Source organism: Pseudomonas karstica (assembly GCF_009707515.1).
Lineage (GTDB): Bacteria > Pseudomonadota > Gammaproteobacteria > Pseudomonadales > Pseudomonadaceae > Aquipseudomonas > Aquipseudomonas karstica.
Genome location: NZ_WLYI01000023.1, coordinates 1 through 108643, shown reverse-complemented (window position 1 = coordinate 108643; position 108643 = coordinate 1). Strand labels below are relative to the sequence as shown.

Here is a 108643-nt window from a genome sequence, read left to right as displayed (position 1 = left end):
CACGAGGCTGCGATAAGGGCCGCAGGACCTTCAGCAATCTCAAGGCCCAAACGACTGCTGCGCAGCCGATCGCAGGCTACGCCAGCGGCTACAGGAATAAAAAAGGCCCGATTATGCGAGCCTTTTTGTTCAGCAGGGCAGGGCGCTAATCAACCCGCTACCAGCACCCGAATTGCTTCCAGTCGCAGCGCCGCCTTTTCGAGCATGGCCAGGCCTTGCTCGCGTTGTTGGCGCAGGGCAACCAGTTCGCTGTCACGCACGGTCGGGTTGACCGCTTGCAGGGCCGTCAGGCGCGCCAGTTCTTCATCGGTATCGGCGGCCAGGCGGCGCTGTGCCTCGGCCACACGCTCGGCGTGACGCGAGGTGATTTTCTCCTCTCCGGCGTTGATCCGTGGCGTCAGTTGGTCGCGCTGGGCCTGGATGAACTTGTTGGCGCTGGCCCGTGGCACGCTTTCCAATTGGTCATTCAAGGTTTCGAACGACACCCGGCCGGACAAGTCATTACCGTTGGCATCCAGCAGGCAACGCAGCGCGGCCGGTGGCAGGTAACGGCCCAGTTGCAATGAGCGTGGGGCAACCACTTCACTGACGTAGAGCAACTCCAGCAATACGGTACCTGGCTTGAGCGCCTTGTTCTTGATCAGCGCCACGGCGGTGTTGCCCATGGAACCGGACAGCACCAGATCCATGCCTCCCTGGACCATCGGATGCTCCCAAGTGATGAACTGCATATCTTCGCGAGACAGCGCCTGGTTGCGATCGTAGGTAATGGTCACGCCTTCGTCGTCGCCGAGGGGGAAGCTGGCGTCGAGCATTTTTTCGCTGGGCTTGAGGATCAGCGCGTTTTCCGAATGGTCTTCACTGTCGATGCCGAAGGCGTCGAAAAGGGTTTCCATATAGATCGGCAGGGCGAACTGGTCATCTTGCTCAAGGATGTCTTCCACCAACGCGTCACCTTCACCAGCACCACCGGAATTGAGCTCCAGCAAACGGTCGCGACCGGTGTGCAGTTCGGCTTCCAGGCGCTCACGTTCGGCGCGGGCTTCGTCGATTATTGCTTGCCACTCGCCGTCGTCGGCGTTTTCCAGCAGCGGCAGCAGGCGTGGTCCAAACTGATGCTGCAAGGCGTTACCGGTCGGGCACGTATTGAGGAAGGCGTTCAGCGCTTCGTGGTACCACTGGAACAGTCGCTCTTGCGGGCTGGTTTCCAGATACGGCACGTGCAGTTCGATTACATGCTTCTGGCCGATCCGGTCCAGACGGCCGATCCGCTGTTCCAGCAAGTCCGGGTGAGACGGCAGGTCGAACAGCACCAAATGATGGGAGAACTGAAAGTTGCGACCTTCACTGCCGATTTCCGAACAGATCAGCACTTGGGCACCAAACTCTTCATCGGCAAAGTACGCAGCAGCGCGGTCCCGTTCGAGAATGTTCATGCCCTCGTGGAACACCGTGGCCGGGATGCCGGAGCGCACGCGCAGGGCGTCTTCCAGGTCCATGGCAGTTTCGGCATGGGCGCAGATCACCAGGACTTTGGTGCGCTTGAGCATTTTCAACTGGTCGATCAGCCACTCGACCCGAGGATCGAAGCGCCACCAGCGCTGCTCTTCGTCGATATCGGGTTGCGACTGGAAGCTGACCTCCGGGTACAACTCGGCGTGTTCGCCCAGCGGCAGCTCGAGGTATTCGTCTGGGCACGGCAGTGGGTAGGCGTGCAGCTTGCGCTCCGGGAAGCCCTGTACGGCGGCGCGGGTGTTGCGAAACAGCACGCGGCCAGTGCCGTGGCGGTCCAGCAGTTCGCGTACCAGGCGCGCACTGGCTTCAGCGTCGCCATCGTTGACGGCGCTCAGCAGGGCTTCGCCTTCGTTGCCGAGGAAACCCTGGATGGTTTTGTGTGCCGCCGGGGACAGGCGACCTTTGTCCAGCAACTCCTGAACGGCTTCGGCCACCGGGCGATAGTTCTCGCTCTCGGCACGGAAGGCGTGCAGGTCATGGAAACGGTTCGGGTCCAGCAGGCGCAGGCGGGCGAAGTGGCTGTCCTGGCCCAGTTGTTCCGGGGTGGCGGTAAGCAGCAGCACGCCAGGAATCACTTCGGCCAGTTGTTCGACCAGCGAGTACTCGAGGCTGGCTTTTTCTTCATGCCAAACGAGATGGTGGGCTTCATCAACCACCAGCAAGTCCCAACCGGCAGCGAACAACGCGTCCTGGGCCTTTTCGTCATCTACCAGCCATTCCAGGGCTACCAAGGCGAGCTGGGTGTCTTCGAACGGGTTGGTGGCATCGCTTTCGATAAAGCGCTCTTCGTCGAACAGTGCCACCTGCAGGTTGAAACGGCGACGCATTTCCACCAGCCATTGGTGCTGCAGGTTTTCCGGGACCAGGATCAACACACGGCTGGCGCGTCCTGACAGCAGTTGGCGATGGATCACCAGGCCGGCTTCGATGGTCTTGCCCAGGCCTACTTCGTCCGCCAGCAAAACCCGTGGTGCGATACGATCGGCGACTTCACGGGCAATGTGCAGTTGGTGCGCAATAGGCTGTGCACGCACGCCTCCCAGGCCCCAGAGCGAGGACTGCAACTGGCGGCTGGTGTGTTCCAGGGTGTGATAACGCAGGGAGAACCAGGCCAGCGGGTCGATCTGCCCGGCGAATAGCCGGTCGCTGGCCAGGCGGAACTGGATGAAATTCGAGAGTTGGGTTTCCGGCAGGGTGACCTGTTCGTTCTGCCCATTGAGGCCGTGGTAGACCAGCAGGCCGTCGACATCATCGACCTCGCGTACGGTCATTTTCCAGCCTTCGAAATGGGTGATGGTGTCACCCGGCGAGAACCTCACGCGAGTGAGGGGCGCATTCCGTAGCGCGTACTGGCGAGTGTCGCCAGTGGCCGGATAGAGCACGGTCAACAAGCGCCCGTCCTGTGCCAGAACGGTGCCTAACCCCAGCTCTGCTTCGCTGTCACTAATCCAGCGTTGCCCCGGTTGATACTGCTGCGCCATGCTGCCTGACTCCCGCCGTGAAAAAGCCGACTATTCTAACGGAACACGGCTTCCAGACCAAAAGGAATAGGTGCAGCTTCGAGCTTTAAGCTCCAAGCGGCAAGAAAAAGGGCGGTGCGTTCGTCAGATAGATGACGACTGGTTCACACGTTGGCGAATACAGGTTCAAGACGCTGCTTCGTTGGCCGACAGCTTGCTGACAGGAGATTCATCATTATGCTGCCACCCATGCTGCCCTTGAGTGCTGTGCCGGTTACGTCGCAACTCGACCCGGCGCGCCAGAAACCGGATATTCCGCCCGTGGTACCGGTTCAGCCGGGCTCCAACGAAAGCACCATCGATTTGAAAAAGGGCGATGCCGAGCAGTCGACCTTGCTGCTGCGCGAAGAGCAACGGCGTCAGCAGGAGCAGCAGAAGCGCCGGCGTGAGGCCGATGAGGATCCGGAACAGCATTTGGCTGTTCCGGGGGATGAACTCAATGCCGATAACACCGTACCGGTGGCGCCGCTGATCGAAGATGCGCCCCGGCAAGGGTTGTGGGTGGATGTCGAGGTTTAATTGGCGTAGAGCGGTCATCTGTTGTGGTTGATGACTTGGAATTGTTGATGGGGTATTTGCCGCCAAGCGGGCCAGGCTGCATTATTGAGTTATTCCAGCCACTACGTAAGCCGAGCCATGAGTGACGACAAGCTGATTGACCTGAATGCCGAGCGGGCCAAACGTGTCCATGACCTCAATGACAAACGCCTGAATGAAGTCCGCCAGGCTTTTGAACAGGCCATGCCGTTGGGGAAGGCGAAGAAAAAGCAGAAAAACAAACCGAAAAAGCGTTGAAGTGCCCTGTATCTATTGATACAGGTCAGTTATTTCCCTTCTTTACGCCCTGTTGCGGGCGACATTGATCCTCGTCAATTTCTTCTCCCGCCTTTCTGGTTAACTTCGCTCTATCGCAACAGGGCAAGAGCAGGAGGTCGGTCATGTTTTTCGATAATGTGGTGTTTGCCGCAGTGCTGACTGTTGGCCTCATGGTGATGTTCTTTGTGGGGTTTGGAATTTTTATCTGGAGAGACGCTAACAAGCGCAAGAGGCCTTAGGTCTTTCTGGGTTTAGTGGGCACGCAAGGCATTTTGGGCGACTTCGGTCGTCCTTTTTTTGGGTCTTTTTGGGGCCCGTGGCGGCCCGGTAGCCGACCAGGTTGTGGGGTGTATATCCGTTGCTGCGGTAATGGATATACACCCCAAACACCCAGCATAGAAAAAGGCGCGATCCTCACAGACCGCGCCCTCTTCACTACCAACAGCCTGTCAGCTACCCAACGCCATGGAGGCCAGCCAGAACAACCCGGCCGACAAGGTCACGGTCGCCGGCAACGTCAGCACCCAAGCCATCAGAATGGTCTTCACAGTACCGCCTTGCAGCCCACTCTTGTTGGCCACCATCGTCCCGGCCACGCCGGACGACAACACATGAGTGGTCGAAACCGGCAGGCTGTAGATGTTGGCCAGGCCAATCATGGTGGCGGTAGTAATCTGCGCCGACATGCCCTGGGAATAGGTCATGCCTTGCTTGCCGATCTTCTCACCAATGGTCAGTACTACGCGCTTCCAGCCGACCATCGTACCCAGGCCAAGGGCCAGGGCCACCGCCAGGATTACCCAGAAGGGTGCGTATTCGGTGGTGGCGGTGAGGTCTTTACGCAGTTTGTCCAGATCGGACTTCTCGCGGGCGTCGAGGCCTGGTAGTTTGCCGACTTTTTTCGCCGTGTCATCCAGGCAGAGCAGGTAGCGACGTACTTCAATGCGGTGGTCGGCGGACAGCGAATGGTAGTCGGAGACACCCTTCAGCGTGCCGAGCAGGGCGTTGATGGTGGGTTCGGTCTGTTGCGGGTTGCAACGGAACTTGCCAGGCAGGTCGTCTTTGACACTTTTGCCCAGGGCAAGGAACTCGCCGAGGGTTTCGTGGTTACGCTGGTAGAACTGGTTGAGGTGCAAGGTGGCGTCGCGGGTGCGCTCGATCTGGTAAGTGGTACTGCCCAGGTCGAGTACGAACTGCGCGGGCACGATACCAATCAGCACCAGCATGATCAGGCCAATCCCTTTCTGACCGTCGTTGGAACCGTGCACGAAGCTCACGGCCATGGCGGAAATGACCAGCACCAGGCGATTCCAGAACGGCGGGTGTTTCTTGTCGTCGAGCTTGCGACGCTGGTCCGGTGTCTTGTGCATCTTGGACAGCGGGCGCCACCATTTCAGGCCGATCAAGACCAGCGCGGCCACCAGGAAGCCCGCCATGGGCGAGAACACCAGCGAGGCGCCGATATCTACCGCTTTCTGCCAGTTGACCCCGTCAGCCAGTGGGATGTCGTTGATCAAGGCGTTGGCCAGGCCGACACCGAGGATCGAACCGATCAAGGTGTGGGAACTGGACGCCGGGATCCCGAAATACCAGGTGCCCAGGTTCCAGGTGATGGCCGCCGCTAACAATGAGAAGACCATGGCCAAGCCGTGGCCGGTATTCACATTGATCAGCAGTTCCACTGGCAGCAAATGCACGATCGCATAGGCGACACCTACGCCACCGAGCAACACACCGAGGAAATTGAACACCCCGGAGAAAAATACGGCCAGATGCGGTGGCATGGCTTTGGTATAGATGACTGTGGCCACCGCGTTAGCGGTGTCATGAAAGCCATTGATGAACTCGAAGGCGAGGACAAAGGCCAGGGCGAGCAACAGGCTCACTAGAACCCAAGCATCAAGTCCGCTGAATAAATCGATCATGAAGATTTTCTGACCCGGTCGTAAGGGGGCGCGATTATGCCAGAAAACCTTGGTAATCGATGCACTAGCTGCTCATTGGTAACATTCTTCAACGAAAAAATTGATGGGCGGGCAGGCCGTCCCAGGTTTTCCGGGGCCTTGGTAACTCATTGATTTATAAAAAAGATGTTTGATCTTTCAGGCTGAGACAAGGGCGAGGTTACGCCTGAAAAAATCGTATGAAATTTCGACAAGACAAGGGCAAGCACCTGCCGGACGCATTGTTGACGCGTTTGGGGGCAGGTAAAGGTAGGAGTCGCAGCCATTTCTACCCGCCATGTATTGGCGCAGGGGTGGCAGCCCCTGGGAGCTCGAAGCACTTATGGCTCCTCGGTCTTGAGGTCTTGTTCGATCTTTTGAATTTCCTGGGCAAACGCCTGGTCCAGCAGGCTGGCCCGTTTGCGCCATGGCTTGCGCTCAGGTTCCGGCTGGGCGGCGTAGGTGGTGACTTCCCCGCCGTAAACATCCTTGTAACGTTGTTCCTGGCGCTCAAGTTCCGCGCGCAGTTCGTCTTTCGTCACATTGTTACCTAATTGAGTTGAGTTTAGTTCCGATGATGCGCGATGCCTGGAAATCGCCCTGGAGGTCCCGTCATATTGAACAGCCGGGTGGCTCAGCGCTTGAAGGTCTACGCGATAAAGCACTTCTTTATTGCATGCGACCACGGCATCGGAAGAGGGCAGCTGTCGTAGCAACAGTTTTTAAGTCGCGAGTAAATAGGCAAGCATTGTAAATGAGTGTCGGTGCTGACGACGGCGCATGAGCAACGCAGGGGCACCAAGATCATCACAGGATGCATTATAACGATGCAGTTGAATAACACTATCACCGGCAAGTTAAAATACGTCAACTTTGTGTGAGCGTTTTGTTACGTATACGTATGAGTACTTCCAAACTTGTGGCGTCGGACTTGCTTATTTCTCTACCAATAGCAGTTCAGATAACAACTTCAATCATCGGTCGCTGACTCGATTCGTCGAGTAATGACCTGGTCGGCGGCTATGGTCGGCTGGGCTGAATGAAAGGCGAGACCAGAAATGCGATAATCGAAGCGTTGTCCGATAATCGCCCAATGTTGGCGGTCATACCTTGTGTATCGATTGTCAGGCGGTCTGTAATAACGGTTGAACCTTGAGAAGGACCTGAAATGAACGATCAATTGCGCAACTCCTTCGCGTCAGTGGCGCCGCCGATCGTTGCCTCCCCGGCCAAGCGTATCCAGGCGTTTACCGGTGATCCGGACTTCATGACCTCCCTGGCCCGTGGCCTGGCAGTAGTGCAGGCGTTCCAGGAGCGCAAGCGTCACTTGACCATCGCCCAGATCAGCCATCGCACGGAAATTCCCCGCGCCGCCGTACGCCGTTGCCTGCATACCCTGATCAAGTTGGGCTACGCCACCACCGATGGGCGCACCTATTCGCTGCTGCCCAAGGTCCTGACTTTGGGCCATGCCTATCTGTCCTCCACGCCCCTGGCGGTTTGCGCCCAGCCCTACTTGGATCGCATGAGCGAGCAGCTCCATGAAGCCTGCAACATGGCAACCCTGGAGGGCGACGACATCCTCTATATAGCCCGTTCGGCCACCACCCAGCGGTTGATCTCGGTCGACCTGTCGGTGGGCGGGCGTTTGCCGGCCTATTGCACGTCCATGGGCAGAATCCTGCTGGCAGCCCTTGATGATGCCTCGTTGCAGGACTATCTGGATCATGCCGACCTGCAGACCAAGACCAGCCGCACCATCACGACCCCTCAAGACTTGCTCGAATGCTTGCAGCAAGTGCGTCAGCAAGGCTGGTGTGTGGTTGACCAGGAACTTGAACAGGGCCTGCGCTCCATCGCGGTGCCGGTGTATGACGCCTCCGGCCAGGTGCTGGCCGCGCTCAATGTCAGCACCCACGCAGGGCGTGTCAGCCGCAGCGAGCTGGAACAGCGTTTCCTGCCGAGTATGCTCAGCGCCAGTCGCGAGTTGAGTACACAATTGTTTGCCTAAGCTGTTCGGTGACCGCACAGATCCCGGTTTGATGAATTGACGATGTTTCCCCGGGCTCATTAATGTCGCGACAGCGCAATGGGCCGTGATGGTTCAAGTGCTGCTCTCATAATAATGACGATGGGGCTCAGCCTCGTTTGCCCGCCCCTTGGTGTGGAAATAAAAATAATGAATCAGCCTTCGCCTTCTGTCGGGACTTGCCTGGATGTGCAGTCTTTCATCAACGCTCAGCCACTCTCGCGTTATCAGTGGCGGGTGGTGATCCTGTGTTTTCTGATTGTCTTCCTCGACGGGCTCGATACCGCGGCCATGGGGTTTATCGCGCCAGCATTGTCCCAGGATTGGGGCATCGACCGTGCGAGCCTCGGCCCGGTGATGAGTGCTGCGCTGATCGGCATGGTGTTCGGTGCCTTGGGTTCCGGGCCGCTGGCTGACCGCTTTGGGCGCAAAGTGGTGTTGGTCGGTGCGGTGCTGGTATTTGGTGCTTTCAGCCTGGCATCGGCCTACAGCAGCAACGTTGATCAGTTGTTGGCGCTGCGTTTCCTCACCGGCCTGGGCCTGGGAGCTGGCATGCCGAATGCCACGACCCTATTGTCGGAATACACACCGGAGCGCCATAAGTCGTTGCTGGTCACCAGCATGTTCTGCGGCTTCAACCTGGGCATGGCGGGTGGCGGATTTATCTCTGCCAAGATGATTCCCGCTTTCGGTTGGCACAGCCTATTGTTTATCGGTGGCGTCTTGCCGTTGATCCTGGTGGTGGTATTGCTGGTGTGGCTGCCGGAGTCGGCACGTTATCTGGTGGTGCGTAATCGCGGCACCGACAAGGTACGCAAGGCCCTGTCGCCCATCGAGCCGGGGATCGTTGCCCAGGCATCCAGCTTCAGCGTCCCCGAGCAAAAAACCGTCAAGGCCCGCAATGTTTTTGCGGTGATCTTCTCCGGCACCTACAGCGCCGGCACGCTGCTGCTGTGGGTGACGTACTTCATGGGGTTGGTGATTGTGTATCTGCTGACCAGTTGGCTGCCGACCCTGATGCGTGACAGCGGCGCCAGCATGGAGCAGGCCGCGTTTATCGGCGCGCTGTTCCAGTTTGGGGGCGTGTTGAGCGCCGTCGGTGTCGGCTGGGCGATGGACCGGTTCAATCCCCACAAAGTTATCGGAACTTTCTATCTGTTGGCCGGGGTATTTGCCTACGCGGTAGGGCAGAGCCTGGGCAATATCACCTTATTGGCGACCCTGGTGCTGATCGCCGGGATGTGTGTCAACGGTGCGCAATCAGCCATGCCGTCCCTGGCCGCGCGTTTCTACCCGACCCAGGGGCGCGCCACGGGTGTGTCATGGATGCTTGGCATCGGTCGCTTCGGCGCAATCCTCGGAGCGTGGATGGGCGCGACCTTGCTGGGCCTGGGTTGGAACTTCGAGCAAGTCTTGACTGCGCTGGTGATTCCAGCGGCGCTGGCCACGGCTGCGGTCGTCATCAAAGGCCTCGTCAGCCACGCCGACGCGACCTGAAAGCCATGCCAATGCTGGTTTCTGGTTGTTTGAAGGAAATGATAGCTTGCAAACAATTCGTTCGATAATCGAACGCTTAGTCGATTATCGGATTGTTTGGCTTTTTCCCCCGGCTTAATCTTCAAGCACTTCGGCGCGGCCCATAGCGCCTTTCTCGATCCAACCGGGAGCCCAACCCCATGGCTGAAATTCTATCGCTGGCTGATGCGGTGAAGCAGTTCGTCAATGACGGTGATACCGTCGCGCTCGAAGGCTTTACCCACCTGATCCCTACGGCGGCAGGTCATGAAATCATTCGTCAGGGCAAGAAAGACCTGACCTTGGTACGTATGACGCCTGACCTGATCTACGATCAATTGATCGGCGCCGGCTGTGCACGCAAGTTGATTTTTTCCTGGGGCGGCAATCCGGGAGTGGGTTCTCTGCATCGTTTGCGAGACGCGGTAGAGAAACAATGGCCGCAACCCCTCGAGATTGAAGAACACAGCCATGCCGACCTGGCCAATGCCTACGTCGCTGGTGCCTCCGGCCTGCCATTCGCTGTGCTGCGGGCCTACGCAGGTTCCGACCTGCCCAAGGTCAATCCATTGATCAAGACCGTCACCTGCCCGTTCACCGGCGAAGTGCTGGCGGCGGTGCCGTCGGTGCGTCCGGACATTACCGTGATCCACGCGCAAAAGGCCGACCGCAAGGGCAACGTTTTACTCTGGGGCATTCTCGGGGTGCAGAAAGAAGCGGCCCTGGCGGCCAAGCGTTGCATCGTTACTGTTGAAGAAATAGTCGATGACCTTAACGCGCCGATGAACGCTTGCGTTCTGCCTACTTGGGCGCTGACCGCCGTTTGCCACGTGCCCGGCGGCGCGCACCCGTCCTACGCTCACGGCTACACCGAGCGTGATAACCGTTTCTATCAAGCCTGGGACCCGATCGCTCGAGACCGCGGGACTTTTACCGCCTGGATCGACGAATACATCCACGGCACCGCTGACTTCAGTGAATTCCAGGCCAAGCTGGCTGCTGCACAGGAGGCCAAGTAATGGCTTACTCAACCAACGAAATGATGACCGTCGCCGCCGCGCGCCGCCTGAAGAACGGCTCGGTGTGCTTCGTCGGCATTGGCCTGCCGTCCAAGGCCGCCAACCTGGCTCGCCTGACCTCGTCGCCGGACGTGGTACTGATCTACGAGTCCGGCCCGATTGGCGCCAAACCTTCGGCGTTGCCACTGTCCATCGGTGACGGTGAGTTGGCGGAAACCGCCGACACCGTCGTCCCAACCGGTGAGATCTTTCGCTACTGGTTGCAGGGCGGGCGCATCGATGTGGGGTTTCTCGGGGCGGCCCAGGTCGACCGTTTTGGCAATATCAACACCACGGTGGTCGGTGATTATCACCAGCCCAAGGTCCGCCTGCCGGGAGCCGGTGGCGCGCCGGAGATCGCCGGTTCCGCCAAGAGCGTGCTGATCATCCTCAAGCAGTCGGCCCGTTCGTTTGTCGACAAACTCGACTTCATCACGTCGGTCGGCCATGGCGAGGGCGGCGATTCGCGTCAACGCCTGGGTCTGCCTGGCGCTGGTCCTGTAGGGATTATTACCGACCTGTGCATCATGGAGCCGGAAGAGGGCAGCCACGAATTTGTGGTCACCGCCCTGCATCCAGGGGTGACCCGTGAGCAAGTGGTAGCTGCCACCGGTTGGGCCATTCGTTTTGCCGACCAGCTCAGCACCACGGCCGAGCCCACCGATATCGAACTGACCGCCCTGCGCGACCTTGAAGCCCGCACGGCCGCCGCCCATGGCCAAACACCTGGAGAGGCCTGATGCGCGACGTATTTATCTGTGACGCTATTCGTACTCCCATCGGACGTTTCGGCGGAGGCTTGTCCACCGTGCGCGCCGATGACTTGGCGGCGCTGCCAATCAAGGCGTTGATGGAGCGCAACCCTTCTGTGAATTGGAGCGCTGTGGATGAAGTGTTCCTCGGCTGCGCCAACCAGGCGGGTGAAGACAACCGCAACGTCGCCCGCATGGCCTTGCTCTTGGCGGGGCTGCCGGAAAGTATTCCCGGGGTGACCCTCAACCGCTTGTGCGCATCGGGCATGGACGCCATCGGTACCGCCTTTCGGGCCATTGCCAGTGGCGAGATGGAGTTGGCGATTGCCGGTGGTGTCGAGTCGATGTCTCGGGCGCCGTTCGTGATGGGCAAGTCTGATGCTGCGTTCTCGCGTAACATGAAGCTGGAAGACACCACTATCGGCTGGCGCTTTATCAACCCGTTGATGAAGGCTCGGTACGGCGTCGATCCGATGCCGCAAACCGCCGACAACGTGGCCGATGACTATAAAGTTTCCCGCGCCGATCAAGACGCTTTCGCCTTGCGCAGCCAGCAACGTACTGCCGCAGCGCAGGCTGCCGGTTTTTTTGCCGAAGAAATCGTCCCCGTACGTGTCGCCCATAAAAAAGGCGAAACCGTGGTCGCGCAGGATGAGCACCCACGGGCCGATACCACTCTTGAAGCCTTGGCCAGGCTCAAGCCGGTCAATGGTCCGGACAAGACCATCACTGCCGGCAATGCATCGGGGGTAAACGACGGCGCCGCCGCACTGATTCTGGCTTCTGGCGACGCGGTGAAAAAACATGGCCTGACCGCCCGCGCCCGGGTGCTGGGTATGGCCAGTGCCGGTGTCGCACCGCGCGTGATGGGTATCGGCCCAGTGCCAGCTGTGCGCAAGCTGGTGGAGCGTCTCGGTCTGGCCGTTACGGATTTTGACGTGATCGAACTCAACGAAGCCTTTGCCAGCCAAGGCTTGGCGGTGTTGCGTGAGTTGGGTCTGGCGGACGATGCGCCTCAGGTCAATCCCAATGGCGGCGCCATTGCCCTCGGTCATCCGCTGGGTATGAGCGGCGCGCGCCTGGTGCTGACGGCCCTGCATCAGTTGGAGAAAACCGGGGGTAGCAAAGGCCTGGCAACCATGTGCGTGGGCGTAGGCCAAGGCTTGGCCCTGGCGATTGAACGTATCTAACAAGAATGATGAGGATTGCTCCATGAGTGACAAGCCCGGATACCGGCGCCCGCAAGCGGGTACTCAGCCTGATTACCTGCACCCGGCCTATCAGTCGACGAAGCTGCGCTCGCCCTCAAAACCGTTGGTGTTTCTGCCCCATTCCTTGTCGGAAATCACCGGGCCGACCGTCGGTGCCGAGCGCGTTAGCGAGAAGGACAACGACCTGACCGCCCAGCATGCTGGCGAACCTCAGGGCGAACGCATCATCATTCACGGTCGTGTGCTGGATGAAGACGGTTTGCCTGTTCCCGGCATCCTTGTGGAAATCTGGCAGGCCAACGCGGCTGGCCGCTACAACCACCAGCGTGACGAGCATGATGCGCCGCTGGACCCGAACTTCACCGGCACCGGCCGCACCGTTACCGATGCCGATGGCTGGTACCAGTTCCAGACCATCAAGCCTGGCGCGTATCCGTGGGGCAACCACCACAACGCCTGGCGCCCGGCGCACATTCACTTCTCGCTGTTCGGCCCCAGTGTGCTGACGCGCCTGGTGACCCAGATGTATTTTCCCGGCGACCCGCTGCTGGCGTACGACCCGATCTACAACTGCGTTGCAGATACCCGCGCCAAAGAACGTCTAATCGCCAGCTTCGACCTGGAAAAAACCATCCCTTCCTATGCTCTAGGCTACCGCTGGGACATCGTCCTGCGCGGCCGCGATGCCACGCCGATGGAGAAATGAGATGACCCTCTACGCGACCACATCCCACACCGTCGGGCCCTATTACCACATCGGCCTGACCTGGCTGAACCGCGAAGACCTGACCGTTGCCGAAACCCTCGGCGAGCGCGTGGCAATTACCGGGCAAGTGGTGGATGGCAATGGCGACTTCGTCAATGACGCCATGCTGGAAGTCTGGCAGGCCAACGCCGCTGGCAAATATGACCACCCAGAGGATGAGCAGGACAAAGCCCTGGACCCCAATTTTGAAGGCTTTGGCCGAGTGCCGGTGGATGCCGAAGGGCGGTTTCGGTTTACCACCATCAAGCCGGGCAGCGTGCCGGGGTTGAAGGGCAAGACGCAGGCGCCGCACTTGGTGGTGCTGGTATTTGCCCGTGGGTTGGTGAAGCATTTGTTGACGCGGATTTATTTTGACGGTGAAGCGGCGAATGGGGACGACCCGCTGCTGGCATGTGTGCCTGAAGAGCGGCGGGGGACGTTGATTGCGAAGGTGGATGCGGCCGGTGCGTATCAGTGGAATGTGATTTTGCAGGGGACGGATGAGGAGACGGTGTTCTTTGATTATTGAGTGGGCAGTCCGTTCCTGCGTCCTGCGTGAGAACGATCATCCAAAAAACTACTTGCGGAACGTAGTTGTTGCAAAGTATGTCTAGGCTTTAAACGTTCCCAATGAGTGAAAAAATATGACAACAATGACAAGTCACTACACTGGAGAAGAGCGCCGCAAACGGATATTTGCCATTGTCGGTGCGTCCTCCGGTAACCTGGTCGAATGGTTCGACTTCTACGTCTATGCCTTCTGCGCCATCTACTTTGCCCCTGCGTTCTTCCCGTCGGACGATCCCACTGTCCAATTGCTCAACACCGCCGGTGTGTTCGCTGCCGGCTTCCTGATGCGCCCCATCGGCGGCTGGTTGTTTGGCCGGGTGGCTGACAAGCACGGGCGTAAGAACTCGATGATGATCTCGGTGCTGATGATGTGCGCCGGTTCCCTGGTTATCGCTTTCCTGCCGACTTACAACGATATCGGTGCCTGGGCGCCGGCCTTGCTGCTGGTCGCCCGGCTGTTCCAGGGCCTGTCGGTGGGTGGCGAATATGGCACCACTGCTACCTATATGAGTGAGGTGGCGCTCAAGGGCCAGCGCGGGTTCTTCGCTTCCTTCCAGTACGTGACCCTGATCGGCGGGCAACTGCTGGCCGTGTTGGTGGTGGTGATCCTGCAGCAGATTCTCACTGAAGACGAACTGCGGGCCTGGGGCTGGCGGATTCCGTTTGTGATTGGCGCCATTGCTGCGGTGATCTCCCTGCTGCTGCGTCGCACCCTGAAAGAAACCACCAGCAAGGAAATGCGTGAGGACAAGGACGCCGGCAGCATTGCCGCGCTGTTTCGCGACCACAAGGCGGCCTTTATCACCGTGCTCGGCTACACCGCCGGCGGTTCGCTGATTTTCTACACCTTTACCACCTACATGCAGAAGTACCTGGTAAACACCGCCGGAATGCACGCCAAGACGGCCAGCTACATCATGACCGGCGCGCTGTTTTTCTACATGTGCATGCAGCCGGTGTTTGGCATGCTGGCGGACAAGATCGGCCGACGTAATTCGATGCTGTGGTTCGGTGCCCTGGGCACGCTGTTTACCGTGCCGATCCTGATGACCCTGAAAACCGTCAGCAGCCCGTTCCTGGCTTTCGTGTTGATCACCCTGGCACTGGCCATCGTCAGTTTCTACACCTCCATCAGCGGCCTGGTGAAAGCGGAAATGTTCCCGCCACAAGTGCGCGCCCTGGGTGTAGGCCTGGCCTATGCGGTTGCCAACGCGATCTTTGGTGGTTCGGCGGAATACGTTGCCTTGGGTCTCAAAACCCTGGGCATGGAAAACACCTTCTACTGGTACGTCACGGCAATGATGGCGGTGGCTTTCCTGTTCAGTTTGCGCCTGCCGAAACAGGCGGCGTATTTGCACCACGACCTGTAACCGGTTGGCGCACGGCCGTTGAGGGCGTGCGCCACCTAGGGATGATTTATGACAATGCGCACGAGCAATCAGTTGTTCGACGCCTATTTTACGGCCCGCAGCATGCGCGAGGTGTTCTGCGATCAGGGCCGCGTGCAGGGCATGCTGGATTTTGAAGCAGCACTGGCCCGGGCCGAGGCTCAGGTCGGGTTGATCCCGCAAGTGGCGGTGGCACCCATCGCCCAGGCGTGCCTGGCTTCGCTCTACGATATTGATGCCCTCGGCGAGGCGATTGCCACGGCGGGGAATTCGGCGATTCCGTTGGTCAAGGCGCTCGGCAAGCTGATTGCCAGCGCAGATCCGGGTGCCGAGCGGTATGTCCATTTGGGCGCTACCAGCCAGGACGTGATGGATACTGGCCTGGTACTGCAACTGCGCAGCGCCGTGGAACTGATCGAAAGCGACCTGGCACACTTGGGTGAAATCCTTGCGGCCCAGGCCCAGCGCTACATCGCGATCCCCTTGGCGGGCCGCACGTGGTTGCAGCACGCCACGCCCGTTACCTTGGGGATGAAAATCGCCGGCTGGCTCGGCGCAGTGACCCGCAGTCGACAACGCCTCATGGAGCTCAAGCCGCGTCTATTGGTGCTGCAATTTGGCGGAGCTTCTGCAACCCTGGCGGCCTTGGGCGAGCAGGCCATGCCAGTGGCCCAAGCGCTGGCCGCTGAGCTGCAACTGACTTTGCCGGAGCAACCCTGGCACACCCAGCGCGACCGCCTGGTGGAATTTGCCGCCGTGCTCGGTTTGATCGCTGGCAGCCTGGGCAAACTGGGTCGTGATATCAGCCTGCTGATGCAGACCGAAGCAGCGGAAGTGTTCGAGCCGTCGGCACCGGGCAAAGGCGGTTCCTCGACCATGCCTCACAAACGCAATCCCGTGGGCGCTGCGGTATTGATCAGTACCGCGACACGCGTCCCGGGGCTGGTGGCAACACTGTTCAGTGCCATGCCCCAGGAACATGAGCGCAGCCTGGGCTTGTGGCACGCCGAATGGGAAACCTTGCCCGAGATTTGCCGGCTGGTTTCCGGTGCCTTGCAGCAGGCGTTGCTGGTGAGCGAAGGCTTGGAAGTGGACGCAGAACGCATGGCGCAGAACCTCGACCTGACTCAAGGCCTGGTGTTGGCCGAGGCGGTCAGCATCGTTCTTGCGCAACGCCTGGGTCGTGAAACCGCCCATCATCTACTGGAACAGTGCTGCAAACGCGCGGTCGCCGAACAGCGCCACCTGCGGGCGGTGCTGGCGGACGAACCGCAAGTGACTGCCGAGCTGTCAGCCGCTGAGCTCGATCGCCTGCTGGACCCGGCGCATTACCTGGGCCAGGCGCAGACTTGGGTCACTCGTGCGGTGGCTGAACATTTTGCTTTAATTGCCTGAGGAGGCTGCTGTGGCATTTGTACAACTCGCTGATGGCGAACTGAACTACCAACTGGATGGCCCCGAAGATGCACCGGTATTGGTGCTGTCCAACTCATTGGGCACTGACCTGCATATGTGGGACCTCCAGGTTTCGGCTTTCACACAGTATTTCCGAGTGCTGCGTTACGACACCCGTGGCCATGGCAAATCCCTGGTCAGCGAGGGGCCCTACAGCATTGAACAGTTGGGCAAGGATGTGCTGGCACTTCTCGATGCGCTGCATGTCGAGCGGGCGCATTTCTGCGGGCTGTCCATGGGTGGCCTGATTGGGCAGTGGTTGGGCATCAATGCCGGTGAGCGCCTGAATCGTCTGGTGGTGTGCAATACGGCGGCGAAGATTGGTACACCCGAGGTGTGGAACCCACGGATTGAAATGGTCCTGCGGGATGGCTCGGCGGCGATGCTCGCGTTGCGCGATGCCTCGATTGCCCGCTGGTTTACGGCGGACTTTGCCCAAGCCCATCCCGATCAAGCCAAACTGATCACCGACATGCTGGCGGCCACATCACCCCAAGGGTATGCCGCCAACTGCGCGGCGGTGCGTGATGCCGATTTCCGTGAACAATTGTCGTCGATCAAGGCCCCGACCCTGGTGATCGCCGGCTCTGAAGACGCCGTTACACCGCCGTCCGGTGGCCACTTTATCCAGGCGCATGTGAAGGGCGCCGAGTACGCCGAGTTCTACGCCGCACACCTGTCCAACGTGCAGGCCGGTGCCGCGTTCAGCGGCCGGGTGCTGGACTTTCTGCTGGCCCGCTGAGGAGTCTTTCGTGGACGAAAAACAACGTTACGCCGACGGCCTGCAAGTGCGTCGTGAAGTGCTCGGTGATGCGCACGTCGATCGCAGCCTGAATGCCCTGACCGAGTTCAATTCGCAATTCCAGGAAATGATCACTCGCCATGCCTGGGGTGATATCTGGACGCGCCCGGGACTGCCCCGGCACACCCGCAGCCTGATCACCATCGCCATGCTGATCGGCATGAATCGCAGTGAAGAACTGAAACTGCACCTGCGAGCCGCCGCCAGCAATGGAGTGACTCGCGCCGAGATCAAGGAAGTGCTGATGCAGAGTGCGATCTACTGTGGGATTCCGGCGGCCAATGCGACCTTTCACCTCGCGGAGTCGATGTGGGATGAGTTAGGGGTGGAGTCGCGGCAACAACCCTGAGAGCCACCTCGTCCCACATTTTTAAGCGTCCGTCTCATTCTTCATGAGGCGCTATGTAAAATTTTTCGCGCAATGGAAACCCCATTTCTTCACGCAGCCCATTTTCAGTGAAGGCTTTTGGATTGGCCGTTGTCGGTGGGGTAGTGGGGTCATTGTCAAAGTCGAAAGCGGGGGCATCAGTCTCTATGCCAATGGCTTGCCGTTCCAGGTTGGGCTCAGGCCCCAAGAGGTCGCTTTTTTCGGTCGTGCCCGGCAAGAGTGTTCCATGAGCCCCATTATAGGCGTGAGCCATTTCATGATAGAGGTCAACCAGCGGAGAGACTTCGGTCGGCGAATAAATGATGCTGGGGTTGTTAAAGATGGATGCGCCGTTGGCAGGTGAGCCTCGGATATCATTTTTTATGAAACCTACTTTTTCAAAGTTTTCTAAATCGTCATAATCTTTTAGTTGGCGGTCTGTTTCTCGGGTGAAATCGTTGGCAAAAGAATATTGGGTTCCGTCGTGCGTCTCTATAATGTTGATAGGCGCGCCAGTACGTTTGGCTGCAGCGTCCAATTCATTCAACATTTTTTGCGCAGTTGGCGAGTGTCGAAGTAACTCAAGATCATCCTGGGCACGCTGTTTGACTGTTTCGCTGCCTTGAAGGTTGAGTCCTTCACTACCGGCGTCGCTGATTTTTACTTGAGTGAGTGTTGACCCTGGAACGCGGCTGATGCGATCACCCGGGGACGCATGAATTTTATCGTCCTGAGTGTTGGATATAACGGTGTCGTGACCGCGCCCCGTATAGAAAGTAGTACGACCGACACCGAGCATAAGATCATTTCCGTTACCGCCATGCACAACGTTGAAGGGACTTTGACTGATCAGCAAGTCGTCGTCATTACCACCGTCCATATGAGCGAATGTGCCTTTGGCGCCCACGCCGGAAATCAGCAAGTCTTTTCCATTGTTGCCGTACATCACGGTTTTTCCACTACCCCCTAACAGGGTGTCATTACCGTCATTGCCCTCTGCATACCCGGTGCCAGCGCCCAGGGTAATGTGATCGTCACCGGCTCCGCCGTAGACCTTCTTTGACCCCTTGGACAGGGCCTCGATTCTGTCATTGCCCGCGCCACCGTCAACAGTGACGGAAAGGTTGATATTCGGGTCGACCCAAATTTTGTCATCGCCTCCTTTTGAACGGATGTGCACGTTGTGATCCCAGTGATCTGAAAGCCTTAGTTTTAGCCGGTAGTGGTGATTGTTGACTTCCAGGGACAGTTCATTGTTGGGGAGGTGTTTGAGTTTTATCGTATCTGGGTTGTCTCCGGTTTCGATTAAGAGAGTGCGCTCTGTATTAAAGCGGCTCCCATCTTTTTCAGTTGTCCATGTGGATGCGTGGGTGATCGTTATGTTGTTATCGTTGAATAAAGAAGAGGTATTGATGTACTTGGGGTGAATTTTTAGAGGCTTTTATATTTTCCAGGTGCGCCCGTTACCGTTGCGTGGATGAATGTAGGGTTTGTCGGTGTGCCCTCTTCATTCAGTGTGGGTGTCGAGCGGCTTGTCGGGTAACTGAGCAGTGGCGTCTGTGGGGGTATCATCGCCTTTCCTTGTCTATTGATGAATGCACAGAGTAAGTTGGTATCTTTGCGAAGATTGGTTCCTTGAGGCTTGTTGAAAGAAGTTTCGACGCTGCTAGGTAGTTTTTCAATTGATTGCGATGGTAAAACTATCGAGGTTTCCCAAAATTTTCAGCGCAATTAATGGGCGTCAGCGTCCCACAGCCAGTTCCACATACCCGGCAGATGCACCACTTCGTTGACATCAGCCACCGTACGGGCCATGGCGGCTTGCTGCAGTGCGGAACTGTTTGTATAGAACGGCTCGGCGGCGGTGCGCAGGCCGGTGGCCTGGGCGCTGTCCATCAGTATCTGCAGATATTCCTGCATGTGCCTTGCGGTGTAGCGGTTGATGTCATGAAAGGTCACCACCACCGGGACCACGCGGTCCACGGTCGGCAGTTCACCCAAGGCGATTCGCTCGCGCACTTGCGACAGTTGCCGCAGCAGGTTGGCTCGCCGCCGCGGGCTGCCATTGAAGCCCCAGATCTTGCCGTCATTGGCACTTAAATCCGTCAGCAATATATGCAGGCCATGCCTTTGATAGGCGGCGAAGGTGCGCTTGTCGTAATTCCAGAAGGGTGGGCGCACCAGGGTGGGCGCGGCGCCGGTGATCGACGCAATGCGGGCCGAGCCGAGGCTGAGGGTTCGTTCCAGGTCCTCGTCATTGAGGAAGCGGTGATTGCTGTGCCAAGGCGTGGCCGTGTGGAACCCCAGGATATGGCCACTTGCGTGCTCGCGCTCCATGGTTTTACGGCCTCTAACGTTGCCACCGGCCCGTGACGCTTCAGTCTGCACAAAGAAGATGGCCTTGATGCCGGGCAGCAGCGGATTGCTCGCCAGGTCAGCGATCACCGAACGGCTGGGGTTGGCATAGCCCGATGCACTGGGACCGTCGTCAAAGGTCAACAAAAAGCGGATCGGTGCTTGGGCTTGCAAGCGTTGTTCGGTCTGCGGTGTCAGGGCAATGGGGGGCCCAATGCAGCCACTGAGGCTGAAGGTGATCAATAACGTTGAAAGCACAGTGGCAATGAGTTTCATAGGGCTCTGGGGTCAGTGATGATCATCCTTGTCATCGTGTTGTGAGCGATAGGTATTGAAGGAGGCAACATACAGCAAGCTCATGTCTCGTTCACACAAGTGGTCCACTTGCACGCAACAAAAAGCCCACCAAGTGGTGGGCTTCGTTGTTGCGGGTGTTATTAGAACAACTTCAAGCTCGGCGCTTCTTCTTTCAACGGCTCATTCTTCGCCGTCTGTTCGTTCCAGCCACCACCCAGTGCCTTGTACAAGGTCACTTCGCTGGTCAGTTGGGCCAGGCGGTCAGTGATCAGCGTTTGCTGGGCACTGAACAATTGACGTTGGGCATCGAGGAAGGTCAGGTTGCTGTCGACACCAATGCGGTAGCGCCGCTCGGCCAGACGGTAGTAGTCCTGGTTGGCGGAGACGAAGTCACGTTGGGCCTGCAACTGTTGATTGTAGGTCGCACGTGCCGCCAGGCCATCGGAGACTTCCTGGAAGCCGGTCTGGATCGCTTTCTCGTAGGTCGCGACGTTGATCTCTTTCTGGATCTTCGAGTAATCCAGGCTGGCCCGCAGGCTGCCCGCATTGAAGATCGGGATGTTGATCTGCGGTGCGAACGACCAGGTGCCCGAGCCGCCCTTGAACAGGCCGCCCAAGTCCGGGCTCAGCGTACCGGCATTGGCCGTCAGGCTGATGCTCGGGAAGAATGCAGCCCGTGCCGCGCCGATGTTGGCGTTGGCCGCCTTGAGGTTGTACTCGGCTTGCAGGATGTCGGGACGACGCTGCAACAGGTCCGAAGGCAGGCCGGCCGGGACTTCACTCAACAGGTCGTCAGACAGTGGCTGGGTGGCAAGATTCGCCGGCAGGCCTGTGCCCAGCAACAGGGTCAGGCTGTTTTCATCCTGGGCCACCTGGCGGGTGTAGCGCGCCAGTTGGACCCGGGCGCTTTCCACCGAGGTACGCGCCTGGCTCAAGTCCAGGGCAGAGGTCACGCCGACTTCGTTGCTGCGAGAGGTGAGCCGATAGCTCTCCTCGAACGCGCCCAAGGTGTCCTGGGTCAGTTTCAGCAGTTCCTTGTCGGCCTGCCAGGTCAGGTAGGCGTTAGCCACGCTGGCTACCAGGCTGATCTGGGTGCTGCGACGTGCTTCTTCGGTGGCGAAGTACTTTTGCAGGGCTTCTTCGCTCAGGCTGCGAACCCGGCCGAACAGGTCCAGCTCATAAGAGCTGATGCCAAGGGTGGCTGAGTACTGGCTGGCGATGGCCGCCTCACCCGTTTGCGACATCCGTGCTGGTGTCCGTTGGCGGCTGCCGCTGCCATTGGCCGAAACGGCCGGGAACAGGTCGGCGCGCTGGATGCGGTACTGGGCAGCGTAGGCGTCGATGTTCAAGGCCGCGACACGCAGGTCACGGTTGTTCACCAGCGCAGTCTGGATCAGTTGTTGCAGGGCAGGGTCATGGAAAAACTGCTTCCAGCCTTGCTCGGCAGCGGCCTGGCCCGGCGCCTGGGCCGACGAATACGCCGGCCCCTGCGGGAACTGCGCAGCCACCGGTGCTTCGGGGCGCTGGTAGTCAGGTATCAACGAGCAGCCACTGAGCACGAATGCCGTAACTGCCAGGGAAAGGAGCGACTTGCTCATTGGCCAGCCTCTTTAGGAGTTTCAGTAGTGTCGGTCTTTTTACGCTTGCCGATGGATGACACGGTTACGAAGAACAGTGGCACCCAGAAGATCGCCAAGACAGTGGCGGTGATCATACCGCCAATTACCCCGGTACCGATCGCGTGCTGGCTGCCTGAACCTGCGCCGGAAGAGATCGCCAGCGGCAGTACACCGAGGACGAAGGCCATGGACGTCATGATGATGGGGCGCAAGCGCATCCGGGACGCCTCGATGGCCGCCTCGACAATGTCTTTACCCTGTTCGTGGAGCTCCTTGGCGAACTCCACGATCAAGATGGCGTTTTTCGCCGCCAGGCCGATGGTGACCAGCAGCCCTACCTGGAAGAATACATCGTTGGACAGCCCTCGCATGCTGGTCGCTATCAGGGCACCAATGACCCCCAGTGGAACCACCAGCACGACCGCAATCGGAATCGACCAGCTTTCGTACAGCGCCGCCAGGCAGAGGAACACTACCAGCAGCGACAAGGCGTACAACGCTGGCGCCTGTGAGCCGGACAGCCGCTCTTCATAAGACAGGCCGGTCCAGGCATAGCCGATACCTGCCGGCAATTGCTTGGCGATCCGCTCGACTTCCGCCATGGCATCACCGGTGCTGTAGCCAGGTGCCGGCGTACCGAGGATCTCCATGGCCGCTACACCGTTGTAGCGCGAGAGTTTCGGCGAGCCGAAGATCCACTGGCCCGAGGCAATGGCCGACAACGGAACCATCTTCCCGGAGTCGCTGCGTACGTACCATTTGTTCAGGTCTTCAGGGGACATCCGGCCCGCGGCCTCACCCTGCACGTAGACCTTTTTCACCCGACCACGGTCGATGAAGTCGTTGATGTAGCTGCCACCCAGGGCGATTGCCAGGGTCTGGTTGATACTCGACAGGCTGACCCCTTGGGCACTGGCCTTCTCGTCGTCGATGGTCAGCTCGTACTGCGGCTCATCGTTCACGCCGTTAGGGCGTACACCAGCAAGGATCTTGCTTTGCGACGCCATGCCGAGGAACTGATTGCGGGCGGCCATTAACTGGTCATGGCCGACACCGCCCTGGTCTTGCAGGAACACGTCGAAACCGGTGGCGTTACCCAGCTCCAGTACCGAGGGTGGCACGACGGCGAAAACCATGGCGTCCTGGAAGGTCTGGAAGAAGTAACCCTGGGCCCGCTTGGCCACCTCGAACACCGACAGTGACGCGTCCCGCTCGCCCCACGGCTTGAGCATCACGAACGCCAGGCCCGAGCTTTGGCCACGACCGGCGAAGTTGAAGCCGTTTACGGTAAACACCGATTGCACGGCCTTGCCTTCGCCCGGCTCGCCTTCCTTGTCATTGAGCAAGTAGGCGCGCATGTCGTCGATGACTTTCTGGGTGCGTTCAGCCGAAGAACCGACTGGCGTCTGCACCTGTGCAAAGATCACCCCCTGGTCTTCCTCAGGCAGGAACGCGCTCGGAATACGGGTGAACATCCAGATCATGCCGGCGAAGATAAGCAGGTAGACCAGGAATGACGGCCCCTTGTGCTTGATCATGTTGCCAACGCCGCGCTCGTAACTCAGTACGCTACGGTCGAAGGTACGGTTGAACCAGCCAAAGAAACCGCGCTTGGGTTGACCGTGCTTTTGCGGGTCTATCGGCTTGAGCATGGTGGCGCACAAGGCCGGAGTGAAGATCAGTGCAACCAGTACCGACAGCGCCATCGCCGAGACAATGGTGATGGAGAACTGTTTGTAGATCACACCGGTAGAGCCGCCGAAGAACGCCATGGGCAGCAGCACCGCCGACAGCACCAGGGCAATACCTACCAAGGCGCCCTGAATCTGGCCCATGGACTTGACTGTCGCCTCTTTGGGCGACAAGTGCTCCTCGGCCATTACCCGTTCGACGTTTTCCACCACCACGATCGCATCGTCCACCAGCAAGCCGATGGCCAGGATCATGCCGAACATGGTCAGGGTGTTGATGGTGAAGCCGAAGGCTGCGAGGATCCCGAAGGTGCCCAGCAATACCACCGGCACCGTCATGGTGGTGATGATGGTGGCGCGAAAGTTCTGCAAGAACAGGAACATCACCAGGAACACCAGTACGATGGCCTCGACCAGGGTGCTAACCACACCGGAGATCGACTCGCTCACCACCGGGGTGGTGTCATACGGGACTACTGCCTTCATGCCTGGCGGGAAGAAGGGTTCCAGGGATGCCACTGTGTCGCGAATGGCCTTGGCGGTATCCAGGGCGTTGGCGCCCGATGCCAGCTTGATCGCCATGCCGGAAGCTGGTTTGCCGTTGAACTGTGCGCTGATGCTGTAGTTCTGGCCACCTAGCTCGACGCGGGCTACATCGCCCAGGCGAACCTGGGAACCGTCAGCGTTAACCCGCAGCAGGATATTGCTGAATTGCTCGGCGGTTTGCAGACGAGTCTTGCCAATGATCGTGGCGTTCAATTGCGTGCCGGGGAGGGCAGGCAAACCGCCCAGTTGGCCGGTGGCCACCTGTACGTTTTGCGCCTGGATGGCGGTACTGACATCCACCGGGGTCATCTGGAAGTTGTTCAGTTTGGCCGGATCGAGCCAGATACGCATGGCGTACTGGGAGCCGAAGACCTGGAAGTCACCCACACCAGAGGTCCGTGAAATCGGGTCCTGGATGTTGGAAACGATGTAGTTGGACAGGTCGTCCTTGTTCATGCTGCCGTCTTCCGACACCAGCCCGATCACCATCAGGAAGTTCTTCACTGACTTGGTTACGCGGATACCCTGCTGCTGCACCTCTTGAGGCAGCAACGGGGTGGCCAGGTTCAGCTTGTTCTGTACCTGAACCTGGGCGATATCCGGGTTGGTACCCTGGTTGAACGTCGCGGTGATGGTCATGCTGCCGTCGGAGTTGCTGTCCGAGGCGACATAACGCAGGTTGTCGATACCGTTGAGCTGCTGCTCGATGACCTGCACCACGGTGTCTTGCACTGTCTGTGCGGACGCGCCTGGGTAGGTCACCTGAATGTCGATGGCGGTTGGCGCAATGGCCGGGTACTGGTTGATCGGTAACTTGAGGATCGACAGTGCCCCGACCAGCATGATCACCAGGGCAATTACCCAGGCAAAAATGGGACGGTCGATAAAAAATTTCGACATGAATTACTCCCCTTTGCCATTAGCGGCAGCGGGAGCAGTACCGGCGGCCGTGGCGTTTTTAGCGTCCGTGACCTTGACCTCAATGCCAGGCTTGATGAATTGCAAGCCTTCAGTAATCACGCGATCGCCGGCATTCAGGCCTTTTTCCACCAGCCAGTAGGCACCAGCAGTGCGGTTGGCTACCAGTTCACGCTGCTCGACCTTGTTGTCCTGATTGACGATCAACGCGGTAGGGATACCCCTGAGGTCGCGGGTCACGCCTTGTTGTGGCGCCAGGATGGCCTTGCTGTTCACGCCAGCCTGCAATTGGGCATGGACAAACATGCCCGGCAACAAGGTGTGGTCTGGGTTGGGGAATACAGCGCGCAGGGTCACGGAGCCGGTGGTTTCATCGACCGACACTTCGGAGAACTCCAGCTTGCCTTCCAGGCCATAGCTGCTGCCGTCTTCCAGAGTCAATTTGACCTTGGCGGCATTGTCGCCGGATTTTTCCAGTTGGCCGTTTTCCAGGTCGCGACGCAGTTTCAGCATTTCGGCGGAGGACTGCGTGACGTCGACGTAGATCGGGTCCAGTTGCTGGATCACCGCCATGGCGTTGGTTTGGCCATTGCTGACCAGTGCGCCTTCGGTGACCGAAGAACGGCCGATACGCCCGGAAATCGGGGCGAAGACCTTGGTGTAGCGCACGTTGATCTGGGCGCTTTGCAGGTCAGCTTCCGACTGCAGGCGGTTAGCGACAGCGGTGTCGTATTCCTGGCGGCTGACAGCTTGCTCGTTGACCAACAGCTTATAGCGGTCGGAGATCGACTTGGTCTGCGTCAGGCTGGCCTGGGCGCTTTTCAAGGCGGCCTCATAGACCGACGGATCGATCTGGTAGAGCTGCTGGCCTTCCTTGACGTCGCCGCCTTCTTTGAACAGGCGCTTGAGAATGATGCCGTTGACCTGTGGACGAACTTCCGCAATGCGATAGGCCGTGGTGCGGCCGGGCAGCTCGGACGTCAGGGTGAAGGCTTGAGGTTGAAGGGTGACCACGCCGACCTGAGGGGTTTGAGCGGGCGGAGCCGCTTCTTCCTTTTTACATCCGCTGAGCAGCGATGCCAGGGCGACGGCAGTGACCAGAGCGGTAACAGCTGGCTTAAGTTGCATGAAGATCCTCGGGTCAGGCGCGCAGGGTGCGCACAAGAAATGTGGAAGGGTAAAAAACAGGCATTGAGTAGATAAGTAGCTTGCTACACAATATACTTACGTTCATGGCTGTTTGTAAACTCTTGACAGGCTTCGCCGATTCGTTACAAAAGCAGGTCCAAAGCCTCGATTCTAGTACGCCCGGCACCCATGACGGTGCCGTCTCATAATTATTCAGGTGATCGTTACTAATCACCCCATGTGTTCTGATTGAGGTTTTACTGCCATGGTTCGTCGTACCAAAGAGGAAGCTCAGCAAACGCGCAGCCAGATACTTGAAGCCGCCGAGCAAGCCTTTTACGAACGCGGTGTCGCACGCACTACGCTGGCGGATATTGCTGCGTTGGCGGGTGTGACGCGCGGCGCCATCTACTGGCATTTCAGCAACAAGGCCGACCTGGTGCAGGCGATGCTTGATACGCTGCACGAGCCCCTGGATGAACTGGCCAGGGCTAGCGAGAGCGAGGATGAAGTTGATCCGCTGGGCTGTATGCGCAAGCTGCTGATTCATCTGTTCCATCAAGTGGCCCTGGACCCGAAGACCCGGCGCATTAATGAGATTTTGTTTCATAAGTGCGAATTCACCGATGAAATGTGTGATCTGCGTCGTCAGCGTCAGACGGCCAGCCTCGAATGCAATTTGCGCATCGGACTGACCTTGCGTAACGCGGTCCATCGCGGGCAGCTTCCGGAAAACCTCGACACCGTTCGTGCGGCGGTGTGCATACATGCGTACATCAATGGAGTTCTCGGCCAGTGGCTGCTGGTCCCAGACAGTTTTCAATTGCACCAGGAAGCGCAGCGCTGGGTCGATACCGGGTTGGACATGCTGCGCTTGAGCCCTGGCCTGCGCAATTGAGACAAAATGCGTAATTGAGTCTAGTTGTGTCAACCGTAAAGATTCTAGGCGGTAAACGGCCTCAGGCCAGATTTTTCTGGGGTGACTTTATATACGGGCTGGCCCCTGGTTGATAGGTAGTTGGCTAAGTATTTTGTAGCGATATTGTTGCAAGGCTGTGAAGGAGTGTTTCCCGGCTTCTGCACGACGGGGTCAAGTGTGAAACTGCTCGCCTGCGATGGCCATAGGTATCTGCACATATCTTGAGCTTGCCGAAAAACCCTGTAGCCGCTGGTGACTGCTGCGATCGTCTGCGCAGCAGTCGCCTGGGCCTTGAGATTGCCGAAGGTCCTGCGGCCCTTATCGCAGCCTCGTGCCTCGACAGCGGCTACAGAGGGCCAAATGTATGACCCGAAATTGGCTCTTGCCCGGTGACGGGCAAGACGGTATCTACAGAGGGCCGTCGATCACTGATCACTTGTAGCCGCTGGCGTAGCCTGCGATCGGCTGCGCAGCAGTCGCCTGGGCCTTGAAATTGCTGAAGGTCCTACGGCCCTTATCGCAGCCTCGTGCCTCGGCAGCGGCTACAAAAGCCGATCACCGATCACCTGTAGCCGCTGGCGTAGCCTGCGATCGGCTGCGCAGCAGTCGCCTGGGCCTTGAAATTGCTGAAGGTCCTGCGGCCCTTATCGCAGCCTCGTACCTCGACAGCGGCTACAAAGGGCCGTTGACCACCGATCACTTGTAGCCGCTGGCGTAGCCTGCGATCGGCTGCGCAGCAGTCGCCTGGGCCTTGAAATTGCTGAAGGTCCTGCGGCGCTTATCGCAGCCTCGTACCTCGACAGCGGCTACAAAGGCCCGTTGACCACCGATCACTTGTAGCCGCTGGCGTAGCCTGCGATCGGCTGCGCAGCAGTCGCCTGGGCCTTGAAATTGCTGAAGGTCCTGCGGCCCTTATCGCAGTCTCGTGCCTCGACAGCGGCTACAAGGACCGCCGATCACCGATCACCTGTAGCCGCTGGCGCAGCCTGCGATCGGCTGCGCAGCAGTCGTGTGGGCCTTGAGATTGTTGAAGGTCCTTCGGCCCTTATCGCAGCCTCGTACCTCGACAGCGGCTACAAAGGCCCGTTGACCACCGGTCACTTGTAGCCGCTGGCGCAGCCTGCGATCGGCTGCGCAGCAGTCGCCTGGGCCTTGAAATTGCTGAAGGTCCTGCGGCCCTTATCGCAGCCTCGTACCTCGGCTACAGAAAGTTGGTCTTAGCCATTTCGATGCACCTGCAAGGCGAGTCGCACGCATCGCAGTGGTGCGGCGACCTGACAATCCAACCTTCCATAAAAAAGCCCCGGTTCTTGTGAACCGGGGCTTTTTTTCGCTCGATCAGAGCGCCAGAGTCGGGTAGTCGATATAACCGACCGGGCCCTTGGCGTAGAAGGTCTCAGGATGTGCTTCGTTCAATGGCGCATCGGCCTTCAGGCGAGCTGGCAGGTCCGGGTTGGCAATGAACGGCACGCCGAAGGCCACCGCATCGGCCTTGCCCGAGGTCAGCCAGGCATTGGCGCTGTCCTTGGTAAAGCGCTCGTTGACGATGTAAGGACCGCCGAACGCCGCTTTCAGTTGCGGGCCCAGGCTGTCGCCGGCTTCTTTCTCACGGGAGCAGATGAAGGCAATGCCACGCTTGCCCAGTTCGTGAGCGATGTAGGTGAAGGTTTCCGATAGGTTGGCGTCGCCCATGTCGTGTGCGTCGGCGCGGGGTGCCAGGTGCATGCCTACACGGCCGGCGCCCCAGACTTCAATCACCGCGTCAGTCACTTCCAGCAGCAGGCGTGCACGGTTTTCCAGGGAGCCACCATAGTTGTCGGTGCGCTGGTTGGTGCTGCTTTGCAGGAACTGGTCGAGCAGATAGCCGTTCGCGCCGTGGACTTCCACGCCGTCAAAACCGGCGGCCTTGGCGTTTTCGGCACCTACACGGTAAGCGTCGACGATGTCGGCGATTTCTGCGATTTCCAGGGCGCGCGGGGTAGGGTAGTCGGCCAGCGGACGCACCAGGCTGACGTGGCCCTTGGCGGCGATGGCGCTCGGAGCTACCGGCGCTTCACCGTTCAGGTACGACTCGTGGGAGATCCGGCCGACGTGCCACAGTTGCAGGAAAATCTTGCCACCAGCACCATGAACCGCCTTGGTGATGTTGGCCCAGCCACGTACCTGGTCGTTGGACCAGATGCCCGGGGTGTCCGGATAACCCACGCCCATCGGCGTCACGGAAGTTGCTTCACTGAGGATCAGCCCGGCTGACGCTCGTTGTACGTAGTATTCAGCCATCAGCGCATTGGGCACGCGACCGGCATCGGCACGGCAGCGGGTCAGCGGCGCCATGATGATGCGGTTCGACAGTTGCAGGTCGCCCAGTGTGATCGGATCGAAAATAGTCGTCATGGGATAACACCCTTCTCTTAAGTTGATCAGTGAGTCGCAGGGGCCAGGTCGACATTGCCGCCCTGACGGAAAGTGATCAGCGTTACCAGCAACGCGAGGGTCGCCAAGGCGGCAGCGGCCAGGGGTACGCTGGTCAGGCCGAAACCATGGGCAATCACGCTGCCGCCTACCCAGGCGCCGAGGGCGTTGCCGATGTTGAAGGCCCCGATGTTCAAGGTGGACACCAGGTTGGGCGCCGCCTTGCCGAAGGTCACCACATTGATTTGCAGCGCCGGCACGGCGGCAAACGAGGCGGTGGCCCAAAGGAATAGGGTGATTTCAGTCGGGATCAAGGCGACGCTGGTCCAGGTCAGCACAGTGGAGATCACAGCCATGCTGATGAACACGCCGATCAGCGTGGCCGCCAGGCGTTTGTCCGCCAGTTTGCCGCCGATGATGTTGCCCACGGTCAGGCCCAGGCCGATCAGCAGCAGGGTCCAGGTCACGCCTTTGGGCGAAACCCCAGTGACATCCCCCAACAGCGGCGCGACGTAGGTAAAGAGGGTGAACATGGACGCGGCGAACAGGGCGGTCATGGTCAGCGACAGCCAGATACCGGCGCCCTTGAGAGCCTTGAGTTCGGCGCGCATATCGAGTTTTTCTTCATCACGCTTGGCCGGCAGGAAGCGGATCAGGCCGATCAAGGCAACCACGCCAATCACGGTCACCGCCCAGAAGGTCGAGCGCCAGCCAGCTTCCTGGCCCAGCGCCGTTCCCAGCGGCACACCGAGGACGTTGGCCAGGGTCAGGCCGGTGAACATCAGGGCCACGGCCGAGGCGCGCTTGTTGGCCGGTACCAGGTTGGCCGCCACCACTGAACCGATACCAAAGAAAGCGCCGTGGCACAGTGCGGTGACCACACGGGCAAACATCAGCACGTTGTAGTCACTGGCCAGGGCGCAAAGCAGATTGCCGACGATGAAAATACCCATCAGCGTTACCAGGGCGGCCTTGCGCGGCAGCCTGGCGGTGGCCAGTGCCATGAAGGGCGCGCCGATGGCCACGCCCAGGGCGTAGCCGGTCACCAGCCAGCCGGCGCCGGGAATGGACACGCCCAAGTCGGCCGCCACGTCGGGCAGCAAGCCCATGATGACGAACTCGGTAGTTCCGATGGCGAAGGCGCTCAAGGCCAGGATGAGTAACGAGAGGGGCATTGTCGGGTCCTTTACAGCGGTGTGCTGAGTTCTTCGATGAGTGCTTTGAGGAAGGCCTGGATCACGTCCTCATTGCGTTTGAAAAAGTGCCATTGGCCAGCCTTCTGGCTGCTGATCAGCCCCGCCCGTTGCAGGGTTGCCAAGTGGGCCGATACGGTCGACTGGGACAGGCCGCAACGCTGGTCGATCTGTCCGGCGCAGATGCCGTATTCGTGGTTGTGGATCTGCTCGGGGAATTGCACTTTCGGGTCTTTCAGCCAGTTGAGAATGTCTCGCCGTACTGGGTGCGCCAGGGCTTTTATTATTTCGTCGAGGTCGATGGACATGGCAGTGGTGCTCGGGTTTGATAAAACGTTATATCGCGATAAGGCGAACTTTAAATCGTTATATTCCGATACGCCAATATGATTTTGATCTTGTATCAGAGTAAATCGGTATATCGGGTTATAACGATACATTGCTGGCAGTGCTAGACTGCGCGCCATGAATTATCTCGCACATCTGCACCTGGGCGGCCAACTGCCTGCTCAACTGCTGGGGAGTTTGTACGGCGACTTCGTCAAAGGTCCCCTGCAAGGCCAGTTCAGCCCGCAAATCGAGTCGGCGATTGCGCTGCATCGCTCGATCGACCGGTTTACCGACAGTCACCCACAGGTGGGAGAAGCATTGTCGCGGTTTACCCTGACCCGGCGCCGCTATGCGGGAATCGTTCTCGATGTGTTTTTTGACCACTGCCTGGCGCGGGATTGGGCGTTGTATGCCGATCAGCCCCTGGAGCGCTTCACTTGTGATGTGTATCGGGTACTGGCGGCAGAACCGGCGCTACCGGGGCGACTGGCGCAGATCGCACCTTATATGGCGGCGGATGACTGGCTGGGTTCTTATCGCGAGTTTGCGGTGATGGAGCAGGTATTGCGGGGAATCTCCCGCCGCCTGACCCGGCCGCAGGAACTGGACCATGCCATGCAAGAGTTGCAGGCCTTGTATGAGCCGTTGAGTGAGGATTTCCGGGTGTTCTACCCGCAGTTGCAAATGTTTGCAGCGCAACACTCCGGCTCTTTGGGCAGGCTCGCTCCAGCCCTGGCGCCCCACCGGTCGGCGTAAAGCAAACGATCTGGCGCTTATCGGCTAGTCTTTGATGCGCAGCGCGCGGCTTACGCGTATGATTCGCGACCCTTTGGCGATGCGCTCGCCATGAGACCAGCTTTCAATCTCTTCAGGCGACGCCTGAATCGACACACCGGGAGGTGCTTAAGATGAGTGACCAAGACCAGAAAGACAGCCAGGAAATCGGCCCCGCAGGCGAAAAGCTGCAGAAAGTCCTCGCCCGTATCGGCGTCGGCTCGCGCCGTGACGTTGAAGCCTGGATCACCCAGAAGCGGATCAAGGTCAATGGCGTTGAAGCCACCCTTGGCCAGCGGGTTGACCTGCACGACGCTATCACCATTGATGGCAAGGTCATCAAGCGCGAAGAGGCCGCCGAATCGGTGCGCCGCGTCATTATGTACAACAAGCCCGATGGCGAAATCTGCACCCGCGACGACCCGGAAGGCCGCCCTACCGTATTCGACAAGATGCCACGCCCTAAAGAAGGTCGCTGGATCAACATCGGCCGTCTCGACATCAATACCACCGGCCTGCTGATGTTTACCACCGACGGTGAGCTGGCCAACCGCCTGATGCACCCGTCCTACGAAATGGACCGTGAATACGCAGTACGAGTACGCGGCGAAGTCGATGACGAGATGATCGAGCGTCTGAAAGCCGGCGTGGTGCTGGAAGACGGCCCGGCTCGTTTCACCGACATCAAGCAGGCGCCAGGCGGCGAAGGTTTCAACCACTGGTACCACTGCGTGGTGATGGAAGGTCGTAACCGTGAAGTGCGCCGCTTGTGGGAATCCCAGGGCCTGGTGGTCAGCCGCCTGAAGCGTGTGCGTTTCGGTCCGGTGTTCCTCAACTCCGACCTGCCGATGGGTCGCTGGCGCGAAATGAGCCAGTACGAAGTCGACATCCTGAGTGCCGAAGTGGGCCTGACACCTGTGGCCATGCCGCAGATGAACGCCAAGAGCAAAGACAAGCTGGAACGCATGCAGCGTAAGTCGTCGCGCCCTGTGGCCCGCACCGAACGTGTTGTCCGTACCGTGCGCCCAGCATTGGGTGCGCCGGCCACGGGCGGTCGTATCTCCCGCGAGCCGCACCTGGAAGGCGAGCGTCCTGCGCGCAAGCCGGCTGGACCTCGGGCTGAAGGTGAGCGCGGTCAACGTCCAGCGCGTCCTGCTGGTGGTCGCAGTGACCGTGGCGAGTCTGGCCGTGGCGCACCTACTACGGATCGTCCGGTTGACGCCGGCAAGCGTCCGGCCAAGCCGGGCCTGGCGAAGAAGCGTCCGGGCATCGGTCTGGTCGACAAGGATGCCCCGTCGGGCAAGCGCCGTGGCGCGCCGGCCGGTTCTGGCCAGCGTCCGGGCTTTGGTCGTAAGAAGCCTTAAGGGCATCGGTAAGCTGCAAGAAAAAAGCGCTGACCCTCGCGGGTTGGCGCTTTTTTTTGGCTTGTAGTTTGTCGCTGTTCCTAAAACACAAACGCACCATCAAACACCGGCTTATCATCCAGGGCCAGCACCCCACTGGAGAAAATCAGATCCAGGTGATGACTGCCTTTCTGGCCGCCACCCAGCCCCAGGTGCAAGCCGCAATGGCGTTCTTCAAAGCCGGCATTGCGTGCATACAGGCCTTTGACCCCTTCATTGGTACCGATGCCCAATTCTTCCACGCGTCGATTGGACGGGTTGGCATTCAGGTACTTGTTGAAATCATCCACCAGCCCCGGCACCTCACTGGCGACGCTGCAGATGGTCGAGTTCTCGATCCACAACTCCAGCGGTGATTGCAGCACGCCGTATTTACGCGCAAAGGGGATGGTGCTGAGAAAGGTGCCGACGAAACGTACCTGACCGTTGATGGCTTCGCTGTGGGTGGCAATTTCCCCGGGAGCCAGGTCGTGGTTGCCGACGCCGTTGATATTGGTCCACTTCTTGATACTGCTCATGGGCGCTTCAAGGCGCGAGCCGTGTTCATCGGTGAAGCTCAGCACACTGGCCTGGGACATACGACGGATCAACGTGGCGTTGAGGTCGGCGATGCGCTGTGGAGCCACGCTGAAAGTGTCGTAGAAGTAATCGCCATAGTCCTTGAGTAACAGGGACTTTTTCCAATGTTCGGCCATGACGCCCTGCAGGGCGCGGATAAAGTCGGGGCCTTCCGCGCGGGGATTGGGCAGGGTCGAGGAATCGTAGAGAAACATATACAGGTCGCAGTCTTCGATGGACGTCGCCAGGACTTCGCTGGCCTCCAGGTCCAGGCGCTGCACCTTGAAGTCAAAGCGCGTAGCACTGCTTTGGATGATGGCCTGGGTGATGGTCGCATAACGCTCGGTATGGCCCAGGAGCACAGTTGGGTGGTGCAGGCCGGTCAGGGCCGGATGATGTGCCAGGTAGTAGAGAAAATGTTCGACGGCGCGGGCCTTGTCCATGACGTCCTTCCTTCAAAGCCTTCGAGAAAGTGGCAGATGCGGCGAACCGCATCTGCCTGGATGCCTGCCTGGTGTTAGAACGGCCACATCGCGGTGCCGAATGGCACAACAGCATCAGCTTGCATCATTTCAACAGCGGCCTCATGGGTCGGTGCTTCAAACCAATCGTCGAGTTGCAGTTCGGTTTCCAGGTCGTTTTCCAGTGCTTGCATGGTGAATCTCCTAGATGACGTTGTTTGAGACAGAACTTGCCAGCGGGCTTCGCTGGGCAAGTGGATGAACCTAGAAGAGAGTGTTTCAAAATGCAAAAAATATATTGACACCGTTTCATTTGGATTTTTTATTCCGATTTTATGACGGTTTGGATTTATCAATTAAAAACAGCCGACTGACTGCACTGTTTGGCAGGATCAGGACTAGCGTCAACTTTTGGTTATTTGAGGTCTGACGCTCTCCTGTCAGGGATATTTTCCACACTGTAAAGAAAACGTGACTGAGTCGGGGCGCAGGTGCACCGCAGGCTTGGGCGATCATGCACTGTAAGGAAAGCCTTCCGCCGCACAGGCAATATTGCCTTCGGCCGGCCCGAATGGTTCGAGCGGTGTACAATGCGCCGCGTTTTACTGTGACCCCCCACTGCGCGTCTGCGCAAAAGGCCGATACCTAAGGCTACCCGCCTTGTTCACTCCGTCTGGCCACAAGCCCGCCGGGTTCGATTTCGTCACAGATAAAAACAAACAGGTGACGCATGACTGTTAGACATACGCTGAACTCCTGGTGCCTGCGTTGGGGTTTGATCGGTGCTGCTTGAGTCCGTTTTCAAAGCAGCAACGTGCAACGAATATCATCAAACCTTGCGTGAGACCCTTTCATGAGTGGATCCAACTCCCATTCAGGCGAACTGAAACGCGGCCTGAAAAATCGCCATATTCAACTGATCGCCCTCGGTGGGGCGATCGGTACCGGCCTGTTCCTGGGCTCGGCCGGCGTGCTGAAATCCGCCGGCCCGTCGATGATCCTCGGCTACGCCATTTGCGGTTTTATTGCCTTTATGATCATGCGCCAGCTAGGTGAAATGATCGTCGAGGAGCCCGTGGCTGGCTCCTTCAGTCACTTTGCCCATAAGTATTGGGGCGGTTTTGCCGGCTTCCTGTCGGGCTGGAACTGCTGGATTCTTTACATCTTGGTGGGCATGTCGGAGCTGACCGCTGTCGGTAAATACGTGCACTACTGGTGGCCGGAGATTCCGACCTGGGTGTCGGCCGCGGCCTTTTTCGTGCTGATCAACGTGATCAACCTGGCCAACGTCAAAGTCTTCGGCGAGGCTGAATTCTGGTTTGCCATCATCAAGGTGGTGGCCATTGTCGGCATGATCGCCCTGGGCAGCTACTTGCTGGCCAGCGGCACAGGCGGGCCACAAGCTTCGGTGAGCAACCTGTGGGAGCACGGCGGGTTCTTCCCCCATGGTGTCGGTGGTTTGGTGATGGCCATGGCGATCATCATGTTTTCATTCGGTGGCCTGGAGATGCTCGGTTTCACCGCTGCCGAAGCAGACAAGCCGCGCACGGTGATTCCCAAGGCGATCAATCAGGTGATCTACCGGATTCTGATTTTCTATATCGGGGCCCTGGTGGTGCTGTTGTCGTTGACGCCGTGGGACAGTCTGCTGGCGACCCTCAACGCCTCAGGCGATGCCTACAGTGGTAGCCCGTTCGTGCAGGTGTTCTCGATGCTGGGCAGCAACACGGCTGCGCATATCCTCAACTTCGTGGTGTTGACGGCGGCGCTGTCGGTTTATAACAGCGGCACTTACTGCAACAGCCGCATGTTGCTGGGTATGGCCGAGCAGGGTGATGCGCCTAAAGGGCTGGGCAAGATCGACAAGCGCGGAGTGCCGGTGCGGTCGATCCTGGCGTCGGCGGCGGTGACGCTGGTTGCGGTGCTGATGAACTATCTGATTCCGCAACAGGCACTGGAACTGCTGATGTCGTTGGTGGTGGCAACCCTGGTGATCAACTGGGCGATGATCAGTTTCTCGCACGTAAAGTTCCGACAGCATATGAACCGTACGGGGCAGGTACCGTTGTTCAAGGCACTTTGGTATCCGTATGGGAACTATGTTTGCCTGGCGTTTGTGGTGTTTATCCTGGGGGTGATGTTGCTGATCCCGGGGATTCAGGTGTCGGTATATGCAATTCCGGCATGGGTGCTGTTCATGTGGGTGTGTTATTGCATCAAGAATAAGCGCAAGGCTCAGGAAGGGCTGAGTGTGCAGGTTTCGGCTGGGAAATAAGGCTTCTTGCTGAACCGCAAGGCCCGGCTTGATGCCGGGCTTTTTGATCCGGTGAGTTGTGTAGATATCCGTTACCGCAGCAACGGATATCTACAGGTTCAACCAAGCCCCCTCTTCTATAAGAAGGCAGCTACATTCGCGTATCCTTAGCCCATCGAACCCAAGGCCAAGCTTCCCATGCTGGTGATCTCCAACAATGTGCAGTTGCCCGACGCCGAAATCGAGTTGACCGCCATCCGTGCCCAGGGCGCCGGTGGCCAGAACGTCAACAAGGTCTCCAGCGCCGTGCACCTGCGCTTTGATATCCCGGCCTCATCGTTGCCGCCGTTCTACAAGGAACGCCTGCTGGCCCTGCGCGACAGCCGTATCACCAGCGAAGGCGTGCTGGTGCTCAAGGCCCAGCAATACCGAACCCAGGAACAGAATCGCGCCGATGCCCTGGAACGCTTGGTGGAGTTGATCCTCAGCGCCACCAAGGTAGAAAAGAAGCGTCGCCCCACCAAACCTACCCTGGGTTCAAAAAAGCGTCGCCTGGAATCCAAGACCAAGCGCGGCAGCATCAAGGCCGGGCGCGGCAAGGTCGACTTCTAAGTCTCACGCTCTTCACGGTACTTCGGTGCCTGCCGGTACAGGTACAGGCTCAGCAGCAAGCCGCCCAGCGCCGCGATGGCCGCGAACAGAAAGATCGATGCGAAGCCGAACCCGGCCGCAATCGCCCCGGCCAGTGGCCCGGTAATCCCCAGTGACAAATCGATAAACAGTGAATACGCCCCCACTGCCGCGCCACGGCTGGACGCTGGCACCAGGTTGACCGCCTCCACACCCAGGGCCGGAAACACCAGGGAAAAACCGAAACCGCTCAAGGCCGCGCCGGCCAGTGCCAGTTCGGGGTCCGGTGCCAACCACAGCAGCAACAGGCCAAGAGTTTCCACCGACAGGCAGACAATCGCCACGCGAAAGCCGCCAATACGGTTGATCAGGTTGCCGAACAGCAGCCGGGCACCGATAAAGCTGGCACCGAACAGGCTCAGGCACCACACCGCGTTGTCCCAGTGCTGGGTGGCGTAATACAGGGTGATAAAGGTGGCGATGGTGCCAAAGCCGATGGAGCCCAGGGCCAGCCCGCAGCCGTGGGGCAATACCCGTCCCAGTACGTGCATGAACGGCAAGCGCTCGCCTGTCACGATGGGGGCGGCGACTTTCGGCCAGGCCAACAGCAGGCCTGCCACCGCCAGCAGGATAATACTGACGCCCATGCTCCATAGTCCCAGTTGGCTGACCAACAGCACCCCCAGCGGCGCACCGATGGCCAAGGCGCCGTAGCTGGCGATGCCGTTCCAGGAGATGACCTTGGCGGTGTTCGCCGCGCCCACCCGGCCGATGCCCCAGCCAATGGCGCCCGACCCCACCAGGCTTTCGGCGCTGCCCAGTACCAGGCGCCCGATCAACAGGCTCGTCAGGCTCAACACCGGCAGGCTCGACAGCCAGGCCGAGAGCAACATGAATACCCCGCTCAAGCCACAACCCGCCAGGCCATACATCACCGCACGCTTGCTGCCCAGGTTGTCGATGATCCGTCCGGCGTAGGGGCGGCTCAGTAGCGTGGCCAAATATTGCACGCTGATCACTAGCCCGGCGATCACCGCGCCGAAACCCAAATCGCTATGGACGTAACCCGGCAACACGGCCAGAGGGATACCGATATTCAGGTAGCCGATAAAGGTGAAGAGCACGATGGAAACGACTTGCAGCGTGACCGCCATGGGGCGCTGGGTATCTGGCATGGGAAAGGTCCACTGTCGCAGCAGGAAAAGATAGGCTGCTTATGATACCGGTGGTTTTGACTGGGCAGGTGGGCAAATCACAAAACCCTGGATCAAGTGTTGGCAGTGACAGGGTTCAGTAATTGTGTGGTCACCAAGGCGGCGAGGGCGTTTTCCTGGGTGCCGAAGCGCTTGAGCAGCAAGGCTTGTTTTTCGGGTGCAAGACGGTTCCAGATGTCGACCATCTGCAAGGCGGCGTCGAGCAAGACGCTGTCAGGCGCGTCGTTGGCGTTGTGGGGCATGGGGTATTCTCGGTGATTCAGGCGGTGTGGAAAGCGCGCAATGTCACGCTTTCCACACGGTCTGGGTACGGCGCTCAGTCCTGGCTTTCGCTGTCGACCGGTTTTGCTTCTGCGGGCTCAGCTTGTTTGCTGTTGGCCTGTTGCGGGGTTGGCTGCTCAGTTTCGTGCAGGCTTGGGAAGGGGAGATTAGGTATTTCGTGCATCGTCGTCGCTCCTCGCAAGATCTGTTTTTCAATCGCAGGTGATTCCGCGCTTTCAAAAAGCCTTGGCAGGATACAGCACTGTAAATGACAAAAAGACTTTTATATCGTCGGATGAGCGAAGCTTCACCCGACATACGCAAGTGACAAGAGGTCACACCGGGGTAGGGCGCTTAAAACGGCACCTTGCCGAGGATCATGTCGCGGTACATCACAAAGTCTCCCAACAGGCTGTAAAACGGGTGCTGGAAGGTGGCCGGACGATTTTTTTCAAAGAAGAAGTGGCCGATCCAGGCAAAGCTGTAGCCCGCCACCGGCAATGTCAGCAGCAGCCACCAGGCGCCTTTGCCGACGGCAAAGGCCAGAATGAAAATCACCAGGCTGGTACCGATGAAATGCAGGCGGCGACAGGTACTGTTGCCGTGTTCGCTCAAGTAATAGGGATAAAAGTCCACAAAGGTATTGAATTTTTTGATGTTTTCCACGATGGCCGGCCCTCTGTCTATTGCTCAGCCAAGCAAATGCCCTGGCGGGGAGCTTATTTGAGTCTAGAGTCATCAGCGCTAACAGCCAGTGACAATAGATGCCACTTTAGTATCTTTTAAGATTCCTGGCGGTCTTTTCAAGAGTGCGTGGTTCTATGCCACGCTTGGCGAGTACCGGGCGTGGTTGCAGGAGGCGCCGATCAGTGACGCCAGAACGCCGGAATACACAGCACGAACACCGTAATGATCTCCAGGCGGCCCAGGAGCATCCCCAGGGACAGGATCCATTTGGCGGCGTCCGGCAGGGTGGCGAAGTTGCCGGCCGGGCCGATGGTTTCCCCCAGGCCCGGGCCGACACCGGATACCGTGCTGGCGGCGCCGGTCAGTGCGGTCATCCAGTCCAGGCCCAGCAGTGACAGGGCCAAGGCAATCATGCAAATGGTGATGGCGAAGAAAAACGAAAAGGTCAGGATCGAACGAACGATTTCTTCATCCAGGCGATGGCCGTTGTACTTTTGCTTGATTACCGCACGAGGGTGAATCAACTGGTTCAAGTTGGCCTTGAGCAGGATGTAGGCCACCTGGAAGCGGAAGATCTTGATCCCTCCCGACGTGGAACCTGAGCAGCCGCCGATAAAGCCCAGGTAGAAGAACAGCATCAGTGAGAAATTGCCCCACAAGCTATAGTCCCCGAGGGCAAAACCGGTGGTAGTCACCACCGACGTGACGTTCAATGCCACATGGCGCAGGGCTTCCGTCCAGTGCAGGTTGGTCGTCCACCAGTACCATGTGCCCAGTACCAGCCAAGTCACTAACAGCAAACCGAGCAGGCCTTGTACCTGTTGATCCTTGATCAGCGCCCGGCGATTACCGCGCAAGGTGGCCACGTACAGGGTAAAGGGCAGGCTGCCCATGATCATCACTACTACCGCAACCCAATGCACCGCAGGCTGCTTCCAGTGGGCCAGGGACTCGTCGGAGGTGGAGAAGCCGCCGGTGGAAATCGCCGACATAGTATGATTGATGGCATCGAACAGGCTCATGCCTGCCCACCAGAATGCGAGGCTGCCGAGGATGGTGATGCCGACATAGGCTGCCACAATCAGGCGCGCCACCATATGTGAGCGGGGCATGACCTTTTCCGAGCGGTCTGAGGACTCGGTCTGAAACAGGCGCATGCCACCAATGCGCAGCAGCGGCAGGATCGCCACCGCCATGCCGATAAAGCCGATGCCGCCTAGCCAGTGCAGCAGCGAGCGCCACATCAAGATACCGGGGGACATGGTGTCCAGGCCACTGAGCACCGTGGAACCGGTGGCGGTGATGCCGGACATGCTCTCGAAGAAGGAGTCGGTGTAACTGATGTGCTGGGTCAACAGGAACGGCAGCGCGGCGAAGATGCACACCACCACCCAACTGGAGACCGTCAGCAGGTACATGTCCCGGGGGCGCAGGTGCACGTGCGTCGGGCGGCCGGGGATCACCAGTGCCAAGCCGGCAATAAAGGTGATCATGCTGGCCCAGAGGAACGACGGTAGGTCGCTGGTACGTTCGAAAATCACCAGAGTCGCCATCGGTACGACCATGGCAATTGCGAGAGTGATCAGGAAGATGCCGATAATGAAACCGATAATCCGTAAGGTCGGCAACGCCATGAGGTCTGCTCGGTGACAGGGAAAGGCGCCATTCTACCTACGGTTCAGGGCATGTAAACCAGGGGGATGACAGGTACAAAAAAGGCGACCCGCAGGCCGCCTCTTTCATTCAACCAAACAGTGACATTCAGAACGCGTGATCGGCACTGTCCGGGTTCAGCTCGCTGATGCCCAGCTTACCGGCAGCTTGCTCGATGGCGCCGGTCTGCTTGACCAGCGAAGCAATGGCGTCACGTACGATCTGGTTACCCGCCTCGTTGCCGGCGGCGATCAGTTGGTCGTAGTGTTCACCCTTGTTGGCGTGGTCGACCATGACCTGGATCTTCGCTTCGGTATTCGCCAGGTCAGCCTTGAGGGTTTCGTCGGCGGACGGGTCGGCCTTGGCCACCAGGGACGACAGGCTGGCACCGGTCATTTTGGTGCCGTCGACACGGGTGTATTCACCCAGGTAGACGTTGCGGATGCCCTTGGCATCGTAGAAGTGCGAGTTGTGGGTGTTGTCGCTGAAGCAATCTTGCTCGTCTTCTGGCGAGTTGGCTTCCAGGGACACTTTCATGCGCTCACCCGCCAGTTCGCCCAGGGACAGGCTGCCCATGCCGAACAGCATTTTGCGCAAACCGTCGGTCGCAGGCTCCGCTTCCAGGGTGGCGCGATAATTGTCTTCGACGCTGGGTTTCCAGTTGCCGACCATTTCTTCCAGGTCACTGACCAACAGTTGGGTCACGGCGCGAAGGTAGGTGCGGCGACGTTCGTTGTGACCGCCAGTGGCGCCGTCACCTTGCAGGTAGTCCGACGCCGGGCGGTTGCCGGCGCCAGGGCCGGTACCGTTCAGGTCCTGGCCCCAGAGCAGGAATTCGATGGCGTGATAGCCGGTGGCGACGTTGGCTTCAGAGCCGCCCAACTCATTGAGGCTGGCGAGCTTCTCCGGGGTGATGTCCTTGACGTCGACCTTGTCTTCGCCGACCTGGATCTCGTTGTTGGCGATGATGTTGGCGGTGGCGCCTGGGTTGCCAAGGGCGTGTGCGTAGGTGTTGTCGACATAGTCGATCAGGCCTTCGTCCAGCGGCCAGGCGTTCAGTTGACCTTCCCAGTCGTCGATGATGGTGTTGCCAAAGCGGAACACTTCACTTTGCAGGTAGGGTACGCGTGCGGCGACCCAGGCGGTGCGGGCCGCTTTCAGGGTTTCGTCATTCGGGTTGGCAAGAAAGGTGTCGATGGCGGTTTGCAGGGTTTTCGCCGTGGACTCTGCATCGCTGTAGACCGCCAAGACCATGTCTGCGTAATGCGCGACCACTGCCTTGGCCGCGGCCTCGTCGACCTGCCCGGCAGGTGTGGCAGCAGCAGATGTGGTAGTGCTGGTGGCTGGTTGAGGAGCGGCGGCCTTGTCTTTGCCCTCACCGCAACCAGCGAGAGAAATGGCAATGGCCAGCAAACTGGCGGTAGCCAGAGGCATACGAATCATGGCGAACATCCTGCTTCGGTTGGTGATTGGTCACGGCCGGGGGCGCGCGAAACTGCGACATAATGCGAAAGATTTGCATTTTGTGTAAAGGGTTGTCGCGGTAAAAGTTTGTGATGGGGGCATCAGGGGCTCTGGGGTGGCCATCACGGGCTTACTAAATCACGGCGTTATTACCTCGGGCCTGCTTCAAATAGGCCATCAGCTCCCTGGCCGGCAGGGGTTTGCTGTAGTAATAGCCCTGACCTTCATGGCAGCCTTCGCCGATGATATAAGCCTCCTGCTCGGCGGTTTCTACCCCTTCGGCAATGACTTCCATGCCCAGGCTTTTACCCAGTTGGATGATCGCGCGCACGATGGTGGCATCGTCGTCGTCATTCAGCAGGTCCTGGACGAAGCTTTTGTCGATCTTGATCTTGTCCAGCGGCAAGCTTTTCAGGTAACTGAGGGAGGAGTAGCCGGTGCCGAAGTCGTCAATGGCGATTAATGCCCCGGAGCGGCGCAGGCTCAGCAGGTGCTGGGCGGCGGTGCTGATGTCTTCCATCAGGCCGGTTTCGGTGACTTCCAGCTCCAGGCTGCGAGGCGGCAGGCGATAGATTTGCAGCAGGTTATTGACCACCCGTGGCAACTCGGCGTGGTGCAACTGTACCGTGGACAGATTCACCGCCATGCGCAGTTCGGTAAAACCTGCGTCATGCCACTCACGCAATTGTCGGCAGGCTTGGTCGAGGACCCATTCACCGATGGGAATAATGGTGCGGTTCTGTTCCGCCAGCGGAATGAACAACTCGGGCGGGATCAGGCCGTGGTCAGGGTGTTGCCAGCGCAGCAGGGCTTCCACGCCCACCACGCGATTGTCGCGATAGCTGATTTGTGGCTGGTAAAGCAGATGAAACTGTCCGCGGCCCAAGGCATCGCGCAAATCTTTTTCCAGCTCACGACGCCGACGCATTTCGCTGTCGATGCTGGCGATATAGAACTGATAGCGGTTGGGTGAACGGCTCTTGGCCAGCGTCATGGTCTGTTCGGCTTTTTGCAGCAGCTTTTCGGTGCTGTCGCCGTCTTCCGGGAACAAGGTGATTCCGATGGTGGCGCGCAGGCGAATTTGTTCATGGTCGAGGGCGAACTCGGCTTCCAGGTCATCGAGGATACTTTGGGCCAGTTCGGCGGCCTCATAAGGTTGTTCGATATCGGCTTGCACCAGCACAAATTGGTCACCCCCCAGGCGGGCCAAGGCGCCGAGACGGTCGCTGTGGGCGCGCAAGCGATCGGCCAGGGCCAGCAGCAATTGGTCACCGACCTGGTAGGTGAACTGCTCGTTGATGCTTTTGAAGTCATCCAGGCCGACGCACAGCACTGCTACCCGGCGTTGCTGGCGGCCGGCGTCGATCAGGATCTGGTCCAGTTGCTCCTGCAACCTCTGGCGGTTCGGCAAGCTGGTGAGAAAGTCGTAATGGGCCATGCGCAGCAAACTGCTTTCCGCCACATGGCGTAAGTGGGTGTTGCGCTCGATGGACTCGAGCAATTGGTTGGCGGTGTTGATCCACAGCCCAAGTTCGTCCTTTTCATGGCCCTTGAGCTGCGGGATTTTGTGCTCGCTGGGACGGTCGGGATTGATCGAGCTCAAGTGCCCGATAATCCGTGACAGTGGCCTGGTCAGCAGCCAGTGGTACACCAGGTACAGCACCAGGCCCATGGCCAGGGCACGCAGCACCCCGGAGATGAAAATGATCACCGAACTGACAATAAAGCCTTTGCCATAGGTGGCGGTATCGAGGGTGATACTCAGGTCGCCGTAATACTCGCTATAGGCCCCACGGCCCACCAGCGGTGTGGTGAAGGTACGTTCCTGGCCAAGGATCAGGTCGGTGAGCCAGCGGCTGGAAGATTGCTGCAGGTCGCGGCTTTTTTCGGCGAGCATGGCCTCATTGGGATGGCCGATGGACGCCATGCGCAGGGCCTCATCCTGGAACAAGCCTTCGATGACCTGCATGCCCATCTCGCGGTCCAGGCTGTAGACGGCCTGGGTGGATGGGTCGCGAAACATATCGAGGATGCGTTGGGCATCGCTGGCCACGGTCTGGCGTGTTTTGTAGGCGTCGAAAACGATCTGCGCCGCGCTCAGCACCACGCCCACTATCAATGCCGACAGCAACACAACCCGAAGCAACTTCACCGACAAGCTGTTTTTGAATTCCAGCTTCAACGCGTCATTCCTTGTTCCATGCGGGTAGCCTCAAGATGCCATGAGTATTGGCAATCCTTTAATGGCAGTCAAAGGGGCATTATGGCTGCCAGTGCTTCGGGCTGCGGGGAGGTGCTGTATGGATGTTAGCCCCAGAGGGGTCAGGAGGTGTTGTGTTACCGGACGTTTTTTCGGGTAGGAGGCGGATTGTATCCGCCGTCCTTTCGCGCGCCTTAGCGTGTGCTGGGGCGAATGCTTTTTGACGCTGGGTAGAACAGCAGGGCGCCGGGTGTTCTTAAAATGTTATTTGAGCCGGTGATTGTGACTGCTGATCTGCACCCGGCTTGGCTTGATCCATGACCGATTTCAGAGCACTGCCAGCCATGTCCATCGCCATCTGTGCGCCTTGCTGGATGATTGGCATCACGATCGGGGCAGCCATTGCCGCTATTGAAACTGGATCCATAGTAAAATCTCCGACATTAGCGAGAGGAGGATTCCTCCCTGTCCGTGGGTGGCATATTCCCATCGTTGAGTTCCGCTATTGCAGACCTGTTTTTCCAGTTTTTGTTCTTCCACAAAAAAGCCCGGCAATTGCCGGGCTCTTTCTACTGCAAGTGTGGCTTAAGCGGTGAAGGTCTTGCCTTCGAACTGCTCGGCAACGAACTTCCAGTTGACCAGGTTCCAGAACGCTTCCACATACTTGGGACGCACGTTGCGGTAGTCGATGTAGTAGGCGTGTTCCCATACGTCGCAGGTCAGCAGCGGGGTGTCGCCGCTGGTCAGCGGGTTGCCGGCGCCGATGGTGCTGGCCAGGGCCAGGGAACCGTCAGCTTTTTTCACCAGCCAGCCCCAACCGGAACCGAAGGTGCCGACGGAAGTCTTGGTGAACTCTTCCTTGAACTTGTCGAACGAACCGAACGCTGCGTTGATGGCATCGCCAAGTGCGCCAGTAGGTTGACCACCGGCGTTTGGCGCCAGGCAGTTCCAGTAGAACGTGTGGTTCCAGACCTGAGCGGCGTTGTTGAAGATACCGCCGGAGGAAGACTTGACGATTTCTTCCAGGGTCTTGCCTTCGAACTCGGTGCCTGGCACCAGGTTGTTCAGGTTCACGACATAGGTGTTGTGGTGCTTGTCGTGGTGGTATTCCAAGGTTTCCTTGGAAATGTGCGGCTGCAGGGCATCGTGTGCATAAGGCAGCGGCGGCAATTCGAAAGCCATGATGATTCTCCTAATCAGGTCAGTTGCGGTGAGCGCAAGGCCGATCACGGGCGGCCAGACAAGCGCCGGGGAGTTTGTACTCTTTGCGGCGCAGGGTCCGGATCATAGCATCTAAGGCTGCGGCAAAACCACGCAACAACTGTGTGGAATAGAGGTTCCAGAGCCTTTTGGAATATTCAACCTGCGCTTACCAATTGATAGGCCACGCTGAACATCATTACCGCCACCAACAGATCCAGCACCCGCCAGGTCGCCGGGCGTGCCAACCATGGTGCGAGCCAGGCGGCGCCGAGGGCCAGGGCGGAAAACCATAACAGTGAAGCGCTGGCGGCACCTGCGACGTAAGCGCCGGGTTCGGTTTGCTGGGCGCCCAGGGAACCGATCAGCAACACCGTGTCCAGATACACATGGGGATTGAGCAGCGTCACCGCCAAGGCACTGAGCAGCACCGCGCGCAACGAGCGAACCTTGTGGTGTTGTCCTTGCTCCAGGTGTTGCCGCGAACAGGCCCGGCGCAGGGCGAGGGCGCCGTACCACAGCAGGAATGCCGCGCCGCCCCAGCGGGCAACGGCCAGCAGTAGCGGACTATGAGCCAGCACCGTTGCCAGGCCAAACACCCCGGCGGCGACCAGGATGGCATCGCACACCACGCACAGTGCCGCCACCGGCAGGTGATGCTCCCGGCGCAGGCTTTGTGCCAGGACAAAGGCGTTTTGGGTACCGATAGCCATAATCAGCCCGAGGGCCACCAGCAGGCCATTCACATAACTTTGCCACATCGTCTTTACTCCGCGTTGGCTGCCAATTGGTGCAGAACATTCATGGCGCGTTCGGCATCGCCCCGGCCGACAAACAGGTGATCATGGTAATAACCGGCAATCACGTTGCAACTGATCCCCGCCTGGCCCAAGGCATTGGCGAAGGCCGCTGTCAGGCCGACCCCTTCCAAGGCGGAATGCACGTTCAAGGTGATCCAGGCGGCGATGTAGTCGTAGGTAAGCCCGGCCTGTTCAGCCTGTTGACGCTCGACAATCAGCGTCAGGCCTTCTTGTTCACGAAAACTGCCGATCACCTCGCAACCGTCCGGGATGCGGTAGTCGGGCAGGGTGCAAAACACATATTCGCCAGCGTTGAGGTGCGGGCTCATGCTGCGCAGCAGCGTTGCCAGAGCGGTTTCACCAGCCATGGGGGATCCTTGAAAATGGAGAAGCGATGCTGGCTATTCTTGGGGTTGAAGCTGTATAAGAAAAACCAATATTACTGATCGCTCATTAGGAAAACTGATGTTCGACTATAAGTTGCTGGCCGCCTTGGCGGCAGTCGTGGAACAGGCCGGGTTTGAACGGGGCGCTCAAGTGCTCGGGGTTTCCCAATCGGCCATCTCCCAACGCATCAAATTGCTGGAAGCCCGGATCGGCCAGCCGGTGCTGGTACGGGCAACGCCGCCGACCCCGACGGACATTGGCCGGCGGTTGCTCAACCATGTCCAGCAAGTGCGGCTGCTGGAGCGCGACCTGCAAAGCCAGGTCCCGGCGCTGGATGAAGAGGGCATGCCGGAGCGTCTGCGCATTGCGCTGAATGCCGATAGCCTGGCCACTTGGTGGGCCGAGGCGGTAAGCGAGTTTTGCGCCGAGCAGCACCTGCTGCTGGATTTGGTGGTGGAGGACCAGACCGTTGGACTCAAGCGCATGCGGGCCGGTGAAGTGGCGGCGTGTATCTGTGCCAGCGAGCGACCTGTCGCCGGTGCCCGCAGCTTGCTGCTGGGGGCGATGCGTTATCGGGCGCTGGCGAGCCCTGGGTTTATCGCTCGGCACTTTCCAGAGGGCGTACGTGCCGATCGTGTAGCGCATACCCCGGCGCTGGTGTTCGGTCCCGATGATTTCCTGCAGCATCGCTACCTGGCATCCCTGGGCGTCGACGGTGGTTTCGAGCATCATTTATGCCCGTCATCCGAAGGCTTCATGCGCTTGGTAGAGGCCGGATTGGGCTGGGGACTGGTGCCCGAACTACAGGTGCGTGATCAACTTGAACGGGGTGTCCTGGTGGAGTTGTTGCCAGATAAATCGATCGATGTGCCACTGTACTGGCATCATTGGCGCAGTGGTGGGCAATTGCTCGGGTTGCTGACCGAGCACCTGGCGCGGGCAACGGGCCAATGGCTGGTGCCGTATCCGTAGCGCCAAGCGTCAAGCTACAAGCTGCAAGAGAAGCGCTTGCAGACCGTATTCAACTGGCAGCTTGAGGCTTGAAGCTTGTGGCTGCATCTGTAGGAGTCTGCATGAAAATTCTGGTCACTGGCGCAAGCGGCTTTATCGGCGGGCGTTTTGCGCGCTTTGCCCTGGAGCAGGGCCTGGATGTACGGGTCAACGGGCGGCGGGCCGAAAGTGTCGAGCACCTGGTACGACGCGGCGCCGAGTTTATCCAGGGCGACTTGAGTGATCCGGACCTGGTGCGCCACCTGTGTCGCGATGTCGAGGCAGTGGTGCATTGTGCAGGTGCCGTGGGGCTGTGGGGGCGTTATCAGGACTTCCACCAGGGCAATGTGCTGGTGACCGAAAACGTCGTTGAGGCCTGTCTCAAGCGGCGGGTCGGGCGTCTGGTGCATCTGTCGTCACCGTCGATCTACTTCGATGGCCGCGATCACCAGGGGTTGACCGAAGAGCAAGTACCCAAGCGCTTCAAGCATCCGTATGCGGCCACTAAATACCTGGCGGAACAGAAAGTCTTCGGTGCCCAGGAGTTTGGCCTCGAAGTACTGGCCCTGCGGCCACGGTTTGTCACTGGTGCCGGCGATATGAGCATCTTCCCTCGGCTATTGAGAATGCAGCGCAAGAATCGCCTGGCAATCGTTGGCGATGGTTTGAACAAGGTCGATTTCACCAGCGTGCACAACCTCAACGAGGCGTTGCTCAGCAGCTTGCTGGCCACGGGCTCCGCCTTGGGCAAGGCCTACAACATCAGTAACGGCACCCCGGTGCCGATATGGGATGTGGTGAATTATGTGATGCGGCAAATGGAAATGCCCCAGGTCACACGTTACCGTTCCTATGGCTTGTCCTACAGCGTTGCGGCGCTCAACGAAGCGTTCTGTGCGATGTGGCCAGGGCGGCCGGAGCCCTCCCTGTCCAGGCTGGGCATGCAGGTGATGAACAAAGATTTTACCCTCGATATCAGCCGCGCCCGGCATTATCTCGATTACCAGCCCAAGGTCAGTCTGTGGACGGCCCTCGACGAGTTCTGCAGTTGGTGGAAGGCCCAGGATGGGCTGCTTAAATAGAACCGACAAATGGCCTGTGACACACCGGGAACCGAACTTCCGGTTCCGGGTCGATCAGTGCGATAGGCAAGGGGGTTATACTCAGCCCCCAGTTTTCATGTGGCTACTTCACGGTTTAAGGTTGATTCATGCGTAACGATGCTAACGACGACTTCGACAACGTTCCCAGCTTGCGTGCGGACACCGGGAGTGATGATGATTTTGAGCCGGCCGCCGCCACGTCCGTGCGCTCCCGGCCAGCGCCAATCGTTAAGGTCAAGAGCGCCAGCACCGGGCCGTTGTGGGCGTTGGTTGGGGCTTTGCTGTTTGCCTTCGCCGGGCTTGCCTGGTGGAGCTTCCAGCAGATTTCCCTGATGGGCCAGCAATTGGTGGCGACCCAGGAAAGCTTTGCGCGTATCAGTGAAGAAGCGGCCGGGCGCCTGCAGGACATTTCCGGCAAGGTGGTGGCTAGCGAGGCCAGCGTCAATAACGGCAGTGAGGCGCTGAAATTGCAGATCAAACAGTTGGAAACCCAATTGCTGGAGCAGGGCAAACAGCAGTTGGGCGTGGCCGGCCAGGCCACCGACCTGGATAACCGGCTGGCGCAAATGACTGCCAGTACCACCGAATTGACTGCTTTCAATACACAGGTGCAAGGGCAGGTGCAGGCCCTGACGGAGGCTGTGGCAGCGCTCAAGGCGGCACAAGCCGATGCCGGCAAGCGCGATGCGGAATTCAAGGAACTGTCCGCTGATGTGGTGGCCTTGAAGAAGCAGGGTAACCCGGCGGCGGCCCTTGCCCGTCTGGAGCAGGACCTGCTGGTGCTCAAGAGCGAGCAGGACAATCGCCAGGCCACCGCTGACGGTCCGACTACCAAGGAGTTCGATGTGTTCCGCATCCAGACCACCCGCAATGTCACTACTTTGCAAAGCCAGGTGCAGAACCTGCAACGGCAGATCAGCGGGACAAACCGATAGGGCAGGAGCACGCGCGCTCCTGCAGATACCTCCAATGTCACCATCTGGTGACATTTCCCATCTCCTTCGTTACTTGCCCTCGTGCAGCCCTTGTTTAGACTCCTGTCATCCCATAAAAACAAATAGGGCTCACCATGACCACGCAACCGCTGCCTTCCAGCAGTTGGCTGAACGCACCTGCCCATCACACTTGGCTGGCCACCGAAGGCCAGCGCCTGCTGTCGTTCGCCAAGGCTTCGAAGCTCCCTGACGGTTTTGGCAATTTGGATGAGCAGGGTCGCCTGCCCGCCACTGCCATCGCCGAAACCATGAACACTGCCCGCATGACCCACAGCTTCGCCATGGCCCACGCCCAGGGCCTGCCGGGCTATGCCGACCTGGTAGAACATGGCGTAGCGGCCCTCTGCGGTGCGCTGCGGGATGCTCGCCACGGCGGTTGGTTCGCGGCCCCTGATGCTTGTGATGGCAACACTGGCAAGGCGGCCTACCTTCACGCTTTTGTGGCCCTGGCCGCCAGTTCGGCGGTAGTGGCGGGCGCTCCGGGTGCGCAAACCCTGTTGAATGACGCCATCCATATCATCGACCAGTATTTCTGGAATGAAGAGGAGGGCGCGATGCTCGAATCTTTTGCCCAGGATTGGACCGGCGTAGAGGCTTATCGTGGCGCCAACAGCAACATGCACGCCACCGAGGCTTTCCTCGCCCTGGCGGATGTCACCGGCGACACTCGCTGGCTCGATCGTGCGCTGCGTATCGTTGAGCGCGTGATCCACACCCACGCCGCCGATAACCAATTCATGGTGATCGAACACTTCGACCGCAACTGGCAACCCTTGCGCGAATACAACGAGGACAACCCGGCCGACGGCTTTCGTCCTTATGGCATTACCCCCGGCCATGGCTTCGAATGGGCCCGGCTGGTGCTGCACCTTGAAGCTGCGCGCGAGCAAGCTGGCCTTGTGACGCCCCAGTGGCTGGTGACCGACGCCAAGGGGCTATTTGCCAGCGCCTGCGATTATGGCTGGGCGGTAGATGGCGCTCCCGGCCTTGTCTATACCCTCGACTGGAACCAGCGCCCGGTGGTTCGCGAGCGCCTGCACTGGACGCACGCCGAAGCCAGTGCGGCGGCCCAGGCTCTGCTTAAACGCAGTGGTGAATGGCATTTTGAGGTCTGGTACAGGCGTTTCTGGGAGTTTTGCGAGACCCATTTCATCGACCGCGGCCAGGGCAGTTGGCATCACGAACTGAGCCCGAGCAACCAGCCCGGCAACAGAATATGGAAGGGCAAACCGGACCTGTACCATGCCTGGCAAGCGGTGCTGCTGCCTGGCCTGCCTTTATCCCCCAGCATGGCCAGCGCCTTGGGCGCGGGGCGCTATGTAACCACCTGGTGACATTTGTACGTCCCTTTGTTACCTGCACCTCAAAAATCCCTGTTTAAACTCCGTGCAGCGCAAGCTCTAGACTTGCATGCATAACAACAAGAAAAGGTATTCAGATGAATGCGATTAATCGCCTCGCCGTAGCTATTTCCATTGCCTCGTTGTTTCCCCTCAGTGCGTTTGCCGCCGACTCGAAAGGGACGGTTGAAGTTGTGCATTGGTGGACCTCGGGTGGTGAGAAGGCGGCCGTAGATGTCCTGAAGGCCCAAGTTGAAAAAGACGGTTTCACCTGGAAAGACGGTGCTGTTGCCGGTGGCGGTGGTTCCACTGCCATGACTGTGCTGAAAAGCCGTGCGGTTGCCGGCAACCCGCCAGGTGTTGCCCAAATCAAAGGCCCGGACATCCAGGAGTGGGCGTCGACCGGGCTGCTCGATACCGATGTCTTGAAGGACGTTGCCAAGCAAGAAAAGTGGGACAGTCTGCTCGACAAGAAGGTCTCCGACACCGTCAAGTACGAAGGTGACTACGTGGCCGTGCCGGTGAACATCCACCGCGTCAACTGGTTGTGGATCAACCCGGAAGTCTTCAAGAAAGCCGGTATCACCAAGAACCCAACCACCCTCCAGGAATTCTACGCAGCCGGCGACAAGCTCAAGGCCGCGGGCTTCATTGCACTCGCCCACGGTGGACAGCCTTGGCAGGACAGCACCGTTTTCGAAGCCGTCGTGCTCTCTGTCATGGGAGTCGATGGCTACAAGAAGGCCTTGGTGGACCTGGACAACGCTACCCTGACCGGTCCTGAAATGGTCAAGGCGCTGACCGAACTGAAGAAAGTCGCGACCTATATGGATGTTGACGGCAAGGGCCAGGACTGGAACCTGGAAGCGGCCAAGGTCATCAACGGCAAGGCCGGCATGCAAATCATGGGTGACTGGGCCAAGAGCGAGTGGACAGCCGCCAAGAAAGTCGCAGGCAAGGACTACGAGTGCGTAGCCTTCCCGGGTACCGACAAAGCCTTCACCTACAACATCGACTCCCTGGCAGTGTTCAAGCAGAAAGACAAAGGCACTTCGGCCGGTCAGCAAGACATTGCCAAAGTCGTTTTGGGTGAGAACTTCCAGAAGGTCTTCAGCATCAACAAAGGTTCGATCCCGGTTCGCAATGACATGCTGAACGACATGGGCAAGTACGGTTTCGACTCCTGCGCCCAGACCGCCGCCAAGGATTTCCTGACGGATGCCAAGACCGGTGGCCTGCAACCGAGCATGGCGCACAACATGGCGACCACGCTGGCGGTACAGGGTGCATTCTTTGATGTCGTGACCAACTTCATCAACGACCCGAAAGCCGATCCTGCTGACACCGCCAAGCAACTTGGCGCAGCGATCAAGTCTGCCAAGTAACGCTTGGCATCGCGGGCCCTTATGGGAGCGACTGCTCCCATAAGGCGTGCCCTGTAGTCTTATTTTCCTGTACTGGATTTCCCCATGAGTTCTGTTGCTGTGTTCAGCAAAGCCTCGCCGTTCGATGCACTGCAGCGCTGGCTACCCAAACTGGTGCTGGCGCCCAGCATGTTCATCGTCCTGGTGGGCTTCTATGGCTATATCCTGTGGACGTTCGTTCTGTCGTTTACTACCTCGACTTTTTTGCCCTCCTACAAATGGGCGGGCCTTGCGCAATACGCACGGTTGCTCGAGAACGATCGCTGGTGGGTCGCGAGCAAGAACCTGGCGGTTTTCGGCGGCATGTTCATTGGCATCACCCTGGTGATCGGTGTATTGCTGGCGGTATTCCTCGACCAGCGCATCCGTCGCGAAGGCTTTATTCGTACCATTTACCTGTACCCGATGGCGCTCTCGATGATCGTCACCGGTACTGCCTGGAAATGGTTGCTCAATCCAGGCATGGGCCTGGATAAATTGCTGCGTGACTGGGGCTGGGAAGGCTTTCGCCTGGACTGGCTGATAGACCCTGACCGCGTGGTGTATTGCCTGGTGATTGCGGCGGTATGGCAAGCTTCGGGCTTTATCATGGCGATGTTTCTTGCCGGCCTGCGTGGCGTTGATCAATCGATTATTCGTGCCGCCCAGATCGACGGTGCGAGCATGCCGCGTATCTACTGGAGCGTGGTGCTGCCAAGCCTGCGCCCGGTGTTCTTCAGCGCCGTGATGATCCTGGCGCACATCGCGATCAAGAGTTTCGACCTGGTGGCGGCGATGACCGCCGGTGGCCCGGGCTACTCGTCCGACCTGCCAGCGATGTTCATGTACTCCTTCACCTTCAGTCGTGGCCAGATGGGCATGGGCTCGGCCAGTGCGATTCTGATGCTGGGTGCGATCCTCGCGATCATTGTGCCTTACCTGTACTCCGAGCTGAGGACCAAGCGTCATGACTAGTCTCGCCTCCAAACCTTCCATCAGCCTGAGTCGCATCGCGATCTACGCGGTGCTGATCCTTGCCGTGCTGCTGTATCTGGTGCCGTTGGTGGTCATGCTGTTGACCAGCTTCAAGACCCCGGAAGACATCAATACCGGCAACCTGCTGAGCTGGCCTACGGTGGTCACCGGTATCGGCTGGGTCAAAGCTTGGGCCACGGTCGACGGCTATTTCTGGAACTCGATCAAGATCACCGTCCCGGCGGTACTGATCTCCACCGCTATCGGCGCGCTCAACGGCTACGTGCTGTCGATGTGGCGCTTTCGAGGTTCGCAGCTGTTCTTCGGCCTGTTGCTGTTCGGCTGCTTCCTGCCGTTCCAGACTGTCCTTCTGCCGGCCTCGTTCACCCTGGGCAAAATGGGCCTGGCCAGCACCACCACTGGCCTGGTGTTCATCCATGTGGTTTACGGACTGGCGTTCACCACGCTGTTCTTCCGTAACTACTACGTCAGCATTCCCGATGCGCTGGTAAAAGCGGCGCGCCTTGATGGTGCGGGGTTCTTCACTATCTTCCGGCGGATCATTTTGCCGATGTCGACCCCGATCATCATGGTGTGCCTGATCTGGCAGTTCACACAGATCTGGAACGACTTCCTGTTCGGCGTGGTGTTCTCCAGTGGCGATTCCCAGCCCATTACGGTGGCATTGAACAACCTGGTCAACACCAGCACCGGGGCCAAGGAATACAACGTGGATATGGCGGCGGCGATGATCGCCGGGCTGCCGACCCTGTTGGTCTATGTGATCGCAGGCAAGTATTTCGTGCGCGGGCTGACGGCCGGCGCAGTCAAGGGGTAATCATGGCAACGCTCGAACTTCGCAATGTAAACAAGACTTATGGCGCCGGCTTGCCGGACACCTTGAAGAACATTGAACTGTCGATCAAGGAGGGGGAGTTCCTGATCCTGGTAGGGCCTTCGGGATGTGGCAAGTCGACCTTGATGAACTGTATCGCCGGCCTTGAGACCATCACCGGCGGTGCGATCATGATCGGTGACCAGGATGTCAGTGGCATGAGTCCCAAGGATCGCGACATCGCGATGGTGTTCCAGTCCTACGCGCTGTACCCGACCATGAGCGTGCGCGAGAACATTGAGTTCGGTCTGAAAATCCGCAAGATGAGCCAGTCGGCCATCGACGAGGAAGTGGAGCGGGTCGCCAAGTTGCTGCAGATCGAGCACTTGCTCAATCGCAAGCCGGGCCAGCTCTCGGGCGGCCAGCAGCAGCGGGTGGCGATGGGGCGTGCGCTGGCGCGTCGGCCGAAGATCTACCTGTTCGACGAACCGCTGTCCAACCTCGACGCCAAGCTGCGGGTCGAGATGCGCACCGAAATGAAACTGATGCACCAGCGCCTGAAAACCACGACGGTCTATGTGACGCACGATCAGATCGAAGCCATGACCCTGGGGGATAAAGTGGCGGTGATGAAGGACGGGATCATTCAGCAGTTCGGTACGCCGAAGCAGATCTACAACGATCCGGCCAACCTGTTCGTCGCCAGCTTTATTGGCTCGCCGCCGATGAACTTCATTCCCTTGCGCCTGCAACGCAAGGACGGTCGTCTACTGGCCTTGCTGGACAGCGGCCAGGCGCGTTGTGAGTTGCCAATGAGCATGGACGAGGCCGGTCTTGAAGACCGCGAGGTCATTCTTGGCCTGCGCCCGGAGCAGATCGTATTGGCGTCCGGTGAGGTGAGCGACATGCCGACCATTCGTGCCGAGGTCCAGGTGACCGAGCCGACCGGTCCCGACACGCTGGTCTTTGTCACACTCAACGACAGTAAGGTCTGTTGCCGCCTGGCCCCCGATGTGGCACCGCAGGTGGGGGAGACCCTGACCTTGCAGTTCGACCCCACCAAGGTGTTACTGTTCGACGCCAAGACCGGTGAGCGCCTGGGCACAGCTGCAGCATTGTCGGCCAAGGATCGTGTCGACAACGTGGCCCGGTTCAAGGGGCGCTGAAGATTTATTTGTATTGTAGGAGCGAGGCGTCCGCCTCGCTCCTACAGGCAATGCATGCGACTTAAGTTGTTGTTTCAGGTAAAAAATGTAACCCGCGTTAGATAAAAACAGTTTAATAACAATAAAGACGAGGATGTACGGATGAAAAAGCAACACAACAACACCCGGTTGATCTGCCAGCTTTCAGCGGTGGCAGCACTGGTCTTGTCCGCCAATGCGATGGCGGACGAGGCCTTCAGCGCCGATTCCAAATGGATGACTGGCGATTGGGGCGGTGAGCGGACCAAGCTGATCGAGCAAGGTATCGACATCAAGGCGGATTACGTCGGTGAAATGGGCGCCAATCTGCACGGCGGCTACAACGACGACAAGACCGGTCGTTACGCTGACCAGTTTGGTCTCGGCGTGGCCCTGGACCTGCAAAAACTCTGGGGTTGGGATAACACCCAGGCCAAGATCCAGCTCACCAATCGTAACGGCCACAACATCTCCAACGACCGCGTTGGCGATCCGCGTGCCGGCACCCTGAGCTCCTCCCAGGAAGTCTGGGGCCGTGGCCACATGGTGCGTCTGACCCAATTGTGGATTCAGCACCAGTTCCTCGACGGCAAGCTGGACGTCAAGGCCGGTTACTTCGGCGAAGGCGAAGACTTCAACACCTTCCCATGTGAGTTCCAGAACCTGGCGTTCTGCGGTTCCCAAGTGGGTAACTGGGCCACCAACATCTGGTACAACTGGCCAGTCAGCCAGGCCGCGTTGCGCGTGAAATACCACATCAACCCTGAGTTGTATGCGCAGATCGGCGCGTACAACCAGAACCCGTCGCAGACCGAGCACGGCAATGGCTTCAAGCTCAGCGGCAGCGGGACCAAGGGTACCGTCATCCCGGTCGAACTGGTCTGGTCGCCGAAGGTCAACAACCTGCCGGGCGAGTACCGTGTGGGTTACTACAAAAGTACCGCCAACGCCGATGACGTCCGTGAGGACGTCAATGGTGGTGATGCAGCAACCACCGGCGCCGACTATCGCTCCCACGATAGCAAGAGCGGCTACTGGTTCGTGGCTCAGCAGCAACTCACCAGCCACAACGGCGATGCTTCCCGCGGCCTGAACATCGCAGCCAACGCCACCTTCCACGACAAGGACACCAACGTCGTCGACAACTATCAGTCGCTGATGTTTGTGTACAAGGGGCCATTCAACGCACGTCCCAAGGATGACATCGGTATCGGCTTCTCGCGTATCCATGTCAACGATGATGTGAAGAAAAACGCCCAGTTGGCCAACGCCGTCATTGGTGTGGGTGATTACGACAACCCGCTGTACTCGCCGCTGCGTGACACCGAGTACAACTACGAACTCAACTACGGCTTCCACGTCACCAACTGGCTGACCGTGCGTCCGAACCTGCAATACATCACCCATCCGGGTGGCGTGGAACAAGTCGACAACGCCTTGGTCGCCGGCCTGAAAATTCAGTCGGTGTTCTAACGCTGTTGCGATAAGCTCCCTCCCTCTGTGCGCATTTTGCGGATGGCCTTGGCTATCCGCTTTTTTTTGTGTGGGGCAGGCATGACCGTCGCCGTACCGCTGCGATAGCATCACCCCGGTTTGCTTGAAGTACCCAGTTGCCTGCATCGCTGGCAAGCCAGCTCTTACATTGATTTTCAGGACCGTGGCACATGCATGAGCATCCGTTGCAACGCTTTTTCAAATCCCTGCGCCCGCGCCCGGTATTTGCCTGGGAGCGCTTTCAGATGCGCGACGTGTTGGTGATCGATCATCCGCTGTGCCAGGCGGTGTTCAGTCGCCAGGGTGCGCAATTGTTGCACTTCCAGCCCAAAGGCCAGAAACCCTGGTTATGGTGTGCAGCCAAGTGGCCGCAAGTAGGTGCCATCCGTGGCGGCGTGCCAGTGTGCTGGCCGTGGTATGGCCGCCACCCCAGTGAAAATGCCTGGCCATCTCATGGTTGGGCGCGACTGATCGATTGGAAACTGCTGGAGAGCAGCACCGATGATGACGGCGTGCGCTTGCATTGGCAGTTGCAGCTGTGTGACTGGCAAGTGGACTTGCATGCGCATTTGGGCGAGGGCCTGGAGTTGCGCTTGGGTACTGAGCACCAGGATGAATTGCCTTGCCAACTGAGCCATGCTTTGCACGCTTATTGGCGTATCGGTCATGTCGGCGAGATAGCGCTGTCTGGGCTGGACGGGGCACAGGGTTACGATCAGTTGAGCCGCCAGAGCTGCCAGCAGGAAGGTGAGCTGAGGGTCGATGGCGGCTGCCAACGAGTGTTTCAGCACGAGGGCGAATTGCAGCTCAAGGACCACGCTTGGCAGCGAGAGCTGTGCATCGACACCGGCGACAGTGCCAACACCGTGGTATGGCATCCGGGCAGCCGGCCACTATTGGGCGTGAGCTTTAACGAGGCATCGGGATTTGTCTGTGTCGAGTCGGCGATGGCAGGTGCCAGCCTGGCGCCGGGGGAGAGGGCACATTTGAGTTTGCAGGCGCGGGCGGGGGCTTGAGTGCCGCTGATCTTCTGTAGCCGCTGTCGAGGCACGAGGCTGCGATGGTTGTAGCCGCTGTCGAGGAACGAGGCTACAACGCGGCTACAACCTAGTTGAACTCATCCCCAACCGGATACCGGCTGTCATTCAAACTCTCTTTGATCTTGCGCAAATGCGGTTGGAAATCCACGCCACGACGCAAGGTCATGCCGGTGGCCAGCACATCCAGCACCGTCAACTGAATGATCCGGGAGGTCATCGGCATGTAGATGTCGGTGTCTTCCGGCAGCGGGATGTTCAGGCTCACCGTACTGGCCTTGGCCAGTGGCGAGTTCTCGGCGGTTACGCCCAGCACCGACGCACCATTTTCCCGAGCAATACGCGCCACTTCCACTAGCTCGCGGGTACGGCCGGTGTAGGAAATGATCACGAACAACTCCCCGGTATGCGCCACCGAAGCAATCATCCGCTGCATCAGCACATCGGCGTGGGCCGTGACGGCAAGGTTGAAGCGGAAAAACTTGTGCAGGGCATCCATGGCCACCGGCGCCGAAGCCCCGAGGCCGAAGAAGTGAATTTGCCGCGCCTGGATCAGCAGATCCACGGCTTTGCTGATCAAGTTCGGGTCCAGGGCCTGGCAGGCGCTGTCCAGGGAGGCAATGGCACTGCCAAAGATCTTCTGGGTGTAGGCTTCAGGGTTATCATCGGCCTCCACCGCACGGCTGACATACGCCGCGCCGCTGGCCAAACTTTGCGCCAGCTGCAATTTCAGTTCAGGGTAACCACTGACGCCGAACGAGCGGCAGAAGCGGTTGACCGTGGGTTCGCTCACCGAAGCGGCTTGAGCGAGGGCGGCGATAGAGAAGCGGGTAGCCTGCTGTGGATTGAGCAGGATGACCTCGGCGACTTTTCGTTCAGCCTTGTTCAGTTCTTCGAGGCGTTTCTGGATCTGCTCCAGAAGATTTCGCACGCGGTCCATTCAGTCTTTCCTTCGGGCGACGATGCAAATAAGGGCTGTCTACCAATCGACGAGTGGCCCTTTACGGTGGCCTATCCTACTGAGGGTAGTTCAACACCACCACTCGGAATGCGTATTTCGGTAAAATGTTGTGGTTATTACTACATTTTTCCTTGAGTGATGCCTTGAAAAAAGGTATTTGTAGCTTAACTTGATAAAAGAACAAACATCATGCCTTTGATAACCGTAGAACCCTGCACCTTTGCCCTGTTTGGCGCCTTGGGTGATCTGGCGCTGCGCAAGTTATTTCCTGCCCTCTATCAACTCGATGGCGCCGGGCTCTTGCACGACGACACCCGCATCCTGGCCCTGGCCCGTGAAGCCGGGTCCGAGCAACAGCACCTGGCTTATATCGAGAAAGAATTACGCAAATACGTGGGCCAGGAGCTGGATGAAACCGTCGCCCAGCGCTTCCTGGCGCGCCTGAGCTACCTGCACGTCGACTTCATGAAAGCCGATGACTACGTTGCCCTGGCCGAAAAAGCCGGCAGCGAGCAGCGCCTGATCGCTTACTTTGCTACCCCGGCGGCCGTATACGGTGCGATCTGCGAAAACCTGTCCAAGGTTGGCCTGGCAGAAAATACCCGGGTGGTCCTGGAAAAACCCATTGGCTCGGACCTGGAGTCTTCGCGCAAGGTCAACGATGCCGTGGCGCAGTTTTTTCCGGAAAACCGTACCTACCGCATCGACCATTACCTGGGCAAAGAGACCGTCCAGAACCTGATCGCCCTGCGATTTGCCAACAGCCTGTTCGAAACCCAATGGAACCAGAACTACATCTCCCACGTGGAAATTACCGTGGCCGAGAAGGTCGGGATCGAAGGCCGCTGGGGTTATTTCGACAAGGCCGGGCAGTTGCGGGACATGATCCAGAATCACCTGCTGCAACTGCTTTGCCTGATCGCCATGGACCCGCCCGCCGACTTGTCCGCTGACAGTATCCGTGACGAGAAGGTCAAGGTGCTCAAGGCGTTGGCGCCCATTAGCCCGGAAGGCCTGACCACCCAAGTGGTCCGCGGCCAGTACATCGCCGGCTACAGCGCTGGCAAACCGGTGCCGGGTTATCTCGAAGAAGAGAACTCCAACACCCAGAGCGACACTGAAACCTTCGTCGCCCTGCGTGCCGATATTCGCAACTGGCGTTGGGCCGGCGTGCCGTTCTACCTGCGCACCGGCAAGCGCATGCCGCAAAAGCTGTCGCAGATCGTCATCCATTTCAAGGAGCCGTCCCACTACATCTTCGCCCCCGAGCAGCGCTTGCAGATCAGCAACAAACTGATCATTCGCTTGCAACCGGACGAAGGTATTTCCTTGCGAGTGATGACCAAGGAGCAGGGCCTGGACAAGGGCATGCAACTGCGCAGCGGGCCATTGCAATTGAATTTTTCCGATACCTATCGCAGTGCGCGGATTCCCGATGCCTACGAACGGTTGTTGCTGGAAGTGATGCGTGGCAATCAGAACCTGTTTGTCCGTAAAGATGAAATCGAAGCCGCGTGGAAGTGGTGTGACCAGTTGATTGCCGGCTGGAAAAAATCCGGTGATGCGCCCAAGCCGTATGCGGCGGGTTCCTGGGGGCCGATGAGCTCCATTGCACTGATCACGCGGGATGGGAGGTCGTGGTATGGCGATATCTGAATTGAAACTGCCTCAGGGTGTCAGCGCCCATGAGTATCGTACGCCGGCCTTGCTGGCGGACGGCTTGGCCAATGACGTGGCCGAACAGCTACGCGCTGCCATCAGCGCCCGCGGCGAAGCGGTCCTGGTGGTGTCCGGAGGCCGCAGCCCGGTGGCGTTTTTCCAGAACCTGGCGAAGCAAGGCCTGGATTGGTCCAAGGTGATCATCACCCTGGCCGACGAGCGCTGGGTGCCGGTGGAACATGCCGACAGCAACGCCGGCCTGCTGAAGAAATACCTGCTGCAAGGCCCGGCGGCCAAAGCCAGGTTCCTCAGCCTGTACAGCGCCAGCGCCAATCTGGAAGCAGCAGCCGAACAGGCCGATCGCCTGCTGGCCGAGTTGCCAGCCATTGATGTGCTGGTGCTGGGCATGGGCGACGATGGTCACACCGCCTCGCTGTTTCCCAACAGCCCGAACCTGAACGAAGCGTTGCAGCCCGATGCCAGTCGCCGTTGCTGGCCGATGCTGGCGCCGACCGTGCCCCATCAGCGCCTGACCATGAGTCGCGCCCTGCTGACCACGGCCAAGTACACCGTGCTGTCGATTTCCGGCAGCTCGAAACTCACTACCCTGAGCGAAGCGCTCGCCAGTGACGATGTTGCCGGCATGCCGGTTCGAGCGTTTTTGCAACCTACTTTAGAGATTTACTGGTGCCCATGAGCCAAGGATCAGCCGCGATGAAAAGCCCTCAACCTACCGTTTCCATGGCGGACAAAATTGCCTTGATCGACAGTCTCTGCGCCAAGGCGCGGATCTTGCCGGTGATCACTATTGCCCGCGAACAGGACATTTTGCCCTTGGCCGATGCCTTGGCCGCGGGTGGTTTGACGGCGTTGGAAGTGACCCTGCGTTCACAGTTCGGCCTCAAGGCCATCCAAGTGCTGCGCGAGCAGCGTCCGGAACTGTGCACTGGTGCTGGCACCGTGCTGGATCGCCATATGCTGGAAGCAGCGGAAGTGGCGGGTTCGCAATTTATCGTCACACCAGGCATTACCCGTGACCTGCTGGAAGCCTCGGTGCACAGTCAGATCCCGCTGCTGCCCGGCATCAGCAATGCCTCCGGCATCATGGAAGGCTACGGTCTGGGCTATCGGCGCTTCAAGCTGTTCCCGGCGGAAGTCAGCGGTGGCGTTGCTGCCATCAAGGCCTTGGGAGGCCCATTTGGCGAAGTGAAATTCTGCCCGACGGGTGGCGTGAGCCCGGCCAATATCAAGAGCTACATGGCGTTGAAAAACGTGATGTGCGTGGGCGGTAGCTGGATGCTTGATCCGCAGTGGATCAAGAACGGCGACTGGGCCCGCATCCAGGAAACCACCGCCGAGGCACTGGCGTTGCTGGACTGATTGGAATTACCGAATCGTTGTTGCTGTGTTCTACGGCTTTTGCGGTGCACTTGGTCGGTGCACCGCTTTTTTTTGCCTGGTGAAACCTCAAGGTTAGCGCCGATCAAGTGTGGGGATTAACGCAATACGGTTAGCAGTTGTTGTAGCTGACTGCGCTGTGCCTCACCCAACGGGAACACCGGCAACCGTGGATTTCCCGCCTCCAATCCCACGAGCCGCAATCCCGCTTTGATCGTCGCCGGCAGGCCGCCCTTGAGAATGAACTCCAGCAATGGCAACTGGCGATAAAACAACGCCCGTGCCTTTGTCAGATCGTTGTCCAGCACTGCCTGGTACAAGTCCAGGTTGAGTTGTGGAATCAGGTTCGGCGCGGCGGTGCACCAGCCCTTGGCGCCGGCGGCAAACGCTTCCAGGGCCAGCGGGTTGCAACCATTGTAGAACGGCACCTGGCCGTCGCTCAGGCGCTGCAGTTGGTGCATGCGCTGGATGTCGCCGGTGCTCTCCTTGACCATGGTCACGTTGTCGACGTGCTTGAAGATCCGCAGGATCAAATCCACCGACATGTCGGTACCGCTGGTGGCCGGGTTGTTATAGAGCATGATCGGCACACCGACGCTATCGCCGATGGTTGCGTAGTGAGCGAGGATTTCCGCCTCGCTGAGTTTCCAGTAAGAGGCTGGCAGTACCATCACCACGTCCGCGCCATGGGCTTCGGCGAAGCGTGCGCGGCGCACGGCCTTGGCGGTGGTCAGGTCGGACACGCTGACGATGGTCGGCACGCGCTTGGCGACTTTTTGAATGCTGTAGGCGCTGATCTCATCCCACTCCGTATCGCTCAGGTAAGCGCCTTCGCCGGTGCTGCCCAGAGGGGCGATGGCGTGTACGCCGCTGTCGATCAAACGGTCAATGGAATGGCCCAGGGCATCGAGGTCAATGCGTTCGCCATCGGCGCTGAAAGGGCTGATGGTGTAGCCGATGATGCCGTGAATAGAGGGACTGGACATGGAAGGTCTCCGGTAAAAAGGGGGTTCAGTTCAGGCAGTCGGCGTGTTGACGCAGGTTCTGCCGAGCGTAGTAGTTGAACGCGGCGCCGTGGCGCTTGGGCTTGGAGATCCAGGCATGGGCCTCGCGCCCCAGGGCTGGCAGGATCGGCTTGATGGTGCCAGCCGACATCGCCAATAACTGCAACTTGGCCGCACGCTCGATCAACTGTGCGATTACGCAGGCTTCCTCGATGCTGGTCCCGGTGGACAGTTGGCCGTGGTGAGAAAGCAAAATGGCGCGCTTGTCCCCCAGGGCGGTGGTGATGATTTCCCCTTCTTCATTGCCTACGGGAATGCCGGGCCAGGCTTGCAGGAAGGCGCAATCTTCATACAGCGGGCAGAGGTCCATGTGGGACACCTGCAGCGGTACTTCCAGCATCGACAACGCGGCAATGTGGGTCGGGTGGGTGTGGATGATGCAGTTCACATCCGGCCGGCCACGGTAGACCCAGCTGTGAAAGCGGTTGGCCGGGTTGGGCATGCCATGGCCTTCAAGGACTTCCAAGTCTTTGTTGACCAGCAGCAGATTGCTGGCGGTGATCTCATCAAAACCCAGGCCCAGTTGCTGGGTGTAGTAGGTGCCAGGCTGCGGTCCGCGGGCGGTGATCTGGCCGGCAAGGCCGGAGTCATGGCCGTTCTCGAACAAGATACGGCAGGTCAACGCCAGCTTTTGCCGGTCGGTCCACGTATTATCCGCCAGGGTGTTTTGCATCTGGCTCAGCGCTTGCTTGACCAGTTGGTCTTTGGGGAGTGCTAATGTCTTGGCCATATCGGTGTCCTTTGGGTGATTCAATGGACGTCGGATTTGCTGGTCTCCCGCTGCTTGCAAGGTCGTAGGGGAACGCAAATGACACTTAAAATACTATATGACACAAAGTGTCATTGACAAGCGCTCCTCATCGCCTCTTTTATGGATTAACTGCTGCACATGTCTATCCGTTTGAAAATACTGAGAAAAAAACTTGGTGTGACCTTGGAGGCCCTGGCGCAAAAGTCCGGGATGACCAAGAGCTACCTATCGAAAGTCGAGCGCGGGCTCAATACGCCATCGATTGCTGCCGCACTGAAACTGGCCAAGGCGCTGAACGTGAAGGTCGAAGAACTGTTCAGCGAAGACAGCGTCAGCCTCGATAATTACAGCCTGGTGCGTAGTCACGAACGCCAGGCACTGTCCGGCACTGATGCGTCACCGGGTTACGCGGTTCTGGCTCATCAGGTCAGCGAGCGTAGCCTGTTACCGTTCATCATCTATCCGCCGGCCGAGTTCATCGACAAGACCTTCAAGGAGCATCTGGGGGAGGAGTTTCTGTTTGTCCATGAAGGCCGTGTGGAGGTGGATTTCATGAACGAACGGGTAATTCTGGAACGCGGGGATGCGCTGCACTTTAATGCGCAGAAACCCCATCGGATCAGGTCGGTAGGGGAGGTACAGGCGCAGTTGTTGGTGGTGGTGCACAGCAGCGAGTAGGAGCGAGCTTGCTCGCGAAAAACCTGAGGGCACCATTGGTGTCAGGCGTGAGCAAGCACTAGGCGTTTCCTCGCGCCTACAAAGAGCTCAACGTTCAACAGGGACCGATAGCGCCGGATTGCCCAACGCATGGCTGCGCGCCGCAAAAAACCGCAACTGCACGTCCATCCCTTCAAACAACCCTGCATAACGCCGTTTCTGCTGCCGGATGAAAGCTTCGCTACGACCAAACACTGAAATTGCCAGGGTCTTCACCCTGGCCTGGCGGATCGCCTGCACCAGATGAGTATCCTGCGGCCCCAGGTCATGGCCGAAGATGCACAGTGCGCCTTCATGGTTCAGCAACTGCTCGTAGCAGAACGATAGGTAATCCGAGCTGCGAATGGTCTTGAGCTTCTCCTCGACCTTGCCTTCGCTGACAAACAGCGGTACATCGTCCAAGGTCTTGATCGTATTGTTGATCGCAAAACTGCTCAGCAAGGTGCTGTCGGTGGTCGGCAATCTACGCGCTGTGCCATCCAGGTTGCGCACCAGGTGCAGGCCGCCATGCAGGTAGAGAATGCGTGTGGTGTCGCTGGCGGTATTACGCAGGTCAAAGCTGGCATCGGCATTGCGAAACAGGTCATCAATGCCTGGCACATGCAGGATCGACCAGTAGTTGAGCAGGTCATAATTACTGGTGAATACCGTGGAGTAGCTGGCCAGTTCCTGATGGATAGTCACCAACGTCGATGGCTGCACCAGGCGCCACGGGATATGCACGCCATGGATGGTGTTGATCAGCGCTTCCTTGATCGCGTAATAACGATTGCGCGGCGCCGCCGAGCTGATCGCCAAGGCCTTGTTGACCCTGCTGGTGGTTTTCAGCGCCCCCAGCACCTGCTCGAAACTGCGGGTTTGCATCGCCTCGAACACGCTCAGTTCGGACTGGCTCAATGGTTTTTCTTCCACGGTGCGGGCGTTCTCAAACAGCGAGTCGTAGGAAAAGTCTTCCCACACCGCGCGGCTGGCGCCGTTGCCGATCAGAATCCCATTGAAGGCAGTGCTGTCGCGCAAGGTGCTCCAGTCTTCAAGAGGGGCGTCAACATCCTGGAAATCCTTCATTGCGGCGGGTCTACTCAAAAGCGGCTGGGCGCTGACTTTATCATGAGCAGGGCTTGATCTTGATCAAGATGCCGCAGGCGGGGCAGGACAGTCTTTTAGCAATCAGCGTCAGCTTGAACAGATCTTTCGCAGCGGGTTTTAATCGGCTCGGGATCGGGCGACGCATAACAGTGCGCCGCCCGCCAGCGCTACACACAGCAGCGCCAGTGGCCAGGCCTGCTGGCTGGCCAGAAGGCTGGCTACGCCACCTATAGTCGCAGCCATCAACTGATGTATGAAACCGCTCAAGGCCATGGCGTAGGAGCCGCTCACCGGCGACCTGTCATTGGCCAGGGACAAGCTGATGGGATAACTCATCGACTGACCGAATACTGCCAGGCAATACGGCAGCCACAACAGGATCGCCAGACCGCCAGCGAACAAACTGCCGAGCAACATTGTCGCGCTGCCAATCATCACCAGCGCCATGCCCCAGCTCATCATCGACAGGCGCCCGATACGTGCGACGCAGCGATTGACCATCAGCGCGCCCGCCAAATAGGCGCCACTGATCGGCCAGCCCAGCAGCCCATATTGCGCCGCGCTCCACTCGAATCGCCCTTGCAGAATCAACGGTGCATAGGTGTTGAAGGCGATGATCACTCCATAACCCAAGCCGCCGATCAGGGCCGCCCGTAGAAACGCCGGATGACGCAGGATCGTGCCGTAGATTCGCCAAGCGGGCATTTGCCCGGAGGTTTTCACCCATACCGGGAAGGTTACCCACTGCAACGAAATCATCAACCCGATGGCCGCGAATGCCAGTCCATAAAAAATGGCTGCCCAACCGAACGCTACCTGTAGCAACGAGCCGATGAACTGGCCAATTCCCAAGGCGATCACAAAGGTCATTCCCAGCCACGATAACCCCTTGGCCAGTAGCGCACCGCTGAAGCTGTCGCGGATCAGTACCCTCGCCATCACCGAGACACCGCCTGCGCCCAGCCCCTGGATCAGCCGCAGTGAAAGGAAGGACTCAATGGTGTACGCCGATGGTATGGCCGCACTGGCCACGGCATACAGGCCCAGCGCCGTCAGCAACACCGGTTTCCTGCCCAGCCGCTCCCCGAGGCTGCCCCACAACAGCATCGGCAGCGCCATGCCGATCAGATACACCGCCAGTGCCAGCGCCACTTGATTTTCGGCGGCTGGCAAGGATTGGGCAATCGCCGGGACGGCGGGCAAATAACTGCTAATACCCACCTGGGACAGAAAGGCCGCGCTGCAGGCGATTGTCAGGGTTGTGGTGCTTTTCAAGAGCAGAACATCCTTTTTGTAGAGCGCCTCCAACAAAAAAAATGGAGGCGTGCTGACCACGAAGTTTTGACCGTGTAAGAATTTAATCTATCAACGCTCAATACTGTGTTTAGAGTGTTATAAATATTATGGTTGTGGGTGATTATATGTCGCTGCGCAGTAATGAGTGTTTGCCATCGTTGTGCTCTTTCATTAAATTCGTCAGTTGGCTGCAGAATAATCTAATTAATGAGTGGGTCATATCTGCTCGTAGTGTAATACGTATGGCGGCTTTTTCTCGTGGTACTACAGGGAAAAATACTGCTGAGGTAAAGAATTTTTTGTTAGCAAGCTTGGTAGCTATTTTGTTTGCTATTTTGGCTTCGCCGCAAGTGATTAAACGGATGGCTGTGCTAGTTCCTGATTGCCCTGTATTTACTAAGCTATCAAAAAGGTTGATGTTGCTCTGGAGTTTTTCTTGGAGAGTAGACAGTTCATTTGTTTTGTGAATTTCAATGGATGCCAACCCAGCTCCGATGGCGGCAGCATTCAAACGCTGAGACCAATTGCTGGGTCCTCCATAGCGATGTATGAAATCTTTTTGATGTTCATTGCCAAGCATGATCAAGCCGCCGCTTGCTCCAAACGATTTTCCTAAAGAAGCGACTATAATAATTTGGTCATCTAACTGTGATAGTCGTGGTCGTACATGACCACTTCCACCTCTTCCTACTGCTGATAAAACATGAGAGTCATCTAGATAAAGGAAAAGCCCATAACGTGACTTTAGGTAGAGGAGGCTTTCCACGTCAGCAACACCGCCCATGCTATATAGGCCATCAGCTATGTACGCAACTTTTTTATGTTTTTACATAAGTCTTCGAGAAATGAAATGTCATTATGAGGTGCTGTGATTGCTTTTGTCTCATCCGCGCATGAGGATTTAAGGTGATTCATTGAATAATGGGATTGCTTGTCAAATACCATGGTGGGAGGGGTATGCATTTGTAAATGCAGCGCTGGCGAGCAACGGAAGTATTCCAGAACTGGCGGCGCTGCAAGGTCGGGTGCTTAAGCAAGTTGCGTTAAAAAGGTTGGAAGGTTCTGTTTCATATTGCTCACGTATGGCAAGTTTGCAGCGGTTTTTAGAGTTTGCAATGCGTAGTGTTCCTGCTGTTTGTATTCCGTGTATTGCGCCGTCGAGAATGTCTGTGTCGCTGGCCTGGGGACGATGGTGCAGGCGAGCGAGCAGGAAAACGTAATGGGGTTTTCGGACGCGGTTGCTTCAGTCGCTTGAGTTAAGTGCTAACTTGCAGAGTGATACAGACATAGAGTGTGGAAGAATTGCTTGCGGTTCAGTCAAATCCTGCAAGGGTATGGGAGTTTTGATGAGAGTTCTGTTATTTGGTGCCACTGGCATGGTCGGCCAGGGCGTGTTGCGCGAGTGCCTGCTGGCCAATGATGTGCAGGAAGTGGTGGCTGTTGGCCGTACGTCCCTGACACAGGAACACGACAAACTGCATCAGGTGCTGCACGCTGACATGCTCGACTTCCAGCCCCTGGAAAACCTGCTACAGGGCTTCGATGCCTGTTTTTTTTGCCTGGGCGCGTCCTCGGTGGGCATGGATGAAGCCAGGTACACCCACCTGACCTACGACCTGACCCTGGTGGCCGCCAGCACGTTGGCCAGGCTCAATCCGCAGATGACCTTTGTCTATGTGTCTGGTGCCGGTACCGACAGTTCGCAGACGAGCAAGGTGATGTGGGCGAGGGTCAAGGGCAAGACTGAAAACGCCTTGCTGCGCCTGCCGTTCAAAGCGGTGTACCTGCTACGCCCGGGCATCATTCAGCCACTCCATGGCGTGCGTTCGAAAACCCCGCTTTATCAATCGATCTATACCTTGACCGGCCCCTTGCTGACCCTGGCCCGAGGCCTTTGGCCGGCCGGGGTGGTCAGCACCGAAGTGCTCGGCCAGGCGATGCTGACCCTGGCCCGCCAGGGCAACGCGCAACCGGTGGTGGAGCAGGCAGACATCAATCGACTGGCCAAAGAGTCCGCCTGATGCTGCCCAAAAGCCTGGTCCGCCGCCTTGACTTGATCACCTTGCAGCTGTTCGTCGCGGTCCATGAAGAAGGCACGTTGACCCGCGCTGCCGCCCGCGAGGCGATCGCGGTATCGGCGGCGAGCAAACGCTTGATGGAGCTGGAGCAGGTGCTGGGCATGAGCCTGTTTGTGCGCAAGGCCAAGGGCATGAGCCTCACGGCTGCCGGCGAAACCCTGCTGCACCATGGTCGGCAGATGCTGTTCAACGTCGAGAAAATGGGCCAGGAACTGGGCGAGCACAGCCACGGCCTGCGGGGTTATGTGAGGATGTTGGCTAACCTGTCGGCGATTATTCAGTTTTTGCCCGAAGACTTGCGCGACTTTTCGGCGCTGCATCCGCAGGTCAAGACCGACCTTGAAGAACGTCCCAGCAAAGGCGTGGTCCAGGGCGTGCTTGACGGTGTGGCCGACCTGGGGATTTGCTCCTGCGATACCGATACCAAGGGCCTGCCCAGCGTGACCTATCGCCGGGACAAACTGGTGGTGTTGATGCCAGCCGATCATCCCCTGAGGGGTCGCGAGCAATTGGCCTTCGCCGAGACCCTGGGCAGCGATTATGTTGGCTTGCATTCGGCCAGTTCGATCAACATGCGCACCCACGCCGCAGCGCGTGAGGCGGGCAAGCTGCTGCACCTGCGCATCCATGTGCCGGGTTTTGACGCCATGTGCCGGATGGTCCAGGCCAACATGGGCATCGGTATCCTGCCGCAAAAGGCCTATGAGTTGTTTGGCCGCAGCCTGGGGCTGCACGCGGTACCGTTGACCGATGAGTGGGCAGACCGGCGTTTAATTGTCGTGGTGCGCGATGAGGCCCGTTTGTCGCCAGTCAGTCGGTTGTTGTTTGAATACCTGCAAGAGCCTGAAGTGGGTGTCTGACAGATCGGTCTGTCAGTAAATGCTCTGCTAATTCGCGTTTCGCGAACGCTCGTTGCCAACTGAAGGTTGGATTTATACCGCCGTCGTCCTCTAGCCTTGGCCCACATTCCAAGAACAAGAGGTACACCCCATGACGGCTCCCCTGAGCGGTATCAAGGTGATCGAGATCGGTACGCTGATTGCGGCGCCCTTCGCTGCTCGGCTGCTGGCAGAGTTCGGCGCCGAGGTGATCAAGGTCGAGGCCATGGGGCAGGGCGATCCGCTTCGTAAATGGCGAAAGCTGCACCAGGGCACGTCGCTGTGGTGGTACCTGCAATCACGCAACAAGAAATCCCTGGCCCTGGACCTCAAGTCCGCCGAAGGCATCAGCCTGATCAAGCAACTGCTGACCGACGCCGATGTGTTGATCGAAAACCTGCGCCCCGGTGGCCTGGAAAAACTCGGGCTGGGCTGGGACGTGTTGCATGCCCTCAACCCCAAACTGACCCTGGTGCGCATCTCGGGCTATGGCCAGACCGGCCCCTATCGTGATCGGCCGGGGTTTGGCGCCATCGGCGAGGCCATGGGCGGGATTCGCTACACCACTGGTAACCCCGACTCACCGCCGGCGCGGGTCGGCGTGAGCCTCGGTGATTCCCTGGCGTCCTTGCACGGGGTGATCGGTGCACTCATGTCGCTGCTGCGGGTCAAGACTGGCCAGGGCGACGGTCAGGTGGTGGACGTGTCCTTGGCCGAAAGTGTGTTCAACGTGATGGAAAGCCTGGTTCCGGAATACGACATGCTCGGCCACGTTCGTGAACGCAGCGGCGGCGCTTTGCCGGGGATTGCGCCCTCCAACACTTACCTCACGGCGGACGGTGCCTACGTGGTGATTGCCGGTAATAGCGACCCGATCTACAAGCGCCTGATGACGACCATTGGCCGCGCCGATCTGGCCGAAGCCGAGGAATTTGCCCATAACGACGGCCGCGCGGCCAAAAGCGGCTTGCTGGACGCGGCTATCACCCATTGGACCAGCAGCCTGCCCATCGACGCAGTACTCAGCGCCCTGGAAGCAGCCGAAGTACCGGCTGGCCGCATCTATTCCGTGGCCGATATCGTCACCGATCCCCACTACCAGGCCCGCGGCATGCTGCTTCGCGCCGAACTGCCTGGCGGCCTGACGGTGAAGATGCCGGGCATCGTGCCCAAGCTTTCGCAAACCCCCGGCAGCGTGAACTGGTCGGGGCCGAGCCTGGGCCAGCATACCGACGACATCCTCGGTAGCCTGGGCCTGACCGGCGCCGATATTCAACGTCTGAAAACCTTGGGAGTAGTGCAGTGACTCATGATTATTCCGACGCCTTGATCGTGCAGGAAGTATCGCCCAGGGATGGCCTGCAGATTGAGCCAACGTGGGTCGAGACCACCGATAAAATCGCCCTGATCGACCAATTGTCCCTGGCCGGATTCTCGCGGATCGAGGCCGGGTCATTCGTCTCGCCCAAAGCCATTGCGGCGTTGCGCGATGGTGAACAAGTGTTCCAGGGCATCATCCGCCACCCGGGGATCATCTATGTGGCACTGATCCCCAACCTCAAGGGCGCACAACGGGCCATCGAGTCCAGGGCCGATGAGTTGAACCTGGTGATGTCCGCCAGCCAGACCCACAACCTGGCCAATATGCGCATGCGTTGCGAGGCCTCACTGACCGCATTCGGCGATGTGGTGAGTTTTGCCGGCGACCACCCGGTACGGCTCAACGGCAGTATCGCCACGACCTTCGGTTGCCCATTCGAAGGCCGGATCGATGAAGACCGTGTGCTGCAACTGGTGGACGCTTATCAGGCGCTGGGCATCCAGAGCGTCACCCTGGCTGACACCACCGGCATGGCCAATCCGCGCCAGGTTGAACGCCTGGTCAAGCGGGTGCTGGAGCGGGTGAGTGCCGATCACTTGACCCTGCACTTCCACAACACCCGCGGCCTGGGTTTGTGCAATGTGCTGGCCGCTTATGAGGTCGGGGCCCGACGTTTTGACGCGGCCCTGGGTGGCTTGGGGGGCTGTCCGTTCGCGCCGGGTGCGTCGGGCAATATCTGCACCGAAGACCTGGTCAACCTGTGTGACGAAGTGGGCATCGAGACCGGTATCGACTTGCCTTATCTGTTGCGCTTGTCCCGGCAACTTCCGGCGCTGCTCGGCCATGAGTTGCCTGGCCAGGTGGCCAAGGCCGGGCGCAATTGCGACCTGCATCCGCCGCCGGGTTATATCGCGACGCTGTAAGCCTCAACCAGACAACAAAAACAATCGGACACCTGCGGGCAGTCCACCTGGAGAAAAACAATGAGCCTTAATACGTTGGAGGCCGGCGCGCGCCCGGTCGCTGAGCACGATGCCGAAAAAGCGCTGGTCAGCAAGGTCGCCTGGCGCTTGATGCCGTTGATCATGGTCTGCTATCTGTTCGCCTTTTTTGACCGTATCAACATCAGTTTCGCCAAGTTCCAACTGCAGGCTGACCTGAGCTTGAGTGACACCGCCTACGGCCTGGGGGCGGGGCTGTTTGTGGTCGGCTACGTGATCTTCGAAGTGCCAAGCAACATGATGCTGTACAAGGTTGGTGCCCGCCGCTGGATCGCACGGATCATGATGTCCTGGGGCCTGGCTACCGCTGCGATGGTGTTCGTGACCAGCGAGTGGCAGTTCTATGCGCTGCGCTTTTTGATCGGTGCAATGGAAGCCGGGTTTGCCCCCGGCGTGCTGTATTACCTGACCCTGTGGTTCCCGCAACACTACCGTGGGCGTATCACCTCTATGTTGTTCCTGGCCTCGGCCTTTGCCGGGTTGGTGGGAGCGCCATTCTCCGGACTAGTGCTCGAGCATTTGGACGGCGTGCTGCAGATGCGCGGTTGGCACTGGTTGTTCCTGCTGGGAGGCTTGCCCTGCATCGGCCTGGGTTTCCTGGTATTGACCCTGCTCAAGGATCGCATTGAGGACGCCCACTGGTTGAGCCCGGCGGAAAAGACCTTGCTGTCCAGCCGTATTGCCCGGCATGAGCCGCACGCACAGGGTGGTTCACTGCTGGCGGCGATCCGTATTCCGGGGTTCCTGATGCTTGGTTTTATCTACTTCCTGATCCAGGTGGCATCTTACGGCCTGAATTTCTGGGCACCGCAATTGATTCGTAGCGCCGGCACCCAGAGCCCGGTGACGATCGGCCTGCTGACGGCTATTCCTTATGTGTGTGGTGCTATCACCATGGTGGTGATCGGACGTTTATCGGACGCCACCGGCGAGCGCCGCAAGTTCGTCAGCGGCTTGGTGGCTTTGGGCGCGGTAGGGTTCTTCTGCGCCGGGATCTTCGCCGATCACACCACCTTCCTGATTGTCGCCCTTGGCTTGTTGGGCGCCGGCATCATCGCCTCGATCCCGACCTTTTGGACCTTGCCCCCAAAACTCCTGGCCGGAGCAGGGGCTGGAGCGGCAGGCGGGATTGCGGTGATCAACACCCTGGGCCAGTTCGGTGGCATCGTCAGCCCGGTGATGGTCGGCCGGATTCGCGACCTGACCGGCAGCACAACGCCGGCCCTCTATGTCATCGGCGTGTGCGCGCTGATTGCGGCAGCCCTGTTGCTCTGGGGTTTGCCGCAAAAACTGCGGACACTGGACAAACTCTGATCATCAAGCCGCCGCCAGCACTTTACTCGGCAACGCACTGAACTGAATCAGCGCCACGCCGCCCATCAACATCAGCGCTCCGATCAACCGGGGCGCTGTCAGTTGGCGCTCCACCAGGCCAAACAGTCCGAAGTGATCGAGCATCAGCGAGGCAATGATTTGCCCGGCCATGGCCAAGGCGATAAATCCCGAGGCTCCCAGTTTGGGCAACAGGATCAGCGCCAGGGAAATAAAACATACGCCAAACGCGCCACCGGCCCACATCCACAAGGGCGCTCGGGTAATGGACCCAAGGCTGGGCAGCGGTAAACGCAGGGCCACAATGACGGGGAGCAACACCACAATGCTCACCAGCAATGATGCCAGGGTAGCCCACAGCGGATGCCCCAACCCACGTCCCAGATTGGCGTTGATCGCGCTTTGAAACGGTACGACCGCTCCCGCAATCACCGCCAACAGCAACAAGCCCAGCCAATGCAACGTCGTCATGAACATTCTCCCGGAGGTTTTTCTGGACTCTATTGCATTCGTCGCGCAAATTTAAATTCCAAGTTCTTATGCTGGGCATGCACCAGATGAATGATTTGCGCCGCATCGACCTCAACCTGTTAGTGATCCTCGACGTTTTGCTCAGCGAGCAACACGTGACCCGAGCGGCCGAGCGCTTGCACCTGAGCCAACCGGCGGTGAGCCATGCCCTGGCACGCTTGCGTGACCTGCTGGAAGATCCGCTGCTGGTACGTCAGGGCCGCTCGTTGATGCCCACCTCGCGCGCCCTGGCGTTGGCGGCGCCCCTGGCCGACGCCCTGGCCCAAATGCAGGCGCTGCTGGCGCCTGATCGGTTCGCCCCAGTCTCGGCCAAGCGCACCTTTCGCCTGGCCATGTCGGACTACGGTGCGGCGCTCTTGTTGCCGGGACTGGTGCACACCCTGCGCCGGGAAGCCCCCGGCATTGATTTGCTGATCATCCACGCCAGTCGTGAAGGCATGGTCGAGGGTGTGCTCAACGGTGACATTGACCTGGCCGCCGGGGTGTTTCCCGACCTGCCTGCGGAACTGCGCAGCACGCCCTTGTTCGAAGAGCATTACGCCTGCCTGGTAGACCGCGCCAGCCTGCCAGAAGGTGACACGCTCGACCTGCCTACCTACCTGGCGCGACCTCATGTCCTGCTGGAAATGCGCGGCAGCGGCACCCCGGAAATCGAACGGGCGCTGACGGCGATTCGCGAACGACGCCATGTCGCCATCAGCCTGCCGCATTGGGGGGTTGCGCCCCAATTGATTCGGGGCACCGACCTGATTCTCACGGTCTCGTCCCGCAGCCTGCTCAACCTCGATCACCAGCACCTGCTGGCCGTGCCGCCGCCGTTCCCGATCCCGACCTTCGCCTTCGTGTTGGCCTGGCATTCGCGGCGGGGAGGGGATCCGGCGTTGCAGTGGCTGATCGAGCAGGTTGAAAATGTATTGTCTTGACGCTCTCGCCAAAGAAGGATTAACCGCATGCTTTCAGGCCTCAACCACCTGACCCTGGCTGTCACCGATCTGAACCGCAGCGTCGGTTTCTACCACGACCTGTTGCAATTGCACCTGGACGCCACGTGGGACACCGGTGCCTACCTTTCGCTACCCGGACTCTGGTTGTGTTTGTCGCTGGATTTATCGCGCCGGCCGGAGCCTATGGCCGGATACACTCACTATGCATTCAGTGCCGCCGCCGCTGATTTTGCCGTTCAGGTTGAGTGCCTGCGGGCGGCCGGCGTGCAGGAGTGGCGGGATAACCGCAGCGAAGGTGCCTCGTTTTACTTTCTGGACCCCGATGGCCACCAGTTGGAAATCCATGTCGGCGACCTGGTCTCACGGCTGCAGGCCTGTCGAGCCAAACCCTATACAGGAATGAAGTTTTACCCGTAGTCACAGAACATGCAGAATCAACCGGCCAGTTCTCTCTCTGTCAGAGTTTAATCCCCATGACCTCATCCTTATTGTTCGCTGTCCTCGCTTCGGGCTTTATCTATGGCATTACTCCTGGTCCCGGTGTGCTGGCGGTGTTCGGCATTGGTGCCGCCCGTGGCCGTCGAGCCGGGGCTGGCTTCTTGTGTGGGCACTTGCTGGGGGATGTGGTGTGGTGCAGCACGGCGTTGATCGCCATCGTCGGCGCCCGGGAAATTGGCAGCAGCGCTTTCGATGTGCTGGGTGTGCTGAGCGGCCTGTACCTGTTCTGGCTCGGCTGGCGTGCAATCCGCACCCAGCGCGGCAGCGAGGTGGGGCCTCAGGGTGCAGCGCGTAAACCATTCTGGCACGGCATCCTGTTCGGCCTGACCAATCCCAAGGCCTATCCCGTGGCCGTGGCGACGTTTACCGCGTTGCTCTCCAGCCGAGCTGAACTGCTCACATGGTCGATGTTGCCGTGGCTGATCTTCATCAGTTTTATCGGTGGCATTGCGGCCTACGCGATCCTCATAGGCGTGGTCGGCGCCCGGCAGGTGCGGGCCGTCTATCAGCGCCATGAAGTGATGATCACAAGGTTGTGCGGGGTGATGTTTATCGGTTTTGCGATCAACGCCCTGGCCCACGCATTGCCGGGATTGTTCGCAAACAAGGCTTGAGTCAATGATGACCGTTCGTCGCATTGTTCAGTTTTTTCTAAACCTTTGTCGCCTTGAAAATTCAGAGTCTATGCGGGGGCACGTTCTCCGACACCTGTTTATTATCTGGAGGAACCCATCATGAGCCGCATGGCTATCCGGTTACGCACCGCCAGTTTTGCGATGCTGCTGGGCCTCGGCGCCAGCAGTGCTTTCGCCCAGTCGCCTGCCGAGTTCATCGAGCAGGCTTCGGCCAAGGGTATGGCCGATATCGAAACCAGCCGCATGGCCCACGCCAAGACCACGTCCCAGGAAATCAAGGACTACACCATTGAGGTCATCAATGAACGCACCCTGGCCAATCAGCACTTGGCAGCCATTGCCAAGAAACTCGATTTGCCCGTGGCGCCACGGGACAAGATTATCGACAAGGCCGAATCGCTGATGCCTGAACTCAAGGATGGCGACTCCTTCGACGCGGCCTACACCGCTCAGGAGATCAAGGCCAATGAGGACGCCATTGCCTTGTTCAAGAAGGAAGGTGCCGAATCCAGTGTTCCTGAAATAAAAGCGCTGGTCGATGAGACGTTGCCCAAGCTGGAGACTCGTCTGGAAAGAGCCAGGGCGCTGGCCGGCGTCTACGGCAAAGGTTATCAAGGCGAAGGTTGAAGGCCTTGGGGTGGACAATGAAAGCGGCAGCTGGGCAACGACCTAGCTGCCGTTTATTTATCTCTGATTCAGATCGGTCTTGGGTTTCTTCCCGGCTTCGGGGCCTTTGGTAAGCAGCGTTGAAGGGGGGATTTCATCGCAATCGCCAATAACCGTGTACTCGGCGCGTAGTTTTTCCAGTTCCTTGCGATTCAGGCCGTCCAGGCTCAGCACGGCGTTATGCGCGTCTTTGGTGGCCCGCAGCAATTCATCAATTTTGATGTGCAACATATCGTTGTCACGGTTCTGGGTGTTCTGGATCAGAAACACCATCAGAAAGGTAATGATGGTGGTCGAGGTATTGATGATCAGCTGCCACGTGTCGTTGTAGTGAAAGTAAGGCCCACTCAAACTCCATAGAAAAATCAACGTCACTGCCGCATAAAACGTACGGGCACTGCCTGCCCAACGGGACAAGGACTGTGAGAGAACAGAGAATTTCATTGCCGCGTCCTCAAAGGGGTGATGAACATACTGACCTGGGACGAGCTCTGAAATTTCTTTTTACAAAGGCACGGCTCCAGCCAATGTGTGTTTTTTGCTATCGCGACCGTTCGGCCGACAAGCCTAAAACCCGTTGAAACCTTTGTGACCTGGCCCGGGTCACTGCTTCATCACTCCCTGGACTGGAAAACACGCCATGAATATCACCCGTAGCCTATGCCTGGCCTGCTGCCTGTTTGCCCTGCAAGGTTGTTTCGACAGCTCGGACAATGAAACCCAGGACAACACCAGCGGCACACAATCATCGGTGCAAGTACAAAAGGCAGATGCGGACAAGTAACACCGCTCAGGCCAGCGCACTCTGGCGAAATTGCCGTGGGCTGACCCCTGTCAGCGACTTGAATTGGCGGCTGAAGGCGCTGTGATCGGTGTAGCCGCATTGCAGTGCCACATCGGTGATCGGTAATTGACCGAGCAGCAAGCGCGAGGCATGTTCCAGGCGCACTTTGTGGATCATCTGCCGTGGCGTCAGGTGGAAAATCCGTTTGCAGTAGCGCTCCAGTTGCGCCACGGACAGGTTGGCGATGGCCGTCAGGTCATCCATGCGAATCGCCTCGCTGTAGTGCTCGCGAATGTGTCGGTCCACCGCCGCCAAGCGTTGATAGGCCGGGTGCGCGTCGCGGGCCGCCTGCAGGTCGAAGGAGATGCCGGCCATGCCAATGACCTCCCCGCCGCGCCCCTGTAGCGGCAGCTTGTGGGTCAGGCACCAGCCTGGCTCGCGGCTGCCGTACAGGTGCAATTCCAATTGGCCCTTGATGGTGATGCCCTGGCGCAGCACCCGTTGGTCCTGCTCGGTATAGACCGGCCCCAGCACGGCCGGGAAGACTTCGGCGGAGGTCTTGCCCAAGAGCGGCGCCACTGTCTTGAAGCCGCAGCGCTGGGCCAGGGTCAGGTTGGCAGCCAGGTAACGGGCCTGCAGGTCCTTGATGAAAAACACCGTGCTGGGAATGCTGTCCAGCAGCGGCAGGATCAACGCAATGCTGCCCAGCAGGCTGTCGATGTCCTGGGGGGCAGTGGCGGTTAGGCGATTGAGCAGCGCGGTGTCGTTCATGTCTGTGCCTGTGTTCACGTGTAGCCGCTGCCCGAGGCTGCGGCTACAGGAGGGTGCTGATCCGTGCGGGTACCAGGGGCGTGCGTGGCAGTGGCGCTTCCCAGCCAAACAATGCCTGCGCGGCGCTGCCACATACGCGCCCTTGGCAGGCACCCATGCCGCAGCGGGTTTGCAGTTTGGCGGCAGTCCAGGAGGCTTCGCAAGCCATGGCGGCAAAGGGCACATCCTCACACCGACAGAGCAGCGTATCAGGCTGCGCCAGGTTATGGATCGCCGGGTTCAGCGCGAAGGCTTGCGTAGCGCGGTCGGCAAAGGCCTGCCAACGGTCGCGATGACTCAGTAGCGCCTTGATCTCTTGGTGCTGCCCGCTGGCTGCCAGCCCGGCAATCTCCCCTTCGACCATGGCCAGTTCGCTGCCACCGACGCCGGTGCATTCTCCTGCGGCGTAAACCTGGGGCAGGATGGTGCGTTGGTGTGGGTCGACCGCGATGGCGGTGCCTTGCAGCTCACACCCCAAATGCACGGCGAGGGTGGTATTGGGCACCAGCCCGAAACCGCAGGCCAGGCGCTCGCAAGGAATGTCCTTGAGACGGCCGCCCACGTTAACCCGCACGGCCTCCAGCCGTTGTTCACCCAAGGCCTCGACTACATGACTGTTCCAGCGGTAAACGGTGGTGGCGAGGCCGATGGCCTGGCGGATTTTGGTTGGCCAGCGCCACAGGTGCGCGGCAAACCCCATGACCGATGTGCCCGAGGCTTGTTCCAGCACCTGATTAACCTGCGCGCCGGCGTTGCACGCGGTGGCTGCGCTGGCCAGCAACAGCGGCCCGCTGCCGGCAATCACCGTGCGTTCGCCGCTGATGGACAAGCCGTTTTTCACCAGGGCTTGCAGTGCACCGGCACCGGTGACACCCGGTAACGTCCAGCCGGGGAATGGCAACAGCAACTCCCGGGCGCCACAGCAGAGAATCAGGCGCTGGTACGTTATGACAAATCCGTGTTCGGCGTTTTCCAGCAGCAGTGATCCTGGCTTGAGCGCCGCGACGACGCGGGTCCCCGGCAAGTAGCGGATCGAGGGGTGTTCCAGTATTGCCAAGCGTGCCAGCACCGCAGGTTCCAGGCGGGTCTGTGGCCCATTGCGCCAGATCTGGCCACCGGGCCGTGGGTTGTCGTCGATGACCGTGATACCCAGGCCCGCCTGACAGGCGGCACGGGCGGCGGCCAGGCCCGCGGGGCCACTGCCGATGATCAGGATGTCGCATGATTGATTCATACGCTTGGCTCCACCTGCATGCCTTCCCGGCACAGGGTCTGGCAGGCCAGTTGGCGCCGGCCATCGATAGTCATCCGGCATTCCTGGCAAATGCCCATGCCGCAAAAAGGCGCGCGGGGCTGGCCGGTGCAGGACGTGCGAGTGAGCGTTACCGCAGCGGCAACGGTGCTGCCAGCGCGTACCGTCAGCGGTTGACGTTCCAGGTAGATGATCATGGCGTCACTCCAGCCAATGGCGCGAAGCGCTCGGGAAGATAAGGTCGGATATCCAGGCCAGGGGTTTCACCCAGCATTTGCGCCGCCAGCAGACGGGCGCTGCCAGGTGCGGTGGTGACCCCCAGGCCTTCATGCCCAACCGCCAGCCACAAGCCTTTTTGCCGTGGATGCTCGCCGAGGATCGGCAAACCGTCGGGTGTCGCCGCGCGAAAACCCGTCCAGGCGCGAATGCCATTGAGCTCGCTCAATCCCGGCAAATATGCCACTGCCCGTTGCAGCATGCGCGCGAGCACCTCGGGTTCAACGGCCCGCTCCAGGGTATCGAATTGTCGCGATGAGCCAATCAGCAATTGCCCGGTGGGACGCGGCTGCACATTGAACGCCACCGAAGTGCCGTCGCTGGCATGGGCGCTGGCCGCGTAGCCCAGTTCCACCAGTTGATGGCGGACTTGCACCGGGTAACGATCAGTGATCAGCAAGTGGCCTTTTTTTGGCCGCAATGGTAATTCCGGAAGCAGCGTGCGAGCCGAATAACCGTTGGCCACCACGACGTACTCAGCCGACAAGGTGCTTTGATCATCGAGCTGCACGCGTTGCGGGCCGACGGCTTTGACATCGGCCTGGCGCTGGTTGATCAGCGGGTGCTTTTGCAACAGCCACTGGACGGTTGCCGGGGCGTAGAGAATGCCGTCGCCACTGATCTTCAAGGCACCGCCCAGGCCTGTGCGCAGCATGGGCTCCAACTGCGCGAGTTGCCCGCTGTCGAGCAGTTGGCCGTCGATGCCGTGGTCGGCCAGGGTGCGTTGCTTGGCCCGCGCCAGGTCCATCTCGGCACCATCGGCAGCCAGCCACAGCGTGCCGCAATTGCGGTAGGCGCAGGCGGCGGGCATCTCATCGCGCAGGGCATTCCACAGGCCGATGGAATAGTGACTCAGGGCCAGCTCGGCCGCGTTGTCATCCATCGCCACCAGGTGGCCCATGCCGGCACCCGTGGCGCCGCCGCTGGCGTTGTCCAGAACCAGTACTCTCAGGCCGCGACAGGCGAACTCATGGGCGCACGCCGCGCCGATAATACCGGCGCCGACCACAATCACATCGGCCTCGGCCTTCACAGCACAATGCCCCAGGCGAACGGGTCGCCGTCTTCGATCAGCAAGGTGGCTTCGGCGCTCAAGTGAGCGGTGCCGCGCAGCGTCGGGATGATCTGCTCGCCCACCCGCTCATAGTGTGCGGTGAACTGGCTGCCGATCACGCTGGCCTGGGTCCAGCTTTCACCCTCGGCCAGCTTGCCGTCGGCCGCCAGGCACGCCAGTTTGGCGCTGGTGCCGGTACCGCAGGGAGAGCGGTCGTAGGCCTTGCCGGGGCACAATACAAAATTGCGGCTGTCGGCCTGGACGTCGTCGGCGAACAGTTCGATATGGTCGATCACGCCGCCATCCTTGCCGGTGATATGGGCCGCTTCCAGGGCTTCACGCACCGCCCAGGTGTAGTGCGTCAATGCCTCGACATTATCGCCGGCAATGCGCTGGCCATGCTCGCTGATCAGGAAGAACCAATTGCCACCCCAGGCGATATCGCCGCGGACCAAACCGTGGCCAGGTACGTTCAGTTCGACCGCTTTGCGATAGCGGTACGCGGGCACATTACGCACGCTTACCGACAGGTCGTCATGCAAGGTGGCTTGCACGGTGCCCACCGGGGTTTCGATGTTATGCACGCCAGGGCTAATGCGCCCCAAATGGTGCAGCGAACGCATCAGCCCGATGGTGCCGTGGCCGCACATGCCCAGGTAGCCGCTGTTGTTGAAGAAGATCACGCCGGCACAGGCATCGGTCGCTTGCGGTTCGCATAACAACGCGCCCACCAGCACGTCGCTGCCCCGTGGTTCCAACACACAGGCGGCGCGCCATTGATCATGATCGCGCTCAAGCACCTGCCTGCGCTCGGCCATGGAACCCTGACCCAGCTCCGGGAACCCCGCGACCACCAGGCGAGTGGGTTCGCCCCCGGTGTGTGAGTCGATGACAGTGATTTTTTTCATGGCAGCACCTGATGAGAGTGGCCTACAGAGTGGCTTGCATCGGGGTGGGTTCGCTTGTTGGTTTTCGCGGGTTGGGATGACGAAATCGGCACAATTTCCGGCGCTTGGGCAGGCCGGCCGACTGTGCCGATTTCGTCTCCTTCACGCAGGAAAAGTCTCAAGCTGCATCGGCGCAAAAAGCGGAATCTGTTTTACGTTTCCAACGCCAGTCGGCCAGACCGACCCTAATAAGGACAAGACCATGAGCCGTAAAGCCATCGATTGGAGCGGGGTTTTTCCCGCTGTCAGCACCCAGTTCAAGCCAGACTTTTCCCTGGACCTGGAAGCCACTCATGCGGTGATTCGCAACCTGGTGGACGACGGGGTTTCCGGCCTGGTGGTGTGCGGCACCGTCGGTGAAAACACCTCCCTGAGCACCGCGGAAAAACTCTCGGTGATTGAGGTGGCCAAGGACGCTGCCGCCGGCCGTATTCCGGTGATCGCCGGCATCGCCGAGTTCACCACCGATTTCGCCCGCAACACCGTCAAGGAAGCCGCCCGTGTCGGCGTCGATGGCGTGATGGTGATGCCGGCCCTGGTGTACTCCGCCACTTCCCGGGAAACCGCTGCGCACTTTCGGGCGATTGCCACCAGCACTGATTTGCCGGTGATGGTCTACAACAACCCACCGATCTACAAAAACGACGTTACCCCGGACGTATTGATTGCCCTGCAGGACTGCGAAAACATCGTCTGCTTCAAGGACTCTTCTGGCGATACCCGGCGTTTTATCGACCTGCGCAATGCCGTGGGTGATCGTTTTGTGCTGTTCGCCGGCCTGGATGATGTGGTGGTGGAAAGCATCGCCGTGGGTGCCGAAGGTTGGGTCTCGGGCATGTCTAACGCGTTCCCGAAAGAGGGCGAGACGTTGTTCCGCCTGGCCAAGGAAAAACGCTTTGACGAAGCGCTGGCGTTGTATCGCTGGTTCATGCCGTTGCTGCACCTCGACGCACGACCGGACCTTGTGCAGTGCATCAAGCTCTGTGAAGAACTGGTAGGCCGTGGTTCCTCGATTACCCGTCCGCCGCGCCTGGCGTTGCAGGGTGAGACGCTGGCCGAGGTGAAAGCCATCGTCGCCAAGGCTTTGGCCGAGCGGCCGGTATTGCCGGATGTGGGTCTGTAAACCTACCCAATGTGGGGTTTGCTCGCGACAACCGTTGTAGCCGTGTAGCCGTGTAGCGGCTACAGCGGCTACACGGCTACGAGCAAGCTCGCTCCTGCATGACATTTCGATCTGCCTATTCCAATAACCCATAAAAGAAGGCACGCCTATGTCTGGCCAAGGCAAGTTCAAGAAACAGTTATCGCTGGTCGACCTCACCTTTATCGGCTTGGGGGCGATCTTTGGTTCTGGTTGGCTGTTTGCCGCCAGCCACGTCTCGGCGATTGCCGGGCCGGCGGGGATTTTTTCCTGGTTGCTGGGCGGCTTCGCCGTGCTGCTGCTGGGGATTGTCTATTGCGAACTGGGTGCCGCCTTGCCGCGCGCGGGCGGAGTGGTGCGTTACCCGGTGTTTTCCCACGGCCCGTTGCTGGGTTACTTGATGGGCTTCATAACCCTGATCGCTTTCTCCAGCCTGGTGGCGATTGAAGTGGTGGCGGCCCGGCAATACGCGGCAGCCTGGTTTCCAGGCCTGACCCATGAAGGCACCAGCAACCCGACAATCATCGGCTGGTTGGTGCAGTTCGCCTTGCTCTGCCTGTTTTTTGCCTTGAATTACTACAGCGTCAAGACCTTCGCCAAGGCCAACAACTTCATCAGCCTGTTCAAGTTCATCGTGCCGTTGCTGGTGATTGCTGTGCTGTTCACGTTCTTCAAACCCGACAACTTTCATGTCCAGGGTTTTGCCCCGTTTGGCTTGTCGGGCATTGAGATGGCGGTTTCTGCTGGCGGGATCATTTTTGCTTACCTGGGACTTACGCCAATCATCTCCGTGGCCAGTGAAGTACGCAATCCGCAACGCACCATCCCTATCGCGCTGATCCTCTCGGTACTGCTCTCCACCCTGATCTACGGCCTGCTGCAACTGGCCTTCCTCGGCAGTATTCCCACGGAAATGCTCGCCAATGGCTGGGGCGCCATCAGCAAGGAATTCTCCCTGCCATACCGCGATATCGCCCTGACCCTGGGTGTGGGCTGGCTGGCCTACCTGGTGGTGGCCGACGCGGTGATTTCTCCCAGCGGCTGCGGCAACATCTACATGAACGCCACGCCACGGGTGGTCTACGGCTGGGCGCGTACTGGCACCTTCTTCAAGATTTTTACCCGCATCGACGAGAAGTCCGGCATCCCGCGCCCGGCGTTGTGGTTGACCTTTGCCTTGTCGGTGTTCTGGACCCTGCCGTTCCCGTCCTGGGAAGCGCTGATCAACGTGGTCTCGGCGGCGTTGGTGCTCAGTTACGCCATCGCCCCGATCTCCGTGGCCGCGTTGCGCAAGAGCGCGCCGGACCTGCCGCGCCCATTCCGCGTCAGTGGTTTTGCCGTGCTCGGCCCGGTGTCGTTCGTGATTGCCGCGTTGATCGTCTACTGGTCCGGTTGGGGCACGGTGTCGTGGTTACTGGGCCTGCAAATCCTTATGTTTGTGATCTACCTGGGCTGCAAGCGCCTGGTGCCCACCGCGCATCTGAGCCTGGGGGAGCAAGTGCGTTCGTCCCTGTGGCTGATCGCCTTTTACGCCCTGATGATGCTGATTTCTTACCTGGGCAGTTTTGGTGGCATTGGTGCGTTGGTCCACCCCTACGACACCCTGGTGGTGACGGTCATGGCCCTGGGCATTTACTACTGGGGTGCCAATACCGGCGTGCCAGCCCACAAGCTGGTACTGGACGGTGACGAAGAATGATTTCCCTGACCTATAGCGAGAGGTAACCCATGTCCATGACAGGTCAACTGCTGATCGGCCAGCGCGCGTATCGCGGTGAAAATGGCGAGTTTCGCGGGCTGGATGCGGCCACCGGCCAAACCCTGGAGCCGGCGTTTGGCGGCGCCGGCCTGGCGGATCTGGACCGCGCCTGCTCGCTTGCCGAGGCCGCTTTCGACGATTATCGCGCGCGGCCGCTGGAGCAGCGTGCGGCATTTCTGGAGAGTATCGCCAGCCACATCCTCGCCCTTGGGGACGAACTGGTCGAGCGTTGCATGCAGGAAACCGGGCTGTCTCGTGGCCGCATTGAAGGCGAGCGTGGGCGTACGGTCGGCCAATTGCGGCTGTTTGCCGAGGTGGTGCGCCAGGGCAGCTTTCTCAACGTGCGCATTGACCCGGCCCAGCCCGATCGCAAACCATTGCCGAAGGTGGACCTGCGCTTGCGCAACATCGCCATCGGCCCGGTAGCGGTATTCGGTGCGTCGAACTTTCCCCTGGCGTTTTCTGTGGCCGGTGGCGATACCGCCTCGGCGCTGGCGGCGGGTTGCCCAGTGATCGTCAAGGCGCATTCGGCGCATCCCGGGACATCGGAATTGGTCGGTCGGGCGATTCAGCAGGCAGTGAGCCTCCATGGCTTGCCGGAAGGCGTGTTTTCGCTACTGTTCGATACCGGCCGCAGCATCGGCCAAGGGTTGGTCGGGGACTCGCGGATCAAGGCGGTGGGTTTTACCGGTTCGCGAACCGGCGGTGTGGCGTTGATGAATATTGCGGCGGACCGAGAGGAACCGATCCCGGTGTATGCCGAGATGAGTTCGATCAATCCGGTGTTGCTGTTGCCCCATGCGCTAAGGGAGCGTGGGGCAGTGATGGCGAACGAATTTGTAGTGTCGCTGACCTTGGGTGCCGGGCAATTTTGTACCAACCCCGGATTGATCCTGGCAATTGATGGGCCGGCGTTACGGTTGTTTGAAGAGGCCGCTGTCGAGGCTTTAGAGAAGGCTGCAGCCCAGACCATGCTGACGACCGGGATTCATGGCAGCTACTGTCAGGGTACGGAGCGCTTGCGGGCCCACGCCGGGGTCGAGACATTGGGCCAGGGCCTTGAGGGGGAGCGCTATCAGGCACGGGCGGCGTTGTTTGCCACGTCGGCAGTGGCCTTCTTGCAGGGCCTGGCGTTACGTGAAGAGGTGTTTGGCCCTGCCTCGTTGATCGTGCGCTGCAATAACGAGGCTCAGTTCAAGCAAGTCATCAGCGCCCTGGAAGGCCAACTGACTATCGCCTTGCACATCAGCGAGGCCGATTACCCGCAAGTACGCGGGCTGTTGCCGACCCTGGAAAACAAGGCCGGACGCGTGCTGGTCAACGGCTTTGGCACGGGTGTTGAAGTGGGGCACGCCATGGTCCACGGCGGTCCGTTCCCGGCAACCTCGGACACGCGCACTACGTCGGTGGGCAGCCTGGCGATCAAGCGTTTCCTGCGGCCGGTGTCGTATCAGGATTTACCCGCTGCACTATTGCCGCTGGAGTTGGCAGACGCCAATCCCTTGGACGTGCCCCGGCAGATTAACGGTGGGCGTGTCCATGACTGAGCGCCTTTCACTGTCAGCCGTCCATGACCTGGCGTTGAACGTGCTGACCCATCACGGACTGTCCGAGGCCCACGCTGAAGCCATTGCCCAGGTCATTACCTGCGCCCAGCGCGACGAATGCCATTCCCATGGGGTTTACCGCCTGCTGGGCTGCGTGCGCTCCTTGCGTCAAGGCAAGGTTGATCCGCTGGCCGTGCCCAGCGTGCGCCACCTTTCGGCGGGTGTGGTTGAAGTGGACGCGCACTACGGTTACTCATTGTTGAGCTTTCAGGCGGGCCTGCCGTTACTGGTGGATAAAGCCCGTAGCCAAGGGCTCGCGGCCATGGCCATCAAGCGCTGCTTCCACTTCTCGGCCCTGTGGCCAGAGGTCGAAGCCATCGCCGCAGCCGGCCTGGTGGGCATTGCCATGAACCCCAGCCACAGCTGGGTTGCGCCGGAGGGGGGGAGCAAGCCGGTGTTCGGTACCAACCCGCTGGCATTTGCCTGGCCTCGGCCAGGTGGTAATCCCTTCGTCTTTGACTTTGCCACCAGCGCAATCGCTCGAGGTGATATCGAACTCCATGCCCGCCAGGGGCTGGAAATTCCTGCACATTGGGCCATCGACGCGGACGGCCAACCCACCACCGATGCCAATGCTGCCTTGAAAGGCGCCATGCAAACCTTCGGCGGCCATAAAGGCTCGGCGTTGGCCGCGATGATCGAATTGCTGGCGGGTGCGTTGATCGGGGACCTGACCAGTGCTGAATCCATGGCCTTTGATGGCGGCGTGGGGGCGGCGCCGTGCCATGGGGAGTTGGTGTTGGCGTTCGATCCCAAGGTGTTCCTGGGGGAGGAATATGAACAAGGCTTGCAGCGGGCGGAAGGGATGTTTGAGGCGATTACCGGGCAGGGGGCGCGGTTGCCTTCGCAGCGCAGGTTCGAGGCGAGGGCGCGGAGTTTGAAGAGCGGGGTTGAGATCCCGAAGGCGTTGCTGGAAGACATTCGAGCCCTGCTTGATTGATCGTTCCCACGCAGAGCGAGGGAACGATCAGGCGTCAGACGGCGATTGTCGTTTGAGCGCCATCTTCCAGCTCCAGCAAATACTGCTTGGCCTCAAGGCCACCAGCGAACCCGGTCAACCCGCCCGACGCACCAATTACCCGGTGGCACGGCGTAACAATCGAGATCGGGTTGCGCCCGTTGGCGGCGCCCACCGCACGCACCGCTTTGGGGTTGCCAATCTGCAAGGCGATCTGGCTGTAGCTGCGGGTTTCGCCGTGTGGAATGGTCAACAACGCCTGCCAGACTTTCTTCTGGAAGTCGGTACCGGCAAAGTCCAGTTCCAGCTCGAAACGGTTGCGGGTGCCGGCGAAGTACTCTCTCAACTGCCGCTCGGTTTCCAGCAATACTGGATTGTCGACGGCCTCCTGCAACGGCCCCAGGCACACGCGATTGGCGCGCTCGTTTTCCCATAGGATGGCCGCGAGTTTCCCGCGCCTGGCCACAAGGGTCAGTTGGCCGACCGGCGAGGGCATGAGTTTATATTCATAAGACATGATCGGACTCCTTGATGGGCGGGTGTGAAAAGTACAACACCACTTTAGATCGGCCAGCCCATGGGGGAACTGCGTTTCTTGCGGTCAAATTCGTGGGAGGAGCAGCACCAAAGCCACTACCTTCTTGAGTACGGCTTTTGAACTGTGTTGGTTTGACGAAAGCATCCTGATTGTTCCTGATTCAGTGTTTTTGAGGGCTTGACGATCATCCCGGTCTACCCCCCACCGCTGCATTCAGAACTTTCTCAAAATGCCTTTACCGATCCTGTTGCAGCACCTTGAGCGCCGCCGAGGCAAGAAAGCCCGAGCGGCTTTTCTCTTCCGGGTGGTGCAACACATATTCATCAATACGGTTCAGCAGGTAGCCGGGCAGGGTGATGTTGAGTTTCTGCGCCTTGCCCAGGTATTTGGTGACATCAATGTCCACCACCGCCCAAGTGCAGCCGGCGTACTGCGGATTGGCCGCGTGCAACGTGACTTTTTGCGCACTGGGAATTGGCGCACCCTCTTCCGCGAGGATCTCGAAGTGGCCTTCGATGGCTTCCCGGGCCATGGCCATGGCGTCATCCAGGTCATCACCGGCCGAAAAGCAGCCAGGAATATCCGGTACTTCCACACCCCAGGCGTGGTCCTCGTCACCGGTTGAAATTGCAATGGGGTACAGCATGTTCGTCGTTCTCCAGGGGCGATTGTCAACTGAGCAGGGCTTGTTTCAGAATGCTCTTCGCGGTCTTGTCCAGCAGGTCTTTCCTGGGGTGAGGAATCGTTACCAGCCCAGGCTTTGTCGGGTGCTTGAAATGATGGTGACTGCCTCTGATCCGCACCAGGTACCAGCCGTCCGCGACGATATGACCTATCAAATATCGGCTGTCCACATCACCTCCTTGTGGTGTGTTAGTGGCGACTATAACCACTGAGAATAAATTATCAACACTCTACCTACCAACGGTCGATAGCCGGTGTTTCGACAGTGGCTGTATGCAGTGTAAGAGTGCGGTGCACCGCTGCAGGATGGAGGTATTGCGAGGTTTTTCGGCAGGTGAGTCCGGGCGTCGGCGAGCCTGCAACGGCTCATTAATCTAGGCGTCAGGAAGTTTTGCGACAACCTTGATCTCAACATCGAAACCGTACAGCCAAGTGACCCCTACCGCCGTTACCGTGGGAAAGGGCGCCTCGCCCCAATACTCCGGTACGACCTCCCATACCTGTTCGAAGATCTTCTGCGGCTCAACCATGAAGACGGTAACGTCCTGGACATCATCAAAGCTGCACCCGGCGGCGGCCAGCACCGCGTTGAGGTTCTCGAAAGCGCGTCGAACTTGTGCCTTGAGCTCTGGTTCGGGTGAACCATCTTCACGGCTGCCGACTTGGCCGGAAACAAAGAGCAAGCCATTGGCGCGTACCGCTGGTGAATAACGGTTTTTCTCATAAAGGGCCTGGCGGCCGGCGGGAAATACAACATCTCGTTGGTTCATCGGAAAACTCCAGCAGTTGGGAAACGACATAAACACCTTACGGCGCTTGCTCGGGCCCGATAAACAGGCAATGCTGGCCATTACTGTTTGTAATTCCCAAACAATAGGGAGCCCCCATGGATCGTTTCGACGCCATGCAAGCCTTCGCGCGGGTGGTAGAAACCGGTAGCTTTACTCGGGCCGCCCACACCTTGCACATGAGCAAAACCACAGTGAGCCAACTCGTCCAGCAACTGGAGGCGCGCTTGCGTGTGAAGCTGCTCAATCGCACCACGCGCAAGGTGAAGGTGACCGCTGATGGCGCCGTCTACTACGAGCGGGTGCAGCTCTTGTTGGCGGCGCTAGATGATGCTGAAACCGCGCTATCCAGCGCCGCAGCTGCGCCGCGTGGGCGCCTGCGGGTGGATGTGCCCAGTCCGCTGGCTCGGTTGCTACTGATTCCGGCGCTACCGGCATTCCATGAGCGCTACCCGGACATCCAGCTAGACCTGGGCGTGAGCGACCGTCATGTGAGCCTGATCGATGAGAGCGTGGATTGTGTGATTCGTGGCGGAGAAATCACCGACACCTCCCTGGTGGCGCGGCACATTGCCGACCTGCCGCTGGGCGTGTACGCAGCGCCCACGTACCTGGCCCTCCATGGCATACCAACACATCCGCGCGAATTGCAGGAAGGCGAGCATCGTATCGTGGGGTATCGATGGGCGCGGACAGGCAAAGCGCTTCCTTACACCTTGCGGCGCATGGGCGAGCAGTTGGAAGTCCACGGCCGACATGTGCTGGCCGTGGACGATGGCAATGCCTATCTAGCCGCTGGTCAGGCTGGCCTGGGGGTACTATGGCTACCGCGGTATATGGCTTTGCAGCCAGTGGCGAGCGGCGAACTTGTGCCGCTGTTCGAGGACTGGGACATCGCGTCGATGCCGCTATACATGGCTTATGCGCCGAACCGCCATGTCAGCCGAAAATTACGCGTGTTCATGGACTGGGTCATTGAGCTGATGATCCAGCATGTGCCGCAGATTACTCTGCCCACGCGTGCAGGTTCAGGGTGAAAAATCGTGGGTGCATTGGGGGCCTGAAGTTAAGGTCAATCGCTTCCACTTGAAATGATCTGCCCCGAACTGTTCTGCCTGATCGGCTCAGTCCCGGGTTCGCTTTGGTGGGTCAGCAAGCCACTCAATCTTTTCTCTCCATCGACCATTGCTGGATCATTGCGTACAACTGTTCGGCAGCATGAGACAGCACCCGCCCCCGGCGACGGATCAGGCCCAGGGTACGGAAAACCTGCGGTGCTTCCAGAGGAATGCTGCGCAACCTGGAGTGTGCGCTTGGTCGGGGTATTGCCAGCAGCGGTACGGCCGCGACTCCCAGCCCGGCCTCCACCATGTCGACCACTGTCCTCACGTGCCTCGCTTCGCAGACGGGGTGTGGCAATGTGGGAACGTCCGCCAGTGCCAGGTCCAGAAGAAAGCGGTTGCCGCTGGCCTTGGCGACGGCGATGTAATCGTATTCCTGTATCTCTGCCCAGGTCACCGAAGGCTGTGCGGCCAGCGGATGATCATCCAGGCAGGCAAGCACAAAGCGCTCTTTGAACATCGGCTTGAATTCGATGTTGATTTCTTGCGCCCCGATATAATTGATTCCGAAGTCTGCCTCACTTCGAACGACGCTCGAAAGCGCATGGCTCGCGCCCTCATCCATCACACGGACCAGGATTCTAGGATAGAGGCGGCGATACTCCTTGAGCACGTCGGGCAGAAAATGGATGACGGCAGAAGGCACGCAGGCGACGGTCACTTCGCCATAAAGATGGCTGGTTCCCTCATTGATCCCCAGGAGTGAAGACTCGAAGGCGTTGAGCACCTCCCGGGCTTTGCGGGCGAAGTCACGCCCGACAGCCGTAAGGTCGACCCGCCGCGTGGTTCGTTCGATCAAGCACACGCCCAGGGTGCTCTCCAGCTTGGCGATACGGCGGGAGAGGGCAGGCTGCGACAGGTGCAGGTCCAGTGCGGCGGCGCTGAAGCTGCCACGCTCGGCCACCGTCACGAACGAGTGCAGGTCACTCATTTCTATTTTATGTCCGCTGCGCATAAGTCCATCCGATTCTTGCAATTAACATGCTGATCCGCTTCCTTCATGATCGTTCAGTGCGCATCCAGCATGTGCCGCCAGACAACGATAAGCAAAGGAGCACACGCATCATGAACGCTTTCAATCGTCGCAGTCTTTTGAAGGTTGGGGCCCTTGCCTCAATCGCTGCGGCCACCCCAGGCCTGACATTTGCAGCCGAGGCCGCCAAGCAGGCACCCACCCATCCGGTTGCCAAGCCGGGGGCTGATGGCCAGGGTGTCACCCGTATTCTTGCGCGCTACATTGTGCAAGCGCGTTACGAAGACCTTCCCGATAACGTTCGCCGGGAAGGTACACGGACCTTACTCAACTGGGTGGGCGTAGCCGTGGGCGGCTCACACCATGAAACCCTCGATCGTGCCATCGCGGCCTTGGCGCCATTTTCCGGGCCCGCGCAGTCGAGCCTGCTGGGCCGCTCGGAACGTTTCGACGTCATGAATGCGGCGTTCTTGAATGGCGTTGCCGGCCATATCTTCGATTTCGACGACACGCACCTCAAGACCATCATCCATCCTGCCGGTCCGGTGGTTTCGGCGATTCTGGCGCTCTCGGAATATCACCCGGTGACAGGCAAGGAATTCCTTAATGCACTGATCCTTGGGGTCGAAACAGAGTGCCGTATCGGCAATTCGGTCTATCCCAATCACTACGACACGGGGTGGCACATCACAGGCACTGCGGGTGTCTTCGGCGCCGCAGCGGCGGCCGGCAAACTGCTCGGCCTGACTGAACAGCAGATGGTCTGGGCCTTGGGTCTTGCGGCATCGCAGCCGGTGGGCTTGCGTGAATCCTTTGGTTCGATGAATAAAAGTTTCAACCCAGGGCGGGCAGCCAGCAATGGCTTGTTCGCGGCCTTGCTGGCAGCCAAGGACTTCACCAGCTCAGAGGCGATGATTGAAGCCAAACGTGGCTGGGCGCATACCATCAGCACCAAGCAGGACTTTTCCGAAATCACCGACGGCCTGGGCAGCCGCTATGAATCAGCGCTCAACACCTACAAACCGTTCGCATGCGGCATCGTGATTCACCCCGCCATCGACGCCGCTATCCAACTGCGAAATGAAAACTCGCTGACTGCCGACCAGATCGCTCGCGTTGACCTTAAAGTGCATCCCCTCGTGCTTGAGTTGACCGGCAAAAAAACACCGAAGATAGGCCTTGAGGGCAAGTTCAGCATCTACCATTCGGTGGCGGTCGCCATTATCCAGGGGGCGGCCGGGGAGCGCCAATACAGCGACAGCGCTGTGCTGGACCCGACTGTTATTGCCCTGCGTGACAAGGTGATTGCCAACATCGACCCTGCCATCAAGCCAGAGCAGGTCGACATGACCATTACCTTGAAAGACGGGCGCACCCTTCACAAGTTTATCAAGCATGCCATTGGTAGCCTTGAAGTGCCGATGACCGATCAACAGCTGGAGGCGAAGTTTCTCGACCTTGCCAAAGGCATTTTGCCGGACGAGCAAGCACGCAAGTTGATCGCGACGTGCTGGGGCGTGGAGCAACTCGACAGCGCAGCCAACATTGCCAAGGCCGCGACCGTTGCCAGTTGACGTGTAGCCCTTAGCGATGGGCCGGCACTCAAGCATCACGCATGCCATTGCTCGAGTGCCGAAGCTCATCCACACCGTAAAGACGACAGCTGCGGGGCGTTCGAGAATATGTATATGCTATTTTAGACGTTGATTTTTAAGCGTTTCCCCTCTCAACTGGCTCCATTTTTAATGGGTGAGAGTTGATGGTCGAGCGTTGTGATGTAGTCGTTTTGGGCCTGGGCGCCATGGGCGCAGCAACGGTGTATCAATTGTCGAAGGCCGGTGTGAGTGTTGTTGGTATCGACCGCCATCACCCACCTCACAACCAGGGCTCCAGCCATGGCGATACACGCATTACTCGGCTTTCGGTCGGCGAGGGCGCACAATACGTTCCCATCGTGCGCAACTCCCACCGTATCTGGCGCGAGCTTGAGGAACTGTCGGGGGAGTCGCTGTTTGAACAGTCGGGTCTACTGGTCCTGACCTCGAGTCCCGAGTTTGACCCTAACGATAAAACCGATTTTACCTTGCGTACCATCGGCCTGGCGCAGACCTACGGCATCGAGCACGAAGTCTTATCCGCCGAACAGATTCGCCAGCGCTTTCCACAATTCGCCAACGTGCACGACACCGCCATCGGCTATTTTGAACCTGGTGGAGGCTTTGTGCGTCCTGAGCGCTGCATCGATGTGCAGCTCAAACTGGCCGAACAGCACGGCGCCATCCTCTACAAAGGCGAGACTGTTACCCGGATCAGCTCGAACGAGCAGGGTGTGAGTATCACCACGAACCTGCGCAGGCTCTTTGCGAACAAGCTGGTGATTAGCGCGGGCAACTGGAGCAGCGATTTGTTGGGCAAACCGTTTGACAGCCTGCTCAGTGTCTTCAGGCAGAAACTGTTCTGGTTCGAGCTCGAGGAAAACGCCGGTCTAGTTGGCCACTCACCTACATTTATCCTCACCCACGGTCTTGGCGACGACAAAGTCAACTACGGCTTCCCCGCGTTACACGGCGAGGGTAGCCTGAAAATCGCCACCGCGCAGTACCACACGGCTTCATCGCCGCAAACAATGGATCGTACGGTCTCTGCGGCCGAAGAGCGTGACATGTACGAACACCAAGTACGCGGCCGCGTCACCGGGGTTACCTCCAAGGTGGTCAAATCTGCAGTCTGCGCCTACACCGTGACGCCAGATCGCCATTTCATCATCGACGAGCATCCGTCGTTGCAGCACACACTGTTGGTGTCGGCTTGTTCCGGACACGGCTTTAAACACTCCGCGGCACTTGGCGAGGCTTTTGCGCAGTGGTGCATGCGCGGCTCGACTGACCTTGATCTCTCGTCTTTTTCCCTAGAACGCTTAAAAGGTAAATCATTGTGAAACGCGTTGTTTTGTCTGTTGCCCTGCTAGTTGCAGCCATGGGGTCGGCCTATGCCGAAACCCTGAAAATCGCGGTGGTACCAGTGCCCCATGCCGAGATCCTGGAGTTCCTCAAGCCTGAGCTGGCCAAGCAAGGGGTGACGCTGGATATCAAGGTCTTCTCTGACTATATCCAGCCAGACCGGCAGACGGATGAAGGCCTGCTGGACGCCAACTATTTCCAGAGCAAGCCCTACTACGAGGCGTACAAAAAAGACCGCCCAAGCAGTGATCAAGTGCCAATTGTCGCGGTGCACATCGAACCCTTCGGTGCCTATTCGAGGAAGATCAAGTCCATTAGTGAACTCAAGGATGGCGCCACCATTGCCATCCCCAACGACCCGACCAACTCTGGTCGTGCGCTGCTGCTGATCGCCAAGCAAGGCCTGATCACCCTCAAGGATCCCGACAACATCATGGCAACGCGCCTCGACATTGTCAGTAACCCCAAGCATCTGAAATTCAAGGAGCTGGAAGCGGCCATGCTGCCGCGGGTGCTTGACCAGGTGGACTTGGCATTGATCAACGCCAACTATGCATTGGAAGCAAAGCTGGAGCCTCACAAGGATGCTCTGTTTATTGAAAGCTCTGAGTCACCCTACGCCAATTACCTGTATGTACGCCGCGACAAGGAGAGCTCCCCGGCAGTAATAAAACTTGGCGCTTTGCTCAATTCGCCTGAAGTGAAGAAATTCATACTTGAGCGCTATCACGGCGATGTCGTACCTGCCTTCTGATGAGCGTCCACTTCTACAGCTTCGTCACGAAAGTCCGCGCCTGATACAGCGCAAAGCTGCTAAGCACGATAATAACGGCGACGGCGAGCATGTCGGCGCCCGGAAAACCCCAGAAATCAGACATAGTGCTTCCTTAGTGATAATAGTAAGTGGCAACAACAACCATCAGGCCAGTGCAGTATCGCGCATGCGTTGGCGACCAAAGTCGCTAACCCTGAACTTGAACAGCACTCGGCCGGGGCCAAAATAGGTCTGATCATCTAGCTTCTCCTCAACACTTTCGATGATGCCGCTGGAGAACAGGTCCGTCAGGGTGACGCGAGTGTTGCCGCGCCAGTAGGCACCGCTAATACCGTATTCACTCATCAGCGCATCGGTGATTTGCCAGTCCCAGATGCCGACGTCCTGTTGATCGTTGATCAACTGGAGAATGCGGCCCTTCATATGCAGCTTATTCATGGCTTGCTCCAAACATCACGAGTTAACTGCATCAACGGCGGTGCCAGGTTTTTTTCTGTCGGTTGATACGGCGCGCACGACTTCGAGCACCTCATTACTTTCGGTGAACATCACAAACCCGCCCGCCACAAACAGCACCAAACCAGCCAAGAAGTTCCACTCGGGAAGCTTCAGCGTAAATACGGCGAGGAAGATCACCGCAAACAAACCATACAGCGCCGCAATTGCTTGCCCGCGGCCGACGCCAATCAGTGGGAACGACTTGTACCAAGAGACGTAGCAGAACGCGAAAGTCACGCCTGCTAATGTCAGCCAGCCAATGGCGGCCCAATTGAATGTAGCGACCACTAGTTCGACTACCGGTTGATCGGTAAATAAATAGATGGCCGGCAAAATCAGTGCGACCCAATACAGCACTTCGGCGGTAAAGCGCACCGTAATGCCTACATCCGGGTCGGCAACATCGAGCCCGCGACCGGCGATTGCGCCTTCTACACCCCAGCCAATAGCAGCCATTGCACCGCCTAAATAGCCCAGCCAGCCGGTGTCACCGGTGCCGGTGATTTCAGCAATGATGCCGGGTGCATACACCGTCACACCGCCGGCCAAGATGATGAAAATGCCCACGGCTGCGCGCCGGGTGATTTTCTCCTGATACCAGAGCCTGGCCAGCGTTGCGCCGATGATGGGGTACATCAATGAGGAAATAGCCGCGAAAGCCCCGCCGATATAACCGATCGCCAAATACGAGCCAAAGATGGCCATCGGGCCGCCAAAGATGGCGCCGATGAAGAACCACTTAGAGATGTAACGCATCTGTTTGATGGTGCGAACGTACTCGCCCCACTTGCCCAGTACCCCGTTCCAAACGAACAGGAAGAACAACACGGCAACAGCGTTGAAGGTGGTCAACACAGCTGCCGCCAACAGGAGCTCGGCATTGGTGTCGTACTTCAGGTCTACATAGGGCGCTTCGAACCAAACTGCGGAGCCTGGCACATACCAAGCCCCCCAGAGCACTGCGCACCACAACGCCCACATAAAACCCCAGCGGATGCTGCTGGTGGTGAAGCGCGATCGTGCTTGGCTCAGGCTTGGCTGACTCATGTAGATTCCTTTGCTGGCTGCGATTGCTTGCCGTGCAGGAAGGCTTCCAGTGAATCGTCCATCGCATCCATCCACGGCGTGTGATGCACGGGCGCCATGGTGCCGGTCAACGTGGAGCGGTAGCTTTTGTTGCGATAGCCGAGGATGTCCGCTTCTTTGTGATGCTCCCACTCCTTGAACATATCAGCCACGGTGAGAACATCGAAGGGCGGGTAATCGGTCGGCTCAAGCAGGTCGAGTATGTAGGCGGCCTGAAAGTCGATGGCTTCAAATGGGTCGGCCACTTGCTCTTCGCGGGCCACCCATTTGCGGGTGTCGCTGGCCATGGCTTGTTCTGCTGGCAGCTTGATACGGCCAAGCATAATGTCCCGGGCATACCAAGCCTGGGCATCGAACATATTGAAGGTGTAGTACTGATCCTGCATGCCGAGGAACATTAGCTTTGGATTGGCCAAAGACACTATGCCTTTGTACAAGCCTTCCGGGTAGAGCCGGTTGCGCGTGGACAGCATTAGCTCGTTGGGCAGGAACGGGAAGTGATGCTGATACCCGGTGCACAGGATGATCGCGTCGACCTCTTTGCTGGTGCCATCCTTGAAATGTGCGGTCTTGCCAACCACGTTGGTGAGCAACGGTACTTCAGCAAAGGATTCGGGCCAATCAAAACCCATAGGCTTGGTGCGATAGCTGAAAGTAACCGACTTGGCGCCGTACTTGTGGCATTGCGTGCCGATGTCTTCTGCGGAGTAGCTGCTGCCAACCAGCAGCAAATTTTTGCCTTGAAACTCGCACGCATCGCGGAAGTCATGGGCGTGCAATACGCGACCGGGAAACTGCTCCAAGCCTTCGAAGTAAGGCGCGTTGGGGGTCGAAAAGTGCCCGGTGGCGACGATTACGTGATCGAATTCTTCGGTGATCAGTTGGTCTTGCTTGAGGTCGCGCACGGTGACCGCGAACTTGCCGGTGCTCTCGTCATAGGCAACCCAATGCACCGCTGTATTGAAGCGGATGTGCTGGCGAACGTTGCTTTTGGCTACGCGGCCGATGATGTAGTCACGCAACACGGCGCGTGGTGGGTAGGAAGGAATCGGTCGGCCGAAGTGTTCTTCGAAGCTGTAATTGGCGAACTCCAAGCATTCCTTGGGGCCGTTTGACCAGAGATACCGGTACATACTGCCATGGACGGGCTCGCCGTACAGATCCAACCCGGTGCGCCAGGTGTAATTCCACAGACCGCCCCAGTCACTCTGCTTTTCGTAGCAAACGATCTCGGGGGATTCCGCGTCGTCGCAACGGGCGGCTTCAAAAGCACGTAACTGTGCCAGGCCGCTAGGGCCGGCGCCAAGAATGGCAACTCTAAAAGTCATAAAGACTCCTTCCTTCTGGCGGTTCATCGCACCCGGGATCTTGGCCCCGGCGGCGACTGAGCGCGGAAAAGAGTGACGCTCGTACCGGTAACGGTCGGGCCATCAAGCTCTGAGTGATGCGCACTAAAATCGGTTTAACCGATGGCGCAATGTGATGAAGGCTGCATCTGTCGGTGAAACAGAAGGCCGGGGGTGGGCAGGCCACCAATGAAGCGCGGGTTCTCGAGAAAACGCTGGAAGGCAGCGTTCGATCCGGTCAAACAGGAGAAAAAATGCTTGAAACCGGCCAGGACGTTAACACACCTGAGGCAGGGAGAAGCCTTTTTCCTGCAAATAAGCATTGATAATGGTGAAGAACGCATGGGCCAACTTATGTTTTTCCAGCAGGTTCCGGAAGCTCATGCTCGTGGTGTTTTCGGAGATCGGCGCGCTGAGGGGGCGGTAATTACCAGCGGCCCCCCGCACAGATGCATCCCTGGATCTTGGTATGTAGAGGTCGGCAAGGTGTGTTCGCCGGCGCCTTATTTTTCTCGGACAAGCTTAATGCACTTCAATGCCAAAATAGTTGTCGGGTCGACCACTGCGACCTCATGATTTTTGATCATGTAAGACTCGCTATGCTCAAGCACCAGGGGTAACTCCGTACATCCCAGGATTAGCACATCAGCGCCCAGCTCACATAAATGCTCTGCGACGGTTAGAAGCTGGTCTTTGCATATGCCCTCTGTGAAACCTGCCTTGATACCGTGAGCTCCGTAAATCGCCTCCATGACCAACGCTTGGTAATCCACGCCAGGGGTGATGATTTGCAGACCTGCCAGCCGGGCTGCCTCATGATAAACCTGGCTTTTAATCGTGCCGGATGTCGCCAGCAGCCCGACGCTTTTGCCAGCGCCGTACCGCTGCACGATAGCCTCTACCGTCTCTGTCAGCATATTCACGATAGGGACACGCAGGTGTGGCTGGATGCGCTCAACAAATGCGTGAGCCGTATTACACGGAATCGCTATGGCATTCGCGCCAGCGCTTTCCAGTCGCTTGCAGGTTGCGTACATCGCCATCGTTGGATCGGTTTCGTCGTACAGCAGGTTGGCGGTGCGATCAGGGATCTGGGGATTCTGTTCCACTACCATCTTGATGTGCTCCTGGTCGCGGCCTGCGGGTGTGTGCGCCACAACCTTGCCCATGAAGTCGACCGTTGCCGCAGGCCCAACCCCACCCACGATCCCGAGCTTGAAGGGCGGGCGGGTCGACTGGCCTTTCTCCAAGGTCGCGAAAGCGGCGTAGATCTCATTGATATCCAGGACAGTGACGCCACGCCGTTGCAGATCACTACAGACCAGAGAGAGCTCAGTCATGCCAGGCAGGATGATTGTGGCCCCCTGATCCTGAAGGGAAAGGCACGCTTGATAAACACATTCAAGTGGCACGCCGTCAAGGAGCCCATCCTTGATACCGTTAATCCCGTACATGGCCTCCATCAACCCGGATTGCTCGTTATCGTTTGGATAAACCAGCTTGAAGCCAGTGCCGAAATAGCGCTCGAACAACCCGGAGTGCCGAACATAGTCGGACGCGATGATGCCCAGCGTTGTACCGCGTTCCGCAACATGATCCACGTGCTTGCGTAATGCCGCCATCATATCCAGGACGGGTATGCCAATTTCTTCCTGGATCTCCTCTCGAAAGGTGTGGCTGGCGAAACATGGCAGTAAGACTGCATTGATTTCGCTTGCCTCGAACGTCTGGCAAACCTGAAAGACATAAAATTTTCGGGAAGTCATATTGGCGCCCCGGCCTAGGGGCATCAGGACGTCTTTGAAGGGGTGTTGCTCAAACAGGAAGTGATAACGGCCTTGATCTTCCAAAACCGCTCGGGACTTCACCAATTTGTAGAAAAGATCGCCGCCGGCCAATGAGCCAAGCCCGCCGACGATACCTAGTTTGCGAGCAAACGATGATCTGCTGGACGCCTTCGATTTACCTTTCATGTTTAGGGTCTCAGGCGGTGGCTGCAGTATGAATTGGGCGCGTGGGCTCAGTGCCGGGCACGTCTTCGGCTTCTTCATGGGGTTCTGATTTGGCAACTACCGCCGTCGCAATGCTATTGCCAATCACGTTGGTGGCAGTCCTGGCCATATCAAGGAATTGATCAATGCCGAGGATCAGCAAAATGCCCGCTTCGGGGAGGTTGAACATGGGTAGCGTAGCCGCCACCACGACCACCGAGGCCCGGGCCACACCTGCCATTCCCTTGCTGGTGATCATCAACGTCAACAAGATGAGCAATTGCTGTGTGAAGCTCAAATCGACGTTGTAGGCCTGGGCAATGAACATGATGGCGAACGCTTGATACATCATCGAGCCATCAAGGTTGAAGGAGTAGCCTAGTGGAAGGACGAAGCTGGAAACGCGCTTCGGCGCGCCAAATTTCTCCAGTGCCTCCATGGTTTTTGGATACGCGGACTCGCTACTGGCGGTCGAGAATGCCAACAAAACAGGTTCACGGATCAGCTTGCCCAAGGTAAACACTGAGCGACCCAGGAACAGGTAGCCGGCAGCGAACAACACACACCACAGAATCACGATGCCCAAATAGAACTCGGCAATCAATTTTCCGTAATCGACTATCAAGCCAAGACCTTGAGTGGTGATAGCCGATGCGATGGCTGCGAAAACTCCAATGGGTGCGAAAGCCATGACGAAGTCCGTGACCTTGAACATCACTTTGGCCAGTTCTTCGATGCTATCGACAATCGTTGTGTAACCCGCTCGCTTCACACCGGCCAAGGCAAACCCGAAGAACAACGAGAACACCACGATTTGCAGGATTTCGTTGTTGGCCATTGCCTCTGCAATGCTGCGGGGAAACACGTGACTGATGAAAATCTTGAGGCTGAAGTCTCCGGTATTCACCACGGGGCTCGCCGCATGCTGGGCAACCTCCAGGTTAAGTCCCGCACCGGGTTGGAACAGGTTCACCAGGCCCATGCCGATTGCCAGCGATATCACCGAAGCGGTGACGAACCAGGCCATGGCTCGCAAGCCAATGCGTCCAACGGAGCGAGAGTTTCCCATGCTGGCAATGCCGCCGACCAAGGTCGCGAACACAAGGGGCGCGATGATCATCTTGATCATGCGTAAAAAAATATCGGTGACCATCGAGAAGTAAGATGCGATCTCTTTGGCGCTTTGTTCGCTCCCTGCGAAATGGTGGCACGCCGTACCGACAAGCACACCCAAGGCGATGCCTATTACGATCCGACGTGGAAGTTTATTTTTCTTCACGAAGCTTTCCTCAAGTGGTTTTTTTGCTTTTTTTACTTGGCAGGAGACAAGTTGTAGTTGGCGAAGCTGTGTGGCGTCGCTTCAACAATTTCGATTCTAGGGTTGGGTTTGAATGGTCGTGATGAGTAATCCCGATTGCTCTATGCGCTTTTGGAATAGTTTTCGAAACTTCTGCTTTGCCCTACCTGTGGCGCAGTACACTGCGTCTTCGGGGCATGAGGTGTCGGTATGCAAATCAAATGGCTGGATGATCTTCTGGCGGTCTCGGAGTGGAAGAATTTTTCTCGGGCTGCAGAGGTTCGCTGTGTGACCCAGTCGGCTTTGTCGAGGCGTATAAAGTCACTTGAAGAATGGGTCGGTGCAGAGTTGGTGGACCGGGGTACCTATCCTGTCCAACTGACCCCTGCTGGCCGCACATTTTGTGAAGAGGGCCGCGAGGCGTTGGCGGGACTAATGAGGTTGCGCTCAAGCCTTCGTGAGGTAGAGCGGATGCCTGGGCGATCCATCCAGGTCACTGCCGGCCACAGTCTGTCGATGACATTCCTGCCGAAATGGCTGAAGCAATTTCAGCTGCACAATGAGCAATTCAATGCGCGGGTCGTTGCCGCCAACATTCACGACGCGGTCATATCTCTGGAGGAGGGGAGTTGTGACCTGATGATTGTCTATCATCACCTCTTGGCGCCGATTCTTCTCGACTCGGAAAGGTTCGGGAGTTTGACCTTGGGCCATGACGCGTTTATTCCTGTGTGCGCACCTGACCGCGATGGGAATCCGCTGTATCCCTTACCGGGCACCTCCAGCAAAACAGTTCCTCATCTCGCTTATACCGCTACGACTTTTCTAGGTCGTGTTGCCGACATCGTCATAAAGAATGGTCCGACTGCATGCATGTTGGAGCGGTGCTATGAGGCGGATATGACAATGCTCCTGATGCGAATGGCAGTCGAGGGTTATGGGGTGGCATGGTTGCCACAAAGCGCGGTCATGGACGAGCTTCAGCGAGGACAGTTGGTAAAGGCGGGTGGTGATGAATGGTGCACGCGACTGGAGATACGCTCCTACTGCTCCATCACCAATGAGAACCCTACGATGCGCAGCTTATGGAAAGCCCTGGAAGGAGCTTCCCGCGATCTGCATGGCAAAACAGCCAGTTGATCGAAGTGCCAAGGTGCGTAAAGGGGCTCAGGTTTATTTATCATCAAATCCCGCCCACAAAAAAACCGGCTACGAGAGCCGGTTTTTTCTACCTCTACATCCCCCGCCAAAATATCCTGGCGTGAGACCAACATTTGAGTGGAGCGGGTAGAGGGAATCGAACCCTCAACTAAAGCTTGGGAAGCTTTCGTTTTGCCACTAAACTATACCCGCTCAGAGCGGCTGACTTTGTACCAGATGTGCGCGCAGATTTGAAGTTTTTCTTTGGGAAATGTGCGGGTTGCGGTCATCGGGCAAGGCGACGATGGACTCAAGAGCGCTGCGTTTATCCAGCGAACGCACGTTATCGTTGACAACCTTCGCGAGCAAGCTCGCTCCTACACTGAGCTATGGCTCATATGGCAAATGCCTGCTGGCTGGTAGCGCAGCCGATGCGGTTGCTGTTCCGGCTTCAAAAAACTCATCAGCGCTTTCCGACTGTCCCGGCAGGCCTCCTTGTGCTCCATATCCAGAAAGTGCCCGGTCGCCTGGATCGTGCCAAAGCTGCTTTTCGCAATGAGCTGGCCAAACAGCTTCGCATCCTGGGCACTGGTGTACTCGTCCCACTCTCCATTCAAAAACAATACCGGAATGTCGATCTGCTTGGCGGCGTTGAGGTAGCACAGCCGATCACTGTCAAGTACGTGGCTGATATGAAAATGCATCTGCCCATATTCATGTTCGGCCAGGTTGCTTACATGCCGGTAGTTGAAGCGCTTGAACAGTGATGGCAGGTGTTTGCCGAGGGTGCTGTTGACCAAGTGCCCCACGCGATGGCGTTCGAGGTTGCCGAGGTAGTCGATGCCGCGCTCCAGGTAGTCGCGCATCGGAGCGTTGATCACTGGGGAGAACGAGCTGATCACGGCCTTTTCCACGCGGCGAGGATGGTGGGACAGGGCAACCAACGTGGCGGCACCGCCCCAGGAGAAGGACAGCACGTGTTCGGCAGCAAAGTGGTCGATGAGCTCCAGGAGGAGCTGCCCTTCGACTTCTTTCGTCAGCATTTTTTCGTGACGGTTGTGGGCCTTGGAGCGACCGGCGTAGGGCTGGTCGTACAAGACTACGTTGAATTGTGGGTGCAGGCTTTTCACGGTCTGGGCGAAGGATGCGGTGGTGGCCATGGAGCCGTTGACCAGGATGATGGTCTTTTCTGCAGCGTCCGCGCGATAGAACTCGGTGTAAACTCGATACTGACCCTGTATATCCAGCACAGCGATTTCTGGCCTCATGTCGTAAGACTCCTGGCAAGCGGGTGGTGCGCGCAGATCACTTTGCACGAGCTTTGTGACAGGTAGGCATACGCCTGGAAGTGAAGGCCCATGTCGACCCGGTGCTGGCAGGCCGACGGGTATTGTTATGGTGGGCAATTTGCCAAAGATGCCCGTAGATCAAGCTGTGCGGGCGTGCAAAGCGTTTCTTGGATACAAGCAGGATGGGGGCCAGGTCATACATCGGGGGCGTGGGTTTTTGCCTGCGCCGGCTGAACGGTCATCAGACATGCCGGATTTCGAGCTCCGTCAGCGGGCGGTACTGGCCTGGTGCGAGGTGTTCATCCAGCACCAGAGGGCCCATGCGTTCGCGATGCAGGCGGGTCACTTTGTTGTCGAAGTGCCCGAACATGCGTTTCACCTGGTGATATCGCCCTTCAATGATGCTCAGTCGCGCCGTTTTGGGGCCAAGTACCATCAGTTCAGCCGGTTGGGTGGTGAGATCCTCGAAGGCAAAGTACAGGCCTGCGGCAAAGGTTGTCGCGTACTCGGGACCAATGTCCTGTTCGGTCTCGACGTAGTAGACCTTGGGCAGTTTGGTCCGTGGTTGGGTCAGGCGGCGCGACCACTGGCCATCGTTGGTGATCAGCAACAGGCCGGTGGTGTTGAAGTCCAGGCGGCCGGCGATGTGCAACTCGCCCTTGTCAGGTTCGTCCAGCAGGTCGAGCACCGTGGGATGTTGCGGGTCTGATGTGGCACTCACACAGCCCTGGGGTTTGTGCAGCATGAAGTAACGTGCCGGTTTGCCGGGCTGGAGGAGTTCGCCGTCGCACTCCACACGGCTGAACTCACGTACCTCGTGATGGGGATCGCTGATCACCTGGCCGTCGACCTTGATCCGTCGCTCCACCAGTAGCAGGCGGACTTGTTGGCGATTGAAGCGGGGCAGGTTGCTGAGGAAACGGTCGACACGCATTACGGCTACTCGGCCCCGCGCAATTGCTCATCGACCTTTGCACAGCGCGGGCACAGGCAGGCTCTGTTGCGCAGTTCATCAGGCAGGGCTTGGAGTACCGCGGGGTCGATACTGACGCTGTAGCACCAGCAGGCCTGGTCGGCGGTGCGCGGGTCGGCCAGGGCGCAGTCGTTGCGGGCGCCGCAGGCTGGGCAAAATTGAGGTGTGGTCATCGGTCGGTTCAGGCAGTGTCGGACAAGTCCCGGTGGAACCCGGTGTACCTTGCACGATACAGCGCCGATTATTTATTGCAAACGGAGGATCATCACTTTGGGTAGATGTATCAACCTATGTCAAAAGCGCACCAGATTCGCTTTTTGATGTCAGATGTTTCGTCAGTCAGTAAAAGTTGATTGACGCCTCCCAGCGTCGCTGGTGTGTGCTATTTCGCGGTCCAGGAGGCCGCCATGTATCGTCGAATATTTCTCACCGCTTTGCTCGGTCTGACCCTTTCTGCCTGCGTGCCCTATTACGATGGAGGCCAGAGTTACTACCGTTCCGAAGTCTATACCTCGCCGGCGCCGGCCTATTACTACGGCGGTGCTCCTGCCTATCGGCGTGGCTACTATGCGCCGCCACCCCGTTACTACTCGGCGCCGCGTTATTACCAGCCTGGCCCACGCTATTATCCGGCCGGGCCCAGGGCTGGATACCATGGCTACCCCAACCAGAGAGGGCGTGATCACTGGGGTAATGGTGGCCGTGGCCGGGGAGATGGCCGGGGCGGCGATCATGGCAGAGGCCGCGGCGGGCACCGCTGATCAGCCTTGATAAAATGCGGCGCATGATGCGCCGCTTTTTTATGCGGGCCGTTTATCGGAACTGCCAGGTTTCATCGCTATCTTAGGGCGCTGGTCCCCGCACGTCCGAACGCCTCAATAATCAGACAAGTCCGCCAGTGGGTGTCGTCCCTCCCACACTTTGTGGAAGTGCGCTTGCACTACCGTTTCAGGTATCGCGTTGATATCCGGCCAATGCCAATGGGGCTGTTGGTCCTTGTCGATCAATCGGGCCCGCACCCCTTCGCTGAACTCCGGATGCCGACAGCAATTGAGGCTCAGGGTGTATTCCATCTGGAACACCTGGGCCAGGGACAGGTGCCGCGCGCGTTGGATCTGCTCCCACACCAGGTAAGCGGTCAGCGGGCAACCTTCACTCAGGGTCTTGCCGGCACGGCTGAATAACGGATCAGCGTGTTCGCGCAGCAGGCTCAAGGCCCGCCAGGCACAGCGTGCATCACCAACATCCAGCCATTCGTCGATCTGCGCCCGGCGCGGCAGCCACTGGGCTTGCGGCAATTGGCCGGTCGCTTCCTGGGTCAGGGCCTTGAGCAGGCTGTTGAGCTGCATTGCAGTTTGTTCCTGCCAGTTCAGTTGCAGCAGGCCTTCGAGCAGTTCGTCCTGTTGTTCATCCAGCAAGAAACGGTCAGCCAGGCCCAGGTCGAGGGCATCGCGGCCATTCATGTGGGCGCCGGTGAGGCCGAGGAACAAACCGAGTTTGCCGGGCAGGCGCGACAAGAACCAGCTGGCACCGACATCCGGGTACAGGCCGATACTGATTTCCGGCATTGCCAGGCGGCTGCTCGGTGTGACGATGCGCACCGCCGCGCTTTGCAGCAAGCCCATTCCGCCGCCCAGCACATAGCCATGGCCCCAACAGATCAGCGGCTTGGGGTAGGTATGCAGGCGATAGTCGAGGCGGTATTCGGCAGCAAAGAATTGTGCGGCCAGGGGCGGCACTTCGCCGGGATGCTCACGGCAGGCTTGTACCAGGCTGCGTACCTCACCACCGGCGCAAAATGCCTTGGGGCCGTTGCCGCGCAACAGTACGCAGACAATTTGCGGGTCCTTGGCCCAGGCATCAAGGCGTTCGGCCAGGGCCAGGATCATCGGCAGGGAGAGGGCATTGAGGGACTTTTCAGCATCCAGGCTGGCGATGCCGATGCGGGCGCCGTCGGTGCCGGTCAGTTCTTCGAAGTGCAGGTTCATCGCGACCTCAATCGATAAATTGAACGCTCAGTATGATCCCTTCGTGGGAAAGTGTCGGTTCTGCGTCAGATCAATTGACAAGCAGGGCAGGCTTTCCTAGGGTTCGCCTCATTCTTTTGACTCAGTGTTTTTTCTGGATATAACCATGACTGAAGGCGACCGTATCAAACTCGAACCGAGCTGGAAACATGCCCTGCGGGAGGAGTTCGATCAGCCGTACATGGCGCAGCTGCGTGAATTCCTGAGTCAGGAGCACGCTGCGGGCAAGGAGATCTACCCACCAGGCCCGATGATCTTCAACGCACTCAACTCCACGCCGCTGGACAAGGTCAAGGTGGTGATCCTCGGCCAAGACCCTTACCACGGTCCCGGCCAGGCCCACGGCCTGTGCTTCTCGGTGCAACCGGGCGTACCGGCGCCGCCGTCCCTGGTCAATATCTATAAAGAGCTCAAGCGCGACCTGAACATTGATATTCCCAGCCACGGCTACCTGCAAAGCTGGGCCGACCAGGGCGTGTTGATGCTCAATACCACCATGACCGTGGAGCGCGCCAATGCCAACGCCCACGCGGGCAAGGGCTGGCAGTTCTTTACCGACCGGATTATCGAAGTGGTCAGCGAGCACCAACCGCATCTGGTGTTCCTGTTGTGGGGTGCGCATGCCCAGGGCAAGCAGAAACTGGTGGATGCCACCAAGCACCTGGTGCTGACGTCGGTGCATCCGTCGCCGTTGTCGGCTTATCGTGGATTTATTGGTTGCGGGCATTTCAGCCGCACCAACAAGTTTCTTGAGCAGAATGGCGAAACGCCGATTGAATGGCGGTTGCCGCCGGTGTGAAGCTGCTGTCAATCCCCTGTAGCCGCTGGCGCAGCCTGCGATCGGCTGCGCAGCAGACGCCTGGGGCCTTGAGATTGCTGAAGGTCCTGCGGCCCTTATCGCAGCCTCGTACCTCGACAGCGGCTACAGGGGACCGTCGATCACCGATCCCCTGTAGCCGCTGGCGCAGCCTGCGATCGGCTGCGCAGCAGACGCCTGGGGCCTTGAGATTGCTGAAGGTCCTGCGGCCCTTATCGCAGCCTCGTGCCTCGACAGCGGCTACAAAAAGAACCGTCGATCACCGATCCCCTGTAGCCGCTGGCGCAGCCTGCGATCGGTTGCGCAGCAGACGCCTGGGGCCTTGAGATTGCTGAAGGTCCTGCGGCCCTTATCGCAGCCTCGTGCCTCGACAGCGGCTACAGGGGACCGTCGATCACCGATCCCCTGTAGCCGCTGGCGCAGCCTGCGATCGGCTGCGTAGCAGTCGTTTGGGCCTTGAGATTGCTGAAGGTCCTTCGGCCCTTATCGCAGCCTCGTACCTCGACAGCGGCTACAAGGAACCGTCGATCACCGATCACT

Annotated in this window: 104 protein-coding genes, 1 tRNA gene and 2 pseudogenes; 54 read left to right on the top strand and 53 right to left on the bottom strand. The window is 58.8% G+C overall.

The features are described from left to right. Positions 1-149: 149 nt before the first annotated feature. The gene (rapA, locus tag GIR22_RS17345) at positions 150-2996 is read right to left on the bottom strand and encodes an RNA polymerase-associated protein RapA (protein ID WP_154744529.1); all 2847 of its coding nucleotides are present in this window, start codon (positions 2994-2996) and stop codon (positions 150-152) included. 216 nt (positions 2997-3212) lie between these two features. Here rapA and GIR22_RS17340 point away from each other — a divergent pair, with 216 nt between their 5' ends. From GIR22_RS17340 to ccoM, 3 genes are all read left to right on the top strand, one after another. Further along, entirely contained in the window at positions 3213-3554 is a 342-nt protein-coding gene (locus GIR22_RS17340; RefSeq protein ID WP_154744528.1) for an aspartate-semialdehyde dehydrogenase, read from the top strand. 117 nt (positions 3555-3671) lie between these two features. Next, the gene (locus tag GIR22_RS25985; RefSeq protein ID WP_178122325.1) at positions 3672-3830 is read left to right on the top strand and encodes a hypothetical protein; all 159 of its coding nucleotides are present in this window, start codon (positions 3672-3674) and stop codon (positions 3828-3830) included. Between the two features lie 143 nt (positions 3831-3973). Further along, the gene (ccoM, locus tag GIR22_RS26615) at positions 3974-4090 is read left to right on the top strand and encodes a cytochrome c oxidase subunit CcoM (protein WP_281349879.1); all 117 of its coding nucleotides are present in this window, start codon (positions 3974-3976) and stop codon (positions 4088-4090) included. Positions 4091-4300: 210 nt separating this feature from the next. On the opposite strand, the gene GIR22_RS17335 is transcribed toward ccoM, so the two are convergent. Together GIR22_RS17335 and GIR22_RS17330 are read right to left on the bottom strand one after the other, a co-directional pair. After that, complete coding sequence (locus GIR22_RS17335; RefSeq protein ID WP_154744527.1) at positions 4301-5776, bottom strand: inorganic phosphate transporter; 1476 nt, start codon at positions 5774-5776, stop codon at positions 4301-4303. Positions 5777-6135: 359 nt separating this feature from the next. Continuing rightward, the gene (locus tag GIR22_RS17330) at positions 6136-6336 is read right to left on the bottom strand and encodes a hypothetical protein (RefSeq protein WP_169357768.1); all 201 of its coding nucleotides are present in this window, start codon (positions 6334-6336) and stop codon (positions 6136-6138) included. A gap of 626 nt (positions 6337-6962) precedes the next feature. On the opposite strand from GIR22_RS17330, the gene pcaR reads away from it, so the two are divergent. From pcaR to pcaC, 11 genes are all read left to right on the top strand, one after another. After that, positions 6963-7805 carry a pca regulon transcriptional regulator PcaR gene (gene pcaR / locus GIR22_RS17325; protein ID WP_154744526.1) on the top strand — a complete coding sequence of 281 codons (843 nt, stop codon included), beginning with the start codon at positions 6963-6965 and terminating at the stop codon, positions 7803-7805. Positions 7806-7973: 168 nt separating this feature from the next. Next, positions 7974-9320 carry a 4-hydroxybenzoate transporter PcaK gene (pcaK, locus tag GIR22_RS17320; RefSeq protein ID WP_154744525.1) on the top strand — a complete coding sequence of 449 codons (1347 nt, stop codon included), beginning with the start codon at positions 7974-7976 and terminating at the stop codon, positions 9318-9320. Between the two features lie 179 nt (positions 9321-9499). Then, a complete protein-coding gene (locus tag GIR22_RS17315; RefSeq protein ID WP_154744524.1) occupies positions 9500-10357 on the top strand; it encodes a CoA transferase subunit A in 858 nt (285 codons plus the stop codon). After that, on the top strand, positions 10357-11136 hold the full coding sequence (locus GIR22_RS17310; RefSeq protein ID WP_154744523.1) for a CoA-transferase subunit beta: 780 nt from the start codon (positions 10357-10359) through the stop codon (positions 11134-11136). Before GIR22_RS17315 ends, GIR22_RS17310 begins: the two co-directional genes overlap by 1 nt. After that, entirely contained in the window at positions 11133-12338 is a 1206-nt protein-coding gene (gene pcaF / locus GIR22_RS17305; RefSeq protein WP_178122327.1) for a 3-oxoadipyl-CoA thiolase, read from the top strand. Before GIR22_RS17310 ends, pcaF begins: the two co-directional genes overlap by 4 nt. A gap of 22 nt (positions 12339-12360) precedes the next feature. Next, positions 12361-13065, top strand: a complete 705-nt coding sequence (pcaH, locus tag GIR22_RS17300; protein WP_154744521.1) for a protocatechuate 3,4-dioxygenase subunit beta — start codon at positions 12361-12363, stop codon at positions 13063-13065. Between the two features lies 1 nt (position 13066). Next, positions 13067-13633: a protocatechuate 3,4-dioxygenase subunit alpha gene (gene pcaG / locus GIR22_RS17295; protein ID WP_154744520.1), complete on the top strand. Its 567-nt coding sequence runs from the start codon at positions 13067-13069 to the stop codon at positions 13631-13633. A gap of 115 nt (positions 13634-13748) precedes the next feature. Next, positions 13749-15044, top strand: coding sequence for an MFS family transporter (locus tag GIR22_RS17290; protein WP_154744519.1), 1296 nt, complete (start codon positions 13749-13751; stop codon positions 15042-15044). Between the two features lie 48 nt (positions 15045-15092). Beyond that, entirely contained in the window at positions 15093-16457 is a 1365-nt protein-coding gene (locus GIR22_RS17285) for a 3-carboxy-cis,cis-muconate cycloisomerase (protein WP_154744518.1), read from the top strand. A 10-nt stretch (positions 16458-16467) separates the two neighbouring features. Continuing rightward, positions 16468-17259 carry a 3-oxoadipate enol-lactonase gene (gene pcaD, locus GIR22_RS17280; RefSeq protein ID WP_178122324.1) on the top strand — a complete coding sequence of 264 codons (792 nt, stop codon included), beginning with the start codon at positions 16468-16470 and terminating at the stop codon, positions 17257-17259. A gap of 10 nt (positions 17260-17269) precedes the next feature. Next, positions 17270-17668: a 4-carboxymuconolactone decarboxylase gene (gene pcaC / locus GIR22_RS17275; RefSeq protein ID WP_178122323.1), complete on the top strand. Its 399-nt coding sequence runs from the start codon at positions 17270-17272 to the stop codon at positions 17666-17668. Between the two features lie 34 nt (positions 17669-17702). On the opposite strand, the gene GIR22_RS17270 is transcribed toward pcaC, so the two are convergent. The 5 genes from GIR22_RS17270 to GIR22_RS17250 form a co-directional block, all read right to left on the bottom strand. After that, positions 17703-18866 (bottom strand): M91 family zinc metallopeptidase, encoded by a 1164-nt coding sequence (locus GIR22_RS17270; protein WP_154744516.1) that lies wholly within the window; start codon positions 18864-18866, stop codon positions 17703-17705. Between the two features lie 551 nt (positions 18867-19417). Next, the gene (locus GIR22_RS17265) at positions 19418-20317 is read right to left on the bottom strand and encodes a polysaccharide deacetylase family protein (protein WP_154744515.1); all 900 of its coding nucleotides are present in this window, start codon (positions 20315-20317) and stop codon (positions 19418-19420) included. A gap of 161 nt (positions 20318-20478) precedes the next feature. Next, the gene (gene adeC / locus GIR22_RS17260) at positions 20479-21936 is read right to left on the bottom strand and encodes an AdeC/AdeK/OprM family multidrug efflux complex outer membrane factor (RefSeq protein ID WP_154744514.1); all 1458 of its coding nucleotides are present in this window, start codon (positions 21934-21936) and stop codon (positions 20479-20481) included. After that, a complete protein-coding gene (locus tag GIR22_RS17255) occupies positions 21933-25094 on the bottom strand; it encodes an efflux RND transporter permease subunit (protein ID WP_154744513.1) in 3162 nt (1053 codons plus the stop codon). Before GIR22_RS17255 ends, adeC begins: the two co-directional genes overlap by 4 nt. 3 nt (positions 25095-25097) lie before the next feature. After that, a complete protein-coding gene (locus tag GIR22_RS17250) occupies positions 25098-26240 on the bottom strand; it encodes an efflux RND transporter periplasmic adaptor subunit (RefSeq protein WP_154744512.1) in 1143 nt (380 codons plus the stop codon). A gap of 265 nt (positions 26241-26505) precedes the next feature. Between GIR22_RS17250 and GIR22_RS17245 the strand changes: the two genes are divergently transcribed. After that, positions 26506-27138, top strand: a complete 633-nt coding sequence (locus GIR22_RS17245) for a TetR family transcriptional regulator (protein ID WP_154744511.1) — start codon at positions 26506-26508, stop codon at positions 27136-27138. Positions 27139-28497: 1359 nt separating this feature from the next. On the opposite strand, the gene GIR22_RS17240 is transcribed toward GIR22_RS17245, so the two are convergent. The 3 genes from GIR22_RS17240 to GIR22_RS17230 are packed head-to-tail and all read right to left on the bottom strand — an operon-like array spanning position 28498 to position 31072. Next, positions 28498-29553 (bottom strand): alkene reductase, encoded by a 1056-nt coding sequence (locus tag GIR22_RS17240; protein WP_154744510.1) that lies wholly within the window; start codon positions 29551-29553, stop codon positions 28498-28500. Positions 29554-29579: 26 nt separating this feature from the next. Further along, on the bottom strand, positions 29580-30746 hold the full coding sequence (locus GIR22_RS17235; protein WP_154744509.1) for an MFS transporter: 1167 nt from the start codon (positions 30744-30746) through the stop codon (positions 29580-29582). An 11-nt stretch (positions 30747-30757) separates the two neighbouring features. Then, positions 30758-31072 carry an ArsR/SmtB family transcription factor gene (locus GIR22_RS17230; protein WP_154744508.1) on the bottom strand — a complete coding sequence of 105 codons (315 nt, stop codon included), beginning with the start codon at positions 31070-31072 and terminating at the stop codon, positions 30758-30760. A gap of 157 nt (positions 31073-31229) precedes the next feature. On the opposite strand from GIR22_RS17230, the gene GIR22_RS17225 reads away from it, so the two are divergent. Both GIR22_RS17225 and rluB read left to right on the top strand, forming a co-directional pair. Further along, entirely contained in the window at positions 31230-31850 is a 621-nt protein-coding gene (locus GIR22_RS17225; protein WP_154744507.1) for an acyl carrier protein phosphodiesterase, read from the top strand. Positions 31851-32002: 152 nt separating this feature from the next. After that, complete coding sequence (gene rluB, locus GIR22_RS17220) at positions 32003-33232, top strand: 23S rRNA pseudouridine(2605) synthase RluB (protein ID WP_154744506.1); 1230 nt, start codon at positions 32003-32005, stop codon at positions 33230-33232. Between the two features lie 80 nt (positions 33233-33312). Here rluB and GIR22_RS17215 read toward each other — a convergent pair whose 3' ends face one another. After that, entirely contained in the window at positions 33313-34272 is a 960-nt protein-coding gene (locus tag GIR22_RS17215) for a M29 family metallopeptidase (protein WP_154744505.1), read from the bottom strand. A gap of 74 nt (positions 34273-34346) precedes the next feature. Beyond that, positions 34347-34484 (bottom strand): hypothetical protein, encoded by a 138-nt coding sequence (locus tag GIR22_RS25980; RefSeq protein ID WP_003175756.1) that lies wholly within the window; start codon positions 34482-34484, stop codon positions 34347-34349. A gap of 659 nt (positions 34485-35143) precedes the next feature. Between GIR22_RS25980 and GIR22_RS17210 the strand changes: the two genes are divergently transcribed. Both GIR22_RS17210 and arfB read left to right on the top strand, forming a co-directional pair. Beyond that, on the top strand, positions 35144-36565 hold the full coding sequence (locus GIR22_RS17210) for an amino acid permease (protein ID WP_154744504.1): 1422 nt from the start codon (positions 35144-35146) through the stop codon (positions 36563-36565). 177 nt (positions 36566-36742) lie between these two features. Further along, entirely contained in the window at positions 36743-37156 is a 414-nt protein-coding gene (gene arfB, locus GIR22_RS17205; RefSeq protein WP_154744503.1) for an alternative ribosome rescue aminoacyl-tRNA hydrolase ArfB, read from the top strand. Here arfB and GIR22_RS17200 read toward each other — a convergent pair. The 10 genes from GIR22_RS17200 to GIR22_RS17155 all read right to left on the bottom strand — a co-directional run bounded on the left by GIR22_RS17200 (position 37153) and on the right by GIR22_RS17155 (position 47021). Continuing rightward, positions 37153-38349, bottom strand: a complete 1197-nt coding sequence (locus GIR22_RS17200; protein WP_154744502.1) for an MFS transporter — start codon at positions 38347-38349, stop codon at positions 37153-37155. The genes arfB and GIR22_RS17200 overlap by 4 nt on opposite strands. 92 nt (positions 38350-38441) lie before the next feature. Then, complete coding sequence (locus GIR22_RS17195) at positions 38442-38630, bottom strand: hypothetical protein (RefSeq protein ID WP_154744501.1); 189 nt, start codon at positions 38628-38630, stop codon at positions 38442-38444. Positions 38631-39003: 373 nt separating this feature from the next. Beyond that, the gene (locus GIR22_RS17190; RefSeq protein ID WP_178122322.1) at positions 39004-39315 is read right to left on the bottom strand and encodes an Mpo1-like protein; all 312 of its coding nucleotides are present in this window, start codon (positions 39313-39315) and stop codon (positions 39004-39006) included. 200 nt (positions 39316-39515) lie between these two features. Further along, positions 39516-40970, bottom strand: a complete 1455-nt coding sequence (locus GIR22_RS17185; protein WP_154744500.1) for a TrkH family potassium uptake protein — start codon at positions 40968-40970, stop codon at positions 39516-39518. 127 nt (positions 40971-41097) lie between these two features. Then, complete coding sequence (locus tag GIR22_RS17180; protein ID WP_154744499.1) at positions 41098-42432, bottom strand: imelysin family protein; 1335 nt, start codon at positions 42430-42432, stop codon at positions 41098-41100. Positions 42433-42586: 154 nt separating this feature from the next. Further along, positions 42587-44635 carry a putative bifunctional diguanylate cyclase/phosphodiesterase gene (locus GIR22_RS17175; protein WP_154744498.1) on the bottom strand — a complete coding sequence of 683 codons (2049 nt, stop codon included), beginning with the start codon at positions 44633-44635 and terminating at the stop codon, positions 42587-42589. Between the two features lie 274 nt (positions 44636-44909). Beyond that, positions 44910-45080: a hypothetical protein gene (locus GIR22_RS17170; RefSeq protein WP_154744497.1), complete on the bottom strand. Its 171-nt coding sequence runs from the start codon at positions 45078-45080 to the stop codon at positions 44910-44912. Between the two features lie 158 nt (positions 45081-45238). After that, positions 45239-45835 (bottom strand): superoxide dismutase, encoded by a 597-nt coding sequence (locus GIR22_RS17165; protein ID WP_094950838.1) that lies wholly within the window; start codon positions 45833-45835, stop codon positions 45239-45241. A gap of 176 nt (positions 45836-46011) precedes the next feature. Further along, the gene (locus GIR22_RS17160) at positions 46012-46614 is read right to left on the bottom strand and encodes a LysE/ArgO family amino acid transporter (protein ID WP_154744496.1); all 603 of its coding nucleotides are present in this window, start codon (positions 46612-46614) and stop codon (positions 46012-46014) included. A 5-nt stretch (positions 46615-46619) separates the two neighbouring features. Further along, entirely contained in the window at positions 46620-47021 is a 402-nt protein-coding gene (locus GIR22_RS17155) for an ACT domain-containing protein (protein ID WP_154744495.1), read from the bottom strand. A 97-nt stretch (positions 47022-47118) separates the two neighbouring features. Here GIR22_RS17155 and GIR22_RS17150 point away from each other — a divergent pair, with 97 nt between their 5' ends. From GIR22_RS17150 to GIR22_RS17105, 10 genes are all read left to right on the top strand, one after another. Next, entirely contained in the window at positions 47119-48012 is an 894-nt protein-coding gene (locus tag GIR22_RS17150; protein ID WP_154744494.1) for a LysR family transcriptional regulator ArgP, read from the top strand. A 101-nt stretch (positions 48013-48113) separates the two neighbouring features. Further along, entirely contained in the window at positions 48114-49112 is a 999-nt protein-coding gene (locus GIR22_RS17145; protein WP_154744493.1) for an NAD-dependent epimerase/dehydratase family protein, read from the top strand. A 128-nt stretch (positions 49113-49240) separates the two neighbouring features. Beyond that, positions 49241-50068: a BAR domain-containing protein gene (locus GIR22_RS17140; protein WP_154744492.1), complete on the top strand. Its 828-nt coding sequence runs from the start codon at positions 49241-49243 to the stop codon at positions 50066-50068. Between the two features lie 134 nt (positions 50069-50202). Further along, a complete protein-coding gene (locus GIR22_RS17135) occupies positions 50203-51462 on the top strand; it encodes a D-mannose isomerase (protein ID WP_154744491.1) in 1260 nt (419 codons plus the stop codon). 104 nt (positions 51463-51566) lie between these two features. Continuing rightward, on the top strand, positions 51567-52853 hold the full coding sequence (locus tag GIR22_RS17130) for an ABC transporter substrate-binding protein (protein WP_154744490.1): 1287 nt from the start codon (positions 51567-51569) through the stop codon (positions 52851-52853). Positions 52854-52937: 84 nt separating this feature from the next. Further along, the gene (locus GIR22_RS17125) at positions 52938-53846 is read left to right on the top strand and encodes a carbohydrate ABC transporter permease (RefSeq protein WP_154744489.1); all 909 of its coding nucleotides are present in this window, start codon (positions 52938-52940) and stop codon (positions 53844-53846) included. Then, complete coding sequence (locus GIR22_RS17120; RefSeq protein WP_154744488.1) at positions 53839-54684, top strand: carbohydrate ABC transporter permease; 846 nt, start codon at positions 53839-53841, stop codon at positions 54682-54684. The genes GIR22_RS17125 and GIR22_RS17120 overlap by 8 nt, the downstream gene beginning before the upstream one ends. 2 nt (positions 54685-54686) lie before the next feature. Next, entirely contained in the window at positions 54687-55847 is a 1161-nt protein-coding gene (locus GIR22_RS17115; protein ID WP_154744487.1) for an ABC transporter ATP-binding protein, read from the top strand. Between the two features lie 141 nt (positions 55848-55988). Then, entirely contained in the window at positions 55989-57338 is a 1350-nt protein-coding gene (locus tag GIR22_RS17110) for a carbohydrate porin (RefSeq protein ID WP_154744486.1), read from the top strand. 191 nt (positions 57339-57529) lie between these two features. Beyond that, a complete protein-coding gene (locus GIR22_RS17105) occupies positions 57530-58375 on the top strand; it encodes a D-hexose-6-phosphate mutarotase (RefSeq protein ID WP_154744485.1) in 846 nt (281 codons plus the stop codon). Positions 58376-58466: 91 nt separating this feature from the next. On the opposite strand, the gene GIR22_RS17100 is transcribed toward GIR22_RS17105, so the two are convergent. Continuing rightward, positions 58467-59327 (bottom strand): transcriptional regulator HexR, encoded by an 861-nt coding sequence (locus GIR22_RS17100; protein ID WP_178122326.1) that lies wholly within the window; start codon positions 59325-59327, stop codon positions 58467-58469. Between the two features lie 219 nt (positions 59328-59546). Here GIR22_RS17100 and zwf point away from each other — a divergent pair, with 219 nt between their 5' ends. The 3 genes from zwf to GIR22_RS17085 are packed head-to-tail and all read left to right on the top strand — an operon-like array spanning position 59547 to position 62396. Then, positions 59547-61013 (top strand): glucose-6-phosphate dehydrogenase, encoded by a 1467-nt coding sequence (gene zwf, locus GIR22_RS17095; protein WP_154744483.1) that lies wholly within the window; start codon positions 59547-59549, stop codon positions 61011-61013. Next, a complete protein-coding gene (gene pgl, locus GIR22_RS17090; RefSeq protein ID WP_154744482.1) occupies positions 61000-61713 on the top strand; it encodes a 6-phosphogluconolactonase in 714 nt (237 codons plus the stop codon). The genes zwf and pgl overlap by 14 nt, the downstream gene beginning before the upstream one ends. A 17-nt stretch (positions 61714-61730) precedes the next feature. Next, entirely contained in the window at positions 61731-62396 is a 666-nt protein-coding gene (locus GIR22_RS17085; RefSeq protein ID WP_154744481.1) for a bifunctional 4-hydroxy-2-oxoglutarate aldolase/2-dehydro-3-deoxy-phosphogluconate aldolase, read from the top strand. 116 nt (positions 62397-62512) lie between these two features. On the opposite strand, the gene GIR22_RS17080 is transcribed toward GIR22_RS17085, so the two are convergent. Both GIR22_RS17080 and GIR22_RS17075 read right to left on the bottom strand, forming a co-directional pair. Continuing rightward, positions 62513-63400: a dihydrodipicolinate synthase family protein gene (locus GIR22_RS17080; protein ID WP_154744480.1), complete on the bottom strand. Its 888-nt coding sequence runs from the start codon at positions 63398-63400 to the stop codon at positions 62513-62515. A gap of 25 nt (positions 63401-63425) precedes the next feature. Further along, positions 63426-64208 (bottom strand): aldolase, encoded by a 783-nt coding sequence (locus GIR22_RS17075; RefSeq protein ID WP_154744479.1) that lies wholly within the window; start codon positions 64206-64208, stop codon positions 63426-63428. 159 nt (positions 64209-64367) lie between these two features. Between GIR22_RS17075 and GIR22_RS17070 the strand changes: the two genes are divergently transcribed. After that, positions 64368-64907, top strand: a complete 540-nt coding sequence (locus GIR22_RS17070) for a helix-turn-helix domain-containing protein (protein ID WP_154744478.1) — start codon at positions 64368-64370, stop codon at positions 64905-64907. Positions 64908-64994: 87 nt separating this feature from the next. On the opposite strand, the gene GIR22_RS17065 is transcribed toward GIR22_RS17070, so the two are convergent. The 3 genes and pseudogenes from GIR22_RS17065 to GIR22_RS17055 form a co-directional block, all read right to left on the bottom strand. Next, the gene (locus tag GIR22_RS17065) at positions 64995-66011 is read right to left on the bottom strand and encodes a DUF4917 family protein (protein ID WP_154744477.1); all 1017 of its coding nucleotides are present in this window, start codon (positions 66009-66011) and stop codon (positions 64995-64997) included. Positions 66012-66149: 138 nt separating this feature from the next. Continuing rightward, the gene (locus GIR22_RS17060) at positions 66150-67307 is read right to left on the bottom strand and encodes an MFS transporter (RefSeq protein WP_154744476.1); all 1158 of its coding nucleotides are present in this window, start codon (positions 67305-67307) and stop codon (positions 66150-66152) included. A 142-nt stretch (positions 67308-67449) separates the two neighbouring features. Then, a pseudogene (locus tag GIR22_RS17055) lies at positions 67450-68526 on the bottom strand (aminotransferase class I/II-fold pyridoxal phosphate-dependent enzyme); the annotation flags it as partial. A 148-nt stretch (positions 68527-68674) separates the two neighbouring features. Between GIR22_RS17055 and GIR22_RS17050 the strand changes: the two are divergent. The 5 genes from GIR22_RS17050 (at position 68675) to GIR22_RS17030 (ending at position 73920) form a co-directional block, all read left to right on the top strand. Continuing rightward, a complete protein-coding gene (locus GIR22_RS17050; RefSeq protein ID WP_154744475.1) occupies positions 68675-69349 on the top strand; it encodes an NAD(P)H-binding protein in 675 nt (224 codons plus the stop codon). Further along, positions 69349-70266 carry a LysR family transcriptional regulator gene (locus GIR22_RS17045; RefSeq protein WP_154744474.1) on the top strand — a complete coding sequence of 306 codons (918 nt, stop codon included), beginning with the start codon at positions 69349-69351 and terminating at the stop codon, positions 70264-70266. Before GIR22_RS17050 ends, GIR22_RS17045 begins: the two co-directional genes overlap by 1 nt. A gap of 130 nt (positions 70267-70396) precedes the next feature. Continuing rightward, positions 70397-71590: a CaiB/BaiF CoA transferase family protein gene (locus GIR22_RS17040; protein WP_154744473.1), complete on the top strand. Its 1194-nt coding sequence runs from the start codon at positions 70397-70399 to the stop codon at positions 71588-71590. Further along, positions 71587-72528, top strand: coding sequence for a hydroxymethylglutaryl-CoA lyase (locus GIR22_RS17035; protein ID WP_178122321.1), 942 nt, complete (start codon positions 71587-71589; stop codon positions 72526-72528). Before GIR22_RS17040 ends, GIR22_RS17035 begins: the two co-directional genes overlap by 4 nt. 60 nt (positions 72529-72588) lie before the next feature. Continuing rightward, on the top strand, positions 72589-73920 hold the full coding sequence (locus GIR22_RS17030; protein ID WP_154744472.1) for an MFS transporter: 1332 nt from the start codon (positions 72589-72591) through the stop codon (positions 73918-73920). Between the two features lie 3 nt (positions 73921-73923). Here the strand turns inward: GIR22_RS17030 and GIR22_RS17025 are convergent, their stop codons facing one another. Next, a complete protein-coding gene (locus GIR22_RS17025; RefSeq protein ID WP_154744471.1) occupies positions 73924-74409 on the bottom strand; it encodes a DMT family transporter in 486 nt (161 codons plus the stop codon). A 77-nt stretch (positions 74410-74486) separates the two neighbouring features. Here GIR22_RS17025 and GIR22_RS17020 point away from each other — a divergent pair, with 77 nt between their 5' ends. The 4 genes from GIR22_RS17020 (at position 74487) to GIR22_RS17005 (ending at position 77173) form a co-directional block, all read left to right on the top strand. Further along, complete coding sequence (locus GIR22_RS17020; RefSeq protein ID WP_154744470.1) at positions 74487-75392, top strand: LysR family transcriptional regulator; 906 nt, start codon at positions 74487-74489, stop codon at positions 75390-75392. Between the two features lie 27 nt (positions 75393-75419). Then, positions 75420-75830: a fosfomycin resistance glutathione transferase gene (gene fos, locus GIR22_RS17015; protein WP_154744469.1), complete on the top strand. Its 411-nt coding sequence runs from the start codon at positions 75420-75422 to the stop codon at positions 75828-75830. A 56-nt stretch (positions 75831-75886) separates the two neighbouring features. Then, on the top strand, positions 75887-76525 hold the full coding sequence (locus tag GIR22_RS17010; protein WP_154744468.1) for a LysE family translocator: 639 nt from the start codon (positions 75887-75889) through the stop codon (positions 76523-76525). Positions 76526-76645: 120 nt separating this feature from the next. Then, positions 76646-77173: a DUF4142 domain-containing protein gene (locus GIR22_RS17005; protein ID WP_154744467.1), complete on the top strand. Its 528-nt coding sequence runs from the start codon at positions 76646-76648 to the stop codon at positions 77171-77173. A 57-nt stretch (positions 77174-77230) separates the two neighbouring features. On the opposite strand, the gene GIR22_RS17000 is transcribed toward GIR22_RS17005, so the two are convergent. Beyond that, on the bottom strand, positions 77231-77656 hold the full coding sequence (locus GIR22_RS17000; RefSeq protein WP_154744466.1) for a low affinity iron permease family protein: 426 nt from the start codon (positions 77654-77656) through the stop codon (positions 77231-77233). A gap of 196 nt (positions 77657-77852) precedes the next feature. Between GIR22_RS17000 and GIR22_RS25975 the strand changes: the two genes are divergently transcribed. Beyond that, positions 77853-77996, top strand: a complete 144-nt coding sequence (locus GIR22_RS25975; protein WP_178122320.1) for a hypothetical protein — start codon at positions 77853-77855, stop codon at positions 77994-77996. A gap of 6 nt (positions 77997-78002) precedes the next feature. Here GIR22_RS25975 and GIR22_RS16995 read toward each other — a convergent pair whose 3' ends face one another. The 5 genes from GIR22_RS16995 to GIR22_RS16975 are packed head-to-tail and all read right to left on the bottom strand — an operon-like array spanning position 78003 to position 82296. Next, a complete protein-coding gene (locus GIR22_RS16995) occupies positions 78003-78767 on the bottom strand; it encodes an AraC family transcriptional regulator (protein WP_154744465.1) in 765 nt (254 codons plus the stop codon). 43 nt (positions 78768-78810) lie between these two features. Next, positions 78811-80040, bottom strand: coding sequence for an NAD(P)/FAD-dependent oxidoreductase (locus GIR22_RS16990; protein WP_154744464.1), 1230 nt, complete (start codon positions 80038-80040; stop codon positions 78811-78813). Further along, on the bottom strand, positions 80037-80255 hold the full coding sequence (locus GIR22_RS16985) for a (2Fe-2S)-binding protein (protein WP_154744463.1): 219 nt from the start codon (positions 80253-80255) through the stop codon (positions 80037-80039). Before GIR22_RS16985 ends, GIR22_RS16990 begins: the two co-directional genes overlap by 4 nt. After that, positions 80252-81367 (bottom strand): FAD-dependent oxidoreductase, encoded by a 1116-nt coding sequence (locus tag GIR22_RS16980; protein WP_178122319.1) that lies wholly within the window; start codon positions 81365-81367, stop codon positions 80252-80254. The genes GIR22_RS16985 and GIR22_RS16980 overlap by 4 nt, the downstream gene beginning before the upstream one ends. Beyond that, complete coding sequence (locus tag GIR22_RS16975) at positions 81364-82296, bottom strand: 4-hydroxyproline epimerase (RefSeq protein WP_154744461.1); 933 nt, start codon at positions 82294-82296, stop codon at positions 81364-81366. Before GIR22_RS16975 ends, GIR22_RS16980 begins: the two co-directional genes overlap by 4 nt. 241 nt (positions 82297-82537) lie before the next feature. Here GIR22_RS16975 and GIR22_RS16970 point away from each other — a divergent pair, with 241 nt between their 5' ends. The 4 genes from GIR22_RS16970 to GIR22_RS16955 all read left to right on the top strand — a co-directional run bounded on the left by GIR22_RS16970 (position 82538) and on the right by GIR22_RS16955 (position 87782). Further along, the gene (locus GIR22_RS16970; RefSeq protein ID WP_154744460.1) at positions 82538-83458 is read left to right on the top strand and encodes a dihydrodipicolinate synthase family protein; all 921 of its coding nucleotides are present in this window, start codon (positions 82538-82540) and stop codon (positions 83456-83458) included. A 148-nt stretch (positions 83459-83606) separates the two neighbouring features. Then, positions 83607-85175 carry an APC family permease gene (locus GIR22_RS16965; RefSeq protein ID WP_154744459.1) on the top strand — a complete coding sequence of 523 codons (1569 nt, stop codon included), beginning with the start codon at positions 83607-83609 and terminating at the stop codon, positions 85173-85175. Between the two features lie 29 nt (positions 85176-85204). Further along, a complete protein-coding gene (locus GIR22_RS16960; RefSeq protein WP_154744458.1) occupies positions 85205-86782 on the top strand; it encodes an aldehyde dehydrogenase (NADP(+)) in 1578 nt (525 codons plus the stop codon). Next, the gene (locus GIR22_RS16955) at positions 86775-87782 is read left to right on the top strand and encodes an Ldh family oxidoreductase (RefSeq protein WP_154744457.1); all 1008 of its coding nucleotides are present in this window, start codon (positions 86775-86777) and stop codon (positions 87780-87782) included. Before GIR22_RS16960 ends, GIR22_RS16955 begins: the two co-directional genes overlap by 8 nt. Before the next feature lie 34 nt (positions 87783-87816). Here GIR22_RS16955 and GIR22_RS16950 read toward each other — a convergent pair whose 3' ends face one another. The 4 genes from GIR22_RS16950 to GIR22_RS16935 all read right to left on the bottom strand — a co-directional run bounded on the left by GIR22_RS16950 (position 87817) and on the right by GIR22_RS16935 (position 89792). Then, positions 87817-88317, bottom strand: a complete 501-nt coding sequence (locus tag GIR22_RS16950) for a methylated-DNA--[protein]-cysteine S-methyltransferase (protein ID WP_154744456.1) — start codon at positions 88315-88317, stop codon at positions 87817-87819. 256 nt (positions 88318-88573) lie between these two features. After that, positions 88574-88984: a type II toxin-antitoxin system HicB family antitoxin gene (locus GIR22_RS16945; protein ID WP_154744455.1), complete on the bottom strand. Its 411-nt coding sequence runs from the start codon at positions 88982-88984 to the stop codon at positions 88574-88576. Positions 88985-89009: 25 nt separating this feature from the next. Continuing rightward, entirely contained in the window at positions 89010-89192 is a 183-nt protein-coding gene (locus GIR22_RS16940) for a type II toxin-antitoxin system HicA family toxin (protein WP_101267513.1), read from the bottom strand. A 204-nt stretch (positions 89193-89396) separates the two neighbouring features. Continuing rightward, positions 89397-89792: a RidA family protein gene (locus tag GIR22_RS16935; RefSeq protein WP_154744454.1), complete on the bottom strand. Its 396-nt coding sequence runs from the start codon at positions 89790-89792 to the stop codon at positions 89397-89399. A 116-nt stretch (positions 89793-89908) separates the two neighbouring features. On the opposite strand from GIR22_RS16935, the gene GIR22_RS16930 reads away from it, so the two are divergent. Beyond that, complete coding sequence (locus GIR22_RS16930; RefSeq protein ID WP_154744453.1) at positions 89909-90847, top strand: LysR family transcriptional regulator; 939 nt, start codon at positions 89909-89911, stop codon at positions 90845-90847. A gap of 124 nt (positions 90848-90971) precedes the next feature. On the opposite strand, the gene GIR22_RS16925 is transcribed toward GIR22_RS16930, so the two are convergent. Further along, positions 90972-91862: a LysR family transcriptional regulator gene (locus GIR22_RS16925; protein WP_246208427.1), complete on the bottom strand. Its 891-nt coding sequence runs from the start codon at positions 91860-91862 to the stop codon at positions 90972-90974. A gap of 134 nt (positions 91863-91996) precedes the next feature. Between GIR22_RS16925 and GIR22_RS16920 the strand changes: the two genes are divergently transcribed. The 3 genes from GIR22_RS16920 to GIR22_RS16910 all read left to right on the top strand — a co-directional run bounded on the left by GIR22_RS16920 (position 91997) and on the right by GIR22_RS16910 (position 95618). After that, complete coding sequence (locus tag GIR22_RS16920) at positions 91997-93478, top strand: MmgE/PrpD family protein (RefSeq protein WP_154744451.1); 1482 nt, start codon at positions 91997-91999, stop codon at positions 93476-93478. Between the two features lie 185 nt (positions 93479-93663). Then, positions 93664-94842 carry an N-methyl-L-tryptophan oxidase gene (gene solA / locus GIR22_RS16915; RefSeq protein ID WP_154744450.1) on the top strand — a complete coding sequence of 393 codons (1179 nt, stop codon included), beginning with the start codon at positions 93664-93666 and terminating at the stop codon, positions 94840-94842. Beyond that, a complete protein-coding gene (locus GIR22_RS16910) occupies positions 94839-95618 on the top strand; it encodes a MetQ/NlpA family ABC transporter substrate-binding protein (protein WP_178122318.1) in 780 nt (259 codons plus the stop codon). Before solA ends, GIR22_RS16910 begins: the two co-directional genes overlap by 4 nt. 165 nt (positions 95619-95783) lie before the next feature. Here GIR22_RS16910 and GIR22_RS16905 read toward each other — a convergent pair whose 3' ends face one another. The 6 genes and pseudogenes from GIR22_RS16905 to GIR22_RS16880 form a co-directional block, all read right to left on the bottom strand. After that, positions 95784-96077: a hypothetical protein gene (locus tag GIR22_RS16905; protein WP_154744449.1), complete on the bottom strand. Its 294-nt coding sequence runs from the start codon at positions 96075-96077 to the stop codon at positions 95784-95786. A 15-nt stretch (positions 96078-96092) separates the two neighbouring features. Further along, complete coding sequence (locus GIR22_RS16900) at positions 96093-97184, bottom strand: DMT family transporter (protein ID WP_154744448.1); 1092 nt, start codon at positions 97182-97184, stop codon at positions 96093-96095. Next, on the bottom strand, positions 97181-98551 hold the full coding sequence (locus GIR22_RS16895; RefSeq protein WP_154744447.1) for a flavin-containing monooxygenase: 1371 nt from the start codon (positions 98549-98551) through the stop codon (positions 97181-97183). Before GIR22_RS16895 ends, GIR22_RS16900 begins: the two co-directional genes overlap by 4 nt. A 303-nt stretch (positions 98552-98854) precedes the next feature. Further along, a pseudogene (locus GIR22_RS26460) lies at positions 98855-98986 on the bottom strand (IS5/IS1182 family transposase); the annotation flags it as partial. 86 nt (positions 98987-99072) lie between these two features. Further along, positions 99073-100542: a cysteate racemase gene (gene cuyB, locus GIR22_RS16885; protein ID WP_154744446.1), complete on the bottom strand. Its 1470-nt coding sequence runs from the start codon at positions 100540-100542 to the stop codon at positions 99073-99075. A 10-nt stretch (positions 100543-100552) separates the two neighbouring features. Beyond that, positions 100553-101839 carry a cation:dicarboxylate symporter family transporter gene (locus GIR22_RS16880; protein ID WP_178122317.1) on the bottom strand — a complete coding sequence of 429 codons (1287 nt, stop codon included), beginning with the start codon at positions 101837-101839 and terminating at the stop codon, positions 100553-100555. 228 nt (positions 101840-102067) lie between these two features. Here GIR22_RS16880 and GIR22_RS16875 point away from each other — a divergent pair, with 228 nt between their 5' ends. Next, positions 102068-102997, top strand: a complete 930-nt coding sequence (locus GIR22_RS16875; protein ID WP_154744445.1) for a LysR substrate-binding domain-containing protein — start codon at positions 102068-102070, stop codon at positions 102995-102997. A 139-nt stretch (positions 102998-103136) separates the two neighbouring features. Here the strand turns inward: GIR22_RS16875 and GIR22_RS16870 are convergent. The 5 genes from GIR22_RS16870 to GIR22_RS16850 form a co-directional block, all read right to left on the bottom strand. Then, positions 103137-103210 (bottom strand) — tRNA-Gly (locus tag GIR22_RS16870). Then, positions 103211-103366 (bottom strand): hypothetical protein, encoded by a 156-nt coding sequence (locus GIR22_RS16865; protein ID WP_154744444.1) that lies wholly within the window; start codon positions 103364-103366, stop codon positions 103211-103213. Positions 103367-103374: 8 nt separating this feature from the next. Beyond that, the gene (locus GIR22_RS16860; protein ID WP_154744443.1) at positions 103375-104265 is read right to left on the bottom strand and encodes an alpha/beta fold hydrolase; all 891 of its coding nucleotides are present in this window, start codon (positions 104263-104265) and stop codon (positions 103375-103377) included. A 262-nt stretch (positions 104266-104527) separates the two neighbouring features. After that, positions 104528-105220, bottom strand: coding sequence for a pseudouridine synthase (locus GIR22_RS16855; RefSeq protein WP_154744442.1), 693 nt, complete (start codon positions 105218-105220; stop codon positions 104528-104530). A 5-nt stretch (positions 105221-105225) separates the two neighbouring features. Further along, positions 105226-105432, bottom strand: a complete 207-nt coding sequence (locus GIR22_RS16850; protein WP_154744441.1) for a cysteine-rich CWC family protein — start codon at positions 105430-105432, stop codon at positions 105226-105228. A gap of 234 nt (positions 105433-105666) precedes the next feature. Between GIR22_RS16850 and GIR22_RS16845 the strand changes: the two genes are divergently transcribed. After that, on the top strand, positions 105667-106020 hold the full coding sequence (locus GIR22_RS16845; RefSeq protein WP_154744440.1) for a hypothetical protein: 354 nt from the start codon (positions 105667-105669) through the stop codon (positions 106018-106020). Positions 106021-106134: 114 nt separating this feature from the next. Here GIR22_RS16845 and GIR22_RS16840 read toward each other — a convergent pair whose 3' ends face one another. Further along, the gene (locus tag GIR22_RS16840; protein WP_154744439.1) at positions 106135-107247 is read right to left on the bottom strand and encodes an enoyl-CoA hydratase/isomerase family protein; all 1113 of its coding nucleotides are present in this window, start codon (positions 107245-107247) and stop codon (positions 106135-106137) included. Positions 107248-107392: 145 nt separating this feature from the next. On the opposite strand from GIR22_RS16840, the gene ung reads away from it, so the two are divergent. Continuing rightward, positions 107393-108085, top strand: a complete 693-nt coding sequence (ung, locus tag GIR22_RS16835; protein WP_154744438.1) for a uracil-DNA glycosylase — start codon at positions 107393-107395, stop codon at positions 108083-108085. Positions 108086-108643: the final 558 nt, after the last annotated feature.

Excerpts from the sequence above, each read along its gene's own strand:
- rapA (WP_154744529.1), bottom strand. The coding sequence starts at position 2,996 with ATGGCGCAGCAGTATCAACCGGGGCAACGCTGGATTAGTGACAGCGAA.
- GIR22_RS17340 (WP_154744528.1), top strand. The coding sequence starts at position 3,213 with ATGCTGCCACCCATGCTGCCCTTGAGTGCTGTGCCGGTTACGTCGCAA.
- GIR22_RS25985 (WP_178122325.1), top strand. The coding sequence starts at position 3,672 with ATGAGTGACGACAAGCTGATTGACCTGAATGCCGAGCGGGCCAAACGT.
- ccoM (WP_281349879.1), top strand. The coding sequence starts at position 3,974 with ATGTTTTTCGATAATGTGGTGTTTGCCGCAGTGCTGACTGTTGGCCTC.
- GIR22_RS17335 (WP_154744527.1), bottom strand. The coding sequence starts at position 5,776 with ATGATCGATTTATTCAGCGGACTTGATGCTTGGGTTCTAGTGAGCCTG.
- pcaR (WP_154744526.1), top strand. The coding sequence starts at position 6,963 with ATGAACGATCAATTGCGCAACTCCTTCGCGTCAGTGGCGCCGCCGATC.
- pcaK (WP_154744525.1), top strand. The coding sequence starts at position 7,974 with ATGAATCAGCCTTCGCCTTCTGTCGGGACTTGCCTGGATGTGCAGTCT.
- GIR22_RS17315 (WP_154744524.1), top strand. The coding sequence starts at position 9,500 with ATGGCTGAAATTCTATCGCTGGCTGATGCGGTGAAGCAGTTCGTCAAT.
- GIR22_RS17310 (WP_154744523.1), top strand. The coding sequence starts at position 10,357 with ATGGCTTACTCAACCAACGAAATGATGACCGTCGCCGCCGCGCGCCGC.
- pcaH (WP_154744521.1), top strand. The coding sequence starts at position 12,361 with ATGAGTGACAAGCCCGGATACCGGCGCCCGCAAGCGGGTACTCAGCCT.
- pcaG (WP_154744520.1), top strand. The coding sequence starts at position 13,067 with ATGACCCTCTACGCGACCACATCCCACACCGTCGGGCCCTATTACCAC.
- GIR22_RS17290 (WP_154744519.1), top strand. The coding sequence starts at position 13,749 with ATGACAACAATGACAAGTCACTACACTGGAGAAGAGCGCCGCAAACGG.
- GIR22_RS17285 (WP_154744518.1), top strand. The coding sequence starts at position 15,093 with ATGACAATGCGCACGAGCAATCAGTTGTTCGACGCCTATTTTACGGCC.
- GIR22_RS17265 (WP_154744515.1), bottom strand. The coding sequence starts at position 20,317 with ATGAAACTCATTGCCACTGTGCTTTCAACGTTATTGATCACCTTCAGC.
- adeC (WP_154744514.1), bottom strand. The coding sequence starts at position 21,936 with ATGAGCAAGTCGCTCCTTTCCCTGGCAGTTACGGCATTCGTGCTCAGT.
- GIR22_RS17255 (WP_154744513.1), bottom strand. The coding sequence starts at position 25,094 with ATGTCGAAATTTTTTATCGACCGTCCCATTTTTGCCTGGGTAATTGCC.
- GIR22_RS17250 (WP_154744512.1), bottom strand. The coding sequence starts at position 26,240 with ATGCAACTTAAGCCAGCTGTTACCGCTCTGGTCACTGCCGTCGCCCTG.
- GIR22_RS17245 (WP_154744511.1), top strand. The coding sequence starts at position 26,506 with ATGGTTCGTCGTACCAAAGAGGAAGCTCAGCAAACGCGCAGCCAGATA.
- GIR22_RS17240 (WP_154744510.1), bottom strand. The coding sequence starts at position 29,553 with ATGACGACTATTTTCGATCCGATCACACTGGGCGACCTGCAACTGTCG.
- GIR22_RS17235 (WP_154744509.1), bottom strand. The coding sequence starts at position 30,746 with ATGCCCCTCTCGTTACTCATCCTGGCCTTGAGCGCCTTCGCCATCGGA.
- GIR22_RS17230 (WP_154744508.1), bottom strand. The coding sequence starts at position 31,072 with ATGTCCATCGACCTCGACGAAATAATAAAAGCCCTGGCGCACCCAGTA.
- GIR22_RS17225 (WP_154744507.1), top strand. The coding sequence starts at position 31,230 with ATGAATTATCTCGCACATCTGCACCTGGGCGGCCAACTGCCTGCTCAA.
- rluB (WP_154744506.1), top strand. The coding sequence starts at position 32,003 with ATGAGTGACCAAGACCAGAAAGACAGCCAGGAAATCGGCCCCGCAGGC.
- GIR22_RS17215 (WP_154744505.1), bottom strand. The coding sequence starts at position 34,272 with ATGGACAAGGCCCGCGCCGTCGAACATTTTCTCTACTACCTGGCACAT.
- GIR22_RS25980 (WP_003175756.1), bottom strand. The coding sequence starts at position 34,484 with ATGCAAGCACTGGAAAACGACCTGGAAACCGAACTGCAACTCGACGAT.
- GIR22_RS17210 (WP_154744504.1), top strand. The coding sequence starts at position 35,144 with ATGAGTGGATCCAACTCCCATTCAGGCGAACTGAAACGCGGCCTGAAA.
- arfB (WP_154744503.1), top strand. The coding sequence starts at position 36,743 with ATGCTGGTGATCTCCAACAATGTGCAGTTGCCCGACGCCGAAATCGAG.
- GIR22_RS17200 (WP_154744502.1), bottom strand. The coding sequence starts at position 38,349 with ATGCCAGATACCCAGCGCCCCATGGCGGTCACGCTGCAAGTCGTTTCC.
- GIR22_RS17195 (WP_154744501.1), bottom strand. The coding sequence starts at position 38,630 with ATGCCCCACAACGCCAACGACGCGCCTGACAGCGTCTTGCTCGACGCC.
- GIR22_RS17185 (WP_154744500.1), bottom strand. The coding sequence starts at position 40,970 with ATGGCGTTGCCGACCTTACGGATTATCGGTTTCATTATCGGCATCTTC.
- GIR22_RS17180 (WP_154744499.1), bottom strand. The coding sequence starts at position 42,432 with ATGATTCGTATGCCTCTGGCTACCGCCAGTTTGCTGGCCATTGCCATT.
- GIR22_RS17170 (WP_154744497.1), bottom strand. The coding sequence starts at position 45,080 with ATGGATCCAGTTTCAATAGCGGCAATGGCTGCCCCGATCGTGATGCCA.
- GIR22_RS17165 (WP_094950838.1), bottom strand. The coding sequence starts at position 45,835 with ATGGCTTTCGAATTGCCGCCGCTGCCTTATGCACACGATGCCCTGCAG.
- GIR22_RS17160 (WP_154744496.1), bottom strand. The coding sequence starts at position 46,614 with ATGTGGCAAAGTTATGTGAATGGCCTGCTGGTGGCCCTCGGGCTGATT.
- GIR22_RS17155 (WP_154744495.1), bottom strand. The coding sequence starts at position 47,021 with ATGGCTGGTGAAACCGCTCTGGCAACGCTGCTGCGCAGCATGAGCCCG.
- GIR22_RS17150 (WP_154744494.1), top strand. The coding sequence starts at position 47,119 with ATGTTCGACTATAAGTTGCTGGCCGCCTTGGCGGCAGTCGTGGAACAG.
- GIR22_RS17145 (WP_154744493.1), top strand. The coding sequence starts at position 48,114 with ATGAAAATTCTGGTCACTGGCGCAAGCGGCTTTATCGGCGGGCGTTTT.
- GIR22_RS17140 (WP_154744492.1), top strand. The coding sequence starts at position 49,241 with ATGCGTAACGATGCTAACGACGACTTCGACAACGTTCCCAGCTTGCGT.
- GIR22_RS17135 (WP_154744491.1), top strand. The coding sequence starts at position 50,203 with ATGACCACGCAACCGCTGCCTTCCAGCAGTTGGCTGAACGCACCTGCC.
- GIR22_RS17130 (WP_154744490.1), top strand. The coding sequence starts at position 51,567 with ATGAATGCGATTAATCGCCTCGCCGTAGCTATTTCCATTGCCTCGTTG.
- GIR22_RS17125 (WP_154744489.1), top strand. The coding sequence starts at position 52,938 with ATGAGTTCTGTTGCTGTGTTCAGCAAAGCCTCGCCGTTCGATGCACTG.
- GIR22_RS17120 (WP_154744488.1), top strand. The coding sequence starts at position 53,839 with ATGACTAGTCTCGCCTCCAAACCTTCCATCAGCCTGAGTCGCATCGCG.
- GIR22_RS17115 (WP_154744487.1), top strand. The coding sequence starts at position 54,687 with ATGGCAACGCTCGAACTTCGCAATGTAAACAAGACTTATGGCGCCGGC.
- GIR22_RS17110 (WP_154744486.1), top strand. The coding sequence starts at position 55,989 with ATGAAAAAGCAACACAACAACACCCGGTTGATCTGCCAGCTTTCAGCG.
- GIR22_RS17105 (WP_154744485.1), top strand. The coding sequence starts at position 57,530 with ATGCATGAGCATCCGTTGCAACGCTTTTTCAAATCCCTGCGCCCGCGC.
- zwf (WP_154744483.1), top strand. The coding sequence starts at position 59,547 with ATGCCTTTGATAACCGTAGAACCCTGCACCTTTGCCCTGTTTGGCGCC.
- pgl (WP_154744482.1), top strand. The coding sequence starts at position 61,000 with ATGGCGATATCTGAATTGAAACTGCCTCAGGGTGTCAGCGCCCATGAG.
- GIR22_RS17085 (WP_154744481.1), top strand. The coding sequence starts at position 61,731 with ATGAAAAGCCCTCAACCTACCGTTTCCATGGCGGACAAAATTGCCTTG.
- GIR22_RS17080 (WP_154744480.1), bottom strand. The coding sequence starts at position 63,400 with ATGTCCAGTCCCTCTATTCACGGCATCATCGGCTACACCATCAGCCCT.
- GIR22_RS17075 (WP_154744479.1), bottom strand. The coding sequence starts at position 64,208 with ATGGCCAAGACATTAGCACTCCCCAAAGACCAACTGGTCAAGCAAGCG.
- GIR22_RS17070 (WP_154744478.1), top strand. The coding sequence starts at position 64,368 with ATGTCTATCCGTTTGAAAATACTGAGAAAAAAACTTGGTGTGACCTTG.
- GIR22_RS17065 (WP_154744477.1), bottom strand. The coding sequence starts at position 66,011 with ATGAAGGATTTCCAGGATGTTGACGCCCCTCTTGAAGACTGGAGCACC.
- GIR22_RS17050 (WP_154744475.1), top strand. The coding sequence starts at position 68,675 with ATGAGAGTTCTGTTATTTGGTGCCACTGGCATGGTCGGCCAGGGCGTG.
- GIR22_RS17045 (WP_154744474.1), top strand. The coding sequence starts at position 69,349 with ATGCTGCCCAAAAGCCTGGTCCGCCGCCTTGACTTGATCACCTTGCAG.
- GIR22_RS17040 (WP_154744473.1), top strand. The coding sequence starts at position 70,397 with ATGACGGCTCCCCTGAGCGGTATCAAGGTGATCGAGATCGGTACGCTG.
- GIR22_RS17030 (WP_154744472.1), top strand. The coding sequence starts at position 72,589 with ATGAGCCTTAATACGTTGGAGGCCGGCGCGCGCCCGGTCGCTGAGCAC.
- GIR22_RS17025 (WP_154744471.1), bottom strand. The coding sequence starts at position 74,409 with ATGACGACGTTGCATTGGCTGGGCTTGTTGCTGTTGGCGGTGATTGCG.
- GIR22_RS17020 (WP_154744470.1), top strand. The coding sequence starts at position 74,487 with ATGCACCAGATGAATGATTTGCGCCGCATCGACCTCAACCTGTTAGTG.
- fos (WP_154744469.1), top strand. The coding sequence starts at position 75,420 with ATGCTTTCAGGCCTCAACCACCTGACCCTGGCTGTCACCGATCTGAAC.
- GIR22_RS17010 (WP_154744468.1), top strand. The coding sequence starts at position 75,887 with ATGACCTCATCCTTATTGTTCGCTGTCCTCGCTTCGGGCTTTATCTAT.
- GIR22_RS17005 (WP_154744467.1), top strand. The coding sequence starts at position 76,646 with ATGAGCCGCATGGCTATCCGGTTACGCACCGCCAGTTTTGCGATGCTG.
- GIR22_RS17000 (WP_154744466.1), bottom strand. The coding sequence starts at position 77,656 with ATGAAATTCTCTGTTCTCTCACAGTCCTTGTCCCGTTGGGCAGGCAGT.
- GIR22_RS25975 (WP_178122320.1), top strand. The coding sequence starts at position 77,853 with ATGAATATCACCCGTAGCCTATGCCTGGCCTGCTGCCTGTTTGCCCTG.
- GIR22_RS16995 (WP_154744465.1), bottom strand. The coding sequence starts at position 78,767 with ATGAACGACACCGCGCTGCTCAATCGCCTAACCGCCACTGCCCCCCAG.
- GIR22_RS16990 (WP_154744464.1), bottom strand. The coding sequence starts at position 80,040 with ATGAATCAATCATGCGACATCCTGATCATCGGCAGTGGCCCCGCGGGC.
- GIR22_RS16985 (WP_154744463.1), bottom strand. The coding sequence starts at position 80,255 with ATGATCATCTACCTGGAACGTCAACCGCTGACGGTACGCGCTGGCAGC.
- GIR22_RS16975 (WP_154744461.1), bottom strand. The coding sequence starts at position 82,296 with ATGAAAAAAATCACTGTCATCGACTCACACACCGGGGGCGAACCCACT.
- GIR22_RS16970 (WP_154744460.1), top strand. The coding sequence starts at position 82,538 with ATGAGCCGTAAAGCCATCGATTGGAGCGGGGTTTTTCCCGCTGTCAGC.
- GIR22_RS16965 (WP_154744459.1), top strand. The coding sequence starts at position 83,607 with ATGTCTGGCCAAGGCAAGTTCAAGAAACAGTTATCGCTGGTCGACCTC.
- GIR22_RS16960 (WP_154744458.1), top strand. The coding sequence starts at position 85,205 with ATGTCCATGACAGGTCAACTGCTGATCGGCCAGCGCGCGTATCGCGGT.
- GIR22_RS16955 (WP_154744457.1), top strand. The coding sequence starts at position 86,775 with ATGACTGAGCGCCTTTCACTGTCAGCCGTCCATGACCTGGCGTTGAAC.
- GIR22_RS16950 (WP_154744456.1), bottom strand. The coding sequence starts at position 88,317 with ATGTCTTATGAATATAAACTCATGCCCTCGCCGGTCGGCCAACTGACC.
- GIR22_RS16945 (WP_154744455.1), bottom strand. The coding sequence starts at position 88,984 with ATGCTGTACCCCATTGCAATTTCAACCGGTGACGAGGACCACGCCTGG.
- GIR22_RS16935 (WP_154744454.1), bottom strand. The coding sequence starts at position 89,792 with ATGAACCAACGAGATGTTGTATTTCCCGCCGGCCGCCAGGCCCTTTAT.
- GIR22_RS16930 (WP_154744453.1), top strand. The coding sequence starts at position 89,909 with ATGGATCGTTTCGACGCCATGCAAGCCTTCGCGCGGGTGGTAGAAACC.
- GIR22_RS16925 (WP_246208427.1), bottom strand. The coding sequence starts at position 91,862 with ATGAGTGACCTGCACTCGTTCGTGACGGTGGCCGAGCGTGGCAGCTTC.
- GIR22_RS16920 (WP_154744451.1), top strand. The coding sequence starts at position 91,997 with ATGAACGCTTTCAATCGTCGCAGTCTTTTGAAGGTTGGGGCCCTTGCC.
- solA (WP_154744450.1), top strand. The coding sequence starts at position 93,664 with ATGGTCGAGCGTTGTGATGTAGTCGTTTTGGGCCTGGGCGCCATGGGC.
- GIR22_RS16905 (WP_154744449.1), bottom strand. The coding sequence starts at position 96,077 with ATGAATAAGCTGCATATGAAGGGCCGCATTCTCCAGTTGATCAACGAT.
- GIR22_RS16900 (WP_154744448.1), bottom strand. The coding sequence starts at position 97,184 with ATGAGTCAGCCAAGCCTGAGCCAAGCACGATCGCGCTTCACCACCAGC.
- GIR22_RS16895 (WP_154744447.1), bottom strand. The coding sequence starts at position 98,551 with ATGACTTTTAGAGTTGCCATTCTTGGCGCCGGCCCTAGCGGCCTGGCA.
- cuyB (WP_154744446.1), bottom strand. The coding sequence starts at position 100,542 with ATGAAAGGTAAATCGAAGGCGTCCAGCAGATCATCGTTTGCTCGCAAA.
- GIR22_RS16875 (WP_154744445.1), top strand. The coding sequence starts at position 102,068 with ATGCAAATCAAATGGCTGGATGATCTTCTGGCGGTCTCGGAGTGGAAG.
- GIR22_RS16860 (WP_154744443.1), bottom strand. The coding sequence starts at position 104,265 with ATGAGGCCAGAAATCGCTGTGCTGGATATACAGGGTCAGTATCGAGTT.
- GIR22_RS16855 (WP_154744442.1), bottom strand. The coding sequence starts at position 105,220 with ATGCGTGTCGACCGTTTCCTCAGCAACCTGCCCCGCTTCAATCGCCAA.
- GIR22_RS16850 (WP_154744441.1), bottom strand. The coding sequence starts at position 105,432 with ATGACCACACCTCAATTTTGCCCAGCCTGCGGCGCCCGCAACGACTGC.
- GIR22_RS16845 (WP_154744440.1), top strand. The coding sequence starts at position 105,667 with ATGTATCGTCGAATATTTCTCACCGCTTTGCTCGGTCTGACCCTTTCT.
- GIR22_RS16840 (WP_154744439.1), bottom strand. The coding sequence starts at position 107,247 with ATGAACCTGCACTTCGAAGAACTGACCGGCACCGACGGCGCCCGCATC.
- ung (WP_154744438.1), top strand. The coding sequence starts at position 107,393 with ATGACTGAAGGCGACCGTATCAAACTCGAACCGAGCTGGAAACATGCC.